This window comes from Streptomyces sp. CA-111067, assembly GCF_050956065.1.
GTDB lineage: Bacteria > Actinomycetota > Actinomycetes > Streptomycetales > Streptomycetaceae > Actinacidiphila.
In genome coordinates, this window is the sequence record NZ_CP192103.1 from 2,768,449 (window position 1) to 2,881,195 (window position 112,747).

104 protein-coding genes, 3 tRNA genes and 3 pseudogenes (2 of these 110 running past the window's edge) are annotated in these 112,747 nt (G+C 71.8%); 47 read left to right on the plus strand and 63 right to left on the minus strand.

The window, feature by feature from the left end:
* Positions 1-259 carry the 3' portion of an OsmC family protein gene (locus ACQPW6_RS11960; protein WP_433889565.1) on the plus strand. 170 nt of this gene lie to the left of the window's left edge, so the window shows 259 of its 429 coding nt (coding positions 171-429); its start codon lies off the left edge, out of view; its stop codon occupies positions 257-259.
* An 11-nt stretch (positions 260-270) separates the two neighbouring features.
* Here the strand turns inward: ACQPW6_RS11960 and ACQPW6_RS11965 are convergent, their stop codons facing one another.
* Entirely contained in the window at positions 271-1,542 is a 1,272-nt protein-coding gene (locus tag ACQPW6_RS11965; protein WP_433889566.1) for a M6 family metalloprotease domain-containing protein, read from the minus strand.
* Positions 1,517-2,764: a M6 family metalloprotease domain-containing protein gene (locus ACQPW6_RS11970; protein WP_433889567.1), complete on the minus strand. Its 1,248-nt coding sequence runs from the start codon at positions 2,762-2,764 to the stop codon at positions 1,517-1,519. The genes ACQPW6_RS11965 and ACQPW6_RS11970 overlap by 26 nt, the downstream gene beginning before the upstream one ends.
* Positions 2,765-3,221: 457 nt before the next feature.
* Between ACQPW6_RS11970 and ACQPW6_RS11975 the strand changes: the two genes are divergently transcribed.
* A complete protein-coding gene (locus ACQPW6_RS11975; RefSeq protein WP_433889568.1) occupies positions 3,222-5,105 on the plus strand; it encodes a putative bifunctional diguanylate cyclase/phosphodiesterase in 1,884 nt (627 codons plus the stop codon).
* Between the two features lie 136 nt (positions 5,106-5,241).
* Here ACQPW6_RS11975 and ACQPW6_RS11980 read toward each other — a convergent pair whose 3' ends face one another.
* Both ACQPW6_RS11980 and ACQPW6_RS11985 read right to left on the minus strand, forming a co-directional pair.
* Positions 5,242-6,984, minus strand: coding sequence for a glycosyl hydrolase family 18 protein (locus ACQPW6_RS11980; RefSeq protein WP_433889569.1), 1,743 nt, complete (start codon positions 6,982-6,984; stop codon positions 5,242-5,244).
* A gap of 297 nt (positions 6,985-7,281) precedes the next feature.
* Positions 7,282-8,424, minus strand: coding sequence for an LLM class flavin-dependent oxidoreductase (locus ACQPW6_RS11985; RefSeq protein ID WP_433894509.1), 1,143 nt, complete (start codon positions 8,422-8,424; stop codon positions 7,282-7,284).
* A 382-nt stretch (positions 8,425-8,806) separates the two neighbouring features.
* Between ACQPW6_RS11985 and ACQPW6_RS11990 the strand changes: the two genes are divergently transcribed.
* The gene (locus ACQPW6_RS11990) at positions 8,807-9,565 is read left to right on the plus strand and encodes an IclR family transcriptional regulator (RefSeq protein WP_433894510.1); all 759 of its coding nucleotides are present in this window, start codon (positions 8,807-8,809) and stop codon (positions 9,563-9,565) included.
* Between the two features lie 73 nt (positions 9,566-9,638).
* Here ACQPW6_RS11990 and ACQPW6_RS11995 read toward each other — a convergent pair whose 3' ends face one another.
* Positions 9,639-10,142, minus strand: coding sequence for a DinB family protein (locus ACQPW6_RS11995; RefSeq protein ID WP_433889570.1), 504 nt, complete (start codon positions 10,140-10,142; stop codon positions 9,639-9,641).
* Between the two features lie 14 nt (positions 10,143-10,156).
* The gene (locus ACQPW6_RS12000) at positions 10,157-10,960 is read right to left on the minus strand and encodes an ArsR/SmtB family transcription factor (RefSeq protein ID WP_433894511.1); all 804 of its coding nucleotides are present in this window, start codon (positions 10,958-10,960) and stop codon (positions 10,157-10,159) included.
* A 164-nt stretch (positions 10,961-11,124) separates the two neighbouring features.
* Between ACQPW6_RS12000 and ACQPW6_RS12005 the strand changes: the two genes are divergently transcribed.
* The 8 genes from ACQPW6_RS12005 to ACQPW6_RS12040 all read left to right on the plus strand — a co-directional run bounded on the left by ACQPW6_RS12005 (position 11,125) and on the right by ACQPW6_RS12040 (position 23,666).
* Positions 11,125-14,853, plus strand: a complete 3,729-nt coding sequence (locus ACQPW6_RS12005; protein ID WP_433889571.1) for a S8 family peptidase — start codon at positions 11,125-11,127, stop codon at positions 14,851-14,853.
* Between the two features lie 115 nt (positions 14,854-14,968).
* Positions 14,969-15,042 (plus strand) — tRNA-Lys (locus tag ACQPW6_RS12010).
* 141 nt (positions 15,043-15,183) lie between these two features.
* On the plus strand, positions 15,184-18,198 hold the full coding sequence (locus ACQPW6_RS12015; RefSeq protein WP_433889572.1) for a Na+/H+ antiporter subunit A: 3,015 nt from the start codon (positions 15,184-15,186) through the stop codon (positions 18,196-18,198).
* The gene (locus tag ACQPW6_RS12020; RefSeq protein ID WP_433889573.1) at positions 18,195-18,719 is read left to right on the plus strand and encodes a Na(+)/H(+) antiporter subunit C; all 525 of its coding nucleotides are present in this window, start codon (positions 18,195-18,197) and stop codon (positions 18,717-18,719) included. The genes ACQPW6_RS12015 and ACQPW6_RS12020 overlap by 4 nt, the downstream gene beginning before the upstream one ends.
* Positions 18,716-20,389, plus strand: a complete 1,674-nt coding sequence (locus ACQPW6_RS12025) for a Na+/H+ antiporter subunit D (RefSeq protein WP_433889574.1) — start codon at positions 18,716-18,718, stop codon at positions 20,387-20,389. Before ACQPW6_RS12020 ends, ACQPW6_RS12025 begins: the two co-directional genes overlap by 4 nt.
* Positions 20,367-20,849, plus strand: a complete 483-nt coding sequence (locus ACQPW6_RS12030) for a helix-turn-helix transcriptional regulator (protein WP_433889575.1) — start codon at positions 20,367-20,369, stop codon at positions 20,847-20,849. Before ACQPW6_RS12025 ends, ACQPW6_RS12030 begins: the two co-directional genes overlap by 23 nt.
* A gap of 10 nt (positions 20,850-20,859) precedes the next feature.
* Positions 20,860-21,276 carry a VOC family protein gene (locus tag ACQPW6_RS12035; RefSeq protein ID WP_433889576.1) on the plus strand — a complete coding sequence of 139 codons (417 nt, stop codon included), beginning with the start codon at positions 20,860-20,862 and terminating at the stop codon, positions 21,274-21,276.
* Complete coding sequence (locus ACQPW6_RS12040) at positions 21,273-23,666, plus strand: ATP-binding cassette domain-containing protein (RefSeq protein ID WP_433889577.1); 2,394 nt, start codon at positions 21,273-21,275, stop codon at positions 23,664-23,666. The genes ACQPW6_RS12035 and ACQPW6_RS12040 overlap by 4 nt, the downstream gene beginning before the upstream one ends.
* A gap of 25 nt (positions 23,667-23,691) precedes the next feature.
* Here ACQPW6_RS12040 and ACQPW6_RS12045 read toward each other — a convergent pair whose 3' ends face one another.
* Positions 23,692-24,492 carry a pentapeptide repeat-containing protein gene (locus ACQPW6_RS12045; protein ID WP_433889578.1) on the minus strand — a complete coding sequence of 267 codons (801 nt, stop codon included), beginning with the start codon at positions 24,490-24,492 and terminating at the stop codon, positions 23,692-23,694.
* Between the two features lie 102 nt (positions 24,493-24,594).
* Positions 24,595-26,001: a M1 family metallopeptidase gene (locus tag ACQPW6_RS12050; RefSeq protein WP_433889579.1), complete on the minus strand. Its 1,407-nt coding sequence runs from the start codon at positions 25,999-26,001 to the stop codon at positions 24,595-24,597.
* A 286-nt stretch (positions 26,002-26,287) separates the two neighbouring features.
* On the opposite strand from ACQPW6_RS12050, the gene ACQPW6_RS12055 reads away from it, so the two are divergent.
* The 4 genes from ACQPW6_RS12055 to ACQPW6_RS12070 are packed head-to-tail and all read left to right on the plus strand — an operon-like array spanning position 26,288 to position 28,753.
* A complete protein-coding gene (locus ACQPW6_RS12055; RefSeq protein WP_433889580.1) occupies positions 26,288-26,860 on the plus strand; it encodes a Na+/H+ antiporter subunit E in 573 nt (190 codons plus the stop codon).
* On the plus strand, positions 26,860-27,237 hold the full coding sequence (locus ACQPW6_RS12060; RefSeq protein WP_433889581.1) for a monovalent cation/H+ antiporter complex subunit F: 378 nt from the start codon (positions 26,860-26,862) through the stop codon (positions 27,235-27,237). Before ACQPW6_RS12055 ends, ACQPW6_RS12060 begins: the two co-directional genes overlap by 1 nt.
* Positions 27,234-27,605, plus strand: coding sequence for a monovalent cation/H(+) antiporter subunit G (gene mnhG / locus ACQPW6_RS12065; RefSeq protein ID WP_433889582.1), 372 nt, complete (start codon positions 27,234-27,236; stop codon positions 27,603-27,605). The genes ACQPW6_RS12060 and mnhG overlap by 4 nt, the downstream gene beginning before the upstream one ends.
* The gene (locus ACQPW6_RS12070) at positions 27,602-28,753 is read left to right on the plus strand and encodes a PP2C family protein-serine/threonine phosphatase (RefSeq protein WP_433889583.1); all 1,152 of its coding nucleotides are present in this window, start codon (positions 27,602-27,604) and stop codon (positions 28,751-28,753) included. Before mnhG ends, ACQPW6_RS12070 begins: the two co-directional genes overlap by 4 nt.
* Positions 28,754-28,828: 75 nt before the next feature.
* Here ACQPW6_RS12070 and ACQPW6_RS12075 read toward each other — a convergent pair whose 3' ends face one another.
* Positions 28,829-31,753, minus strand: coding sequence for an FAD-binding and (Fe-S)-binding domain-containing protein (locus ACQPW6_RS12075; RefSeq protein ID WP_433889584.1), 2,925 nt, complete (start codon positions 31,751-31,753; stop codon positions 28,829-28,831).
* 919 nt (positions 31,754-32,672) lie between these two features.
* A complete protein-coding gene (locus ACQPW6_RS12080) occupies positions 32,673-33,281 on the minus strand; it encodes a DUF3885 domain-containing protein (RefSeq protein ID WP_433889585.1) in 609 nt (202 codons plus the stop codon).
* Between the two features lie 420 nt (positions 33,282-33,701).
* Here ACQPW6_RS12080 and ACQPW6_RS12085 point away from each other — a divergent pair, with 420 nt between their 5' ends.
* Positions 33,702-37,127 (plus strand): phosphodiester glycosidase family protein, encoded by a 3,426-nt coding sequence (locus tag ACQPW6_RS12085; RefSeq protein ID WP_433889586.1) that lies wholly within the window; start codon positions 33,702-33,704, stop codon positions 37,125-37,127.
* Between the two features lie 58 nt (positions 37,128-37,185).
* On the opposite strand, the gene ACQPW6_RS12090 is transcribed toward ACQPW6_RS12085, so the two are convergent.
* Positions 37,186-38,118 (minus strand): dihydrodipicolinate synthase family protein, encoded by a 933-nt coding sequence (locus ACQPW6_RS12090; RefSeq protein ID WP_433889587.1) that lies wholly within the window; start codon positions 38,116-38,118, stop codon positions 37,186-37,188.
* Between the two features lie 422 nt (positions 38,119-38,540).
* Positions 38,541-39,017, minus strand: coding sequence for an RrF2 family transcriptional regulator (locus ACQPW6_RS12095; RefSeq protein ID WP_433894512.1), 477 nt, complete (start codon positions 39,015-39,017; stop codon positions 38,541-38,543).
* 116 nt (positions 39,018-39,133) lie between these two features.
* On the opposite strand from ACQPW6_RS12095, the gene ACQPW6_RS12100 reads away from it, so the two are divergent.
* Positions 39,134-39,874 (plus strand): SDR family oxidoreductase, encoded by a 741-nt coding sequence (locus tag ACQPW6_RS12100; RefSeq protein ID WP_433889588.1) that lies wholly within the window; start codon positions 39,134-39,136, stop codon positions 39,872-39,874.
* A gap of 385 nt (positions 39,875-40,259) precedes the next feature.
* Here the strand turns inward: ACQPW6_RS12100 and ACQPW6_RS12105 are convergent, their stop codons facing one another.
* From ACQPW6_RS12105 to ACQPW6_RS12115, 3 genes are all read right to left on the minus strand, one after another.
* Positions 40,260-40,928, minus strand: coding sequence for a class F sortase (locus ACQPW6_RS12105; RefSeq protein ID WP_433889589.1), 669 nt, complete (start codon positions 40,926-40,928; stop codon positions 40,260-40,262).
* A 5-nt stretch (positions 40,929-40,933) separates the two neighbouring features.
* Positions 40,934-41,557 (minus strand): hypothetical protein, encoded by a 624-nt coding sequence (locus ACQPW6_RS12110; protein ID WP_433889590.1) that lies wholly within the window; start codon positions 41,555-41,557, stop codon positions 40,934-40,936.
* Between the two features lie 191 nt (positions 41,558-41,748).
* Positions 41,749-42,360, minus strand: coding sequence for a TetR/AcrR family transcriptional regulator (locus tag ACQPW6_RS12115; protein ID WP_433889591.1), 612 nt, complete (start codon positions 42,358-42,360; stop codon positions 41,749-41,751).
* Between the two features lie 66 nt (positions 42,361-42,426).
* Between ACQPW6_RS12115 and ACQPW6_RS12120 the strand changes: the two genes are divergently transcribed.
* The 3 genes from ACQPW6_RS12120 (at position 42,427) to ACQPW6_RS12130 (ending at position 44,393) form a co-directional block, all read left to right on the plus strand.
* Positions 42,427-42,624 carry a hypothetical protein gene (locus ACQPW6_RS12120; RefSeq protein WP_433889592.1) on the plus strand — a complete coding sequence of 66 codons (198 nt, stop codon included), beginning with the start codon at positions 42,427-42,429 and terminating at the stop codon, positions 42,622-42,624.
* A gap of 43 nt (positions 42,625-42,667) precedes the next feature.
* Positions 42,668-43,513 carry a hypothetical protein gene (locus ACQPW6_RS12125; protein ID WP_433889593.1) on the plus strand — a complete coding sequence of 282 codons (846 nt, stop codon included), beginning with the start codon at positions 42,668-42,670 and terminating at the stop codon, positions 43,511-43,513.
* 130 nt (positions 43,514-43,643) lie between these two features.
* On the plus strand, positions 43,644-44,393 hold the full coding sequence (locus tag ACQPW6_RS12130) for an HAD-IIA family hydrolase (RefSeq protein WP_433894513.1): 750 nt from the start codon (positions 43,644-43,646) through the stop codon (positions 44,391-44,393).
* Positions 44,394-44,479: 86 nt separating this feature from the next.
* Here the strand turns inward: ACQPW6_RS12130 and ACQPW6_RS12135 are convergent, their stop codons facing one another.
* The 8 genes from ACQPW6_RS12135 to ACQPW6_RS12170 form a co-directional block, all read right to left on the minus strand.
* Positions 44,480-45,559: a 2-aminoethylphosphonate ABC transporter substrate-binding protein gene (locus ACQPW6_RS12135; protein ID WP_433889594.1), complete on the minus strand. Its 1,080-nt coding sequence runs from the start codon at positions 45,557-45,559 to the stop codon at positions 44,480-44,482.
* 78 nt (positions 45,560-45,637) lie between these two features.
* Positions 45,638-46,435: an ABC transporter permease gene (locus tag ACQPW6_RS12140; RefSeq protein ID WP_433889595.1), complete on the minus strand. Its 798-nt coding sequence runs from the start codon at positions 46,433-46,435 to the stop codon at positions 45,638-45,640.
* Positions 46,422-47,393 carry a 2-aminoethylphosphonate ABC transporter permease subunit gene (locus ACQPW6_RS12145; protein WP_433889596.1) on the minus strand — a complete coding sequence of 324 codons (972 nt, stop codon included), beginning with the start codon at positions 47,391-47,393 and terminating at the stop codon, positions 46,422-46,424. The genes ACQPW6_RS12140 and ACQPW6_RS12145 overlap by 14 nt, the downstream gene beginning before the upstream one ends.
* Positions 47,377-48,636 carry an ABC transporter ATP-binding protein gene (locus ACQPW6_RS12150; RefSeq protein WP_433889597.1) on the minus strand — a complete coding sequence of 420 codons (1,260 nt, stop codon included), beginning with the start codon at positions 48,634-48,636 and terminating at the stop codon, positions 47,377-47,379. The genes ACQPW6_RS12145 and ACQPW6_RS12150 overlap by 17 nt, the downstream gene beginning before the upstream one ends.
* A 1-nt stretch (position 48,637) precedes the next feature.
* Positions 48,638-49,357, minus strand: a complete 720-nt coding sequence (locus tag ACQPW6_RS12155; protein ID WP_433889598.1) for a phosphonatase-like hydrolase — start codon at positions 49,355-49,357, stop codon at positions 48,638-48,640.
* Between the two features lie 6 nt (positions 49,358-49,363).
* Positions 49,364-50,485 carry a TIGR03364 family FAD-dependent oxidoreductase gene (locus tag ACQPW6_RS12160; protein WP_433889599.1) on the minus strand — a complete coding sequence of 374 codons (1,122 nt, stop codon included), beginning with the start codon at positions 50,483-50,485 and terminating at the stop codon, positions 49,364-49,366.
* Positions 50,486-50,619: 134 nt separating this feature from the next.
* Positions 50,620-51,378 (minus strand): GntR family transcriptional regulator, encoded by a 759-nt coding sequence (locus ACQPW6_RS12165; RefSeq protein ID WP_433889600.1) that lies wholly within the window; start codon positions 51,376-51,378, stop codon positions 50,620-50,622.
* Positions 51,375-52,682, minus strand: a complete 1,308-nt coding sequence (locus ACQPW6_RS12170) for an ROK family transcriptional regulator (protein WP_433889601.1) — start codon at positions 52,680-52,682, stop codon at positions 51,375-51,377. The genes ACQPW6_RS12165 and ACQPW6_RS12170 overlap by 4 nt, the downstream gene beginning before the upstream one ends.
* Positions 52,683-52,737: 55 nt before the next feature.
* On the opposite strand from ACQPW6_RS12170, the gene ACQPW6_RS12175 reads away from it, so the two are divergent.
* Entirely contained in the window at positions 52,738-53,817 is a 1,080-nt protein-coding gene (locus ACQPW6_RS12175) for a Gfo/Idh/MocA family oxidoreductase (protein WP_433889602.1), read from the plus strand.
* Positions 53,814-54,302, plus strand: a complete 489-nt coding sequence (locus tag ACQPW6_RS12180; protein ID WP_433889603.1) for a heme-degrading domain-containing protein — start codon at positions 53,814-53,816, stop codon at positions 54,300-54,302. Before ACQPW6_RS12175 ends, ACQPW6_RS12180 begins: the two co-directional genes overlap by 4 nt.
* A 377-nt stretch (positions 54,303-54,679) precedes the next feature.
* Here the strand turns inward: ACQPW6_RS12180 and ACQPW6_RS12185 are convergent, their stop codons facing one another.
* Both ACQPW6_RS12185 and ACQPW6_RS12190 read right to left on the minus strand, forming a co-directional pair.
* A complete protein-coding gene (locus ACQPW6_RS12185) occupies positions 54,680-55,534 on the minus strand; it encodes a fumarylacetoacetate hydrolase family protein (protein WP_433889604.1) in 855 nt (284 codons plus the stop codon).
* Positions 55,535-55,679: 145 nt separating this feature from the next.
* Positions 55,680-57,023 carry a DUF445 domain-containing protein gene (locus tag ACQPW6_RS12190; RefSeq protein ID WP_433889605.1) on the minus strand — a complete coding sequence of 448 codons (1,344 nt, stop codon included), beginning with the start codon at positions 57,021-57,023 and terminating at the stop codon, positions 55,680-55,682.
* Positions 57,024-57,212: 189 nt separating this feature from the next.
* Here ACQPW6_RS12190 and ACQPW6_RS12195 point away from each other — a divergent pair, with 189 nt between their 5' ends.
* Entirely contained in the window at positions 57,213-58,367 is a 1,155-nt protein-coding gene (locus ACQPW6_RS12195; protein ID WP_433889606.1) for a N(5)-(carboxyethyl)ornithine synthase, read from the plus strand.
* A 91-nt stretch (positions 58,368-58,458) separates the two neighbouring features.
* Here ACQPW6_RS12195 and ACQPW6_RS12200 read toward each other — a convergent pair whose 3' ends face one another.
* From ACQPW6_RS12200 to ACQPW6_RS12210, 3 genes are read right to left on the minus strand one after another with little or no spacing between them, the layout of a single operon-like run.
* Positions 58,459-59,490, minus strand: coding sequence for an ABC transporter ATP-binding protein (locus tag ACQPW6_RS12200; RefSeq protein WP_433889607.1), 1,032 nt, complete (start codon positions 59,488-59,490; stop codon positions 58,459-58,461).
* 4 nt (positions 59,491-59,494) lie between these two features.
* A complete protein-coding gene (locus tag ACQPW6_RS12205) occupies positions 59,495-60,412 on the minus strand; it encodes an ABC transporter permease (RefSeq protein ID WP_433889608.1) in 918 nt (305 codons plus the stop codon).
* Positions 60,405-61,265 carry an ABC transporter permease gene (locus tag ACQPW6_RS12210; protein WP_433889609.1) on the minus strand — a complete coding sequence of 287 codons (861 nt, stop codon included), beginning with the start codon at positions 61,263-61,265 and terminating at the stop codon, positions 60,405-60,407. The genes ACQPW6_RS12205 and ACQPW6_RS12210 overlap by 8 nt, the downstream gene beginning before the upstream one ends.
* 284 nt (positions 61,266-61,549) lie before the next feature.
* On the opposite strand from ACQPW6_RS12210, the gene ACQPW6_RS12215 reads away from it, so the two are divergent.
* Complete coding sequence (locus tag ACQPW6_RS12215) at positions 61,550-63,901, plus strand: transglycosylase domain-containing protein (RefSeq protein ID WP_433889610.1); 2,352 nt, start codon at positions 61,550-61,552, stop codon at positions 63,899-63,901.
* 116 nt (positions 63,902-64,017) lie between these two features.
* On the opposite strand, the pseudogene ACQPW6_RS12220 reads toward ACQPW6_RS12215, so the two are convergent.
* A pseudogene (locus ACQPW6_RS12220) lies at positions 64,018-64,242 on the minus strand (GroES family chaperonin); the annotation flags it as partial.
* A 121-nt stretch (positions 64,243-64,363) separates the two neighbouring features.
* Positions 64,364-64,687: a DUF3618 domain-containing protein gene (locus ACQPW6_RS12225; RefSeq protein WP_433889611.1), complete on the minus strand. Its 324-nt coding sequence runs from the start codon at positions 64,685-64,687 to the stop codon at positions 64,364-64,366.
* A 101-nt stretch (positions 64,688-64,788) separates the two neighbouring features.
* Here ACQPW6_RS12225 and bcp point away from each other — a divergent pair, with 101 nt between their 5' ends.
* From bcp to ACQPW6_RS12245, 4 genes are all read left to right on the plus strand, one after another.
* The gene (bcp, locus tag ACQPW6_RS12230) at positions 64,789-65,256 is read left to right on the plus strand and encodes a thioredoxin-dependent thiol peroxidase (protein ID WP_433889612.1); all 468 of its coding nucleotides are present in this window, start codon (positions 64,789-64,791) and stop codon (positions 65,254-65,256) included.
* A gap of 102 nt (positions 65,257-65,358) precedes the next feature.
* On the plus strand, positions 65,359-66,036 hold the full coding sequence (locus ACQPW6_RS12235; RefSeq protein ID WP_433889613.1) for an HNH endonuclease signature motif containing protein: 678 nt from the start codon (positions 65,359-65,361) through the stop codon (positions 66,034-66,036).
* Positions 66,036-66,743: an HNH endonuclease gene (locus tag ACQPW6_RS12240; RefSeq protein WP_433889614.1), complete on the plus strand. Its 708-nt coding sequence runs from the start codon at positions 66,036-66,038 to the stop codon at positions 66,741-66,743. The genes ACQPW6_RS12235 and ACQPW6_RS12240 overlap by 1 nt, the downstream gene beginning before the upstream one ends.
* A 17-nt stretch (positions 66,744-66,760) precedes the next feature.
* Positions 66,761-66,834, plus strand: a tRNA-Leu gene (locus tag ACQPW6_RS12245).
* Between the two features lie 70 nt (positions 66,835-66,904).
* Here ACQPW6_RS12245 and rdgB read toward each other — a convergent pair.
* The 3 genes from rdgB to ACQPW6_RS12260 form a co-directional block, all read right to left on the minus strand.
* Positions 66,905-67,513: an RdgB/HAM1 family non-canonical purine NTP pyrophosphatase gene (gene rdgB / locus ACQPW6_RS12250; RefSeq protein WP_433889615.1), complete on the minus strand. Its 609-nt coding sequence runs from the start codon at positions 67,511-67,513 to the stop codon at positions 66,905-66,907.
* A 31-nt stretch (positions 67,514-67,544) separates the two neighbouring features.
* Entirely contained in the window at positions 67,545-68,279 is a 735-nt protein-coding gene (gene rph, locus ACQPW6_RS12255) for a ribonuclease PH (protein WP_433889616.1), read from the minus strand.
* A 196-nt stretch (positions 68,280-68,475) separates the two neighbouring features.
* Entirely contained in the window at positions 68,476-68,709 is a 234-nt protein-coding gene (locus ACQPW6_RS12260) for a glucose PTS transporter subunit EIIB (protein ID WP_433889617.1), read from the minus strand.
* Positions 68,710-68,993: 284 nt separating this feature from the next.
* Here ACQPW6_RS12260 and ACQPW6_RS12265 point away from each other — a divergent pair, with 284 nt between their 5' ends.
* The 3 genes from ACQPW6_RS12265 (at position 68,994) to ACQPW6_RS12275 (ending at position 72,272) form a co-directional block, all read left to right on the plus strand.
* Positions 68,994-70,304: a PTS transporter subunit EIIC gene (locus tag ACQPW6_RS12265; RefSeq protein WP_433889618.1), complete on the plus strand. Its 1,311-nt coding sequence runs from the start codon at positions 68,994-68,996 to the stop codon at positions 70,302-70,304.
* Positions 70,305-70,561: 257 nt separating this feature from the next.
* Positions 70,562-70,765, plus strand: coding sequence for a cold-shock protein (locus ACQPW6_RS12270; RefSeq protein WP_034275260.1), 204 nt, complete (start codon positions 70,562-70,564; stop codon positions 70,763-70,765).
* 208 nt (positions 70,766-70,973) lie between these two features.
* A complete protein-coding gene (locus ACQPW6_RS12275) occupies positions 70,974-72,272 on the plus strand; it encodes a PTS transporter subunit EIIC (protein WP_433889619.1) in 1,299 nt (432 codons plus the stop codon).
* A 57-nt stretch (positions 72,273-72,329) separates the two neighbouring features.
* On the opposite strand, the gene ACQPW6_RS12280 is transcribed toward ACQPW6_RS12275, so the two are convergent.
* On the minus strand, positions 72,330-73,082 hold the full coding sequence (locus tag ACQPW6_RS12280; RefSeq protein WP_433889620.1) for an MBL fold metallo-hydrolase: 753 nt from the start codon (positions 73,080-73,082) through the stop codon (positions 72,330-72,332).
* Between the two features lie 250 nt (positions 73,083-73,332).
* Here ACQPW6_RS12280 and ACQPW6_RS12285 point away from each other — a divergent pair, with 250 nt between their 5' ends.
* Positions 73,333-73,737 (plus strand): type II toxin-antitoxin system PemK/MazF family toxin, encoded by a 405-nt coding sequence (locus tag ACQPW6_RS12285; protein WP_433889621.1) that lies wholly within the window; start codon positions 73,333-73,335, stop codon positions 73,735-73,737.
* An 11-nt stretch (positions 73,738-73,748) separates the two neighbouring features.
* On the opposite strand, the gene ACQPW6_RS12290 is transcribed toward ACQPW6_RS12285, so the two are convergent.
* The 7 genes from ACQPW6_RS12290 to clpS all read right to left on the minus strand — a co-directional run bounded on the left by ACQPW6_RS12290 (position 73,749) and on the right by clpS (position 78,141).
* Complete coding sequence (locus ACQPW6_RS12290; protein ID WP_433889622.1) at positions 73,749-74,699, minus strand: PLP-dependent cysteine synthase family protein; 951 nt, start codon at positions 74,697-74,699, stop codon at positions 73,749-73,751.
* Complete coding sequence (locus tag ACQPW6_RS12295; protein WP_433889623.1) at positions 74,699-74,977, minus strand: MoaD/ThiS family protein; 279 nt, start codon at positions 74,975-74,977, stop codon at positions 74,699-74,701. Before ACQPW6_RS12295 ends, ACQPW6_RS12290 begins: the two co-directional genes overlap by 1 nt.
* 84 nt (positions 74,978-75,061) lie before the next feature.
* Positions 75,062-75,166, minus strand: coding sequence for a putative leader peptide (locus tag ACQPW6_RS12300; RefSeq protein ID WP_433889624.1), 105 nt, complete (start codon positions 75,164-75,166; stop codon positions 75,062-75,064).
* Between the two features lie 70 nt (positions 75,167-75,236).
* Entirely contained in the window at positions 75,237-75,659 is a 423-nt protein-coding gene (locus ACQPW6_RS12305) for a Mov34/MPN/PAD-1 family protein (RefSeq protein WP_433889625.1), read from the minus strand.
* 28 nt (positions 75,660-75,687) lie between these two features.
* Positions 75,688-77,175 carry an amino acid permease gene (locus tag ACQPW6_RS12310; protein ID WP_433889626.1) on the minus strand — a complete coding sequence of 496 codons (1,488 nt, stop codon included), beginning with the start codon at positions 77,173-77,175 and terminating at the stop codon, positions 75,688-75,690.
* Between the two features lie 70 nt (positions 77,176-77,245).
* On the minus strand, positions 77,246-77,827 hold the full coding sequence (locus ACQPW6_RS12315; protein ID WP_433894514.1) for a DUF2017 domain-containing protein: 582 nt from the start codon (positions 77,825-77,827) through the stop codon (positions 77,246-77,248).
* On the minus strand, positions 77,827-78,141 hold the full coding sequence (clpS, locus tag ACQPW6_RS12320; protein WP_433889627.1) for an ATP-dependent Clp protease adapter ClpS: 315 nt from the start codon (positions 78,139-78,141) through the stop codon (positions 77,827-77,829). Before clpS ends, ACQPW6_RS12315 begins: the two co-directional genes overlap by 1 nt.
* An 89-nt stretch (positions 78,142-78,230) precedes the next feature.
* Between clpS and ACQPW6_RS12325 the strand changes: the two genes are divergently transcribed.
* Together ACQPW6_RS12325 and ACQPW6_RS12330 are read left to right on the plus strand one after the other, a co-directional pair.
* Complete coding sequence (locus tag ACQPW6_RS12325) at positions 78,231-79,568, plus strand: nicotinate phosphoribosyltransferase (protein ID WP_433889628.1); 1,338 nt, start codon at positions 78,231-78,233, stop codon at positions 79,566-79,568.
* Between the two features lie 287 nt (positions 79,569-79,855).
* Positions 79,856-80,446 (plus strand): isochorismatase family protein, encoded by a 591-nt coding sequence (locus ACQPW6_RS12330; protein WP_433889629.1) that lies wholly within the window; start codon positions 79,856-79,858, stop codon positions 80,444-80,446.
* A 15-nt stretch (positions 80,447-80,461) separates the two neighbouring features.
* Here the strand turns inward: ACQPW6_RS12330 and ACQPW6_RS12335 are convergent, their stop codons facing one another.
* Positions 80,462-80,770: a hypothetical protein gene (locus tag ACQPW6_RS12335; protein ID WP_433889630.1), complete on the minus strand. Its 309-nt coding sequence runs from the start codon at positions 80,768-80,770 to the stop codon at positions 80,462-80,464.
* Positions 80,771-80,868: 98 nt separating this feature from the next.
* A complete protein-coding gene (locus tag ACQPW6_RS12340) occupies positions 80,869-83,280 on the minus strand; it encodes an immune inhibitor A domain-containing protein (RefSeq protein ID WP_433889631.1) in 2,412 nt (803 codons plus the stop codon).
* 371 nt (positions 83,281-83,651) lie between these two features.
* Here ACQPW6_RS12340 and ACQPW6_RS12345 point away from each other — a divergent pair, with 371 nt between their 5' ends.
* A complete protein-coding gene (locus ACQPW6_RS12345; protein WP_433889632.1) occupies positions 83,652-84,014 on the plus strand; it encodes a hypothetical protein in 363 nt (120 codons plus the stop codon).
* Positions 84,015-84,021: 7 nt separating this feature from the next.
* On the opposite strand, the gene ACQPW6_RS12350 is transcribed toward ACQPW6_RS12345, so the two are convergent.
* The 3 genes from ACQPW6_RS12350 to ACQPW6_RS12360 form a co-directional block, all read right to left on the minus strand.
* On the minus strand, positions 84,022-84,501 hold the full coding sequence (locus tag ACQPW6_RS12350) for an RDD family protein (protein WP_433889633.1): 480 nt from the start codon (positions 84,499-84,501) through the stop codon (positions 84,022-84,024).
* Positions 84,502-84,585: 84 nt separating this feature from the next.
* Positions 84,586-85,362 carry an RDD family protein gene (locus ACQPW6_RS12355; RefSeq protein ID WP_433889634.1) on the minus strand — a complete coding sequence of 259 codons (777 nt, stop codon included), beginning with the start codon at positions 85,360-85,362 and terminating at the stop codon, positions 84,586-84,588.
* 444 nt (positions 85,363-85,806) lie between these two features.
* Positions 85,807-87,132, minus strand: a complete 1,326-nt coding sequence (locus ACQPW6_RS12360; protein ID WP_433889635.1) for an RDD family protein — start codon at positions 87,130-87,132, stop codon at positions 85,807-85,809.
* A 273-nt stretch (positions 87,133-87,405) separates the two neighbouring features.
* On the opposite strand from ACQPW6_RS12360, the gene ACQPW6_RS12365 reads away from it, so the two are divergent.
* Complete coding sequence (locus ACQPW6_RS12365; RefSeq protein WP_433889636.1) at positions 87,406-87,885, plus strand: SsgA family sporulation/cell division regulator; 480 nt, start codon at positions 87,406-87,408, stop codon at positions 87,883-87,885.
* Between the two features lie 26 nt (positions 87,886-87,911).
* On the opposite strand, the gene ACQPW6_RS12370 is transcribed toward ACQPW6_RS12365, so the two are convergent.
* Together ACQPW6_RS12370 and hppD are read right to left on the minus strand one after the other, a co-directional pair.
* Complete coding sequence (locus ACQPW6_RS12370) at positions 87,912-89,282, minus strand: FAD-binding oxidoreductase (RefSeq protein ID WP_433889637.1); 1,371 nt, start codon at positions 89,280-89,282, stop codon at positions 87,912-87,914.
* A gap of 53 nt (positions 89,283-89,335) precedes the next feature.
* Complete coding sequence (gene hppD / locus ACQPW6_RS12375; protein ID WP_433889638.1) at positions 89,336-90,499, minus strand: 4-hydroxyphenylpyruvate dioxygenase; 1,164 nt, start codon at positions 90,497-90,499, stop codon at positions 89,336-89,338.
* A gap of 123 nt (positions 90,500-90,622) precedes the next feature.
* Here hppD and ACQPW6_RS12380 point away from each other — a divergent pair, with 123 nt between their 5' ends.
* The 7 genes from ACQPW6_RS12380 (at position 90,623) to ACQPW6_RS12410 (ending at position 97,149) form a co-directional block, all read left to right on the plus strand.
* On the plus strand, positions 90,623-91,093 hold the full coding sequence (locus ACQPW6_RS12380; RefSeq protein WP_433889639.1) for an Lrp/AsnC family transcriptional regulator: 471 nt from the start codon (positions 90,623-90,625) through the stop codon (positions 91,091-91,093).
* A gap of 64 nt (positions 91,094-91,157) precedes the next feature.
* A complete protein-coding gene (locus ACQPW6_RS12385) occupies positions 91,158-91,805 on the plus strand; it encodes an ABC transporter permease (RefSeq protein ID WP_433889640.1) in 648 nt (215 codons plus the stop codon).
* Between the two features lie 58 nt (positions 91,806-91,863).
* A complete protein-coding gene (locus tag ACQPW6_RS12390; protein WP_433894515.1) occupies positions 91,864-93,084 on the plus strand; it encodes a betaine/proline/choline family ABC transporter ATP-binding protein in 1,221 nt (406 codons plus the stop codon).
* Entirely contained in the window at positions 93,081-94,013 is a 933-nt protein-coding gene (locus ACQPW6_RS12395; RefSeq protein WP_433889641.1) for an ABC transporter permease, read from the plus strand. Before ACQPW6_RS12390 ends, ACQPW6_RS12395 begins: the two co-directional genes overlap by 4 nt.
* On the plus strand, positions 94,010-95,035 hold the full coding sequence (locus ACQPW6_RS12400; protein ID WP_433889642.1) for a glycine betaine ABC transporter substrate-binding protein: 1,026 nt from the start codon (positions 94,010-94,012) through the stop codon (positions 95,033-95,035). Before ACQPW6_RS12395 ends, ACQPW6_RS12400 begins: the two co-directional genes overlap by 4 nt.
* Positions 95,036-95,117: 82 nt before the next feature.
* A complete protein-coding gene (locus tag ACQPW6_RS12405; RefSeq protein WP_433889643.1) occupies positions 95,118-95,807 on the plus strand; it encodes an ArsR/SmtB family transcription factor in 690 nt (229 codons plus the stop codon).
* Positions 95,800-97,149, plus strand: a complete 1,350-nt coding sequence (locus tag ACQPW6_RS12410) for an MFS transporter (protein ID WP_433889644.1) — start codon at positions 95,800-95,802, stop codon at positions 97,147-97,149. The genes ACQPW6_RS12405 and ACQPW6_RS12410 overlap by 8 nt, the downstream gene beginning before the upstream one ends.
* A gap of 127 nt (positions 97,150-97,276) precedes the next feature.
* Here ACQPW6_RS12410 and ACQPW6_RS12415 read toward each other — a convergent pair whose 3' ends face one another.
* From ACQPW6_RS12415 to ACQPW6_RS12435, 5 genes and pseudogenes are all read right to left on the minus strand, one after another.
* Complete coding sequence (locus ACQPW6_RS12415) at positions 97,277-98,074, minus strand: S16 family serine protease (RefSeq protein ID WP_433889645.1); 798 nt, start codon at positions 98,072-98,074, stop codon at positions 97,277-97,279.
* A gap of 160 nt (positions 98,075-98,234) precedes the next feature.
* Positions 98,235-98,411 (minus strand): annotated as a pseudogene (locus ACQPW6_RS12420) (IclR family transcriptional regulator); the annotation flags it as partial.
* A gap of 255 nt (positions 98,412-98,666) precedes the next feature.
* Positions 98,667-99,119, minus strand: a pseudogene (locus ACQPW6_RS12425) (IclR family transcriptional regulator); the annotation flags it as partial.
* A 245-nt stretch (positions 99,120-99,364) separates the two neighbouring features.
* Complete coding sequence (locus ACQPW6_RS12430) at positions 99,365-101,173, minus strand: DEAD/DEAH box helicase (RefSeq protein WP_433889646.1); 1,809 nt, start codon at positions 101,171-101,173, stop codon at positions 99,365-99,367.
* Positions 101,174-101,753: 580 nt separating this feature from the next.
* A complete protein-coding gene (locus tag ACQPW6_RS12435; protein WP_433894516.1) occupies positions 101,754-103,196 on the minus strand; it encodes an MFS transporter in 1,443 nt (480 codons plus the stop codon).
* A gap of 192 nt (positions 103,197-103,388) precedes the next feature.
* On the opposite strand from ACQPW6_RS12435, the gene ACQPW6_RS12440 reads away from it, so the two are divergent.
* The 4 genes from ACQPW6_RS12440 to ACQPW6_RS12455 all read left to right on the plus strand — a co-directional run bounded on the left by ACQPW6_RS12440 (position 103,389) and on the right by ACQPW6_RS12455 (position 105,895).
* Positions 103,389-103,724, plus strand: a complete 336-nt coding sequence (locus tag ACQPW6_RS12440) for a hypothetical protein (protein ID WP_433889647.1) — start codon at positions 103,389-103,391, stop codon at positions 103,722-103,724.
* A gap of 28 nt (positions 103,725-103,752) precedes the next feature.
* On the plus strand, positions 103,753-104,289 hold the full coding sequence (locus ACQPW6_RS12445; RefSeq protein WP_433889648.1) for a hypothetical protein: 537 nt from the start codon (positions 103,753-103,755) through the stop codon (positions 104,287-104,289).
* A 121-nt stretch (positions 104,290-104,410) separates the two neighbouring features.
* Positions 104,411-104,485, plus strand: a tRNA-Cys gene (locus ACQPW6_RS12450).
* Positions 104,486-104,731: 246 nt separating this feature from the next.
* Positions 104,732-105,895 (plus strand): pentapeptide repeat-containing protein, encoded by a 1,164-nt coding sequence (locus ACQPW6_RS12455; protein ID WP_433889649.1) that lies wholly within the window; start codon positions 104,732-104,734, stop codon positions 105,893-105,895.
* Positions 105,896-105,958: 63 nt separating this feature from the next.
* Here ACQPW6_RS12455 and ACQPW6_RS12460 read toward each other — a convergent pair whose 3' ends face one another.
* The 10 genes from ACQPW6_RS12460 to ACQPW6_RS12505 form a co-directional block, all read right to left on the minus strand.
* Entirely contained in the window at positions 105,959-107,236 is a 1,278-nt protein-coding gene (locus tag ACQPW6_RS12460) for a tyrosine-type recombinase/integrase (protein ID WP_433889650.1), read from the minus strand.
* Positions 107,237-107,319: 83 nt separating this feature from the next.
* The gene (locus ACQPW6_RS12465; protein ID WP_433889651.1) at positions 107,320-107,538 is read right to left on the minus strand and encodes an excisionase family DNA-binding protein; all 219 of its coding nucleotides are present in this window, start codon (positions 107,536-107,538) and stop codon (positions 107,320-107,322) included.
* A gap of 439 nt (positions 107,539-107,977) precedes the next feature.
* Entirely contained in the window at positions 107,978-109,453 is a 1,476-nt protein-coding gene (locus ACQPW6_RS12470) for an ATP-binding protein (RefSeq protein ID WP_433889652.1), read from the minus strand.
* 2 nt (positions 109,454-109,455) lie between these two features.
* A complete protein-coding gene (locus ACQPW6_RS12475) occupies positions 109,456-110,298 on the minus strand; it encodes a bifunctional DNA primase/polymerase (protein ID WP_433889653.1) in 843 nt (280 codons plus the stop codon).
* Positions 110,295-111,056, minus strand: a complete 762-nt coding sequence (locus tag ACQPW6_RS12480) for a DNA methylase (protein WP_433889654.1) — start codon at positions 111,054-111,056, stop codon at positions 110,295-110,297. Before ACQPW6_RS12480 ends, ACQPW6_RS12475 begins: the two co-directional genes overlap by 4 nt.
* Before the next feature lie 91 nt (positions 111,057-111,147).
* Positions 111,148-111,378, minus strand: coding sequence for a hypothetical protein (locus tag ACQPW6_RS12485; RefSeq protein WP_433889655.1), 231 nt, complete (start codon positions 111,376-111,378; stop codon positions 111,148-111,150).
* A 13-nt stretch (positions 111,379-111,391) separates the two neighbouring features.
* Complete coding sequence (locus tag ACQPW6_RS12490; protein WP_433889656.1) at positions 111,392-111,844, minus strand: hypothetical protein; 453 nt, start codon at positions 111,842-111,844, stop codon at positions 111,392-111,394.
* A gap of 20 nt (positions 111,845-111,864) precedes the next feature.
* Positions 111,865-112,059, minus strand: coding sequence for a hypothetical protein (locus ACQPW6_RS12495; RefSeq protein ID WP_433889657.1), 195 nt, complete (start codon positions 112,057-112,059; stop codon positions 111,865-111,867).
* Between the two features lie 20 nt (positions 112,060-112,079).
* Positions 112,080-112,331, minus strand: coding sequence for a hypothetical protein (locus ACQPW6_RS12500; protein ID WP_433889658.1), 252 nt, complete (start codon positions 112,329-112,331; stop codon positions 112,080-112,082).
* Between the two features lie 140 nt (positions 112,332-112,471).
* Positions 112,472-112,747 carry the final stretch of a cell division protein FtsK gene (locus tag ACQPW6_RS12505; protein ID WP_433889659.1) on the minus strand. It continues 1,950 nt past the right edge of the window, so only the last 276 of its 2,226 coding nucleotides appear in the window; the start codon falls outside the window, past its right edge — the gene reads right to left on this strand; its stop codon occupies positions 112,472-112,474.

A 112,747-nucleotide genomic window follows, 5' to 3' on the forward strand; every position in this document is an offset into this window, starting at 1 on the left:
CTCGTCGTGCTTCTCGATGGCGCTGTCGCACGGGCTCGCCGGGGCCGGCACGCCGCCGGAGAGCGTGCAGACGAGGGCGGACGTCACGTTCCAGCCGGGTGAGGGCATCACCGGGATCGTGCTGACGGTCAAGGCCCAGGTGCCGGGGCTCTCAGCCGCCGACTTCGAGAAGGCCGCGCAGGACGCGAAGGCCAACTGCCCGGTCAGCAAGGCCCTCGCGGGTGTGGAGATCACCCTGGACGCCGAACTGCTCAGCTGAGGCGGGGCCGTTCAGCGGCGGGTGACCTGGACGGTCCAGTCACCCGCCGCGCTGCGTGCGAGCACCTTCACGGTGAGCCCGGCCGCCGCGTCGGTGAAGCTCTCGCCGGGCCGGAAGGGCGCGTCGTTCAGCGAGTTGAAGGCACCGCTGCTGAAGTCGCAGGCGCTGGTGTGCGGATGGGCGTCGGTGACGGTCACCGGGCCCTTGCCGGAGTCCACGTCGGTGCGCACCCGGTAGGCGAGGATGCCCTCGCGGCAGGCGCCCCGGTCGTTGCCGAGCGACTCGCGGGCCTCCAGGACGTACGCCGTGGTGGGGCTGAAGGGGATGATCACCGCCTTGGGCCCGCCGGCGGTCTCCAGGGCGCTGAGGTGGTAGGTGGCCTGGCCGCGGCCGGTGTCGCAGTGGATCTGGCTGTCGCTGAGCCAGCCGAGCTTCCACTTGTGCCAGGCGAACAGGTCGCCTTGCAGGCCCCAGTCGAGCGACATGGTGTCCCACTGGCCGGCCAGCGTGTCGGTGCGGGCGAAGTCGTCGGCGGCGTAGAGGTCGGGCAGCCCGAAGTCGTGGCCGTTCTCATGGCTGAGGACGCGTGAACCGGACTGGTCGTGGCCGTAGATGAGCGAGACCTTGTTGAGGTGGGCGCCCTCGTCGGTGGTGACGGCGGACGCGCCGGTCCAGGTGACGGACAGCACCGCCTCGTCGGCCGGCGGCCCCGCGTTGGGCGTGACGAGGATGTTGACCAGGTCGTAGCCGCGGAAGTCGATGTCCTTGTCGGCGACTTTGAGCAGGTCCCGCATCATCTCGGTGTGCGCGTCCCAGCCGTAGCCGCGGCCGATCCCGTAGGCGCTGAACGGCCGCGGCATGCGTATGTAGCGCAGCACGGGAGTGGACTGGTAGTCGAGCCGGCCGTACGAGGCGCGGGTGTACCACTGCTTGACGGCCGGGAAGAACTCGCCGTAGCGCTCGGCGGCGCTGTACGGGGCCGGCGCGTCGGGGAAGTCGATCAGCAGGGTGAGGGCGCGGACCTTGCCGGTGGTGCGGGCGAACTCCGCGTCGGGGCCCCGGTTGCCGGAGGCGGGGAAGCCCTCGGACATGGCAACGCCGGGGGTGGCGCGCAGCGCGCAGGGGCGCGCGACGGGCGGCGGCGGCGCGAAGTGCGCGGCGGAGTGGGGGCCCGCGGAGACGGTGCTGCCCACCGCGAGCAGTCCGACGGCCGATATCGCGGCGAGCCGCGCTGTGCGGCCGACCGGCCCGCTCGGCCTACGCCCGGCGGCCAGTGCCTTCACCGCCCAGCGCGCTCAGGGTCACCTTGACCGCCCAGTCGCCGTCGGGCTCGTGCCCGGTGACGGTGACGCGCACCGAGCGGTCGGGGGTCGCGTAGGACTCCCCCACGCCCAGCGGCGCGTCGGCCAGCGGCGGGTAGACGGAGGTGGCGGAGCAGGCGGAGTGGCCGGGGTGGCCGTCCAGCACGTCGATCGGGCCGTCGCCGGACTCCCGGTCGGAGCGCACCTGGTAGAGCAGGACGCCCTGCCGGCAGGCGGTGCGGTCGTTGCCCGCGTGGCTGCGCGCCTCGATGGCCAGGACGGTGTCGGCCCCGGTGCGGACCACCAGCAGTTTGGTGCCGGTGTCGCGGGTCTCGTCGGGGCTGAGGTCCTGGTAGGTGGTGCCGGTGCGGGAGACGCAGCCGACCTGGTCGGTGCGCAGCCAGCCGAGTTTCCACTTGTGCCAGGCGAACGGCTCGGGCGCCAGCCCGAACTGGCTGCCCATCAGGTCCCAGTCGCCGACGTGGGTGTCCCAGTCGGCGTTGCTGCCGGCCGGCGGCCGGTAGTAGAGGTCGGGCAGGTCGAAGATGTGGCCGGTCTCGTGGGCGAGCACGTTGCGGTCGGGCGGGTGCCGTTCGAAGACGGTGACCATCCGGCGCAGCGGGGAGCCGTCCACGGTGACCGGCTTGGCGAGGTTGACGACCTTGGTGGCGTCGGAGTCCACGCCGGGCGCGTCGGGGTCGGCGACGAGGTAGACGACGTCGTAGCCGTGGAAGTCGACCGCGGGGTCGGCGACGGCGAGGGCGTCGCGCAGGTAGTCGGCGCGTTGGGTGGCGGCCCAGTCGCGGCTGATGTCGTAGTACCCGGCCGGGTGCGGCATCTGCAGCCACCGGCTCACCGGGTGCAGCCGCAGCCGGAACTGCCCGTACGAGGCGCGGTCCCAGAACCGGGCGGTGGACGGGTAGTGGTCGGCGGTGACCTGCTGCGGGCTCAGCTCGGGCGCGGTGCCGGGGAAGGACAGGAAGACCATCAGCGCCTTGACGTCGCCGCGCGGCCTCGCGTAGTCGCTCTCCCAGCTGCTGACGCCCTCGGAGTGGTGCACGGCGGTGCGCGGCAGCAGGCACACGGCGCCGGCGGCGGACGCGGTCGGCCCGGCGGTCAGCGTCCAGGCGACGACCGCGGCGAAGACGCTGACCGCGGCCGCGGCGGAGCGCAGCAGGCGCGGGTGGCGGCTGCCGGCAGGCACCCGCGGGGCATCCGCGGCACGGGCAGGAACCCGCGGGGCGTCCGCGGCGCCGGTACGCGCCCAGGGGCCGTCCGTGGAGCCGGTACGGGCCGGCGGGCCGTCCGCGTCATGCGATTCACCTTCCGAACTGCCTGACCGCCGCACTGGGACCTCCGGGGAGGGGTACGTGAGCCCGTTCGGGACACCTCCCTCACATTGCTATGGATTGCGGTGCTATGCGGTATTCGACTGCTCCGGCCGGGTGGTGGCGGTGGTGGCGCGGTGTCGTACACGTGCTCGCCCTACGCCACTACGTTCCGTAACGGTCACCCGGGAGTGATCAGTTGCGCCTCCCATTCGCACAGAAACGGTCGAACCGTCCGTACGGGTGTGGCGAATCACCATCACGACGCTGGAACACCAACTCCGCCAGCCCATATGATCGTCGGCGAGACGAGTGCGACACGGGGAGCGGACTATGGGCAGAGCCTCGGGCGGCCCCGGCGCCGGTCCCGACAGCGCGGCACAGGTGATCACGCAGAGTTACAGCTCTGCCCTTGGCCGGCCGGATACCGAGCCGCGGCCGGGCGGCGCCGAACCGCAGGACGCTGACCTGCGCGACTACCGGGCGGCCTTCGCCATCGCGCGGTCCGCGATGGCGCTGCTCGGCCAGGACGGCGAGGTGCTGGCGGCCAACCGCGCCCTCGGCACGCTGCTGGGCACGGCCCCGGAACGGCTGGTGGCGGGCGGCGCCGGTGCGCTGCTCGGGCTGGCCGGCGACCCGCACGCCAGGGCCGCCTTCCACGAGGTGCTCACCGGCCGCCGCGACCGGCTGCGCTGCACGCGCAGAATCACCCGTCCTGATGGCACCGCGCTGCGCGCCGAGATCACCCTTTCGGGGACCGGCGCCCGCCCGCTGCTGCTGACCGTCGAGGACGTCGGCGAACGGGACGCGCTGCGCGAGCAGTTGCGGCACGTGCGGATGCACGACCCGGTCACCCGGCTGCCCAACCGGGCGCTGTTCTTCGAACGGCTCACGGACGCCTGCGAGTCGGCGTCGGCGGTCGGCGGCCCACCGGCCGCCGGTGCGCCGGTGACCGGCGGGGTGGTGGCCGGCGGAGTGGCGCCGGACGAGGCCGGCGGGCGGCGCGGCACCGGCCGGATCGGGCTGTGCTACCTGGACCTGGACGGCTTCAAGGCGGTCAACGACACCCTCGGCCACCGGGTCGGCGACGAGCTGCTGGCCGCGGTGGCCGGCCGGCTGCTGCACTGCGCCGAGCCCGCCGGGCACCTGGTCGCCCGGCTCGGCGGCGACGAGTTCGCCCTGCTGGTACGGGACTCCACCGGCACCGGGCAGGCCACCGACCTCGCCGAGACCGTACTGACCGCGCTCCAGCGGCCGTTCGACGTCGGCGGCCACCGCCTCGCGGTGTCGGCCAGCATCGGGGTGGTGGAACGGGAGGCGGCCGGCACCTCGCCGACCGGTCTGATGCAGGCCGCCGACACCACGCTGTACTGGGCCAAGGCCGACGGCAAAGCGCGCTGGACGCTGTTCGACCCGGAGCGCAACGAGCACCGGATGACCCGGCAGGAGCTGTCCCGCACGCTGCGGCAGGCGGTGGAGCGCGGCGAGTTCGTGCTCGACTACCAGCCGCTGGTGGCGCTGGACTCCGGCGAGCTGCGCGGGGTGGAGGCGCTGGTGCGCTGGGAGCACCCGCACTTCGGGCGGCTGGCGCCGAACCGCTTCATCGGCCTCGCCGAAGAGGACGGCTCCATCGTGCAGTTGGGCCGCTGGGTGCTGGCCGAGTCCTGCCGGCAGGCCCGCGCCTGGCAGAAGGAGCACCCGGACTCGGGCCTGGTGGTCAGCGTCAACGTGGCGGTGCGGCAGGTCTGGGACTCCGACCTGGTCGCCGACGTGGCCGCGATCCTCGCCGAGACCGAACTGCCGCCGCGGCTGCTGCAGTTGGAGCTGACTGAGTCCGCCGTGATGGGCTCGGCCGGCCGGCCGCTGCAGGCGCTGCACGCGCTGGACGAGATGGGGGTGCGGATCGCCATCGACGACTTCGGCACCGGCTACTCCAACCTCGCCTACATGAGCCGGCTGCCGGTCTCCACGCTCAAGCTCGACGGGTCCTTCGTACAGGGCTTCCGCTCCGCCGAGCACCCCAACCCGGCGGACGAGACGATCGTCGAGGCGCTGGTCGAACTCGCCCACCGGCTGGGCCTGACGGTCACCGCGGAGTGCGTGGAGAACGCCGAGCAGGCCGAGCGGCTGCGCCGGATCGGCTGCGACACCGGCCAGGGCTGGCACTACTCCCGGCCGGTGGACGCCGGATCCATCTCCCGGCTACTGGCGGCCTGACACCGAGGCGAGAAAAGGAATTCGCCGTTCCCGCCATTTTGCGACCGGTTCAAACGCACCGAGACCCGCGTCCTCGGGGACAGGACGCGGGTCACGGTGCGCGGCGGGGGTCAGTGGGGGTGGCCCCCGACGGGGGTCAGCAGGCTCCGTTGTCCTGCCACACGCCCCACTGGCCGGTCGTGCCCGGCTCCTCGTTGGTGGTCCACCACTTGGCGAGCCAGTTGTGGCCCTTCCAGGAGACGGTGTTGCCGCCGACGTAGACCGCCGAGGCGGACCAGGACGGCAGGGTGCAGGTGCCGCCGCCCGGCGGGGTGGTGGGAGGCGTCGTCGGCGGGGTGGTCGGCGGGGTGGTGGGAGGCGTCGTGGGCGGAGTGGTCGGCGGGGTGGTCGGCGGGGCGGTGCAGCCCGGCGCGGAGCCGTTGGTGGCGGTCACGATCTTGTTGAAGAGCGTGGCGCCCGGGTCCAGGTCGAGCAGCGAGTACATCATCGATCCGCCGAGGCCGTGGCAGTGTGCGTAGTCCGCCTTGGCCTGGATCGCCTGGGCGCCGAGCCCGGTCCAGAACTCGGTGCCGTTGTAGAACCAGTTGGTCTGGCTGCTCGGGTCGTAGAACGTGGTGGACGGGTTGTCCACCAGACCGGTCAGCTCCTTGTAGTACGCGGTGCCGGCGACCTGGCTGATCCCGCGGGCCGGCGCCGGTCCGGAAGCCGGCTGGTACAGGCCGTGGTTGCTACCGGCCGCGACTCCGGTCCAGCCCCGGTAGTACAGCGGGTAGCCCATGGTGATCTTGCTGGCCGGGAAGCCTCCTGGTATCCCGTAGGCCGGATCACCGGTGGTCCAGGCCGAGATGGCGTGGTCGGTGCTGTACTTCTCGGTGCCCGGCGGGATCGCGTTCGAGGGGTCGCTCGGCGACTGGTACAGCGGGTCCTGGAAGTTGGTGGGGCCGTTGGTCTCGAAGGCCCCGTGCATGTCGTACGTCATGATGTTCGCGTAGTCGAGGTACGCGCCGACCTTGTCGGTCTCGATCTGCGAGATCTTGTCCTGGCCGGCAGGCAGCGCCGCCGTCAGGTACATCTTCTTGCCGCCGTTGGCGGACCCGTACGCGTTCAGCTCGGTGCGGAACTCGGCCAGCAGCTTGGTGTAGTTGGCCTTGTCGTTCGGGCTGTAGTGGTTGCCGGTGTGGCCGCCGGGCGAGCCGGGGTACTCCCAGTCGATGTCGAAGCCGTCGAAGATCCCGGCCGCGCTGCCCGGGCCGCCGTAGCCGCCCTGCACCGGCAGGTTGCCCTTGATGAACATGTCGATGCAGGAGCTGACCAGCTTCTTCCGGCTGGCGTCGGTGGCCGCCGCGTCGGAGAAGAACTTGGAGTAGGTCCAGCCGCCGATCGAGGCGATGATCTTCAGGTTGGGGTGCTTGGCCTTCAGCTTCTTCAGCTGGTTGAAGTTGCCGACGATCGGCTGGTTGTAGACGTCGCCGACGCCGTCCACGCTGATGTCCGCGCCGAACGACTTCTGGTAGTCGGCGAAGGCGTCGCCCGCGCCGTCACCGGCGTTGGGGTCGGACTCGTTGGTGGAGTCGGAGGCCTTGGTGGCCTCGAAACAGGTGAGGTTGGTCGGGTCGATGTTCTCGAACGAGTAGTTGAGGATGTCGAGCTTGCCCGCGACTCCCGAAGTGTCCAGGTTCTTCGGGTAGTAGGCGTTGCCGTACACGCTCCACTGGTCGTAGTAGGCGATCTTGACGCCGCCGCTGCTCGCGGCGGCGGGGGCCGCGGCGGCCGGCTTGGCGGCGGCGCCCTTCGCGGTGTCCGCCTGGGCGGTGCCCAGGCCGCCGACGAGCGCGGTGACCGCGCCGAGGGCTACTGCGGCGCTCGCGGCGGCGGCCACGAACGCTCTCTTCCGGGACTTGCCTGACTGCACTGGTGCCTCCGGGGGGAGAGGGAGGGACGACAGAGGACTCGTGTTGCATGGATAGCCCCGTGGACAAGTACACGTCAATGGTCTGAACCAGACTTAGGACTAGACCAATTCTCCCCCTGCCGACCGGTCGGTAGCCTTCCGCGGACATGGCAAAGCCGCTCGTCAGCCGGGTGACGAGCGGCTTTAACGCTGACTTAAGGGTGCCCGGGGCCGGAAGTCCGATATTGGACCACCGGCCGGGAAGTCCCGCCGGGAAACGAGTCTTTAACCGGCGGCGACGTCCTTGGGAAACTCGTACGCGTCGGCGATCAGCTCGTAGGAGCGCAGCCGGGCCGCCGGGGTGTGCGCGTTGGCGGTGATCACCAGCTCGTCGGCGCCGGTACGGGCGACCAGTTCGTCGAGTCCGGTCCTGACGGTCCGCGGGTCGCCGTGGATGATGTTGACCATCCAGGACTCCACGAACTCCGCCTCCGCCGCGCTGAATTCGTACGCGGCGGCCTCCTCCGGGGTGGGGACGAGGCCGGGCCGTCCGGTGCGCAGCCGCAGCATGCTCAGCGCGCCGGAGAGCACCTGGCGGCGGGCCTGCTCGGGGTCGTCGGCGGCCAGCGCGGAGACCCCGATGGACGCGTACGGGCGGTCCAGGAACTCCGAGGGGCGGAACGAGTCGCGGTAGAGGGCCAGCGCCGGAACGGTGTTGGCGGCCGAGAAGTGGTGGGCGAAGGAGAACGGCAGCCCGAGCGCCCCGGCCAGCTGGGCGCTGAAGCCGGACGAGCCGAGCAGCCAGATCGTCGGCCGGGCCGCGGACTGCACGCCGCCGGGCGAACTGCCCTGGATCGGCCCGGGGATCGCGTGGATCCGGGCGTAGCGGTGCGGGCTGGGGAAGTCGTCGTCCAGGAAGCGGCTCAACTCCGCGAGCTGCTGCGGGAATTCGTCGGCGCCCTCGTGCAGCCGGTCCGAGCGGCGCAGTGCGGCGGCGGTGGCGCCGTCGGTGCCGGGGGCCCGGCCCAGGCCCAGGTCGATCCGGCCGGGGGCGAGCGCCTCCAGGGTGCCGAACTGCTCGGCGATCACCAGCGGCGCGTGGTTGGGCAGCATCACCCCGCCAGAGCCGAGCCGCAGGGTGCGGGTGTGGGCGGCCAGGTGGGCCAGGATGACGGCCGGCGAGGAGCTCGCGACGCCGGGCATCGAGTGGTGCTCGGCCACCCACATCCGGTGGTAGCCGCGGGTCTCGGCGGTCCTGGCGATCTCGACGCTGGTACGCAGCGCGTCGGTGGCGGTGAAGCCGCTGCCGACGGTGGCGAGGTCCAGGACGGACAGCGGCACCGGGGCGGTGCCGCGGACCGGGCCGCGAATGCCGGTGCTGCCGGGGACGGCCTCCGGGGTGCCCGGGGTGTTCGGGGTGCCCGGGATGTTCGTCGGCGTGCCGCTCTCGTCGCTTTCCCGGCCCTGTCGTACGTCCTCACCCACGGCGGGCGCCTCCTTGCTCGTTTACTGGCTTCCCCTGGCGAACCGGAGCGGGCATCCGGTTATTCCCGGCGGCCGGCCCGGGGCCGCCGGCGGCCCGGTCGGCCGGGCCGCCGCCGCATGGGTAGTGACCACGGCATATGCCATGGAGACGCCTTGCTGGCCGCACGCCTGCCGGGAGCCGGATAACCGGTCAACCACCTCTACCGGCAAGGCAATTGACGCTATCGTGGAGTGCGGCTGAGCTGTCGGAGGGGGTCCCATGACCTTCGTCCGTGACCAGCAGCGACAGCCGGTACGCAAACGGTCACACCTGTTGGGGGCCACCGTGGCGCTAGAGCAGCATCGTCAGACCGCACCGGTGTACGCGGTCCAGCATGCGCTGCGCGTGCTGGAATTCGTCGACACGCATGGCAACGGCGTCACAGCGGAGCAGCTCGCCAAGGACCTCGGCGTGCCGCTGACCTACCTCAACCAGCTGCTGGCGATGCTGCGCCGAGAGCGCTACCTCGGCTTCCTGCCCGGCGGCGGGTACGTCATCGGCGAGTCGCTGGTGATGCTCGGCTCCGCGCAGCACGACCAGGCACTGTCGGCCAAGCTCCAGGCGATCCTGGTGGAGCTGCGGGACGAGGTCGGGGCGGCGGTCTACTTCAGCCGCTACGACGAGGGCGAGGTCCGGATCGTGGACTTCGCCGACGGCCCGAACGCGCCGAAGGTCAACGAGTGGGTGGACTTCCGGATGGCCGCGCACGCGAGCGCGGTGGGCAAGTGCCTGCTCTCGCAGCTCGACCACAAGTCCCGGCTCGAACACCTCTCCCGGCACCGGCCGGCCCGGCTCACCTCCCGCACCGAGATCGACGACCGGGTGCTGCTGACGAAGCTGGACCGGCAGCCGGCCAGCGTGCCGACGCTGGACTACCAGGAGTACGCGGTCGGCACGGTGTGCGCGGCGATCCCGGTGACGATAGGCAGCACGGTGGCCTGCCTGGCGCTCTCGATGCCTTTCGCGGAGGCGCACCGGCTGCGTCCCGCGGTGGAGACCCTGAACGAGCGCGCGGCGCCGGTTCTGCTGACGATGAGCATCTGACTCCGCCGCGAGCCCCGGCGTCTGACTCCGCCGCGAGCCCCGGCAGGTTCCCCCGGGCGGGCCCGGAGGGCGGTCAGGTCGCGGCCGGAACACCGTCCGGCAGCAGGGCCAGCAACTGCCGGGTGTGGCCGGGCAGTTCGCTGTCCGCGAGGCCGCTGATCAGGCCCCCGAGCGGCACCGGCTGGTCGAGCATCAGCGCGCCGCCGGACAGCAGCAGCGTGGGCACGGGCGTGTCGAGTTCGGCGGCGCTCAGCGTCCCGGCGAGCCCGCACAGGGCGTCGGCCTGCGCGGCGATCCGGTCCCGCAGCCCGGCGGCGCCGCCGGACAGCGCGATCATCCGGTCGAGCGTCCAGGTGTCGGCGGACGTGCGGTTGTCGTAGGGAGTGACCGCCGCGGTCGCGACCGAGCAGACGGTCGTGAGGGTGGTGGCGTTCAGCAGGGCGATGTGGGCGAGGATCTGCTCCGCGCTCCACTCCCCCGGCGGCGGGACGGGGCTCGGGCCGGCCTCGGAGCCGGCCACCGTGGCGGCGGCATCGAGCAGCGTGCGGTAGGCGTCGCGCAGCGCGGTGGTGTCCATCGGATCCGCCCCCTTCACCGGTGCGCCGGGGACATCGACCAGGGCTCCTGCGGGAGGACGTCGCCGGTCTCCAGCAGGGACTTGAGGTTCGCCAGGACGGCCGGCCAGCCCTGCGAGATGCCGGCGTGCATCTCCAGGTTGGGCAGGTTCTCGTGCGTGACGGTGAGGCGGACGATGTCCTGGTAGGGCTCGACGAGGAAGGTGACGACCGAGGACTCGCGGTCGGACTCGGCGTCCGGGGAGTCCTCGAAGGTGATCACCAGCCGGGTCGGGGGCTCGGCCGCCAGCACCTTGCCGACTGCGTCGAGGGCGCCGGAGTCGTCGGCGCGCAGGTGCTCCCAGCGCGAACCGGGCTGCCAGTCGGAGATGTTGCGGTGGCCCCAGAAGCGGGCGGTCAGGTCGGCGTCGGTCAGCGCCTGCCAGACCTGCTCGGCGCTCGCGCGGATGTAGGTGGTGTAGACGTAGGTCGGCACCGGGGCTGATGCGTCGGACATGGCTGCGTCGGACATGGCGTACTCCTCTGCCTGGTTCTTGATGGCGCTGAGCGCTCGCACGCGGGGCTTGTCGAAGCCCGAGATCCAGCGGACCTCGATCTCGTGGATCAGGGCGGGGTTGAGGTAGTGCAGCCGCTCCCGCCCGCGCCGCACGACGGTCACGAGCCCGGCGCGCTCCAGCACGTCGAGGTGCTGGGTCGCCGACTGGCGCGCCATCTCCAGGCGGTCGCACAGCTCGCGGAGCGTCTGCCCGTTCTGCTCGTGCAGCCGGTCGAGGAGCAGCCGCCGGGTGGGATCGGCCAGTGCTTTGAATACGGCGTCCATGGCGCCCGCTTCGAGGCTCACGCCTCAATTATGCAGGCATTCACCTGCCTATTGTCAACCACGCCCGGCCCGGGCGGGGCGCGAGAGGGGCGGGTAGCCGCCTGGCGGAGGTGCGCCAGGTGGGGGCGGTGTGCTGGGGGGTACTGGGCCGGTAGATCATGGACATGACTTTGAACCCACGCCGGACCGCCGTGTCCGCGGGCGCCACCGCGCTCGTCCTCGGCACCGCCCTGCTGCTGCCCGCCGGGGCCGCCGCCGCGGCGGAACCCCAACCGACGGCGCCCACCGCGCACGCCGCGCAGGCGACCCCTTCCGCCACCACCTCCACCATCACCCTGGTCACCGGCGACACCGTGCACGTCACCGCAGACACCGTCACCATCGACCGCGCACCCGGCGCGTCCGGGCTCGTGCACGTGCGCAGCTACGGCGGCGACACCTACGTCGTCCCCGACGAGGCCCAGCCCCTGCTGGCCGCCGGCAAGCTGGACCGGCGGCTGTTCGACGTCACCGCGCTCGTCAAGATGGGCTACGACGACGCCCACAGCGGCGGCCTGCCGCTGATCGCCACCTACACCAAGGCCGCCCGCGCGGCCCGTTCACTCCCCGACGCGCCCGCCGGCTCGCACACCGTGCGCTCCCTGCCGAGCATCGGCGGCGCCGCGCTGAAGACCGACAAGGCGCACTCCAGGGCCTTCTGGGACACCCTGGAGCCGGGGCCGGCCTCCGGGAAGGCCAGAACCCTCGACGCCGCCACCGGCATCGACAAGCTCTGGCTCGACGCGAAAGCCGAGGCCGACCTGAAGGACTCGGTGGCGCAGATCAACGCCCCGCAGGCGTGGGCGCAGGGCTACGACGGCACCGGCATCAAGGTCGCCGTGCTCGACACCGGGGTCGACGACACCCACCCCGACCTGAAGGACGCGATCGCCACCGAGCAGAGCTTCGTGCCCGACCAGGCCGTCACCGACGGCAACGGCCACGGCACGCACGTCGCCTCCACCATCGCCGGCAGCGGCGCCGCCTCCGGCGGCACGGAGAAGGGGGTCGCGCCCGGCGCGAAGCTCCTGGTCGGCAAGGTGCTCTCCGACGAGGGCGAGGGCCAGGACAGTTGGATCATCGCCGGCATGGAGTGGGCCAAGGCCCAGGGCGCCGACGTGGTCAGCATGAGCCTGGGCTCGACCGTCCCCGACGACGGCACCGACCCGATGGCGCAGGCCGTCAACTCGCTGTCTGCGGACGGCGGTCCGCTGTTCGTGATCGCCGCCGGCAACGCCTACACCGCGGGCAGCATCGGCGCCCCCGGCTCCGCCCGGGACGCGCTGACCGTCGCCGCCGTCGACAAGTCCGACCAGCGCGCCGACTTCTCCAGCATGGGCCCGCTGACCGGCAGTTACGGCCTCAAGCCCGACCTGTCCGCGCCCGGCGTCGACATCACCGCGGCCATGCCCGGCGGCGGCTACCAGACGATGTCGGGCACCTCGATGGCCACCCCGCACATCGCGGGCGCCGCCGCCGTCCTGCGGCAGCGGCACCCGGACTGGTCGGCGCAGCAGCTCAAGGACACCCTGATGAGCAGCGCGAAACTCCTGCCCGACCAGCCGCCGTTCGCGCAGGGCACCGGCCGGGTGGACGTGCTCGCCGCGGTCAACTCCACGGTCGAGGCCACCGGTTCCGTCGACACCGCCGCCTACGCCTGGCCGCACGACGACGCCAAGCCCGCCACCCGTACGATCACCTACCGCAACTCCGGTACGGCGACGGCCACGTTGGACCTGGCGACCGACACCGCCGACCCCGCCTACACGCTGTCGGCGCAGACCGTCACCGTGCCGGCCGGCGGCTCCGCGGACGTCACCCTCACCCTCGACCCGGCGGGCGTTCCTTCCGGCACCACCTTCTCCGGCCAGGTGCTGGCCACCGACCCGGCAACCGGCGACGTGGTGGCGCACACCGGGTTCGCGCTGGAGAAGGAGCAGGAGCTCTACAACTACACGGTCAAGCTGGTCGGCCGGGACGGCAAGCCGGCCGCCGGCACCGTCGTCCTGGCGCAGGACGGCAACCCGTACCCGTCGCCGCTGCCGGTGGACGGCCAGACCACGCTGCGCCTCGAGCCCGGCACGTACATGGCGTACGCCGAGATCGACGTGCCCGGCGACACCCCGGACTCGCTGGGCCTGGCGGTGCTGATCGACCCGGAGACGGTGCTCAGCAAGGACACCACCGTCACCCTGGACGCGAGCAGGGCCCGGAAGGTCAGCGCCGCGATACCGCACAAGACCACCCGACTGCGGCAGTTGCACGTCGACATCGCCCGTACCTTCGCCGACGGTCAGCTGGTGCGGGACGCCGCTCCGCTGCCGCTGACGTACGACACGCTCTACGCGAGCCCCACCGCGAAGGTCGGCAGCGGCACGTTCAGCTTCGTGACCCGGTGGCGGCTCGGCGACCCGACCGTCACGATCAGCGGGCACGGCCACGACCTGGACGTCACCCCGCAGCCGGGCGCGGCCCTCACCGACGGCAGGTCCCACCTGAAGGCCGTCTACGCCGGGCAGGGCGCGAGCACCGACTACGCCGGGACCGACGCCCGCGGCAAGGCCGTGGTGGTGGACCGCTCCGACGCCGTCACCCCCGCCGAGCGGGCCGCGGCGGCGACCGCGGCGGGCGCCAGGCTGCTGATCGTCGTCAACGACGGCCGCGGCAGGCTGCTGGAGTCCTACGCCGACGACCAGGGCGCCGACACCCCGCTGACCGTCGTCAGCCTCCAGCACGACGCCGGCGCCGCGCTGATCGCCGACGCCAGGGGCGGCAAGCTGAAGCTGGACATCGGCGTGCACAAGGACACCTCCGTGCTCTACGACCTGCTCGACCAGCACGACGGCACCATCCCGAACCGGTCGCTGGCCTACACCCCCGACCCGCGGCGCGACCTGGCGAAGGTCCAGTCCACGTTCAACGGCGACCGGGCGCGGGCCGGCGGCGGCTTCCGCTACGACATCCCCGCCTGGGGCCCCGGCGTCGGCTTCGCCGAGCAGGAGTCGTACCCCTCGACCCGTACCGAGTACGTCTCCAAGGAGCACGGCGCCGGCTTCTGGTACGAGGAGCACTCGGTCTACTCCGCCGACTACAGCGCGCAACTGCTGGAGGAGCGCGGCGGCGAGGACCACTTCACGCCCGGCCACACCTACCGCACCTCGTGGTTCGGCGGGATCTACCGGCCGCGGCTGGGCACCGGCTACTGGGGGCCGAGCCGGTCCTCGTACAACGACATCCAGTTCAACATCACCCCCTGGACGGACGGCGGCACCGGGCACTCGGGCGCCATGCCGCAGGACGAGTACGACGGCCGCACCACCTACGCCGCCTACCAGGGCGACACCCTCGTCGACCAGGGCGTCGGCCGGGCCGGCGGCCTGTGGGACCAGCCCGCGCAGACCCTGCCCTACCGGCTGGTGATCGACTCCGCGCGGGACGCGGACCTGTGGAAGACCTCGATCCGCACCCACACCGAGTGGAACTTCGTCTCGGGCCCGGTACCGGCCGACCCCGGGCAGGAGGACGTCAAGCTGCTCCAGCTCGACTACGACGTGCCCACCGACACCGCCGGTGACGTACCCGCCGGGCGGCGCACCACGATCGGCCTGGCGTCCGCCACGCAGGAATGGCTGGACAGCGTCACCCGGGCCACCACGGCGACGCTCTCCGTCTCCTACGACGACGGCGCCAACTGGCAGCCGGTGGCCCTGGACAAGGACGGCAAGGGCCGCTGGACGGCGCGGATCACCACCCCGCGCACCCACGGCGGGTTCGTGTCGCTGAAGGCCACCGCGTCCGACGGCAGGGGCGGGGCGGTGAGCCAGCAGATCATCAGGGCGTTCGGCCTGAAGTAGCGGGCCGCACGCGGCGGCGGGGGTGCCGGGCTTGAGGGGATGCCCGCGCAGGCGGGGGTGCCGGGCTTAATTGGTCCGCAGCACCCCCGCCGACCACGTATGATGGTGCACGCAGGCGCCGCTAGCTCAGTTGGTTAGAGCAGCTGACTCTTAATCAGCGGGTCCGGGGTTCGAGTCCCTGGCGGCGCACCTGAGACGAAGGCCCTCCGTGTTGTCCGCGGGGGGCCTTCGGCGTGTCCGGGCCCAGGGCGTGTGCTCCGCACGGGTGGTCCTGGGTCCCGCCGGGCGCGGCGGGTACGGCTCGCGGGGCGGGCGGAGGATGGTCGGCCCGTGCTGGGGCTGATCGTGGTGCATGTCGTGCTGGCGGGCTGCGCGGGGGCGTTCGTACGGTGGTGGGGGCGGCGGGCGTTCCTGGTGCTGGCGGCGGCCCCGGCGGCCGCCGCGGTGTGGGCCGCCGTCGAATGGGACGCGGTGGCGGGCGGCCGGACCCGCGAGGAGTCCTGGCGGTGGGCGCCGACCTTCGGCCTGGAGATCGCGCTGCGGCTCGACGCGCTGAGCCTGCTGCTCGCCGTGCTGGCCGGCGGCGTCGGGGCGCTCGTCCTCATCTACTGCGCCGGGTACTTCACGGACGACGAGCCCGGGCTCGGCCGGTTCGCCGGCACGCTCACCGCGTTCGCCGGGGCCATGCTCGGCTTGGTGCTGGCCGACGACCTGATGCTCCTGTACGTCTTCTGGGAGCTGACCACCGTCCTGTCCTTCCTGCTGATCGGCCACACCTCGGAGAAGAAGGCGAACCGGCGCTCGGCGCTCCAGGCGCTGATCGTCACCACCGCCGGCGGGCTCGCGATGCTCGTCGGGCTGCTGATGCTCAGCCACGCCGCCGGCACCGACCGGCTGTCGGAGCTGGTCGCGCACCCGCCGGCCGCTTCCGGGCCGGTGCGGGTCGCGGTGGTGCTGGTGCTCGCCGGGGCGCTGTCGAAGTCGGCGATCTGGCCGTTCAGCCTGTGGCTGCCGGGCGCGATGGCCGCGCCGACGCCCGTCAGCGCGTACCTGCACGCGGCGGCGATGGTGAAGGCGGGCGTCTACCTCGTCGCCCGGCTCGCGCCCGGCTTCGCCGGGGTGGACCCCTGGCGGGCACTGACCGTCGGGCTCGGGGCCGTCACCATGCTGCTCGGCGGGTGGCGGGCGCTGCGGGAGTACGACCTGAAGCGGATTCTCGCCTACGGGACGGTCAGCCAGCTGGGGTTCCTCGTCGTGCTGGCCGGGACGGGGTCACGGAACGCGGGGCTCGCGGCGGTGGCGATGCTGCTCGCGCACGCGCTGGCGAAGGCGGCGCTCTTCCTGGTCGTCGGGGTGGTCGACCGGGCGACCGGCACCCGGGATGTGCGGCTGCTCGCCGGGAGGGGGCTGGCGCGGCGCGTGCCTGTTGCCTGCGCGGCGGCGGTGCTGGCGGGGGGTTCGATGGTGGGGCTGCCGCCTTTTCTGGGGTTCCCGGCGAAGGAGGGGGCGTTCGCCTCGCTGGAGGGGTCGGGGTGGGTGCTCGCGGGGGTGGTACTCGGTTCGATCCTGACGGTCACGTATACGCTCCGCTTCCTGCGCGTGTTCCTCCCGGGAACCGGGGGGCCCGGTGCGCCTCCGTCCGTGCGCGGGGAGCGTCCCGTTCCGCCGGGGCACGGCACCTCCCGTCAAAGCGCGGGCGCAGCCGTCACCGGCGGGGTCGCGCTCGTGCTCGCCGCGGGCGGGCTCGCGCTCGGGCCCGCGGTCACCGCGATGGAACCGCTGTTCACCGCGTACGCGGACTCGCTGCCCGGGAAAGGCGAGCACGCGTATCACCTCGCGTTGTGGCACGGGTGGGCCAACACCCCGTTCGCGCTGTCCGTGCTCGCGTGGGGCGTGGGCCTGCTCGGGTTCGCGGTGAACGAGCAGCTTGCCCGCGTGGGGCGGAAGGCGCCGACCCCGTCGGCGGAGGGGGTGTTCGCGCGCGGGGTGCGCGGGATCGAGTGGGTGGCGCTCCAGGTCACCGGGACCATCCAGCGCGGGTCGCTGGCGAACTACCTGACCACCGCGCTGCTGGTGTTCGGCGGCGCCGAGGCGTACGCGCTGGTGCGCGGCGCCCCCTGGCACACCCCGGGAGCACCCCGCCTCGCGGACGACGCCGCGCAGGCCGCCGTCGCGCTGGCGGTCGGCGCCGCGGCCGTGCTGTGCCTGACGGCCCGCTCCCGGATGAAGGCCGTCGTGCTGGCCGGCACCACCGGCTACGGCACCGGCGTGCTGTTCGTCCTCCAGGGCGCCCCCGACCTCGCGCTGACCCAGTTCGCCGTGGAGACCGCGGCGATCGTGGTGTTCGTGCTGGTGCTGCGCCGGCTGCCGGGCCGGTTCCCGCGGACGGCGACGACCTGGCGGCGGCTGCTGAACCACGCCGTGGGCGTGCTGGTCGGCGCGCTGACCGCCGGGCTGACGTATGTGACGTCGGCGGCCCGTACCGCCCCGGGTTCGGGCCCCGCGCTGGTGGAGGCGACCGCGCACGACGGGGTGAAGAACGTCGTCGCCACCATCCTGGTGGACCTGCGGGCCTGGGACACCATGGGCGAGTCCGCGGTGCTCGCGGTGGCCGCGGTCGGCGTGACGAGCCTGGTGTTCCTGCGCCGCCGCACCGGCGCGCTGCCCCGGGCCGCCGCCGAGCAGGCGGCCGGCGGCGACCCGGGCACGGTCTGGCGGGCCGGTCCCGGCGAGGCCGCGCCGCCGGCCTCGCTGGCCCCGGAGCGCACCTGGCTGGAAGCCGGCCGCACGCTGGCCGATGAGCGCCGCTCCGTGGTGTTCGAGGTGACCGCCCGGCTGGTCTTCCATCCGATCCTGGTGCTGTCCCTGTATCTGCTGTTCAGCGCCGAGAACCTGCCCGGCGGCGGCTTCACCGCGGGTCTGGTGGCCGGCCTCGCCCTCGTCGTGCGCTATCTGGCCGGCGGCCGGTACGAGCTGGCGGCCGCGGCCCCGCTGGACGCCGGGTTCCTGCTCGGCGCGGGCCTGGTGGTCTCGGTCGGCACCGGGCTCGGCGGCCTGGTCTTCGGCGGGGCGGTGCTCGACGCGGGCGTGGTGCACACGCGTCTGCCGCTGATCGGCGAGGTGCACCTGGCCAGCCCGGTGCTGTTCGACTGCGGTGTCTACCTGCTGGTGCTCGGCGTGGTGCTGGACGTGCTGCGCAGCCTCGGCGCCGAGGTGGACCGGCAGATCGAACGCGAGCAGGACCGCAAGACCCGCGCGACCCGGGCCGCCGGCGGCAACCGCGGCATCCGCCCCCGGCCCGCACCGGGCGACGACCGTCCCGACTCCCCTGGAGGCCCCGCGTGAACGCGACCGTCGCCCTGATCGCGGCCGGCGGCATCCTCGTCGGCTGCGGCACCGCGCTGCTGCTGGCCCGTCCGCTGACCCGGATCCTGCTGGGCGCGGTGCTGCTCGGCAACGGCGCGAACCTGCTGGTGCTGGCCACCGGCGGCGGAGCCGGGCAGGCGCCGCTGCTGTATCCGGGCACCGACGCGAACGGCGTGGCCGACCCGCTGCCGCAGGCGATGGCGCTGACCGCGATCGTGATCACCCTCGCGCTGACCGCGTTCCTGCTCGCGATGGCCTACCGCAGCTGGCAGTTGGGCGGCACCGACGACGTGCAGGACGACGTGGAGGACATCCGGATCACCCTGCGGGCCGAACACGAGGGCAGCCGGGCCGAGTTGCGGGCCGCGCTGCGGGCGGACCGGGTACGGCAGGCGCGGGCCGACGAGAGCGAGGACCTGGACGACGAGGTGTGGGACCGGGTGCTCGGCGCCGACCGGGACCCGGCGCCGGCCAACAAGGCTCCGGGGGCCGGGCGTTGAGCGGGCTGGCCGGCGGCGGCGCGGCGCACGGCGTCGCCACCCTGCTCCCGCTGCCCGTCGCCCTGCCGCTGCTCGCCGCGGGCGTGAAGCTCGCGATCGGCCAACGGCTGCCCCGCACCCAGCGGTTCATCAGCACCGGCGTGCTCGCCACCGTGCTGGGCGTGTCGCTGGCGCTGCTGATCGGCGCCGACCGGGACGGGCCCCGGGTGATGCACACCGGGACCTGGCCGGCCAGCGTCGGCATCACGCTGGTCGCGGACCGGCTGTCCGGGCTGATGCTGGTGGTGTCGTCCGCGGTGACGCTGTGCGTGCTGGTCTACTCGATCGGCCAGGGCACCGCCGACAGCGACGAGGTCACCCCGCTGACCGTCTTCCACCCGGCGTATCTGATCCTGGTCGCCGGGGTGTGCGACACCTTCCTGGCCGGCGACCTGTTCAACCTCTACGTCGGCTTCGAGATCATGCTGACGGCGAGCTACGTGCTGCTGACGCTCGGCGGGACGGCGGCGCGGATCCGGGCCGGCGCCACCTACGTCGTGGTGTCGCTGCTGTCGTCCGTGCTGTTCCTGATCGCGATCGGGATGGTCTACGGCGCGGCCGGCACCGTCAACCTGGCGCTGCTCGCCGGGCGGCTGGGCGAGCTGCCGTCGGGGGTGCGGCTGCTGCTGCAGATCGCGCTGCTGACCGTCTTCGGCATCAAGGCGGCGGTCTTCCCGCTGGCGGCCTGGCTGCCCGACTCCTACCCGACCGCGCCCGCGCCGGTGACGGCGGTCTTCGCCGGGCTGCTCACCAAGGTCGGCGTCTACTGCGTGCTGCGCACCCAGACGCTGCTGTTCCCCGGCGGCCGGCTGGCCGATCCGCTGATGGTGATCGCGCTGCTGTCGATGCTGGTGGGCATCCTCGGCGCGGTCGCCCAGACCGACCTGAAGCGGCTGCTGTCGTTCACCCTGGTCAGCCATATCGGCTACATGGTCTTCGGCATCGCGCTGGCATCGCGCGGCGGGCTGGCCGGCGCGGTGTTCTACGTGGCGCACCACATCACCGTGCAGACGACGCTGTTCCTCGTCGCGGGCCTGATCGAGCGGCGCGGCGGCACCACCGACCTGCTGCGGCTGGGCGGCCTGGCCCGGCTGTCCCCGCTGCTCGCGGTGGTCTTCTTCGTGCCGGCGATGAACCTGGCGGGCATCCCGCCGCTGTCCGGCTTCCTCGGCAAGCTCGGCCTGCTGCGGGCCGGCATCGCGTACGGCGGCCCGTGGGCGTACACGCTGGTGGCCGGCGGCATCGTCACCAGCCTGCTGACGCTGTACGCGCTGGCGAAGGTCTGGAACCTGGCGTTCTGGCGGGCCGCGCCGCCCGACGAACCGGCGCCCGGCACCGTCCTGGAGTCCGCGGAGACCGACGACACCGAGGACGAGGGGGACGCCGTACCGCTGCCCGCCGGCGCCCCGCACACCGCCTCGCTCAGCGGCCGGCCGATCACCACGACCACCGCGGCCTCCCCCACCATGCTCGGCGCCACCTGCGCGCTGGTCGCGCTCGGCCTGAGCTACACGGTGCTGGCCGGCCCGCTGTCGGGGCTCGCCGACCGGGCCGCCGCCGAGCTGCTGACCCGCACCCCGTACGTCTCGGCGGTGCTCGGCCCGGGTCATGGCGACGCTGTGCGATCGTGAAGGGGTGAACCTGGAGGACCTCGCCCGGCTGCGCCGGGCCCGTGACCAGATGGACCGCGACTACGCGGAGCCGCTGGACGTGCCCGCGCTGGCCAGGACCGCCCTGATGTCGGCGGGCCACTTCTCGCGCAGCTTCCGCGCCGCGTACGGCGAGACCCCGTACAACTACCTCATGACCCGGCGGATAGAGCGGGCCAAGGCGCTGCTGCGGCGCGGCGACCTGAGCGTGACGGAGGTCTGCTTCGCGGTGGGCTGTACGTCGCTGGGGTCGTTCAGCTCGCGCTTCACGGAGCTGATCGGCGAGAGCCCCAGCGCGTACCGGGCCCGCGCCCATGACGACGGGGCGAACATCCCGGCCTGCGTCGCCAAGATGTACACCCGGCCGGTCAGGATCCCGCCCGCGAGCCAGGCCGGGAAGCCGGTCAGGAATGGAGAAGCAGAATCCGACCGCCGGCCGTAGCGTGAAACCCATGGACATCAACCTTTCGCAGTGTTTCATCGCCGTCGACGACCACGACAAGGCGCTCGCCTTCTACCGCGACGTGCTGGGTCTCGAAGTGCGCAACGACGTCGGTTTCGAGGGCATGCGCTGGGTGACCGTCGGGTCGCCGTCGCAGCCGGAAGTGGACATCGTCCTGGAGCCGCCGCTCGCCGACCCGAACGCGTCGGCCGCCGACAAGCAGGCGATGGCGGAGCTGCTGGCGAAGGGCCTGCTGCGGGCCGTCATCTTCAGGACCGACGACGTGGACGCGGTCTTCGAGAAGATCCGCGCCGCGGGCGCCGAGGTGATCCAGGAGCCGGTGGACCAGCCGTACGGCGTCCGGGACTGCGCGTTCCGCGACCCCTCGGGCAACATGCTGCGCTTCAACCAGCCGCGCAAGCAGTGAGCCCCGCGCCGGCCGGGTCGACCGGGCCGCACGCCGCCGACAGCCACGACGTGATCCGCGTGCACGGCGCGCGGGTGAACAACCTCAAGGACATCGGGATCGAGATCCCCAAGCGCCGGCTGACGGTGTTCACCGGGGTCTCGGGCTCGGGCAAGAGCTCGCTGGTGTTCGGCACGATCGCCGCGGAGTCGCAGCGGCTGATCAACGAGACCTACAGCGCGTTCGTCCAGGGCTTCATGCCGACCCTGGCCCGGCCCGAGGTCGACGTGCTGGACGGGCTGACCACCGCGATCATCGTGGACCAGCAGCGGCTCGGCGCCGACCCGCGCTCCACCGTCGGCACCGCCACCGACGCCAACGCGATGCTGCGCATCCTGTTCAGCCGGCTGGGCGACCCGCACATCGGGCCGCCCAGCGCGTACGCCTTCAACGTGCCCTCGGTGAGCGCGAGCGGCGCGATCACCGTCGAGCGCGGCGGCAGGAAGGCGGTCAAGGCGACGTTCAAGCGCACCGGCGGGATGTGCCCGCGCTGCGAGGGCCGCGGCAGCGTCTCCGACATCGACACCGGGCAGCTCTACGACCCGTCGAAGTCGCTCAGCGAGGGCGCGATCACCGTGCCCGGCTACACCGGCGGCGGCTGGAACTCCCGGCTCTACGTCGAGTCCGGCTTCTACGACCCGGACAAGCCGGTCGCGAAGTTCACCAAGAAGGAACTGCACGACTTCCTGCACCACGAGCCGGTGCGGATGAAGATCGCCGGCATCAACATGACGTACGAGGGCCTGATCCCGCGGATCCAGAAGTCGATGCTCTCCAAGGACCGGGACGCGCTCCAGCCGCACATCCGCGAGTTCGTGGACCGGGCCGTCACCTTCACCACCTGCCCCGAGTGCGACGGCAGCCGGCTCGCCGAGGGCGCGCGCTCGTCGCGGATCGGCAAGGTCGGCATCGCCGACGCCTGCGCGATGCAGATCAGCGACCTGGCCGAGTGGGTGCGGGGGCTGGACGAGCCGTCGGTGGCGCCGCTGCTCACCGCGCTGGGGCAGGCCCTGGACTCGTTCACCGAGATCGGCCTCGGCTACCTCGCGCTGGACCGGCCGTCGGGCACGCTGTCGGGCGGCGAGGCGCAGCGGGTGAAGATGATCCGGCAGCTCGGCTCGTCGCTCACCGACGTCACGTATGTCTTCGACGAGCCGACGATCGGCCTGCACCCGCACGACATCCAGAGGATGAACGGGCTGCTGCTGCGGCTGCGGGACAAGGGCAACACGGTGCTGGTGGTGGAGCACAAGCCCGAGGTGATCGCGATCGCCGACCACGTCGTGGACCTCGGTCCCGGCGCCGGCACGGCCGGCGGCACCGTCTGCTTCGAGGGCACCTTCGAGGACCTGCGGTCCGGCGACACCCTCACCGGCCGGCACCTGGACGACCGGGCCGCGCTGAAGGAGACCGTGCGCGAGCCCACCGGAACGCTGCCGATCCGCGGCGCGGACGAGCACAACCTGAAGGACGTCGACGTGGACATCCCGCTCGGGGTGCTCACCGTCCTCACCGGCGTGGCCGGGTCCGGCAAGAGCTCGCTGGTGAACGGTTCGCTGGTGCACGACGCGGGGGCGGTCCGCACGGGGGTCGTGTCGATCGACCAGAGCGCGATCCGCGGCTCGCGGCGCAGCAACCCGGCGACGTACACGGGCCTGCTGGACCCGATCCGGAAGGCGTTCGCGAAGGCCGGCGGGGTCAAGCCGGCGCTGTTCAGCGCCAATTCGGAGGGCGCCTGCCCGACCTGCAACGGCGCCGGGGTCGTCTACACCGACCTGGCGATGATGGCCGGGGTCGCCTCGGTGTGCGAGGAGTGCGAGGGGAAGCGGTTCCAGGCGTCGGTGCTGGAGTACACCTTCGGCGGCAAGGACATCAGCGAGGTGCTGGCGATGCCGGTGGCCGAGGCGCTGGAGTTCTTCGCTGCCGGGGACGCCCACGTGCCGGCCGCGCACGCGATCCTGACCCGGCTCGCCGACGTCGGCCTCGGCTACGTCAGCCTCGGTCAGCCGCTCACCACCCTGTCCGGCGGCGAGCGGCAGCGCCTGAAGCTCGCCGCGAGCCTCGGGGGCAAGGGCGACCTCTACGTCCTGGACGAGCCGACCGCCGGCCTGCACCTGGCCGACGTCGAGCAACTCCTCGCCCTGCTCGACCGGTTGGTGGACGCCGGCAAGTCGGTCGTGGTGGTCGAACACCACCAGGCGGTGATGGCCCACGCCGACTGGATCATCGACCTGGGCCCCGGCGCGGGCCACGACGGCGGCAGCGTCGTCTTCGAGGGCACCCCGGCCGACCTGGTGGCCGCCCGCTCCACCCTGACCGGCGAACACCTGGCAGCGTACGTGGGCGCCTGACGCCCGGGACCTGCCGGCCCGCCCGCTACCAGTGCGCCGGGCGGGTCAGTGGGGGCGGGAGCCTGGTTCGGGCGTCGCCGCGGGCCGCGTTGGTCTGGGACTGGGTCAGGAAGAGGGACGTGCTGAGGTCGGCGCCGCGCAGATCGGTGTCGCGGAGGTCGGCGCCGATCAGGTCGGCCTCGCGGAGGTCCGCTTCGCGGAGGTCGGCCGCGATCAGGTAGGCGCCGCGCAGGTCGGTGCCGCGCAGGTTCGCTCCGCGGAGCTTCGCAGCCACCAGGTCGGCGTGGCGGCGGGAGCGGGCGCGGGTGCCGGCGCGGGTCAAGGCGCTGGCGCGCAGCAGGAGTTCGTTGGTGCGGGTGCGTTCGGCCGGGAGGTCGAGCGCGAGGAGTTCGTCCGGGCCGAGCAGGCTGAGGGCGGTGATCCGGTCGGCCTCGCGGGCGGCGGCCTCGCGGAGGGCGGCGGCCTTCGGCAGCGCCTGCGTCTCGGCCAGGTACCAGAGCAGTTCGTGCAGTTGGCGCACCACCGGCAGCACCGCGAACATCGCCCGGCCGCCGTCGGCGGCCCGGCGCCAGTCCTGTCCGGCGAAGGTCAGCCGGGAGATCTTCTGGCCGGCGCCGAAGCAGTCGTAGACCGTGCAGCCGGCGTATCCGCTGCCGCGCAGCTCGCGGTGGATGCCGCAGCGGTCGTCGGCGCCGAGGTGCCCGCAGGGCTCACCCACCTGTTTGTCGGCGGCGAAGTCGGCGGACCTGGTGAAGGCGAGCGCCACACAGCACAGCCCGAAGCAGTCGCCGCAGTCGGCCCGCAGGCCGTCCCGCACCTCCACCACGTCGCACCCGTTCCCGTAAAGCCATCAGCGGCGGGTCGCCGTCAGGTACGGCGGCCCGCCGTCAATGGTGCCCCATCGGGACGGGGAGTCAGGCGCCGGGCGTCACGCGCCGGGGAAGGACGCCGGCTTCGCGGCCGTGTACAGCCAGGTGGTGAAGAACGAGCCGAGGTCCTTGCCCGACAGCAGCTCGGCCAGCTGCTCGAACTGCGCGATCGTGCCGTTGCCGTACCGGTGCAGGGCCGGCCACGCCTTGAGCAGCGTCAGGAACGCGTGGTCGCCGATGGTGTCGCGCAGCGCCTGGATCGCGACGGCGCCCCGGTCGTACACCGCGTCGTCGAACTGGTCGGCCGCGCCCGGGTCGCCGGGCTTCACCGTCCAGAACGGGTCGTCGGCCGGGTGGGCGTCGTAGATCTGCCGGGCGAGCTGCTGCGGGGTGCCCTGGTGCTCGTGCTCGGCCCACAGGAACTGCGCGTAGCTGGCGAAGCCCTCGTTCAGCCAGATGTCCGACCAGCGCTCCAGCGAGACGTCGTCGCCCCACCACTGGTGGGCCAGCTCGTGCGCGACGGTGTCGGTGTTGGGTCCCGAGGCGAAGGTGGCGGGGCTGTAGAAGACCCGGGTCTGCGCTTCGAGCGAGAAGTGCGAGGGCACGTTCGGCACGTAGCCGCCGGCCGCGTCGAACGGGTACGGGCCGAAGTAGCCGCTCAGGAAGTCGATGATCTCCCCGGTGCGCTCCACGCTGGCCTTGGCGTTCGCGGCGAGCGCGGGGTCGAGGTCGGTGCTGTACGCGTTGATGACCGGCACACCGGTGCGGGTGCGGCTGTGCGTGATGTCGAAGTGGCCGACGGCGAGGGTGGCCAGGTAGGTGGCCTGCGGCTTGTCCTGCCGCCAGTGGTAGCTGGTCAGGCCGCCGGAGGTGCGGGACGAGACCAGCAGGCCGTTGCTGATCGCCTGGCTGCCTTGGGGCACGCGGACGTTGACGTCGTAGGTGGCCTTGTCCGACGGGTGGTCGTTGCTGGGGAACCACCACCACGCCGACTCGGGCTCGTTGGCCGCCACTCCGCCGTCCGGGGTGCGCTGCCAGGACGTGAAGCCGTACCGCTCGACGGAGGAGGGCACGCCGGAGTACGTGACGGCGACGGCGATCCGGTGGCCGCGGGCGATCGGGTGCTCCGGGGTGATGACCAGCTCCTGCTCGCCGCTTGCGGCGAACCGCGCGGCCCGGCCGTCCACGGTGACCTTGCTGACGTCCAGCGCGAAGTCCAGGTCGAAGCTGGTCAGCCCCTGGGTGGCGGTCGCGGTGATCAGCGCGGTGCCTGACAGCGTGTCGGTGGCGGGGCGGTAGTCGAGGTCGAGCGCGTAGTGGGAGACGTCGTAACCGCCGTTCCCGTACGTCGGATAGTACGGATCGCCGATGCCGGGCGCGCCGGGCCCGGTGCCGGCGGCGGTTGCCGGGGTCGCCAGCAGCAGGCCGAGGGCGGTGACGGCGGACGCGATCACTGACTTTCGCACAGGGGTCCTCCAGCGCGGGGAGCAGGGAGCGGAGCTTTCGGGCGCCACGGGTGGCGGGCGGCACGGGTGGCGCGCACCAACGAGTGGCAGGTACACGGCGACCTTAGAAAGCCACGGGCGTAACAGCCACCCCAATGCCCCCTGTCGTCGCAGAAACTTCACCGGGTGCAACACAGTGGCCGGAACGCGAAGGCGCGCGCCGGCGCGTTGCTCCCGGCGGGTGACCACGGCCGCCCCCGGGCCACGGCAACCCGGCGCCGGGCCCCGCTTCTGCGACATTCGGCCCATGCGCGTCCTGGGCAAGCTCCGCGGAAGGCTGCCGTGGCCGCTGGTCTGCTGGCTGATCGTGGTGTGGGTGCTGCTGTGGGGGAAGGTCACCGCCGGCAACGTGCTGAGCGGCCTCGTCGTCGGCGTGCTGCTCTGCCTGGCCTTCCCGCTGCCGCCGCTGGACCTGGAGCTCCGGCTGCACCCGGCGGGCATCGTGCGCTTCGCCGCCCGCTTCCTGTTCGACCTGACGGTCTCCGGGCTGCGGACGGTCTGGCAGATCCTGTCCCCCGGGCCACTGCCCTGCGCGGTGCTCGCCGTGCCGCTGCGCTCGCGCGGCGACCTGATGCTGACGGCGACGGCGATCGCGATCTCCGCGGTGCCCGGCAGCGTCGTCCTGGAGCTGCAACGCGCCACCGGCACGGTGTTCGTGCACTTCATGGGGTACGGGACCGGCCCCGCGGCCACCGAGGCGCACGCGCGGGCGGACGTGCAGCGGCTGGAACGGCTGGTGGTGCGGGCCTTCGGCACCCGCGCGGACATCGCCGCGCTCGACGGGCCCGACGAACCACGTGACGACCCCGAGGGCGCCTGATGGACTGGGTGACCGGGATCGTCCTCGCCCTGCTGATCGGCTCCGGCGTGCTGGTCTTCGTCCGGCTGGCCCGCGGCCCCTCGATGCTGGACCGGGCGGTGGCGGTCGACGCGCTGCTCGCCGTGGTGGCGGCCGGCCTCGGCGCGCGGGCGGCCGAGGGCCGGACCCCGTACACGCTGCCGGTGCTGCTGGTGCTGGCGTTCCTGGGTTTCACCGGCTCGGTGGCCGTCGCCCGCTTCATCGCGCTGCGCGATCCGGAGGAGGGGAGGACCGTGGAAGAGCACCCGATGCACGCGGACCACCCAGACCAGGTGGACCACGAGGACGGCGGGGATACCGGCCACGGGCGCCCCGGCCCGCGAGAGGGGGAGTCATGAGCCTGACGCAGGTCAGCGACGTGGCCGCCGACGCCTGCCTGCTGCTGGGCGCGGCCCTGTGCTTCGTGGCCGGCATCGGCCTGCTGCGGCTGCCCGACACCCTCACCCGGATGCACGCGGCGACCAAGCCGCAGGTGCTCGGCGTGCTGCTGGTGCTGCTCGGTCTCGGCCTGCGCTTGCGTTCCTGGGTGGACTTGGGAACGCTCGTTCTGATTGGCACGTTTCAGCTCATGACCGTCCCGGTCGCGGCGCACATCGTGGCGCGCGCCGCGTATCGGACCGGGCAGGTGCGCGGTGGCGAGCTGGTGCGGGACGAACTGGACGAGCGGCTGACCCGGCCCGAAAGGCCAGATAGGTTCTTTATGTGAAGAAGATCTGGCTGGCCAGAATGCTCCAGCGGGTGGAGGACGAGTACCTCTCCCGCATGGGTCTCTCGCTGCCACTTCTCGCCATCGGCATCGTGATCGTCACGGACCTGGCAGCCGGCCACGACAGCTATCTCACCCCGGGAATCGTGGCCGCGCCGCCACTGGCCGCGATCGTCGTCAACTGGCAGCGCACCCTGTTCATCGGCATCCTCGGGCTGCTGGTCCAGGCCGCGCTGGCGCCGTACGACGGGGTCGCCGAGATCCCCGACCACGACGTGCTCTTCGGCCAGCTCTTCGCCTACGCCCTGGTCACCCTGTTCAGCGTCTACATCGCCTGGCGGCGGGAGACCGGCGCGAAGGCGTTCACCGCGATCACCTCGGTCGCGGAGGCGGCCCAGCACGCCCTGATGCGCCCGCCGGCCCCGCGGGTGGGCATCGTCCGGCTCGCGGTGCGGTACGTGTCGGCCGCCGACGCCGCGCAGATCGGCGGCGACCTCTACGCCGTCCTCGACACCCCGCACGGCGTGCGGGCACTGATCGGCGACGTGCGCGGCAAGGGCCTGGGCGCGGTGCAGACCTCCGCGGTGGTGCTCGGCGCGTTCCGGGAGGCCGCCTACGACGAGGGCGGCCTGGACTGGGTGGCGCAGCGGGTGGACACCAGCGTCCGGCGGCATGTGACCGGCGGCGACTTCATCACGGCGCTGTTCGCCCAGTTCGACCGGCCCGACAGCGTCGAGCTGCTGCACTACGGCCATGTGGCGCCGCTGCTGGTGTCCCGGGACGGCACGGTGGAGACGCTGAACCCGGAGGAGCCGTGGGTGCCGCTCGGCCTGGCCGACCTGGTCAAGGGCGGGCCCAAGCCGTGGCGGGTGCACCTGCGGCCCGGCGATGTGCTGGTGCTGTGCACCGACGGGGTGATCGAGGCCCGCAGCCCGCTGGACAACACGTTCTACCCGCTGCTGGACCGGGTCGGCCCGCTGGTCGCGGGCTCGGCGCACGACCTGGACGCGGCGGTGGAACGGGTCTACCGCGACCTGCTGCGGCACGCCGGCGGCTCGCTGTCGGACGACGTGGTGGTGCTGCTGCTCACCGCGACACCGCGGCCGCTGCCGTTCCATCCGCAGGACCCGCCGATCTCCACGACGTGACGGGCCCTGGCCCTGGCCCCGGTATCCGGCCGGGCCGGACGGGGGCGTGACCGGCGGCCGTACGCGACCGGGGGCTCAGCGGGTGGCGCGCTCCAGGGCGACCAGCACCGATTCGTACCGCTCCCCCGTGGCGTGCTCCATGCCCAGCTCGCACATCCGGTTCGCCGACAGGTAGGCGTCGTAGCCGCGCGCGGCGACCTCCTCGGCCTCCGGGCGGGTCGCCGCCCCGGTCAGCTCCTCGTGCAGCATCCCGCGGTCGCCGGCGAAGGCGCAGCAGCCGGCGTCGTCGGGCACCACGACCTCGGCGGCGCAGGCCCGTGCGACCTTCTCCAGGGCTCCGGTGTCACCCAGATGGCGCATCGAGCAGGTCGGATGCAGCACGGCGGAGCCGACGGTGTCGCTGACCGTGAGCCGCGGCAGCAGGTGCTCGGCGGCCCAGACCACCGAGTCCAGCACCGTCAGTTCGCCGTGCAGCTCGCGGTTGGCCTCGGTCAGATACGGCCGCACGTCGTGGGCCAGGCCCAGCGTGCAGGAGCTGGCGTCCACCACCAGCGGCAGCCGGCCGCCGCCGGTCCACACCCAGGCGCACTCCACGATCCGGTTGGCCATCACCGCGTTGCCGTCCCGGTAGCCCTTGGAGTGCCAGATGGTGGCGCAGCAGGTGCCGGTGACGTCGGGCGGGATCCACACCGGCAGCCCGGCCCGCGCCGAGACCGTCACCAGCGACTGCGGCAGGTAGGCGTACGAGCCGTCGGGCGCGCCGAAGATCCGGTTCACGCACGAGGGGTAGTAGACGGCCGCGGCGCCGTCCTTGGAGGTGTCCGGCAGCCGGCGCGGGGCGGCGCCCGGGATCTCCGGCAGCCACTGCGGCACCAGCTCGGGGCGCACCGCGCGGCGGGCCAGCTCGGTGGCGGCGGCCAGCGGACGGTCGCCGGCCCGGTCCCGTACGGCGTCGGCGGTGGCCACGGTGGTGCGGGCGGCGCGCTCGGCGGCCCGCCAGTGGGTGGCCAGCGTGGTGGCGAGCCGCTGCTCGGCGCGGGAGTGCCGGAGCGCGCGGAAGTCGCGCATCATCGCGCCGGTGTCGATGCCGACCGGGCAGGCCAGCTTGCAGGTGGAGTCGCCCGCGCAGGTGTCCACGGCGTCGTAGCCGTACGCGTCCAGCAGCTCGTGCAGCACCGGGGAGCCGGCCGGCTGCCGCAGCATCTCGCGGCGCAGCACGATCCGCTGCCGGGGCGTGGTCGTCAGGTCGCGGCTGGGGCAGGTCGGCTCGCAGAAGCCGCACTCGATGCAGGCGTCGGCCACCGGCTCGATCGGCGGCAGGGTCTTCAGGCCACGCAGGTGGCCGCGCGGGTCGTGGTCGAGGACGACGTGCGGGGCGAGGATGCCGTCCGGGTCGAGCAGCCGCTTGATCCGCCACATCAGGGCGGTGGCCTTGGCACCCCACTCCAGTTCGAGGAACGGCGCGATGTTGCGGCCGGTGCCGTGCTCGGCCTTCAGCGAGCCGTCGAACCGCTCGGTGACGGTGTGGCAGAAGTCGTCCATGAAGGCGGCGTAGCGCTCGACGTCGGCGGGCCGCGCGGCGTCGAACGCGAGCAGGAAGTGCAGGTTGCCGTGCGCTGCGTGGCCGGCCACGGCGGCGTCGAAGCCATGCCGGCGCTGGAGGTCGAGCAGTTCGGCGCAGGCGTCGGCGAGGGCCTGCGGCGGCACCGCGAAGTCCTCGGTGATCAGCGTGGTGCCGGGCGGGCGGGCGCCGCCGACCGCCGTGACGAACGCCTTCCTGGCCTTCCACAGCCCGGCGATCCGCTCCGGGTCGCGGGTGAACTCGTTGTCCGCCGACGGCACCGGGCGCACCAGGCCCAGGTCGTCGCAGACCCGGCGGGCGGCCCGCTCGTACGCGGCCAGCTCCGTGACGTCCGCCGCCCGGAACTCCACCAGCAGCGCGGCGCACTCCTCGGGCACCCCCGCCCAGTCCGGCGGCACTCCCGGCACCGCCACCGACGCGCGCAGCACATGGCCGTCCATCAGCTCCACGAACTCCGCGCCGGCCTGGCTGAGCAGCGGGACAGCCGCGGCGGCGGCCGGCAGCGACGGGAAGAACAGCAGCCCGGCGGTGGCCGCGGCGCGCACCGGCAGCGTCGTGTAGACCGCCTCGGCGACGAAGCCGAGGGTGCCCTGCGAGCCGATCATCAGCCCGCGCAGGATCTGGGCGGGCGTCTCGGCGTCGAGGAACGCGTCGAGCCGGTAGCCGTTGGTGTTCTTGATCGCGTACTTGGCGCGGATCCTGGCGGTCAGCTCCTCGTCGGCCTCGATCTCGTCCCGCAGGTCGAGCAGCCCCTGGCAGAGCTCGGGCTCCGCGGCCTCCAGGCCCGCGTCGGCGTCCGGGTCGCCGGTGTCCACGACGGTGCCCGACGGCAGGACGACGGTCAGCGAGGCGACCGTGCGGTAGGAGTCCCTTGTGGTGCCCGCCGTCATGCCGGAGGCGTTGTTGGCGAGCACGCCGCCGACGGTGGCGGCCGCCGCGCTCGCCGGGTCCGGCCCCAGCACCCGCCCGTGCCGGGCCAGGGCGGCGTTCGCCCGCGCGAGGACGGTGCCCGGCAGGATCCGGGCGCGCTCGCCGTCCGCCTCGACCTCCACGCCGCTGAAGTGCCGCCGCACGTCCACGAGGATGTCCTCGCCCTGCGCCTGCCCGTTCAGGCTCGTCCCGGCCGCCCGGAACACCAGGTTCCGCCGCTCCTTGCGGGCGTAGGCCAGCAGCGTGACGACGTCCTGCACGCTCTCGGGCACGACGACGGCCTGCGGCACGAACCGGTACGGGCTGGCGTCCGAGGCGTAGCCGACGAGGTCGGCGATCCGGCTCCTCACCTTGCCCGCGCCGAAGAGCCCTTCCAGGCCCGCCCGGAGCCCGGGCGGCGTCCCGGCCGCGCGGGATTCCTCGACGCGGTCGGGGGCGGGGGTGGAGGGCGGGGTGGGACGCAGTGCCTCGCCCTTTGGTGCGGGCATGGGACCTCCGGTCGGGGTGGGGCGACGGCGAGCGCTGCTCGCCAACCTAATCCCGCCTCCCGCGCTGCGCGCGGCGTGCTCTGGTCGCCGGGCGGGCGGGGGGCGGTTGTGGTCGGCTCCCGGTTGCCACCGGGTGGGCTTTCCGCCCCGGTGGGCGGACCCGTTTCGCTTTCCGGCTTGGCGCCGTGCCTGCCGGTGTTTCCCACCCTCCCCCAACCTTCGGCCGGGGGGACCCCCATCTCGCTTCGCTCGCCCGTGCGAGTGCGTCCTTGGGTGCACGTTTTCTGGTGGGTGGGGTCGGGGCCGCCCCGGGGCACCTCCTCGGGCTGATCACGCACCCGGGATAAATCACGAGGCCCCATGTCGTTCACAGCCCTGCGGGGGCACCCCGGACCGTCCCCTCCCAGGCCGGACGGCGGCTTGAGGCCGCGAGGGGGTGATCGGTGGGCGGCTGGGGTCCGTAGTAAGCATCAGGCCAAAAACTCAACCACCAGTGACCTCTCAGCCGCCAAACGAGCCCAGCCAGCGGCCCTCGGGGGCGCAATGCTCCATCAGTAACCCGCAGCCGACAACGAACAGCCACCCCCACCGATCACCCCCCAGCGGCCTCAAAGCCGCCGACGGACCCGGGAGGGGACGGACCGGGGTGCCCCCGCAGGATTTCCGACAGACCGGTCTGCACCTGACGACGAAACCCGCGCGGAGGGAATCCGAGGAGGTGCCACGGACCGGCACCGACCCCCACCCACCAGAAAACGTGCACCCAAGGACGCACCCGCACGGGCGGGCGGGTGGGAAACACCGGAAGGCAACCGGGCCGCACCCGGAAACGAAAGCCGCACCGCCCACCGGGGGCGGAAACCTCACCCGGTGGTGGCCGGACGCGAGCCACCGCTTCCCCCGGCCGAGAGCCCCCCGCTCAAATTCCCTGCCGCATCGGCGGAAGCCACTCCGCGAATCTGCCGGCGAGCCGGTCGCGGGCCTCCATGCTGTCGGCGAAGACGTCCGCGCCCCCGTCGTAGGGGTGGACGACCCATCGGCAGTCCAGCCCGGTCAGGATGACGCCGTCGGTCATGTCGTCGGCCACGCACAGCAGGAGCCGATCCAGTGCGGAGTCGTGAAGGCCCGCCGCGGAGACGTAATGGTGCTGCCACGAGTGGAAGCCCGGCTCGGTGGCCAGGTCGTCGCTTCGCCAGTGCGCGGCCCCCGGCATGGCGGCAGCGACCGCCGTGTGTCGCGGTGTCGGGAAACCGGTCACCGACCAGGAGCAGGTGATCGCCACCATTTCGCCGCCGACCGTGGCGTCGCCGAGGAGATCGCCCAGAAGCACGTCGTGGCGACGCAGGATCTCGGTGTATTCGGCGTCCGAGGTGGCATACCTCTTGCCCCCCGGGAGTGCCTGGAAGCGAACCCAACGCTCAGGAAACCCGCGCCGCAGTCGGCCGCTCTCCGGCGCGCACTCAGGCCACGACCTGTTCCAGGCACGATCGAGCCCGGCAATGTCCACCGACTGACCCCGGCCTCTCATGACCCCGCAGGTTAGTCACACCCGCTGACAACGGACAGCCAATATCCGCCCGACAGCGAACCCCAGCAACCCACCGATCACCCACCGCGGCCTCAAGCCGCCGACGGACCCGGGAGGGGACGGACCGGGGTGCCCCCGCAGGATTTCCGACAAGCCGGGGTGCACCCGAAAAAGAGAGCCGCACGGAGGAAATCCGAGGAGGTGCCCCGGGCCGGCCCCGACCCCGCCCACCAGAAGACCCGCACCCAAGGACGCACCCGCACGGGCGGGCGGGGTGGGAAAAAACGGCAGGCACGGCGCCCAGCCGTGAAAACGAACGGGTCCGCCCACCGGGGCGAAGACCTCACCCGGTGGTAACCGGGAGCGAACCGCCGGCTCCACCTGCGCTTCATCCCGCTGGGGTCGACTGACCCCGTGCAAATGACACTTCGCGGAAAAAGAACCGTAAGCGCCGCCCTGGCAACCTCCCTCGCCCTGCTGCTGGCCGGCAGCGTCACCGGAACCGCCGTCGCCTCCGGCGCCCACGCCGGCAACGCACCCGCCGCCTCGGGCAGCTGGCTGCCGCAGACACCCCCGAACTGGCCCCAAGTCGTCGACTACACCAAGTCCCCCGAGACCACCGTCACCCGCGGCCTCCAGCACTACTCCGAGACGTACGACACCGTCGGCGGCCGGCAGCACGTGCAGGTGCTGGACGCCGACCTCGGCGACCCGAACCTGCGGGTCGGCGTCGTCGAGGCCGGCGACACCGTGACCGATCCGGCCGACGAGACCGTGTCGTCGATGGCGGCCCGTACGCATGCTGTCGCCGGCGTCAACGGCGACTACTTCGAGATCCACGCCAGCGGGCGGCCGCTCGGCGGTGTGATCACGGACGGGCGGCTGCTGAAGAGCCCGAAGGCGGGCTTCGCCTCGGAGTTGGGCGTCAAGCCGGACGGCTCCATGGTGATGGGGCCGGAGAACTTCTCCGGGACGATCACCGACGGCTCCGCCAGCCGCGCGCTGACCTCGGTCAACACCGTGGACGACGTGGCGGCCGGCGGTGTCACGGAGGTGACGCCGGATCTCGGTGACACGCCGGGGCTGACCGGCGGCACCCTGGTGCTCGGGCGTCAGACGGCCGGCGGGTTCACGGTGGAGAGCGTGCGGACCGGTGTGACGTCCGTGGACCGGCTGGCGGCAGGGCAGTCGGGGCTGCTGGGCGGCGGCGCGGGCGGGCAGTGGCTGGCGGCGAACCTGCACGTGGGCGACACCGTGGGGGTGGCCGGCCGGCTGTCCCCCGACAACGACCTCACGCAGATGGTCAGCGGCGTGGACGTCCTGGTGAAGGACGGCAAGGTCTACCAGGACCCGACCGGCACCCCGCCCAGCGGCGCCAACCCGGAGACGGCGGTCGGCCTGAGCAAGGACGGCCGGCACGTCGTCACCGTCGCCATCGACGGGCACGGCGGCACCGACAACGCGTTCGGCGTCACCCCGGAGCAGGCGGCCGGCTACATGGTCGCGCACGGCGCGTACACCGCGATGCTGTTCGACGGCGGCGGGTCCACGACGATGGCGGTGCGTGCTCCCGGCGCCGCGCAGGCCACCGTGGCCAACACGCCCTCGGACCTGCCGGGCAACGCCGAACGCCCGGTCGGCAACGGCATATTCTTCTACTCCACGGCCAAAGCGCCCGGTTCGGCCACCAAGGTCACCGTCAATGACGGCGCCGACGTCACCACCGTGCCCGGCGGCACCATCCCGCTGCCCGTGCACGCGCTGGACCGGCTCGGCAACCCGGCGGCCGGCGCCGTACACGTGACGGTGGTGCCGTCCTGGCTCGGGACGTACGCGGACGGCAGGTTCACCGCGAAGCACACCGGCACCGGCCTGATCCTGGCCAACGACGGCTGGGCGGTCGGCACGCAGCGGCTGGACGTCACGTCGAAGCTCGCCACGCTGGCGGTGTCGCCTGACGCGCCCGACCTGAACGGCGGCGAGACGCAGCAACTGACCCTGGCCGGCTCGGTCAAGGGCGGCAAGGCGGCGCAGATCCCCGCTGAAGCGGCCAGTTGGACGGTCACCCCGGCCGATCTCGGCACGGTCGACGCGCACGGCCTGTTCACCGCGGACGCCACCGACGGCGGCCTGGCGAAGGTCACCGCGACGGTCGGCGGCGCCACCGCGACCGCGTCGATCGCGGTGGGCAGCGTCACCACGACGATCGACCCGATGAGCAGCACCGCCGAGTGGCGGCTGAGCACCAACAGCACCGGCCAGCCCGCCACGTTGGCCGCCGACCCGGGCGTCGTCCCGCCGGGCTCGACGGAGCCGGCCTCACTCAAGCTCAGCTACACGATGCCCGCGGGCTCCGGCGTGAAGCAGCTCGTCCTGGTGCCCAACACGACGCTGAAGGCGGGCGCGGGCGACGACGGGCAGAACCCCACCGGCATCGGCGTGTGGATCAAGGGCAACGGCACCGGCATCGAACTGGCCGAGTCCTACATCGGAGTTGACGGCACCAGGACCACCCTCTACCCGACGTACGTCACCTGGAACGACTGGCACCTCGCGATCGCCGAGCTGCCCGCCGGGCTGCAATTCCCGCTGACCATCTCCTTCGTGGACTTCCTGGCGATCAGCCCCAGCACCACCACCGGCGGTTCGCTGGACGTCGCCGGGCTCCAGGCGCTGTACTCACCGCGGCCGGTGACCGTCCCGACCTACACCGCGATCCCGGAGAACCCGTCCTGGCTGTCGTTCGAGGAGGACTCCAAGGACTTCGCCAAGAAGGGCAACACCCTGCTGACCGGCGACGACGCGCACATGCTCGCGAGCGACCCGGGCTCGGTCAGCAGCAACGTGATGCACTCCATCGCGGGCCGGATCCCGACGCTGAGCCCGCAAGCGCGCCCGGACGCCGCCCAGTTCCTCGGTGACATGGCCGACGACGGCAAGCTGCCCGACCTCCAGTACGCCAAGTCCACGATGGACGCACTCGGCGTCCCGGAGCGGGACATCGTCGGCAACCACGAGATCACCCAGGGCGCCGACGGCGAGAACGGCAACTACAGCGCGACCTTCGGCGACACCCACTACGCGTACACCGAGGGCGCGGCGAACGTCGTCGTCACCGACAACTCGCACGGCAGCCTGCAGTCCTCCGACCCGTTCCAGAACCCGGCGGGCACCCAATACCCGTGGTTGGTCAAGCAGTTGACGGACAGCACGGCCAAGGACGTGCTCGTCGTCACGCACATGCCGGCGTACGACCCGCACCCGGCGGCGAACAGCCAGTTCACCGACCGCTGGGAGGCCCGGATGTACCTGCGCCTGGTGCAGAAGTACCAGGAGACACACAGGGACAAGCACGTGATCATGCTCTACGGTCACGCGCGCGGATTCTCCGAGCAGGTGCTCGACCCCGAGGGTGAGAACGTCAGCACCTCGGAGGGCGGCATCCCGCAACTCACCTTCGCCGACCTGGGGATGCCCGCGTACGCGCCCGCCGACCAGGGCGGCTTCTACCACTACGGGCTGCTGCGCATCGGCTCCGACGGCGGCCTCCAGTTCTCGGTGGAGCCCGCGCTGGCCTCGATCGCGGTGACCGCGCCGTCACAAACCCTCGCCAGGGGAGGGCAGTTGACGCTGACGGCGGCCGGCACCCAGACGGCCGGCGACAATCTGGCGCCGCTGACCATGCCGATCGCCAACCCGGCCTCGCACGTGTGGAGTTCGGACGACACCCGGGTCGCGTCGGTGGACAGGGTGACGGGCGTGGTCACGGCTCACCGCGCCGGGACGGTGGACGTCTCGGTGAGCAGTGGCGGGGTGACCGGCAGCGTGCGGTTGACCGTCGGGTAGTTCGTCCCTGCTTGCGTTCTGCCGGGGCCCCCTCTTTCGCGGGCCCCGGCTTCCGCCGCTAACCGGGCGCGGTGACCGGGTCGGTGAGCAGGTCGGGGACGGCCGCGAGCGCGGCCTCGCGCAGCGCGGGGACGTCCTCCTGCGGTATCCAGCGGTGCGGCCAGCGCACCCGGGTCCCGGTGCGGGACCAGCCGCCCACCGCGCACAGGAGTTTGTCGAGGGCCGGGTCGCTGTAGCCCGCTGCCGCCAGCGGCGCCACATGCCGGTCGAGGAACCCCCGCATCCGCACCTCGACCTCGGCGGCGCCCCGCGGATCGGCGGCCATCCGGTCGTACCACCGCACCGCACCGGCCGGGCTCATACAGGACACGTTCGAGTACGAGCCCGCCGCCCCGGCCCGGTAGCCGGTGGCCAGCGCGTGCCCGGCGACGAACACCGAGAAGCGCTCGGTCAGCCCGGCGGCCGGCTCCACCGAGGGCAGCTTCAGCCCGACGACCTCCGGCACGTCCTCCGCGATCCGCGCGAGCAGCGCGGGCGTGGCCTGCGTCTTGGCGTACGGCGGGTTGTACAGCACCAGCGGCACCCCGCCCGCCGCCCCGGCGAACCCGCGCAGCGCGGCCACGGCCTCGTCATCATGCAGCGGCAGCCAGTCCGGCAGCACCACCTGGATCGCCCCCGGCTCCAACCCGGCCGCCCGCCGCACCCGCTCCAGCGACACCCGCCCGGCGGGATGGCTCGCCCCCAGCTGATACGGCACCCCGGCCGCGGCGGCCATCCCCGCGACGAGCTCGTGCAGCCGGTCGTACTCCTGCTCCGACAGGGTGTGGAACTCGCCGGCGGTGCCGTTGGTGTAGACGCCGTGGACGCCGGAGCGGAGGACGGCGGCGAGGGATTGTTCGAGCCGGTCGAAGTCGATGGCGTCGTCCGCGGCGAGCGGGAGGAGGGTCGGGGACCAGATGCCGCGGAGGGTTTGGGGGGTCAGGGGTTGCACGGGGGTCCCTCCGGGTGGGGTGCGACGCCGGGGGTCCGGCGGCCGGATCATCGGACATCCTACGTGGGATGTCCTGGTTGCCACCGAGTGGGGTTTCCGCCCCCGGTGGGCGGACCCGTTTCCTTTTCCGGCTGGGCGCCGTGCCTGCCGTTCTTTCCCACCCGCCCGCCCGTGCAGGTGCGTCCTTAGGTGCGGGTCTTCTGGTGGGTGGGGTCGGGGCCGCCCCGGGGCACCTCCTCGGGCTGCTCACGGCACCGGGGCGAATTGGTTACCCCCATGTCGTTCACAGCCCTGCGGGGGCACCCCGGACCGTCCCCTCCCAGGCCGTATGGCGGCTTGAGGCCGCGGGAGGTGAGGGAGGGGTGCGCCGGGGGCCGGGCATGGGCGGGGGCCCGGGAACGGTGGGCGGAGGCGAACCGGGGCTAGGGGGTGGGGGTGGAGAGCCAGGTGGCGACGGTGGACATGGTGCGGGGGCCGTAGTCCGCGTTGATGCTCTGGACGAGATCGGCGATCGTCACCGCGCGCAGGGACTCGCGCCACGCCGCGTCCGCGTTGCTCATCGCGCGGGTGATCGCACAAGGCCCGACGCACGCCTCGGGCGGGGTGGCCAGCGGGCCCCGCTGGCGGATCTCGGAGCAGACGAAGGCCGGGCCGGGGCCGTCGATCGCCTCGACCACGTCGAGCACCGTGATCGACGCGGGCTCCCGCGTCAGGACGTAGCCGCCCGCCTTGCCCTGCACCGACCGTACGAGCCCCGCGCGCGAAAGCGCCTGAAGCTGCTTGGCCAGGTAGCTCGCCGACACGTCGTGCAGTTCGGCCAGCCGCGTCGCCGGCACCGGCTCGTCAGCAGATGTGAGCACGACGCAGCAGTGCAGCGCCCACTCGACCCCGCCTGACATCTTCACCCAATCACTCTAATCCAGCCGCGCTTGACTCGGACAGCAATCATCCGAGTATGATCCCGGATAGAAGGTGTCCGAGTTAGCGGACACGCCTCCCAGCGAAGGGTCGAGTCATGAAGTTCGCGGTCATCGGCGGTACCGGGCTGATCGGTTCGCTCGTCGTCAAGAAGCTGAACGCGGCCGGGCACGAGGCGGTGCCGTACTCGCAGTCCACCGGGGTGGACATCATCACCGGCAAGGGGCTGGACGAGGCGGTGGCAGGCGCCGACACCGTGATCAACCTGACGAACTCCCCCGCGTTCGACGAGACCTCGCTGGCCTTCTTCCAGACCTCGATGGACAACATCCTGGCCGCGGGCAAGAAGGGCGGCGTCCGGCACGCGGTCATCCTGTCGATCGTCGGCGTGGACCAGGTCCCGGAGCTGGACTACTACCGGGCCAAGGCACTCCAGGAGAACGTCCTCGCGGCCGGGCCGATCCCGTACTCGATCGTGCGCGCGACGCAGTTCATGGAGTTCATCGAGCCGACGATGTCGTGGACCACCGAGGGCGACACCGTCCGGCTGCCCGCCACCCCGATCCAGCCGATCGCGGCCGACGATGTGGCCGACGCGGTGGCCGAGGTCGCCGCGGGCGCGCCGCTCAACGGCATCCGCGACGTCGCCGGCCCCGAGGTCTTCCCGCTCGACGAGCTGGGCCGCATCACCCTGGCGCACGGGTCCACCGGCCGCACGGTGGTGACGGACCCCACGGCCGGCCTCTTCGCCGCCGTCAAGGGCGACGTCCTCACCTCCCCCACCGCCCACCGCGCCCCCACCCCCTACGCCACCTGGCTGGCTTCCACCACCTCCTGACCCGAGCACCACCCCCGGGCGCCCCGCCCGTGCGGATCAGAGGTTCGGGTGCCGGCATTTCCCGGTGGGGTTCATCGCCGTCGGCGGCTGCCCCGGCCCACCCCTGATCACCCCTTGCGGCCTCAAAGCCGCCGACGGACTCGGGAGGGGACGGGCCGGGGTGCCCCCGCAGGATTTCCGACAAACCGGTGTGCACCCGAGAACGAAACCCGCACGGAGGAAATCCGAGGAGGTGCCACGGACCGGCACCGACCCCACCCACCAGAAGACCCGCACCCAAGGACGCACCCGCACGGGCGGGCGGGGTGGGAAAAAACGGCAGGCACGGCGCCCAGCCGTGAAAACGAACCGCACCACCCCTCGCCCAACCACCCGCCGGAGGCGGCTAAGCCGGCCGCGCCCCCGTGAGAGCCGCGAACACCACCACATTCGCCGTATAAGCGTGCGCCGCCCGATCGAACGACCCGCCGCAAGTGATCAGGCGGAGTTCCGGCCGCCCCCCGGACCCATACACCCGCTGCGGATCGAAGTGATCCTTCTCGACCACCTCCACCGCCTCCACCGAGAACTCCGCCACCGTGTGGTCCGCCCGCGTCACCTCCACCAGCGCCCCGCGCCCCACCGTGCTGAGGCCGTAGAAGACCGCGGCCCGCGTCTCGGTGTCGACGTGGCCGACGATCAGGGCCGCGCCCGCCGTGCCGGGGGCGGGGCCGCCGCGGTACCAGCCGGCCACGTCGGGGGTGGAGTAGGGGGGCGGGTCCACCGTGCCGTTCTTCAGGCCGCGGGGGACGAGGTCGGCGTGCAGGCCGATGGACTTGATGTCGAGGCGCAACGGCTTCGCCGCGGGCATCGGGAGGTGCGGGGCGTAGATCTGCGCGGGGCGGCCCGCGCCGGCCGCGGACATGGCCTGGCTGCCGGGGGTCGCACCGGCGGGGGCGCCGGGGGAACCGTGGCCGAGCAGCCAGGCGGCCAGCAGGACGAGGCCGATCGCGACGGCCGCCCAGGTCCTGCTGTCCGGGCGGCCGTCGGCCTCTTCTTCGTCCCCCGCTGCCATCGCGGTCAGCCGCGTACGGCGCTGCGGCGCCGGTGGAGCACGAGGCCGGCCAGGCCGGCCGCGGCGAATCCGCCGGTGGCCAGGAGCGCGCCGGTGCTGGTGCCGGCCGCGGCCGGGCCGGCCGCGAGCTGGGCGGTGCCGCCGCCGCCCGCCGGGACGGGGGCGATCGGGATGGACGCGTTGCCGCCGCTGACCGTCACGGACGCGGACGCGGAGCTGGTGCCGCCGCCGCACTCGACGGAGATCGCGTACGAGCCGTCGACCGCGTCGGACTTGATGAACGCGGTGCCTTCGAGCGCCTTCGACCCGTCGCTCGCCGGGGCCAGCGTGACGGTGTCGACGAAGACGTCCGCGCTCGCCTTGGCCTTGCCGCCGCCGGCCTTGCAGGAGGTCTCCAGGTGCAGGCTCACCACGCCGCCGGGCGCGACCTTCGCCGGGGAGACGTCCATGGAGTCGGAACCGGCCGAGGAGGACGACGACGAGGACGAGGAGGAAGAAGAGGAGGAGGACGACGATCCCCCGCCGCCCTCGTCGGCGAGCGCCTGCTTCGGCAGCCCGGTCACCCCGCCGAGTGCGAGTACGCCGACGGCGCCGGCAGCGGCGATGACAGGCAGTTTCAGACCAAACATGGATGAGACCTCCGCTCGGCCGGGGGCGGGGACTCGCGCCCGGTGTCTACGAACATCCCTGCGGTCATCCCCGCCCGCACCCGGGCTGACCCATTCGGGTTACCTTTCGAGTACGTACGGTGACCAGGCCGCGGCCGGTGACGAGCGCCGGTCCGGCGGACGAACCCCGGCTCCCCGTGCGGGCCCGTCCCTCACCGCCCGCCCGCGGCCGCGCCCAGCTCCGCCAGGTGCCGGGCCAGGATGTCCCGCGCCTCCTGCGGGCCCAGCCGCTCGGGCCGGGCCAGCAGTTGCAGCACCAGGCCGTCGAGCAGGGCGTGCAGCCGGGCCGCCTCCGCCGCGGGGGCCCGGCCGGCGCCCAGCTCGCCGAGTTCCTGGAGCGCGGCCACGGCGCTCTGCACCGAGCCGCGGATCAGGTCGTCCACCTCGGCGCGCCGCCGCGCGGCGGCCGGGTCGCGGTGCGCGAGCACCACCAGCGCGAACCACGCCTCGGACTCCAGCCGGCGTTCGGCGTCGAGCGGCAGCAACTGCTCCAGGTGGTCCTGGACGAACCGCGGCGTCAGGTCGCCGGCGGCGGCGTTGGCCCGGCCGATCCGCTCCCGTACGGACGCCACGACGAAGTCGACGGCGAAGAGCACCATCTCGGTCTTGTCGGGGAAGTAGTGCCGCAGCGCACCCGCCGACCAGTCGGCCTCCTCGGCCACCGAGCGCACGGTCACCGCGTCGAACCCGTCGCGCAGCGCGACCCGCCACAGGGCGACCGCCAGCTCCGCGCGGCGCCCCTCGTGATCCACGACCTTCGGCATCGGGCCATTATCACACAGGCGTGTTAGATTGGATTTAATACGCCCGTGAGAAAAAGGAGACGGATCATGAACCGCATGCGCCGGGTCCCGTGGTGGGTCTACGTCGTCACCATCGGCGTGCTCAACGTCGCCCGCCAGATCGCCTTCCCGCCGTCCGAGGTGGGCACGGGCGCCACCGTCGGCCTGTTCTTCGCGGTCCTGGCGGTCAGCTTCGCCGTCATCACGGCCCTGGGGCCGCTCTTCGCGCCCCGCCGGAGGCAGTAATCTCACCCTCCAGGTGGGGAAACAACGGAAAACCGGGGGGAACATGAGATTCGCGACGGCGCGGACCGCGGGGGCGGTCTGGCTGGTGCTGGTGGCGGCCGCGGTCACGGCTTGCGGCGACGGCGGGGGGTCCGGGGGCGGTGGGGCCACGGCCCGGGCGGCCGCGCCCGGCAGCACGTCACCGGCCACGTCAACAACGTCACCGGCTACGTCACCGGCCACACCGCCGACCGGAGCGGCGGGGCCGATCGGCCGGACGCTCAGCCAGCAGGAGCTGTACACGGCGTTCGTCACGTCCAAGGAGCTTCCCGGCTGGTCCTTCGGCGGGCCGCCGGTCCAGGACGCGGACCACATCGTGAACGTCAGCAGGCTGCCCGCCGTGTCCCCGGCCGCCTGCGCGCCGCTGAGCCGGATGACCTCCGGATTGGCCGCGAACCACCAGCCGCGCGCCTACATCGAGCTGAACGCGGATGCCGCCGACCCCGACAAGGGCGCCATTCTGGCGCTGACCTCGTACGCGCCCGCCGCCGCACCCAAGGTGCTCGACGACCTGCGGGCTTCCTTGAAGACCTGTAGGACGTTCCCCTTCGACGAAGGCATCAGCGTCACCGAGCCCAAGCGGCTGGCCGCGCCTGCGGAGGGCGACGAGGCCCTGGCCTACGAGCTCACCCAGGTCGTCCAGAGCATCGACGAGCACGGCGACCCTGACGGCGGCGCTCCGGTTCGCGTGCCCATCCAGTTCAAGGTCGTCCGGGTCGGTACGGTCATCGCGGCGTTCTGGGCGCTCAGCGTCGTCGGCGAGCACAGCCAGGTGCCGCCGGAGCTGGTCGCGGCGCAGGTGGCCAAGCTGAACAAGACGGCGGCGCGCGGCCGGCCCACCACGACGTGAGGGGCCGCAGGCCCCGGGGGCGGACCTGGGAATATGGGATGATCGGACTGCCGAGTGACCACATGAGCCCGTACGGCAGGAGTCCGCTTTCATGACCGAGCGCAGGAAGATCGAATCGTGGCTCACCGACATGGACGGCGTGCTGATGCACGAGGGAATCCCGGTGCCGGGGGCCGAGGCGTTCATCAAGCGGCTGCGCGAGTCCGGGCGGCCGTTCCTGGTGCTGACCAACAACTCGATCTACACGGCCCGTGATCTGCACGCCCGGCTGAACCGGATCGGCCTCGAAGTGCCGGTGGAGAACATCTGGACCTCGGCGCTGGCGACGGCCAGGTTCCTCGACACCCAGCACCCGGGCGGCACCGCCTACGTCATCGGCGAGGCCGGGCTGACCACGGCGCTGCACGACGCCGGGTACGTCCTCACCGACTCCGACCCGGATTTCGTCATCCTCGGCGAGACCCGGACGTACTCCTTCGAGGCGCTGACCAAGGCGATCCGGCTGATCAACGCCGGCGCGCGGTTCATCGCGACCAACCCGGACAACACCGGGCCCTCCCCCGAGGGCGCGCTGCCCGCCACCGGCTCGGTGGCCGCGCTGATCACCAAGGCGACGGGCAAGGAGCCGTACTTCATCGGCAAGCCGAACCCGCTGATGATGCGCACCGGGCTGAACGCGATCGGCGCGCATTCGGAGTCGAGCGCGATGATCGGCGACCGGATGGACACCGACGTCCTGGCCGGCCTTGAGGCCGGCATGGAGACGTTCCTCGTCCTCACCGGGCTGACCAGGCGCGAGGACATCGCCGCCTATCCGTTCCGGCCGACCAACGTGGTCGATTCCATCGCCGACCTCGTCGACCTGGTCGACGTCGACTGACCGGAACCTCCGAAGACCGACGACGGTGGCCCTCCCCGCACGCACAACGCGGGGAGGGCCACCGGCCGTTCGGGCGTCCCGTCAGGTCAGCTGCCGGTCGCGCTCTTCCACGCGTCCACGTACGAGGTCAGGTTGGTGTTGATGTCGTTCCAGTCCGGCGTGAAGACGTCCACGCCCGCCATGATCTGCTTCAGCTTCGCCGCGTTGGGGTCGGTCGCCGTCACGTCGGTGCGCGCGGAGAAGCCGCCGCCGACCGAGGAGACCTCCTGCTGGGCGGCCGGGGTCATCAGGTAGTCGAGCAGCTTCTTGCCGGCGTCCTGGTGCGGGGCGTCCTTGACCAGGCCGGCCGCGTACGGCAGCGCGAAGGTCGACGGCTTGCTCGTCGCGTCCTTGGCCGGGAAGAAGATGCCCTGGTTGGGCATGGTGGCCATGTCGGCGAAGTTCATCTGGACGTCGCCGTTGGCGACCAGGAGTTCGCCCTTGTCCACCTTGGGGGCGAGCTGGCCGGTGGAGGCGGACGGGCCGACGTTGTTGGCCTGGAGCTTCTTCAGGTAGTCCATGGCCGGGCCCTTGCCGCCCAGGTCGTGCATGGCCTTGATGACCACGGCGGTGCCGTCGCCGGCCACGCCGGGCGTGGAGTACTGGAGCTTGTTCTTGAACTTGCTGTCGAGCAGGTCGTCCCAGGTCTTGGGCGGGCTGCTCAGCTCCTTGGTGTTGTAGATGAAGCACAGGTAGTTGTTGACGATCGACGTCCACGTGCCGTCCGCGCCCTTGTCGGCGGCGGCCACCTTGTCGACGCCGGCGGGTGCGTACTTCGCCAGCAGGCCCTTCCCGTCGGCCTGCTGGATGAACGGCGGCAGCGTGACGATCAGGTCGGCCTTGGTGTTGGACTTCTCGCGGATCAGGCGCTGCACCATCTCGCCGGAGCCGCCCTCGACGTAGTTGACCTTGATCCCGGTCTTCGCGGTGAAGTCCTTGAACACCTTGTCGTAGAAGCCGTCGCCGGCCTCGCTCTTCAGGCCGTCCGCGCTGTAGACGGTGACCTCGGTGGACGCCTTGCCGGAGGCCGCGGAGGACGAGCCGCCGCAGGCGGACAGCAGCAGGCCGAGGGACACCGCGCCGGCCACGGCGGCGAGCGGGGTAAGGGTGAGGGTGTTTTTACGCATGACAGGTCGAACTCCTTCGATACAGCGGTCAGTTGTATCTGTCGTTAGGGTGACGAAGGGGGAAGGAAAGGCAGGGGGTCAGCGATAGGACGCCCGGGTGCGGATGCGGGACATCCCCAGCAGCACGATCAGCGTCGTGACCATCAAGGTGACCGCCAGCGCCGCTCCCCCGAACAGCGAACCGCGGTTGACCTCGCCGTAGATCTGCACCGGCAGCGGCATCCAGTCCGGCGGGTAGAGCATCATCGTGGCGCTCAACTCGCCCATGGACAGGGCGAAGCAGAGGCCCGCGGCGGCGGTCAGCGACGGAAGCAGCAGCGGCAGCCGGATCCGCCACAGCACGTACCAGGGCCGGGCGCCCAGGCCCGCCGCGGCCTGCTCGTACGCCGGGTCGAGGCGGGTGAGGGCGGCGCTCACGGACTGGTAGGCGAAGGCCGTGACCAGCACCGTGTGGGCCATGATGACGATCTGCCGAGTGCCGTTGAGCACCAGCGGCTGCTTGGAGAACGCCACCAGCAGGGACAGGCCGACGACCACCGACGGCACGGCGACCGGCAGCATGAACAGCCCGTCCAGCACCCGCCGCACGGCCCCGTGCAGCCGCTGCGCCGCGAGCGCGGCCCAGCCGCCGACCAGCAGCGCGCCCGCGCTCGCCGCGAGCGCCGTCCACAGGCTGGTGGTCAGGGCGTCGAGCGAGTCGCCCTTGGTGATGTCCTGGTAGTGCGTGAGCGTGGCGTGCGAGGGGAAGGCGCCGCTCCAGTTGGTGGCGAACGAGGCCATCACGATGACCAGGAACGGCAGCGCGAACAGCGGCAGGAACAGTACGAAGAAGACGGTCCAGGCGGCCAGCCGGCCGCGTCGGCTATGCACCAGCACGGTTCACACCTCCCGCGCGGCGGCCGCCGCGCCCGCCCGCCGCCGTACGGGCGACGAGCATCCGGTACAGGGCGTACAGGCCCACCGACAGCACGATCGAGACGACCGCGACCACGCACGCCCCGGGGTAGTCGCCGTCCAGGATCGCCTTGCTGTAGACGAGCGTCGGCAGCGTGGTGACGCCCTTGGCGCCGGTGAAGAGCACGATGCCGAACTCGTTGAGGCACATGACCAGGACGAGGCTGCCGCCGGCCGCGAGCGAGGGCAGCGCCTCGGGCAGGATCACCTGCCGGACGATCCGCGGCGCCCGCGCGCCCAGCGAGGACGCGGCCTCCAGTTGCGCGGTGTCCACCCCGGAGAACGCGGCCAGCAGCGGGCGCATCACGAACGGCGTGAAGTACGTGACCTCCGCGAGCAGGACGCCCCACGGGGTGCGCAGGAAGTCCACCGGGCCGCTCGCCGCGCCGGTGACGTCGGTCCAGACGCCGTTGGCCATGCCCACCGTGCCGTAGAGGAACAGCAGCGCGAGGGTGATCAGGAAGGACGGGAAGGCCAGGAAGATGTCGATGAAGCGGCTGAGGGCCTTGCCGCCGGGGAACGGTACGAAGGCGATCACCAGCGCGAGGACGAAGCCGAGCAGCAGGCAGCCGGCGGTCGAACTCACCGCGATCCAGACGGTGTTCCACAGTGCTTTGCGGAACGCGGTGTCGCCGAGTACGTCGCCGTAGGCGCTGACCGAGTGGCCGCCGCCGTCCGGTGAGACGGACTGCCAGGCGAGCAGCACGAGCGGGTAGAGGAAGACGAGGCCGAGCGCGGCGACCGGCGGTATCGCGTAGACCCAGCCGGGCGGTCGCCTGAACCGGTCGGCCCGCTCTCGTTGTTGGGGGCGGGCGGGGCGGTCGGGACGATCGGCGGTCACGGGGCGCTCGGTCGCGGGGACGCTAGTCACCGCCGTCACCTCCCACCAGGCCGCCGGGCAGCAGGACGGCGTCCCGCGCGTCGAAGGCGAGCCCGATCTCGTCGCCTGCCTGCGGTGGCTGCCGCAAGTCGCCGACGTCGGCGATGAGTTGGTGGCCGTGTGCCTGGACGAGCAGCCGGTGGGTGTGGCCGCGCCACTGCACGCCGGTGACGTTGCCGTAGAGGATGCCGGTGCGGGAGCCGGCGTCCGGGCCGGGGTCGGCGCCGGGCCGCGCGCCGGGTTCCGCGTCCACCGGGCGCAGCGCGTGCGGGCGGACGCACAAGGTGGCCTCCGCGCCCGCCGCCGGGCCGTTCTCGCCGCTGTCGGCGACGGGCAGCAGCAGGTCGCCGAGCCGTACGGTGTCCGGGCCCTGCGCCCGTACCCGCAGCAGGTTCGCGTTGCCGACGAAGGTCGCGGTGAACGCGGTGCGCGGGTGCCGGTACAGGTCGTGCGGGGTGCCGACGTCCTGGAGCCTGGCCCGGTCGAGGACCGCGATCCGGTCCGCGAGGGTGAGGGCCTCGACCTGGTCGTGGGTGACGTAGAGGATCGACACGTCCGGCAACTCGCGGTGCAGCCTGGCCAGTTCGGCGAGCATGTCGGACCGCAGCCGGGCGTCGAGCGCGGACAGCGGCTCGTCCAGCAGCAGCACCCCGGGCCGGATGGCCAACGCGCGCGCGATGGCGACGCGTTGCTGCTGGCCGCCGGACAACTCCCGCGGGTAGCGCCGCGCGTAGGACGCCATGCCGGTCATCTCCAGCGCCGCGGCGACCCGCCCCGGCTGCTCGGCGCGCGGCACCCGCTGCGCCTTGAGCCCGAAGGCCACGTTCTGGTCCACCCGCAGGTGCGGGAACAGCGCGTACTGCTGCACGACCATGCCGATGCCGCGCTTGTACGGCGGCAGGTCCGTGACGTCCCGGCCGCCGATCAGCACCCGGCCGCTGGTGGGGGTGACGAACCCGGCCACGGCCCGCAGCGCGGTGGTCTTGCCGGAGCCCGACGGGCCGAGCAGCGCCATCACCTCGCCGGGCTCCACGGTCAGGTCGAGGCCGTCGAGCACGGTGTCGCCGCCGTAGGTGACGGTGACGCGGTCGAAGCGGATGCCGGCGGGGGCCGCGCCGGTGCCTTCCACGGCGGCCTGGCCGGCCGCGGTCCCGGTCCCGTCGGCGCCGGGCTCGGCCGTCTTCGCGGCGGCGTCCTTGGCCGGCTTGGCTGCCTTGGCCGTCCTGGCCGGTGCCGTCCTCATGTCACAACCCCCCGACCAGCGCCGGGAGTTCGGCGACCGAGCCGAGGACGTGGGTGGCCCCGGCCTCGCGCAGCCGCGCCGCCGGGTGCGCGCCGGTGGTGACGCCGGCCACGATCGCGGCCCCGGCCCGTACGCCGCTGAGCATGTCGTACGCGGTGTCGCCGGCAACCGCGACCTCGTGCACGGAGTCGGTGCCGGTGCGCAGCAGCGCCGCCAGCACCATGTCGGGGTAGGGGCGGCCACGGCCCGCGTCGGCCGGGCAGAGGGTGAGGTCGGCGATCTGCCGCCAGCCGAGTACGTCCAGGATGGCGTCCTGGGTGGTGCGCGAGAAACCGGTGGTGAGCACCACCTTGCGGCCGTCGGCGCGCAGTTCGGCTATCGCGTCGGCCGCGCCGGGCAGCGGGGCGCAGCGGCCGGCGTCGAGCAGTTCCGCGTAAGCCTTCTCGAAGGCGGCGTTGCCGCGTACGGCCAGGTCCTCGGCGCCGAACAGCGCACGGAAGACGGTGATCTTCGACTCGCCCATGGTGGCGCGCACGTAGTCGAGCTTGGCGGCGTGGTCGGCGCTGCCCGGCTCGACGCCGAGTTCGGCGGCGGCCCGGGAGAAGGCGAGTTCGACCAGGCCGTCATCGGCGACGGTGGTGCCCGCCATGTCGAGGACGACCAGCGAGACGGGCCGGCCGGTGGCAGGGGTGGTGGACGTCGTGGGTGTCGTGGGGGTCATTTCCGGTCACCAGCCGATCTCTTGGGCGGTGGTCTCGCCGATCGCCGGGGAACAGGTCATGCCGCGCCCGCCGGGCCCGGTGACCAGCCACACGTTGTCCCGCACCTGCTCGCGGTGCACGACGAGGCCGGTGTCGAGGGTCTGCGCGTAGACCCCGGCCCAGCGGCGGCGGATCGGCGGCAGCGGGCGGCCGAGGAGTTCGGCGGCCCGCTCCAGCAGGTGCTCGTACGGGTCCTCGGTGACGTCGAAGGCGAACGCCTCGTCGTACTCGTGGGTGTCGCCGATGGTGAGGCCGCCGTCGAGGCGCTGCACCATCAGCAGTTGCATACGGTGCTCGGCCGCGGTGGCCGGCTGCGGCTGGTCGCGCAGCAGCGTGTCGAGCGCGTCGCCCTGGTAGGCGGGGTAGTAGCGGAAGCTGTCGGCGTCGGCGACCGAGGTGGTCAGCGGCTCGCCGAGCGGGTCGGTCTGCGCCATCTGCAACCGGACCCGGCGGACGGGCAGTTGCGGCGCCAGCTCCTTGACCAGGCCGGTCAGCCAGGCGCCGGTGGCCACCACGACGCTGTCGGAGTCGTAGGTGGCGCCGTGGTCGTCGCGTACGGTGCCGCCGTCGGCGATGTCCCGGACCTCGCGGCCGGGCACGAAGGTGTAGCGGCCGGTCGCGGCGAGGTGCGCGCGCAACGCGGGCAGCGCCACCCGGGACTCCACGACCGCGTCCAGGTCGCAGTGCAGGGCACCGGTGAACTCGCCGCGCAGGGCCGGGTTGAGCTCCCTGACCTCGGTGGCCGACAGCCACTTGTAGCCGCGCTCGGCGGCGTCGGATCGGGCCAGCACCTGTTCGGCGACGGCCTGCTCGGCCGCGGTGCGCACGACGGTCAGCGAGCCGCCGGCGCGGAAGCCGACGCCGGGCACCCTCGCGCCGATCTCCGCCCACAGCTCACGGGCGCGCAGCGCGGCGTCGAGCTCGGCGCCCGCGGCGCGGCCGCCCACCCACACGAGGCCGAAGTTGCGGACGGAGGCGCCGCGGGCCTCGCGCTCGCGCTCCAGATGGACGACCTCATGGCCGCGTTCTATGGCGTGCCAGGCGTGCATGGTGCCCAGCACCCCGGCTCCTACGACAGTGACTTTCACCTGACCGACATTCGCGGCGGCAGATGGCCGGATTGCGACTGCTTTCCGACAGCAGGGTGAACAGCCCTGCAAGTTTGGCCTAGACCCGTTATCGTTCTGTTATCTTACGCGGCACGCCATGGGCTTGGGGCCCGCTACTCGTTCTTCTCCAGCTGGACGGTGAAGCTGAAGCGGTCGCCGCGGTAGAGGGAGCGGACGCGCTCCAGCGGCTGGCCGGACGCATCGCGGGAGGAACGGTGCAGCAGCAGCATCGGCAGCGCGGGCGGCGTACCGATCAGCAGCGCCTCGCGCGGGGTGGCGAGCACCGTCTCGATCCGCTCGTTGACCGAGACCGGCTCGACGCCGAGGTGCTCGCGCAGGAACGCGTAGAAGGACGTGTCGGGGGCGAAGTTCCGGTCCAGGTGCGGCAGTCGGGCCACCGGCAGATACGTGCTCTCCAGGCCGACGCGTTCGTCGTCGGCGAGCAGGACGCGTTCCATGTGCCAGACCGGGGAGCCGGTGCCGATCTCCAGGTCGGCGGCGAGAACGGCGTCGGCGTCGAGTTTTTCGAGGGCGATCAGATGCCGGCTGGGCACCCGGCCCTGCCGCCGTACGCCCTCGGTGTAGCTCGCCGTCGACAGCGGCTGCTCCAGCTTCGGCCCGGCCACCACGGTGCCGCGGCCCTTGCGGCGCACCCGGCCCTGGATCAGCAGCTCGCGCAGCGCCTGCCGTACGGTCTCCCTGGCGACCTCGAAGCGGGCCGCCAACTCCCGTTCGGTGGGCAGCAGTCCGCCCTCGCCGAGTTCGTCGAGTACGGACTCCAGGCGGGTCTTGACGGCGAAGTACTTGGGCACCCGGCCGTGTTCGGGGACTCCCCCGCGGATCGGTGTGTGGGCATCGGCCGCGTCGCTCATCCCGTGATTCTCCCAGCCAGCGGGCCCGCACTGAACAGCGGAGCCAGCGCGAGCAGCGCCGCGCCCTCCGCGACGGCCCGCGGCCCGGCCGCGGCGAACCCGACGGGCACCCCGTCCGGGGCGAGTGCGGCGGCCACCGCGGCGCGGAAGACCTCCGGCGCGCCCAGCACCGTACGCCCGCCGAGCACGATCCCCCTGACGTCGAGCAGCGCGACGAGGTTGGCCGCGCCGACCCCGAGCAGCTCGGCGGCACGGCCGAGGTCCCCGCGCTCCACGGCCGCGAGGCACAGCGCCTCCAGGCACCCCCGTTTCCCGCACTTGCACGGCAGCCCGCCGAGCGCGATGACCTGGTGCCCGAACTCCCCCGCGCCCCGGCTGCCGCCGCGGTGGACGACGCCGTCGAGCACGAGGGCGGCACCGAGGCCGGTGCCGAGGTGAAGGTAGGCGAACGAGCGCGCATCGCCCGCGACGGCGGGCGGCAGGCCCGCGGGGCGGAAAAAGGGGCCGGGGCCGGCGGGCGGCAGGCCCCCGGGGCCGGGGAGTGGCCGGGGCTGCTGCGAGCCGGGCGCTGCACCCGGCTCCTGCTCGGGGCCGGGCTCCGCTCCCGGGTCCTGGGCCCGTTCGGGCTCCGCCAGGATCGAGAGGGCCGCCGCGTTCGTGTTCTTGTCCACGCTCACCGGGAGGCCCAGGCGGGCGGTGAGTTCCGCGCGCAGGGGGCAGCCCGACCAGTGGGGGTAGCCGGTCAGGGCGTGCAGCGTGCCGGTGCGGTGGTCCAGGGGGCCGCGGATGCCGATGCCCACGCCCAGCACCGGGGGTCCGGCCAGGGCGATGACGGTACGGATGGCGGCCGTCATCTCGTCCAGCGCGCGCGGGACCGGGTGGGACAGGTCGAGTGGGACGGTGTGCTCGCTGACGGTGCGGCCCGCGAGGTCGGTGCGGACGGCGGTCAGCTGCTCGCCGTCGAGGTGGACGCCGATCGCGTGCGCCGCGCCCGCCGCGAGGCGCAGCTCGGTGAGCGGCTTGCCGCCGGTCGAGGCGCGGCGGCCGGCCTCCTCCACCAGCCCGGCCGCCCGCAGCCGTGCCGTGATCTTGCTCACCGCCTGCGGGGTGAGTCCGGTACGCCCCGCCAGTTCGAGCCGGCTGACCGTGCCGCCGGCCACCGCCGCGTCCCGCAGCAGGCCGAGGACGAGCGCGGCGTTGTGGCCGCGCAGCGCGGGCAGGTTGGCCCCGGGCCCGGGCAGCGCGGTTCCGGTGCCGGTGCCGGTGCCGGTACGCGGCGGGTCGGGCTCGGGGGGCGGGTTCACGCTGCCATTGTCCCGCGCGCTTGCACTTTGGCAACACTGTTGCCAAAGTGAGGGCATGACCGCTACCGACCCCCGGCCCGCTGCCGAGCCCCTCCGCGTCGGACTGGTCGGCTACGGCCCGGCCGGCTCCTTCTTCCACGCCCCGCTGATCGCCGCGACCCCGGGCCTGGTCCTCGACACGATCGTCACCGGCAACGAGGACCGCCGCGCCCAGGCCCGCGCCGAGCACCCGGCGATCCGGTTCGCCGGCACCGCCGACGAGCTGTGGGCGCGGGCCGGCGAGCTGGACCTGATCGTGCTGGCCTCCCCCAACCGCACCCATGTCCCGCTGGCCACCGCCGCGTTGGAGGCCGGGCTGCCCGTCGTCGTGGACAAGCCGCTGGCCGGCAGCTCCACCGAGGCCCGCGAGCTCGCGGCACTCGCGGAGCGGCGCGGGCTGCTGCTCAGCGTCTTCCAGAACCGCCGCTGGGACAGCGACTTCCTGACGCTGCGCGCGCTGCTGGAGCGGCGCGAACTGGGCGAGGTGCAGCGCTTCGAGTCCCGGTTCGAACGGTGGCGCCCGCAGCCCAAGGGCGGCTGGCGGGAGTCCGGCGACCCGGCCGAGATCGGCGGGCTGCTCTTCGACCTCGGCAGCCACCTGGTGGACCAGGCGCTGACGCTGTTCGGCCCGGCGCAGCTCGTCTACGCCGAGTCCGACGTGCGCCGGCCGGGCGCGGCGGCCGACGACGACACGTTCATCGCGCTCACCCACACCGGCGGGGTCCGCTCACACCTGTGGATGAGCGCGACCACGTCCCGGCTGGGCCCGCGCTTCCGGGTGCTGGGCAGCACCGGCGGCTGGGTCAGCTACGGCCTGGACCCGCAGGAGGCCGCCCTGCGCGAGGGCCTGCGCCCCGGCGAGGGCGCGGCGTGGGGCGCGGAACCGGAGTCGGAGTGGGGGACGGTGGGCATCGACGAGAACGCGAAGCCGGTGCCGTCGCTGCCCGGCGACTACCCCGCTTTCTACGCCGCCGTGGAGGCGGCGCTGCGGGACGGCGGCGAGCCGCCGGTCACCGCGCTTGAGGCGGCGGCGGCGATCGAGGTCATCGAGGCGGCCAGGCAGTCCGCCCGCACGGGACGGACGGTGGCGCTGTGACGGGGACGGGGTCAAATGACCGTCTGGCCGAACTGGCCGAGCAGGAACGGGACTTGACGCTGACGCGGTTCAGCAATGAGGACGCGTGGCGACTGGGCTGCCTGATCGTGGAGTTGGCCCGGGAACGCGGGGCCGCCGTCACGGTGGACATCCGGCGCGGCGGCCAACAGCTCTTCCACTGCGCCCTGGAGGGCACGGCCCCGGACAACGACGCGTGGCTGGACCGCAAGGCGCGGGTGGTCGAACGCTACGGCGCTTCGTCGCTGCTGGTGGGTGAACGCTTCCGTGCGAAGGGCACGACGTTCGAGGAGTCCTCCCGGCTCGACCCGGACGTCTACGCCGCCCACGGCGGGGCTTTCCCCCTGCGGGTGCAGGAAGTAGGCGTGATCGGCGTAGTAGGCGTCTCCGGCCTCCCCCAGGCCGAGGACCACGCTCTGGTGGTAGCCGCCCTGACCCGCTTCCTCTCGCCCCCGCAAGCGGCGTAGCGCGCACGATCCCGCCGCGTGGGCGCTCCCGGCTTCGCCCGGTTTCAGGGGCACGGGACTGCTGTCGATCCGCGGCTGCCGCCGCGCGGGCGCCCCCGGCATCACCAGGGGCGCGGGGAACTGCGCCACCAGCCCACCACCGGCCGATGGCCGGGAAACAACAGAACCAGCCCCTTCGGGCCGGTGGTAAAGCGCGCCACCGCCGTGGCTGGCAGCGCAGTTCCCCGCGCCCCTGTTGAAGCCGGGACACATCGCGCCCACGCGGCGCCAGCCGCAAAAAGACAACAGCCCCGCGCCACCCGAAAAGCGCGGCGCAGCCGGGGAGCGGCCCCGCCGCGTGGGCGGGAAACCGGGGCCGACCGCGACCTCGGGGAGCGCTAAGCCGACTTGAAGACCTGCCGCTGCGCCCCGAGCCCGTCGATGCTCAGTTCGACGACATCCCCGGCCCGCAGATACGGCTTGGGCTCCGGCTGCCCCATCGCCACACCGGCCGGGGTGCCCGTGTTGATCACGTCACCGGGGTAAAGGGTCATGAAGTGGCTGAGGTAGCGGACCACCTCGGCCACCGGGAAGATCTGCGACGCGGTCGAGCCGTCCTGCTTCAGCTCGCCGTTCACCCAGAGCTTGAGCGGCAGCGCCTGCGGGTCGGGGATCTCGTCGGCGGTGACCAGCCAGGGGCCGAGGGGGTTGAACGTCTCGCAGTTCTTGCCCTTGTCCCACTGGCCGCCGCGCTCGATCTGGAACTCGCGCTCGGAGACGTCGTGGGCGACCGCGTAGCCGGCGACGGCGGCGAGGGCCTCCTCGTGCGAGGCCGCGTAGCGCAGTTCGCTGCCGATGACGACGGCGAGTTCGACCTCCCAGTCGGTCTTCTGGCTGCCGCGCGGCACCAGGACGGTGTCGTCGGGGCCGACCACCGTGTCCGGGGCCTTCATGAACACGATGGGCTCGACGGGGATCTGGGCGCCGGTCTCGGTCGCGTGGTCGTGGTAGTTCAGGCCGATGCAGACGATCTTGCCGATCCGGGCCAGCGGCGGGCCGACCCGCAGGGACGCGTCCAGTTCCGGCAGCGAGCCGTCGGCGCCGGCGGCGGCGATCCGCTCCAGTGCGGCGGCGTCGGCCAGGAGGGTGCCGTCGATGTCCGGGACGAGGGCGCTCAGGTCGCGCAGGACGCCGTCGTGGTCGAGCAGCGCGGGGCGCTCTGACCTGGCGGGGCCGACTCGCAGCAGCTTCACAGGTGTTCTCCGTAGCTAGGCCGAGCCGGCCTGGGGCCGGCTCCGGTGTTTCGGCCGACGAGGGACAGTCATCGGAGGTCTTGTCCGATCCTCCAATCCGAGCCCCCTCCAGCGCAACCCCCTGCGGGCAGCAAGGATCAGCTCGTCAGGCCCCGAAAGCCCGCGAGATCGCGAAGATCAGCAGGCCCGCCAGCGCCCCCACCACCGTTCCGTTGATCCGGATGAACTGGAGGTCGCGGCCCACGTGCGCCTCGATCTTGCGGGAGGTCTGGTCCGCGTCCCAGCCCGCGACCGTGTCGCTGATCAGCGAGGTGATCTCGTCGCGGTACGTCGTCACCAGGTACGTCGCCGCGTCCTCGAGCCAGCTGTCGACCTTCTCCTGCAAGCGCGCGTCGGTGGCCATCCGGCCGCCGAGCGCCAGCAGGGACGCCCGGGTCCGCATCCGCAGCTCGCTGCGCTCGTCCTCGGCCGCGGCGACCATCATCGCCCGCACCGAGCCCCATACGGACTCGATCACGTCCTGCACCTCGGCCCGCGCCAGCAGGTCCTTCTTCAGCCGCTCGACACGCGCCCGGGTGTCGGGGTCGGACTGGAGCTCGACGGCGAAGTCGCTGAGGAAGCGGTCGACCGCGCCGCGCGCCGGGTGGTGCGGGGAGTCGCGCATCTCGGTGACGAAGCGCAGCAGCTCCTTGTAGACGCGTTCGCCGACCTTGCGGTCCACGAAGCGCGGGGTCCAGCCGGGGGCGCCGCCCTGGACCGCGTCCATCACGGAGTCGCCGTGCTCGATCAGCCAGTCGTGGGCGCGGGCGCAGACCAGGTCCACCATCCGGCGGTGGCCGCCGTCCGCGACGATCCGCTCCAGCATCTTGCCGAGGCCGGGCCCGACCTCCTGGGCCTCGGCCCGGCGGGTGATCGCCTCGCTGACCACGGCCTGCACGTCGGAGTCGCGCAGCACGGTGAGCAGGCCGCGCAGGGCGGCGGCGGCCTGCTCGGTGACCTTGTCGGCGTTGGGCGGCTCCGCCAGCCAGCGGCCGAGCCGGGAGCCGATGCCGACGGCGCGCAGCCGGGTGCGGACGACGTCGGCGGACAGGAAGTTCTCGCCGACGAAGTCGCCGAGGCTGGCGCCCAGCGCGTCCTTCTTGGTCGGGATGATCGCGGTGTGCGGGATGGGGAGGCCGAGCGGGCGGCGGAACAGGGCGGTGACCGCGAACCAGTCCGCCATCGCGCCGACCATGCCGGCTTCGGCGGCGGCGGCCACGTAGCCGGCCCAGCCGCCGGCGCCGCTGGATTCCGCCCACTTGGCGAGGCCGTAGACGACGGTCGCGGTCAGCAGGAAGCCGGTCGCGATCAGCTTCATCCGCCGCACGCCGCGCCACCGCGCCGCGTCCGGATCCGCCCCGCCTCCCGGCCCGCCGGGCACCCGGGCGCCCTGCTGTGCCGCTGCCCCGGCCGGCGTACTGGCCGGCCCGTTCGTTCTCCCCGCGTCCATCCGCTCCACCCGCGTATTGTCACCGCTCCGACCCTCTGGGAACGTACGGCGAGTTCCCGTCGCCTCCCGGTGTCGTCCGATCCCGCCTTCCCGCAGCCCCGACGAGCACTCAGCGCCGCAGAAGCGGGTCGCGGAGGCGGCGCCGGGCCGCGGGCGGTGTGCTAAACAGGGTGTGACCAAAGGGGTAATTTGCAGCAGCTCACGCTCGGCATCGTGGCCAGGACCCGCAAGGAGAACGAGCACCGTCTGCCCGTTCACCCGGCTCATTTCGACCGGATCGACATCGGTCTGCGGCGCGGAATCTACCTGGAGCATGATTACGGAGCGTATTTCGGCGTTCCCGACCAGGAGCTCGCCCCGCTGGTCGCCGGCTTCCGCTCCCGCGAGGAGCTGGTGGCCGAGTGCGATGTGATCCTGCTCGCCAAGCCGGTGCACGAGGATCTGGCCGGGCTGCGGGACGGGCAGGTGCTGTGGGGCTGGCCGCACTGCGTGCAGGACGAGAAGGTCACCCAGGCGGCCGTCGACCGGCACCTGACGCTGATCGCCTTCGAGGCGATGAACCACTGGTCCCGGCAGGGCGCGTTCAGCCTGCATGTCTTCCACAAGAACAACGAGCTGGCCGGCTACTCCTCCGTGCTGCACGCCATGGGCCTGACCGGCATCACCGGCGACTACGGCCGGCGGCGGCGCGCGGTGGTGATCGGCTTCGGCGCCACCGCCCGCGGCGCGGTCACCGCGCTCAGCGCGCTCGGCGTGCACGACGTGGACGTGCTCACCGCCCGCGGCGTCACCGCGGTCGGCTCGCCGATCCACTCCGCCAGGATCGTGCACTTCGACCACGACGCGGCCGACGACACCCTCGACCCGCGGCGCAGCCAGGTCCGTACCGAGGACGGCACCAAGCCGGTGGCCGACTTCCTCGCCGGGTACGACATCATCGTCAACTGCGTGCTCCAGGACACCGACGCGCCGCTGATGTTCCTGATAGAGGAGGACCTCCCCAAGCTCGCGCCCGGGACCCTCGTCATCGACGTGTCCTGCGACGAGGGCATGGGCTTCAGCTGGGCGAAGCCGACCACGTTCAACGATCCGATGTTCACCGTCGGCGACCGGGTGCGGTACTACGGCGTCGACCACAGCCCGTCGTATCTCTGGGACTCCGCGACCTGGGAGATCAGCGAGGCCCTGATCCCGTACCTGCGCCACGTCCTGCGGGGGCCGGACGGCTGGGACGAGGACCTCACGGTGCGGCGCGCGATCGAGATCCGTGAGGGCGTCATCCAGAACCCGAAGATCCTGGCGTTCCAGCACCGCGCGCCGGAGTATCCGCACGGGCCGGCCTGAGCCGGAACCCGGATCGCACGGGCCGGAACCCGGATCGCACGGGGCCGGCCCGCGGATCGCACGGGCCGGCCGCCCGGCGGCGGGGTGCCGGTCATGCCTCCGTCGGGGCCGGGGCCGCGTACATGCGGGCGATCACCTCTTCGATCGCGGGCTCCCTGATCGACAGGTCCACCAGCGGGTACCGCGCGGCGACCGCCGAGACCAGGGGGGCCGCGCTCGCCGAGGCGGGGAAGGCCAGCCACTGGCGCGGGCCCTCCACCCGTACGCAGCGGGTGCCTTCGAGCTCGACCGGGGGGAGTTCGGCCGCGAAGTCCACCACGAGCACGCGCTCGCTCTCCCCGATCGCGTGCAGGCCGCCGAGGCCGCCGTCGTACATCAGCCGGCCGTGGTCGATGACCATCACCCTGCTGCACAGCGTCTCGATGTCGGTGAGGTCGTGCGTGGTGAGCAGCACGGTGGTGCCCTGCTCCTCGTTCACCGTGCGCAGGAACTCGCGGACCTTCGCCTTGCTGATCACGTCGAGCCCGATCGTCGGCTCGTCCAGGTAGAGCACCTCGGGGTCGTGCAGCAGCGCCGCCGCGATGTCGCCGCGCATCCGCTGGCCGAGGGAGAGTTGGCGCACGGGGACGTCCAACAGGGGCGCCAGGTCGAGGAGTTCGACGCAGCGGGCCAGGTTGCGGGCGTAACGGGCGTCCCCGATCCGGTACATGCGGCGGACCAGCTGGTAGGAGTCGCGCAGCGGCAGGTCCCACCAGAGAGTCGTGCGCTGGCCGAAGACGACGCCGATCCTGCGGGCCAGCCGGGTGCGTTCGCGGGTCGGGTCGAGACCGCAGATCCTGATCCGGCCGCCGCTCGGGCTGAGGATCCCGGTCAGCATCTTGATCGTCGTGGACTTGCCCGCGCCGTTCGGCCCGATGTAGCCGACCATCTCGCCGGCCGGCACGGTGAAGGAGATGCCGTCCACCGCCCGCACCTGGTGCCGCTCGCGGCGCAGCGGGCCGGCCTTGCGGCGCACGTCGAACACCTTCTCGACGCCGTCGAGTTCGATGATGGGGCCGGTGCCGGGAAGTACGTCGGGGCGGGCGTCCTGGTCGGTCGGTGCTTCTCCTGCGGGCTCGGGCATACGGTCAACTCCCTGTACTGCGGTACGAACGAAGGCCGGCCCGCCACGCCGCGCCCGCCAGCGCGCAGCACAGCGCCGCGACGAGCGGGGAGCAGAAGTCCACCCAGCGGGGCAGGCCGAGTGGATCGGGCTCGCCCAGGATGTCCAGGGCGGGCAGCCAGTTGACGAAGGCGAGCGGCACCACGAAGGTGACCCCGCGCACGAGTTCGCGGGCGAAGACGCTCGGCGGGTACTGGAGCATGGTGTTGCCGCCGTAGGTCACCGAGCTCTGCACCTCGGCCGCGTCGCCGGCCCAGAACTGGAAGGCGCCGCCGGCCACGAACACCGAGCAGAAGAGCGCGGAGCCCGACAGCAGCATCAGCGGCAGCAGCACCGCCTTGGCCGGCGTCCACTCCACGTCCACCCGCAGCAGCGCCCAGACCAGGACGGCGAGGCCCTGGGTGATCCGGCCGAGCCTGCGCAGCGCGAACTTGTCGGCGGCGACCTGCGCGAGCACCGGGACGGGACGCAGCAGCAGCGTGTCGAGGGTGCCGTCCCGTACCCGGCGGCCGAGCCGGTCCATGGAGCCCATGGTCAGGTCGGCGACCCCGAAGGCGGTGCTGGTGGAGCCGTAGAGGAAGGCGACCTCGGGCAGCGTGAAGCCGCCGAGCACGCTGATGTGCGAGAACATCAGCACGATCGTGACGAAGTCCAGGCCGGTGGCGACAAGGTTGCCGAACGCGGTGAGCACGAAGGACGTGCGGTAGGCCATCGTGGACCGCACCCACATGCCGACGATCAGCAGGTAGGCGCGCAGCGACTCGGCGACCCTGCCGCCGGGCTCGCCCAGGTCGCGGAGCTCGCCGGGCTCACCCAGGCCGCCGGGTTCGCCGGCCGGCGCCCACCGCTCGCCGCCCGCACGGGCCCTGGGTACGTCAGCCACCCTGCACCACCACCCTGCGGGCCGCGACCGCCTGCACCGTCCGGCCGGCGGCCAGCAGCACCGCCAGCCAGCCGGCCTGGAAGCCCAGCGCGGCCAGCGCCCCCGTCCCCCGGTGCCTGCCGAGCAGCACGTCGGCAGGCACCTGGAGGATCGCCGACCACGGCAGCGCGCGGGCGGTCTCGCCGAGCGCCCCGGGGAAGAGCGAGAGCGGCAGCAGCATCCCGGAGAAGAACAGCCCGGCCAGGAACGCCACCTGGCTGATGCCGGCCCCGTCCAGCAGCCAGAACGCACTGAGGCCGACCAGGAAGCGGATCGCGAAGCTCACCATCGTGCCGAGCAGCACCGAGGCCAGGAACAGCAGCCAGGTCAACGGGTCGGTGGGCAGGGCGAGTTCGAAGACCAGCGAGCCGCAGGCGATCGGCACCACGCCGCGCCCGAGCAGCTGGAACGCGCACCGGCCGAGGTCCGCCGACAGCCACCACAGCTGGAGGTCGGCGGGGCGGTAGAGGTCCACGGCGATGTCGCCCGACCTGATCCGCTCCATCAGCTCGTCCTCGAAACCGCCGCCCATCAGCGCCATCGCGGCCAGCAGCGCCTGCCCGATCCACACGTAGGTCAGGGCCTGCGGCTCGGAGTAGCCGCCCAGGTGCGGGCGCTGGCTCCACAGCGCGGTGTAGCTGTAGCAGATGATGAAGCCGAAGACGGTGTTGGTGAACACGCCCGCGATGGTGGCGGTGCGGTAGGTCGCGTAGCGGCGGAAGCCACGCACCGCCACGGCCGCGTAGAAGCCGCCGGCGCCGCCCGGGCCCCCGGAGCTTTCTGAGCCGCCTATCGCGCCGCTGGTGGAGCTCATCCCCATACCCCCTTTCGCCGCCTGGCACACAAGCCGAGAACACTAACCCCATCCGTCCCGCCCCACCATCGGTTTTCACCCCATCGGGCGACGCCGCTACGCCGCCCGGCCCGTCACAGCCCTGTCACGGATGCGTGCCGCTGATCCAGGACGGACGGATGGTGCGACAGTGTGTGATGGAGGCTACGTGCGCGTACATATGTGTACGTGTATGTCCGTAACGATCGGCGCACAATGTTCCGCCGCGGACCAACCCCAGCGGCGGCGGAGGAGTCCCTACACACATGAGTGACGAGCCGAATCGGAACGCGAGGGGCGCCGGCGGGAGCGATTCATCCCCGGGGACGGCCGGTTGGGGCCCGCGTCCCGCGCTCACCGACCGCAAGGGCCGGCCGCGCCGCACCGGGCTGCGCCGGCTGCTGCCCTCGTGGCGTACCGTCACCGGCACCGTGATCGTGGTGCTGATGCTGCTGATCGGCGCGTTCTTCACCGGTTACGCCCTGGTGTCCATCCCGGACCCGAACGCGGCGGCCACCGCGCAGAGCAACGTCTACCTCTACGCCGACGGCAAGACCGAGATGTCCCGCGACGGCGCGGTGAACCGGCAGAACGTGCCGCTGAGCGGGGTCGCCAAGACCGCGCAGTACGCGGTGCTGTCCGCCGAGGACCGCAACTTCTACCACGAGTCCGCGGTCAGCCCCAAGGCGATGCTCCGGGCGGCCTGGAACACCGCGACCGGCAAGGGCCGGCAGTCCGGATCGACGATCACCCAGCAGTACGTGAAGAACTACTACCTGAACCAGAACCAGACCGCCTCGCGGAAGGTCAAGGAGTTCTTCATCGCGATCAAGCTGGACCGCAACCAGTCCAAGGACCAGATCCTCGAGGGCTACCTCAACACCAGCTACTACGGCCGCAACGCGTACGGCATCCAGGCCGCCTCCCAGGCGTATTTCAACAAGGACGCCGCCGACCTGACCACCGCCGAGGGCGCGTACATCGCCACGCTGCTCAACGCGCCCAGCGAGTACGACCTCGCCGCCCACCCGGAGAACGCGCCCGCGGCCAAGGGCCGTTGGAACTACGTCCTGGACGGCATGGTCAAGGAGGGCTGGCTGTCGGCGTCCGAGCGCAACGCCACGGTCTTCCCCACCATCGGCAAGCCCAAGCCGGTCGCCAGCAAGGCCGGCCAGCGCGGCTACATCATCGAGGCCGTCAACCGCTACCTGGCCGACAACGACATACTCGACGCCGACACCCTGCGGCGCGGCGGCTACCGGATCGTCACCACCATCCAGAAGCCGCGCGAGGACGCGTTCGTCACCGCCGCCCAGGACAACGTCTACGACAAGCTCGGCAAGGCCAAGGCCGACCGGTTCATCCGGGCCGGCGGCGCCTCCATCGACCCGGCCACCGGCCAGGTCGTCGCGCTGTACGGGGGCGTGGACTACACCAAGCAGTACGTCAGCAGCGCCACCAACGCCACGTACCAGCCGGGTTCGACGTTCAAGCCGGTGCTCTTCGCCTCCGCCGTGCAGCACGCCTCCAAGACCCAGGACGGCCGGAAGATCACCCCGAACACCCTCTACAACGGCCGCAACAAGCGCGAGGTGATCGGCCCCGACGGCCCCACCGGATACCGTCCGGCCAACGAGGACAACGCCAAGTACGGCGAGATCACCGTCACCCAGGCGATGGACGACTCCGTCAACGCGGTGTTCGCGCAGATGGCGCAGGACGTCGGTACGAGCAAGGTGATCGACACCGCGCACGACCTCGGCATGCCGGACTCGGTGAACATCCCCAAGACCCCGGCGATGGCGCTCGGCGCGTTCGGCGCCAGCCCGCTGCAGATGGCGCAGGTCTACGCGACGCTCGCCAACCACGGCAAGGAGATCCCGTACTCGCTGGTGGTCAAGGTCAGCAAGGACGGGCACGACCTGAAGCTGCCGTCCCGCAACCCGGTGCAGGCGGTGCCGCGGCAGGCCGCCGACACCACCACCTCGGTGCTGCAGAGCGTCGTCGAGAGCCCCGGCGCCACCGCGACCGCCGCCCAGGCGTCGGACTGGCCGTCGGCGGCCAAGACCGGCACCGCGGACTCCGACAAGGCCGCCTGGTTCGCCGGCTACACGCCCAAACTCGCCACCGTCGTCGCGCTGTTCGGCATGAACCCCGACAACGGGGCGCAGGAGCCGATGTACGGGGCGATGGGCCTGGACCGGATCAACGGCGGCGGGCCGCCCGGCGCGGTGTGGGCCGACTACACGAAGGCGGCGCTGACCGGCGTCCAGAAGCAGGACTTCGACCTGAAGCTCCAGGCCGGCGCGGACGACTCGCCGCCGGTGACGACGCAGGCGCCGACCACGGAGCCGACGACGGAGCAGCCGCCCACGTCCGACGAGCCCACCACCCCGCCGCCGCCGACCTCCGACCAGCCCACCAGCGAACCGCCGCCGACCTCCGACGAGCCGACCAGCGAGCCGCCGCCCACGACGGAGCCGCCGACGAGCGAGCCGCCGTCGCCGCCGGACACCGGGACGGTGAACCCGATCGGCGGGCTGACCGGCGGCGGGGAAGGCGGCGGCGCGGGTGACGGCGGCAGCCAGGGCGGCGGCGGGACCCCGGAGGCGCCGTAGCGGAGGGGACGGGGGCCGGGGTTTCCGGCCGCCGCAGCTGAGACGACGGGGCTGGGGGCTCGGGCCGCCGCAGCCGAGACGACCGGGGCCGGGGTTTCCGGGCCCCGGGCTAGAGGCAGGACGTACGCGACCCCGCGCACCTCGACCTCGGCGCGGTCCTCCGGGTCGTACAGCACCCGGTCGCCGACCTCCACGCCGCGCACGTTCTGCCCGACCGCGACCACCTCGGCCCAGGCCAGCCGGCGCCCCACCGCGGCGGTCGCCGGGATCAGGATGCCGCCGCCGCTGCGCCGCTCGCCCTCGGCGGCGTCCTGCCGGACCAGGACGCGGTCGTGCAGCATGCGGATGGGCAGCTTGTCGTGCTCGCTGCCCGGTACGTCGCCGCGCTTGTCGGCGGGGGCGGCGGGTGTGGTGGTGCGGGCGCTGTCGCGTGGACTGTCGTGGGAACTCACCCGCACGACGTTACCGGCGGCGTGCCCGCATCGAGAGACCGGCCACCGCGGCGATCAGGGCGACGCCCGCCACGGCCGCCGGGATGATCCGCTCGGGGCGCGGGGCGCCCTCGTCGGTGACGAACTGCGCGCGGGCCCGGGTGACCGCGCGGTTGGCCGCGACATACGCCTGGCCGACGGTGCGGTCCACCGCGGAGACGGCCTTGGCCTTGGTGTCGCGGGCGATCGTGACCGGGTGCACCCGTACCGCGAGCTCGTCCAGGGTCGCCGCGAGGTCCTGCCGTCTGCGGGCGATCTCCGCCTCGATCTGGGCGGGAGTCCTTACTTCCGACACCGCACTGCCTCCCTCGCCTGATTCGGTAGCGTTCGGACAGTCTGTCAGTACGACGCGGCTCGCGCCTCGTCGGCACCCCCGTTTGCCTGAGGAGCTTTCCCATGTCCGAGCGTCTCACCCCCGGCGACACCGCCCCCGACTTCACCCTGCCGGACGCCGACGGCAACGAGGTCGCACTGTCCGCCCACCGCGGCCGCAAGGTCATCGTCTACTTCTACCCGCGGGCCCTCACCCCCGGCTGCACGAAGCAGGCCTGCGACTTCACCGACAACCTCGACCTGCTGGCCGCCGCCGGCTACGACGTGATCGGGGTGTCCCCCGACAAGCCCGAGAAGCTGGCGAAGTTCCGCGAGCAGGAGTCCCTGAAGGTCACCCTGGTGGCAGACCCCGACAAGACGGCCCTGACCGCCTACGGCGCCTTCGGCGAGAAGACCAACTACGGCAAGACGGTGATGGGAGTCATCCGCTCCACCTTCGTCATCGACGAGACCGGCCACATCGAGGCGGCCTTCTACAACGTGAAGGCCACCGGCCACGTGGCCAAGCTGATCAGGGACCTGAAGATCTGACCTCCCCCCACCCCCACCCTTTCGGGACCGTGACCTGTCGCACGCCCGTTCGTTGAGCCGTACGAGTGGCATACGAACACGCGAACGAGGGGGTGGGGGGGCGTGCCGACCAGTCCGTACACATATGAACGGCTCAGCGCCGCCGCAAGCGCTTCATGCACCATGTCGGAGGCGATGGAGAGGCTCGGCGTCGATCCGCGAGGACCGTCCCGGCGGTACCTGGCGGAGCGGATGCGGAAGCTGAGGATCAGCACCGCGCACTTCGAGCGCGAGGGCGCTCGGTGGACGCGGGAGCGCCTGGCACCCGTGGTCGCCGCGTCGACAAGCCTCAGCGAGGTGCTGCGGCAGCTCGGCGTCGACGCGGTCGGCGGCCAGCACGCCCACATCGGGCGACGGGTCAAGACGCTGGGCATCGATACCTCGCACTTCGCACCGCCGTCGCGGATGGGCAGGAAGCTGCGGCGCACGCCCGCGGACCTGCTGATCAACCAGACTTCCCCGCACGCCCACCGGGTGCCCGGTGACCGGCTCAAGCAGGCGATGAGGGCAGTCGGCCGACTGACCGAGGAGTGCTGCGCGCTCTGCGGCACCGGTCCTGTATGGCTGGGCCGCCCGCTCCCCCTTGAGGTCGACCACCTGGACGGCGACTGGCGCAACAACCGGATCGGCAATCTGCGGCTGCTGTGCCCCAACTGCCATTCGACCACCGACACTTATCGGGGCCGGGGCAAGGGCCAGCGGGGCGCCGCGCCCGCACGCTCGGCCGGACGGGGCCACTGATGGCCGCCGGCAACCGCTACTCGTACGAGCGGCTGGCGGAGGCAGCAGCGCAGTGCTCGGACATCGACGAGGTCGTGGCCTTCTTCGGCACCCAGTCTTACAGACGCCTCCGCCACTACCTGCTGGCCAGATTCGACCACTTCGGCATCGACATCACGCACTTCACACGCCGGACGCGGCGGCGGAGCGGGCCCCGTCCCGATCCGGCGGAGCTGCGCGCATCGGTGGTCGGCGCGGTGTCGGTGGCGCAGGTGCTGCGACGACTCGGACGGCCGGACAGCGAGGGCCAGCGGAAATTGCTGCGGACGTGGATCGCCGAGGAAGGACTCTCCACCGAGCACTTCCTCGGCCAGGCGCACCAGCGCGGGCGGCCCTCCCCGACCCCGGCCAAGCGAGCCGAGGAGATCCTCAGGCTGCACGAGGGCGACCGCCGTACGAAGACCACCCAACTGCGCCGCGCGCTGCGCGAGATTGGCGTCCCCGAACGGTGCGACACGTGTGGCACAGGGCCGATCTGGCACGGCAGGCCCATGACGCTGGAGGTCGACCACGTCAACGGCGACTGGCATGACAACCGGGCGGCGAACCTGCGGCTGCTGTGCCCCAACTGCCACGCCGTCACCACCACCTGGTGCCGCGGCGGACGCCGCAGGGGCTCCGGCCGGGGATCGGATAATCCCGAGCGGCCAGGCGGACCGGGCAAGTAAAGTAGCTCTCGGGTTGGGCGCCTGTACTCCAATTGGTAGAGAGGCTAGTCCTAGGAACTAGAGGTTGTCGGTTCGAATCCGACCGGGCGCACAAGGCAAAAAGAGCCCTTGACCTTCATTATGAAGGTCAAGGGCTCCTTCGCGTCGTCCCGGCTCGCGTGCTAGCCCAGCAGGGCGGGGAGGTGGGCTGCCAGGGTGCGGAAGGCTTTGCCGCGGTGGCTGATCGCGTTTTTCTCGGCCGGGGTCAGTTCTGCGCAGGTGCGGGTGTCGTCCTCGGGCTGGAGGATCGGGTCGTAGCCGAAGCCTCCGTTGCCGGTGGGGGTGTGGCGGAGGGTGCCGCGGAGTTGGGCTTCGGCCACTCGGGTGGTGCCGTCGGGGAGGGCGAGGGCTGCGGCGCAGGCGAAGTGGGCGGCGCGGTGGGGGGTGTCGATGTCGGCGAGTTGGGCGAGGAGCAGGGCGAGGTTGGCGGGGTCGTCGCCGTGGCGGCCGGCCCAGCGGGCGGAGAAGATGCCGGGGGCGCCGCCGAGGACGTCCACGCACAGGCCGGAGTCGTCGGCGACGGCGGGCAGGCCGGTGCCTTCGGCGAGCGCGCGGGCTTTGAGCAGCGCGTTCTCGGCGAAGGTGACGCCGGTTTCCTTGACGTCGGGGATCTGCGGGTAGGCGTCGGCCCCGACGAGTTCGACGTCGAGCCCGGTCTCGGCGAGGATCGCCCGGAGTTCGGTGACCTTGTGGGCGTTGCGGGTGGCGAGTACGAGTCGTCGGGTCGTCATGGCAGCGATTATCGCCGCACGGCGGAAGGCGTCAGCCGGTGGTCTCGGCCAGTGCGGCGAGCTGCGCGAGGGTGAGGTCGGCGCAGCCGGTGACGGCGAGGGCGAGCAGCGCGTCGAGTTCGGCGCGGTCGAAGGGCTGGCCTTCGGCGGTGCCCTGGACCTCCACGAAGCGGCCGTCGCCGGTGCAGACGACGTTCATGTCCGTCTCGGCCTTGACGTCTTCCTCGTAGGCGAGGTCGAGCAGCGGCACTCCGTCGACGATGCCGACGCTGATCGCGGCGACGGTCCCGGTGAGCGGCTGGGCCTTGGCCTTGATGAAGTGGTTGGTCTGCATCCAGCTGACGGCGTCGGCGAGGGCGACGTACGCGCCGGTGATCGCGGCGGTGCGGGTGCCGCCGTCGGCCTGGAGGACGTCGCAGTCCAGGACGACGGTGTTCTCGCCGAGCGCCTTGTAGTCGATGACGGCGCGCAGCGAGCGGCCGATCAGCCGGGAGATCTCGTGGGTGCGGCCGCCGATCCGGCCGCGGACGGATTCGCGGTCGCCGCGGGTGTTGGTGGCCCGGGGCAGCATCGAGTACTCGGCGGTGACCCAGCCCTGGCCACTGCCCTTGCGCCAGCGCGGTACGCCCTGGGTGGCGCTTGCGGTGCACAGCACGCGGGTGTCGCCGAAGGACACCAGGACGGAGCCTTCTGCGTGCTTGCTCCAGCTCCGCTCGATGGTGACGGGGCGGAGCTGGTCGGGGGTGCGGCCGTCGAATCGTGACATGCGGATGAGCCTATCCGGGTGAGCGGCCTCACTCGGACCGAACCCCGGCCGGGGGGAAGGGGCCCGGGCCGGCCGGGAGCGGGCGCCGGGCCGGCCGGGAGGAGTGCCCTGTGCGGCCGGGCGCACAAGCAGAACCCCCGGCTGCGCCCGCGCGCCCGGGGGTCCGCCGCTCCGTCAGCGGGTCACGTCCAGCGGGTCACATCATGTCTTCGATGTCCGCCGCGATGGGGTCCGCGTCGGTGCCGATGACCACCTGGATCGCCGTACCCATCTTGACGACGCCGTGCGCGCCGGCGGCCTTGAGCGCGGCCTCGTCGACGAGGCCGGCGTCCTTGACCTCGGTACGCAGCCGGGTGATGCAGCCCTCGACCTCTTCGATGTTGTCGAGTCCGCCGAGCCCGGCGACGATCTTCTCAGCCTTGGTGGCCATGTGCGTGTCTCCTGTTCCCCTGGTCCCCTGACCCACCGCGGGTCCGTTATGTCACGTTAACGCACGGTTGGACCAACTTCACGGGCGGTAGTCCGGCGGGTGGACGAGCATGACGACCACGGGCGCCGCCCCGCCAGGGACCGGCGACCGCGGCCGGCCGGCGACCCCGACCGGTAAGTGGTCTAAACCACTGTACGCGTCCGGCCGGAGCCCCGGCCGCCGGGATCGCAGGTGCCAGGACGGCCGGGCCGGGCCGGGCCGCGCCGTCACCAGGGAGGACGCCGATGAGTTCGCAGACCGCCGCCGGAGCGCCGGCCGGCGCGCCCCGCAAGCCCTGGGCGAGCATCCTCTTCCAGGGCCTGCAGAAGATGGGCCGCAGCCTGCAGCTGCCGATCGCCGTCCTGCCGGCCGCCGGCATCCTGAACCGGCTCGGCCAGCCGGACGTCTTCGGCAGCACCGGCCTGGGCTGGGACCGGGTCGCCAAGGTCTTCGCGGGCGCCGGCGGCGCGCTGCTCGACGGCAGCCTCGGGCTGCCGCTGCTGTTCTGCGTGGGCGTGGCCATCGGCATGGCCAAGAAGTCCGACGGCTCGACGGCGCTGGCCGCGGTGGCCGGCTTCCTGGTCTACAACGGGGTGCTGCACGCCTTCCCCAAGGACTGCGCCGCCGACACCGTCCTGAGCGCGGGCGCCTGCATCGCCAAGGACCAGAGCGCGGTGGCGGCCGAGTTCCAGAACCCGGGGGTCTTCGGCGGCATCGTGATCGGGCTGCTGACCGCGTACTTCTGGCAGCGCTTCCACCGCACCAAGCTGGTGGACTGGCTGGGCTTCTTCAACGGGCGCCGGCTGGTGCCGATCATCATGTCCGGGGTCGCGATCGTCTTCGCGGTGCTGTGCCTGTGGGTGTGGCCGCCGATCGGCGACGGCCTGACCAGCTTCAGCAAGTGGCTGGTGGACCGGGGCTCGATCGGCTCGGGCATCTTCGGCGTGGCCAACCGGGCGCTGCTGACGATCGGCCTGCACCAGTTCCTGAACACCTTCGTGTGGTTCCAGTTCGGTGACTTCACCAAGCCGGACGGCAGCGTGGTGCACGGCGACATCCCGCGGTTCCTGGCCGGCGACCCGTCGGCCGGCCAGTTCCAGACCGGCTTCTTCCCGATCATGATGTTCGCGCTGCCGGCCGCGGCGCTGGCCATCGCGCACACCGCCAAGCCGCACCGCCGCAAGGAGATCAGCGGCATGATGCTGTCGGTCGGGCTGACCTCGTTCGTGACCGGGATCACCGAGCCGATCGAGTACTCGTTCCTGTTCATCGCGCCGCTGCTGTACGCGATCCACGCGGTGCTGACCGGTGTCTCGATGACGGTGTGCTGGGCGCTGGGCATCAAGGACGGGTTCAGCTTCTCGGCCGGCCTGATCGACTACTGCATCAACTGGAACCTGGCCACCAAACCGTGGCTGATCCTGGTGGTGGGCGCCTGCTTCGCGGTGGTCTACTACGCGCTCTTCAGGTTCGTCATCACAAAATTCAACCTGCCGACACCTGGTCGTGAACCTGACGAACTCGGCGACGAGCTCGAAAAAGACAACCTGAAGTGAGGTTTGCGACGCCGCCGGGGCGCGACACGCCCGCTCTGCCTGCGGATCCGCGGCCGGACGTGCCAGCCGGGCCCGGGCGTGCTATTTTGGATCTCAGTTGCAGTTGTGGTTCCCATTAAACTTCAAGTGCGCCCTTCGGCCTCGGCCGATGAGTGCACTTTTGTTTTTCCGGTGTTTTTTCTGGACGGGGCATGCATCGCGGCGAACCGGTTCCCACATCCCGTGGGTTCCGAACCCTGCCCCAAAGGAGTATTGACATGGCTACAGGTACCGTGAAGTGGTTCAACGCGGAAAAGGGTTTCGGCTTCATCGAGCAGGACGGTGGCGGCGCTGACGTCTTCGCCCACTACTCGAACATCGCCGCGCAGGGCTTCCGCGAGCTGCAGGAAGGCCAGAAGGTGAGCTTCGACGTCACCCAGGGCCAGAAGGGCCCGCAGGCCGAGAACATCGTTCCCGCCTGATCTGACCCCAGCTCCACCAGCTTCACCCGAAGGCCCCCAGGTCCACGACCTGGGGGCCTTCGGCATGCCCGGTCCCGAATCACGATCCGGAATCACGGATTCCGTCACCCGCTCCTGACATGTTACAACTGGTCTACACCACTGAGTGGTATAGACCACGGCGGCGGGCCGTCCCCTGTAGTGCGCCCGCCTCACCAGGAGGAATCTGATGAGTTCGGCCACCGCCTCGGCGGCTCCCGCGAAGAAGCGGGGATCCGGCCTGTTCCAGGGCCTGCAGAAGGTCGGCCGCAGCCTGCAGCTGCCGATCGCCGTACTGCCCGCCGCGGGCATCCTGCTCCGGCTCGGCCAGCCGGACGTACACGACAAGCTGCACCTGCCCACCGACGTCACCCGGGTCTTCGCCGGCGCCGGCGGCGCGCTGCTCGACTCGTCGTTCGGCCTGCCGCTGCTGTTCTGCATAGGCGTGGCCATCGGCTTCGCCAAGAAGTCCGACGGCTCCACCGCACTGGCCGCGATCGTCGGCTTCCTGACGTACTACGCGGTGATCCACCAGTTCCCGATCGACCCGCACATGCCCGGCATGACGTACACCGGCGCCGGGCTCGGCGGCGGGTTCTGGCAGAAGGGCGGCACCACGGTCGCCGCCTCGTTCCAGAATCCGGGCGTGCTCGGCGGCATCATCCTCGGGCTGCTCAGCGCGGTGCTGTGGCAGCGCTTCCACCGCACCAAGCTGGTGGACTGGCTGGGCTTCTTCAACGGCCGCCGGCTGGTGCCGATCATCATGGCCTTCGTCGGCACCGCGCTCGGCGTCCTGGTGGTGGCCGGCTGGCAGCCGATCGGTGACCAGATCACCAGCTTCGGCAAGTGGATGACCGGTCTTGGCTGGGGCGGCGCCGCGCTGTTCGGCCTGATCAACCGGGCGCTGCTGCCGATCGGCATGCACCAGTTCGTCAACTCGGTGGCCTGGTTCCAGATCGGCGACTACACCGACTCCGCGCACCAGGTCGTGCACGGCGACCTGACCCGGTTCTTCGCCGGCGACCCGCACGCGGGCCAGTTCATGTCCGGCTTCTTCCCGATCATGATGTTCGGCCTGCCGGCCGCCGCGCTGGCGATGGCGCACACCGCCCGCCCCGAGCGCCGCAAGGCCGTGCTCGGCATGATGATCTCGCTGGCGCTGACCTCGTTCGTGACCGGTGTCACCGAGCCGATCGAGTTCTCGTTCATGTTCATCGCGCCGCTGCTCTACGCGATCCACGCGGTGCTCACCGCCGCGTCGATGGCGATCACCTGGGCGCTGGGCGTGCATGCCGGCTTCACCTTCTCAGCCGGTCTGATCGACTACCTGCTGAACTGGAACCTGGCCACCAAGCCGTATCTGATCATCCCGATCGGGTTGGTGTTCGGCGCGATCTACTACGTGGTGTTCCGGTTCGCGATCGTGAAGTTCAACCTCATGACACCGGGCCGGGAGCCCGAGGAGGAAGTCGAGGACATCACCAAGTGACGTACCGCGTCAGCGGGTGACCCGCTGATCTGGCCGGCCGGGCCCGCGCCCGGCCGGTCAGATCTCGTAGGTGGCGCCGGCCTTGGCCAGTTCCACCGGGCCGCCGAAGCCGGCCTGCGCGTCCCGCAGGCTGGCGGCCGGGCTGGTCCACGGCGGGATGTGGGTGAGGATCAGCCGGCCGGCCCGCGCCTTGGCGGCGATCTGGCCGGCCTCCCGGCCGTTGAGGTGCAGGTCGGGGATGTCCTCCTTGCCGTACGTGAAGGACGCCTCGCACAAGAAGAGGTCGGCGTTCTCGGCCAGGCCGCTGAGCGCGTCGCACGGGCCGGTGTCCCCGGAGTACACCAGCGAACGCCCCTCGGACTCGATCCGGAAGCCGTACGCCTCCACCGGGTGGCTGACCGCGTCGGTGGTGACGGCGAACGGGCCGAGCTGGAACGAGCCGGGCTCCAGGGTGCGGAAGTCGAAGACCTCGCTCATGCACTTCTCGTCGGGCACGTCGCCGTAGGCGATGTTCAGCCGCTGCTCGGTGCCGGCCGGGCCGTAGACCGGGATCGCGGCGGGCGGGCCGCCGTCGTGCCGGTAGTAGCGGGCCACGAAGTAGCCGCACATGTCTATGCAGTGGTCGGCGTGCAGGTGGCTGAGAAGTACGGCGTCCAGGTCGTACAGGCCGCAGTGGCGCTGGAGTTCGCCAAGGGCGCCATTACCCATGTCGATCAACAGCCGGTAGCCGTCGGCCTCTACGAGGTAGCTCGAGCAGGCCGATTCCGCGGACGGGAACGACCCTGAGCAGCCGACGACGGTGAGCTTCATTCCGGGAAACACCTCCGTGGGCGCGCCACAATCGCCCCACTCCGCAAGGGGTGGGGGGATTGGCGGGAGCGGTCCGCCATGTCCCCCGAGCGTAAGCCGCGGGACCGGCCCGCGCTCCTTCACAGCGCCCCGTTGTGGGCGGAATCACCAGTACGGGCGGGGGTGCGGGGGCCGGTACTGTCGCTAGTCGTGCGGATTTTCGAGCGTGCCGCCGCCGTGCGGCGGGGCGCGCGGACAGGCGGGAGCGGTCGTGAGCTCGTCCATGTGGGTCGCGGTGCTCGTGGTGGCGGCACTGGCGTTGGTGGCGACGCTGGTCGAGGCGCGGTCCCGGCCGCGCCGGCGGGCGGGCCGGCCGGTGGCCGGCGAGGTGTGGTGGGCGCGGGTGCCCTATGAGGACGGCGACGGGGAGAAGGACCGGCCGTGCCTGGTGGTGGGGGTGCGCGGGGAGGTGGCGCGGGTCCTGAAGATCACCACGAAGTCGCACCAGGAGCGGGCCGGGGTGATCGCGCTCCCGGCCGGCGCGGTGGGGGACGCCCGGGGGCGGGCGAGCTTTCTGGAGACCGGCGAGGAGCGGGACGTTCCACTCGGGCATTTCCGGCGGCGGGTCGGCCCGCTGGACCGGGGCGTGTGGCGCCAGGTGCGGCGCCGACGCTGACCCCCCTACGGCTACGCCCAGAGCTGGCCGTGCAGGGCCTCTACCGCCGCCTCCGTGGATTCGGCCGTGTAGATGCCCGTCGACAGGTATTTCCAGCCGCCGTCGGCCACCACGAAGACGATGTCCGCGCGGGTGCCGGCGCGGTGGGACTTGGCGGCCACGCCGAGGGCCGCGTGGAGGGCCGCGCCGGTGGAGACTCCGGCGAAGATGCCCTCCTGCTGGAGGAGTTCGCGGGTGCGGCGGACCGCGTCCTGCGAGCCCACCGAGTAGCGGGTGCTGAGCACGGTCTCGTCGTACAGCTCGGGGACGAAGCCCTCGTCGAGGTTGCGCAGGCCGTAGACCACGTCGTCGTAGCGCGGCTCGGCGGCCACGATCGTGACGCCGGGGACCTTCTCGCGCAGGTAGCGGCCGACCCCCATCAGCGTGCCCGTGGTGCCGAGGCCGGCCACGAAGTGGGTGATCGTCGGCAGGTCGGCGAGGATCTCCGGGCCGGTGCCGGCGTAGTGCGCGGCCGGGTTGGCCGGGTTGCCGTACTGGTAGAGCATCACCCAGTCCGGGTGCTCGGCCGCGAGCTCCTTGGCGACCCTGACCGCCGTGTTGGAGCCGCCGGCCGCCGGCGAGGAGATGATCTCCGCGCCCCACATCGCCAGCAGCTGCCGCCGCTCGGAGGAGGTGTTCTCCGGCATGACGCAGACGATCCGGTAGCCCTTCAGGCGCGCGGCCATCGCCAGCGAGATGCCGGTGTTGCCCGAGGTGGGCTCCAGGATCGTGCAGCCGGGGGTGAGCCGGCCGTCCGCCTCGGCCTGCTCGATCATGTGCAGCGCGGGGCGGTCCTTGATCGAACCGGTCGGGTTGCGGTCCTCCAGCTTCGCCCAGACGCTGACGTCCTCGGACGGCGACAGGCGCGGCAGCCGGACCAGCGGGGTGTTGCCGACGGCCGCGAGCGGGCTGTCGTAGCGCATCAGGACATCCCGCCGGCCACGGCGGGGAGGATGGTCACGCTGTCGCCGTCGGTGAGCTTGGTGGAGATGCCGTCCAGGAAGCGGACGTCCTCGTCGTTGAGGTAGACGTTCACGAAGCGGCGCAGCTCGCCGCCGTCCACCACCCGGTCGCGCAGCCCCGCGTGCCGGCTGTCCAGGTCCGCGAGCAGGTCGCTGAGGGTGGCGCCGGCGCCCTCGACGGCCTTCTGGCCGTCGGTGTACGTGCGCAGGATGGTGGGGATGCGGACCTCGATGGCCATGGCGGCGCTCCAGTGAAGTGCGTGCGTACGCGGGGCGTACGGGGGCGGGGTGGGTGCGGTGCTGCGGCGGTGCTGCGGGCGGGGTCAGGCGCGCGGACACGCCGCACTGGTGCGGCGGCACAGGTCGACGTGCAGCCGCGCCACGAGCAGGGTGCCCGGCGCCTTGTCGCTCACGTCGTGGAAAACCATGGGCTCATCGTATCGATTCCCCCGGCCGCCCGGCCGCCGTCGTCCCACGATCCAAGACGTCATCTGGACGTCACTGGTAGGAAGCCACCACATTTACCTCTTCTTCGGTGACCACGCCGTCCACGATGCGAAACGACCGGAACGGGGACGGCTCGGCGAACTCCTCGGCCGTGGTCACCAGCACGTAGTGGGCGCCCGGCTCGTTGGCGTAGCTGATGTCGGTGCGGGACGGGTACGCCTCGGTGGCGGTGTGCGAGTGGTAGACGATCACCGGCTCCTCGTCGCGGTCGTCCATCTCGCGGTAGAGCTTCAGGAGGTCGGTGGAGTCGAACTCGTAGAACGTGGGTGAGCGGGCCGCGTTCAGCATCGGGATGAACCGCTCGGGGCGGTCGCCGCCTTCCGGGCCCGCGACGATCCCGCAGGCCTCGTCGGGGTGGTCGGCCCTGGCGTGGGCGACGATCGCGTCGTACAGGTCCTGGGTGATGGTGAGCATGCCGGAAAAATAACAGGCGCCCGGTGCCTCACAGCGTGGCGGCGTCCGGGGCCAGCGGCCCGGCCGGCGGGCCGGTGGGCGGCCCGGCCGGCGCCAGGTGCGGGCGGCGGACGAAGGCGGCCGGGTTGCGCCGCTTGAGCACCGGGTAGCCGGCGCCGAGCACGGCCAGCCACAGCGGGGCCCCGTACAGCGAGATCCGGGCCTCGGAGTCGAGGCCGATCAGCACCAGGACCATCACCAGGAAGGCCAGCGCGACCCAGCTGGCGGCGGCCCCGCCGGGCGCGGTGAACCAGGCGGGCGCGGCCCGTCCGGCCCGCACCGCGGCCCGGTAGCGGATGTGCGAGGCCAGGATGACGCTCCAGGTCCACACTCCGGCGACGGTGGCGAAGGCGGTGATGTAGGTGAACGCGCCTTCGGGGTCGGCGTAGTTGACCCACACCCCGATGCTCATCACGGCGACCGACGCGAGCGTGCCGGCGGCGGGGGTGCGGCGGGCGGTGAGCCGGCCGAAGACCTGCGGGCCCTGGCCGTTGGCGGCGAGGTCGCGGAGCATCCGGCCGGTGGAGTACATACCGGAGTTGCACGAGGACAGCGCCGCGGAGAGCACCACGAAGTTGACCACGCCGGCCCCGAACGGGATGCCGATCTTGGCGAACGCGGCCACGAACGGGCTGACGCCGGGCTCGAACTCGGTCCAGGACACCACGCACAGGATGACGGCGAGGGCGCCGACGTAGAACAGCCCGATCCGCCACGGCAGCGTGTTGATCGCCTTGGGCAGCGTCTTGCGCGGGTTCTGCGCCTCGCCGGCGGTGACGCCGACGAGTTCGACGGCCAGGTAGGCGAACATGACGATCTGCAGCGTCATCAGGGAGCTGCCGACGCCGTGTGGGAAGACCCCGCCGTCGGCCCACAGGTGGGTGACCGAGGCGGTGTGGCCGGCCGCGGACAGGCCGAGGGTGAGCACGCCGACGCCGATCAGGATCATGCCGACGATCGCCGTCACCTTGATCATCGACAGCCAGAACTCGACCTCGCCGAACAGCCGTACCGAGATCAGGTTGGCGGCGAAGAGCACGACCAGGAAGCCGAGGGCGGCCGACCACTGCGGGACGGCCGGCCACCAGTAGGCCAGGTAGGTGGCGGCGGCGGTGACCTCGGCCATGCCGGTCACCACCCACATCAGCCAGTACGTCCAGCCGGTGACGTAGCCGGCGAACGGTCCGAGGAACTCCCGGGCGTAGTCGGCGAACGAGCCGGACACCGGGCGGTAGGTGAGCAGTTCGCCCAGTGCGCGCATGATGCAGAAGATGACGCCGCCGGCCACCGCGTACATCAGGATCAGGCTTGGGCCGGCCTGGTGGATGGCCCGGCCGGCGCCGAGGAACAGGCCGGTGCCGATGGCGCCGCCGATGGCGATCATCTGGATCTGCCGGCTGCCCAGGCTGCGGGCGTAGCCCTCGTCGCCGGTCTCGGCCGTGTCCACCGGGCCCGCCGTGTCCGTCACATCCGTCATAAGCGGATTCGTACCACGGGGCTGGGGCGTCGGCTCGTCGGGCGCATCGGGGCCGATGGGCCCCGACCGGTCAGCGCATCAGGGCCTCGACCAGCGACTCCTGGAGGCCGCCGAGCCACAGGTAGGCCATCACCAGGGGCTTGCGCGGGTCGTCGTCCGGCAGCCGGTACAGCTCGCTGTCGGCGTCCTCGCTGACCTCGAGACGGGTCCCTATGGTCAGCCGCAGGTCGTTGAGCGCGCCGAGCCACTGCCTGGCCTGCTCGGGGTTCAGCTTGAGCACCGGGCCGCCGGCGTCGAGCACCTTGATCATGGCCAGGGCGTCGTTGCGCTTGCGGCCGCGCAGGTCGTTCTCGGTGAAGCGGCGGAACTCCGCGGCGTCGCCGGTCTCCTCGTACGCGTCGGGGAACAGCCGGGCCAGCGCGGGGTCGGTGGGCGGCTTGCTGGGGCCTTCAAAATAAGGCGGCCATGGGGTCTCCCCGCCGAAGGTAGGGGACGGATCGGCGTCCTCCTGCTCGGGCTCCCCCGGGCCGACCAGTTCGAGCAGCTGCACGGCGAGGCTGCGCAGGATGGAGATCTCCACGTCGTCGAGCGCGATGGCGGCGCCGCCGCCGGAGACCTTCTCGAAGTAGCCGGCGCGGGCGCGGCGGCCCATCAGCGGTCCTGCGAGAGGGTCGCCCACAGGCCGTAGCCGTGCATGGCCTGCACGTCCCGTTCCATCTCCTCGCGGGTGCCGCTGGAGACCACGGCGCGGCCCTTGTGGTGGACGTCCTTCATCAGCTTGGTGGCCTTGCCCTTGGAGTAGCCGAAATAGGTCTGGAAGACGTACGTCACGTAGCTCATGAGGTTGACCGGGTCGTTGTGGACGAGGGTCACCCAGGGCACGTCGGGTTTGACGGCCTCGAACGGGGATTCGGTCGACTGTGGCTCGGTCTCGACGGGGGCTGCGGTCAGACTCACAGGTCCCATGCTGCCGCGCCTGTGGCGTGTCGCACAAATGGGCGCCTGGTTGCCCCGGGAAATCGTCAAAGTGACGAGATGCGGGTAGCATCCCGGTCATGAGCACAGCAGACCTGGAACTGCCGGTGGACGTGCCGTCCACGGCGCTGTTCACCGACCGGTACGAGCTGACGATGCTGCAGGCGGCGCTGCGCAGCGGGGCGGCGCACCGGCACTCGGTCTTCGAGGCGTTCACCCGCCGGCTCCCCGAGGGCCGCCGCTACGGCGTGGTGGGCGGCACCGGCCGGGTGCTCGACGCGGTGCAGAGCTTCCGCTTCGACCCGCCGGTGCTCGAATTCCTCGAACGCGAGCGGGTGGTGGACGGGCCGACGCTGGAGTGGCTGGCCGGCTACCGCTTCACCGGCGACATCTGGGGCTACCCCGAGGGCGAGGTGTACTTCCCCGGGTCGCCGATCCTGCGGGTGGAGGGGTCCTTCGCCGAGGCGGTGCTGCTGGAGACGGTGATCCTGTCGATCCTCAACCACGACTCGGCGATCGCGGCGGCCGCCTCCCGGATGGCGGTGGCGGCCGGCGACCGGCCGCTGATGGAGATGGGGGCCCGGCGGGCGCACGAGCTGGCCGCGGTGGCGGCCTCGCGGGCCGCGTACGTCGGCGGCTTCCGGTCCTCGTCCAACCTGGCGGCCGGATTCCGCTACGGCATCCCCACGATCGGCACGAGCGCGCACGCGTTCACGCTGCTGCACGACACCGAGCGGGACGCCTTCACCGCGCAGGTGGAGTCGCTCGGCCGGGACACCACGCTGCTGGTCGACACGTACGACCTGACGGAGGCCGTGCGCACGGCGGTGGAGGTGGCCGGGCCCGAGCTCGGCGCGGTGCGGATCGACTCGGGGGACCTGCTGCTGCTGGCGCACCGGGTCAGGCAGCAGCTGGACGATCTGGGCGCGAAGAACACGCGGATCATCGTGACGTCGGATCTGGACGAGTACGCGATCGCGTCGATGGCGGCGGCGCCGGTGGACGCGTACGGGGTAGGTACGTCGCTGGTGACCGGCAGCGGGTACCCGACGTGCTCGATGGTCTACAAACTCGTGGCGCGCGGCGCCGACGCGGACCCCGCGGGGCCTTTGACGGCGGTGGCGAAGAAGTCGATGGGCGCGAAGACGAGTGTCGGCGGCCGCAAGTGGGCGGCGCGGCGGCTGGACGCGGACGGGGTGGCCGAGGCCGAGGTGATCGGCACGGGGGCCCTTCCGGCGGACCTCGCCGACCACCAGCTGCTGGTCCCCCTGGTCCGCGGCGGCCAGATCACCGGCCGCGAGCCCCTGGACGCGGCCCGCACCCGCCACATCACCGCCCGCGCGACGTTGCCCCTGTCCGCGACCCAGCTCTCCCGCGGCGAGCCCGTGATCCCGACGGAGACCCACATCCCCCGGTAGCCAAGGTGCCGGCCCGCCGTGGCTGGTCGCGCAGTTCCCCGCGCCCCTGGGGTACCACAGCCCGGTGACCACAGTTGCGGCCCGCTCTGGCTGGTCGCGCAGTTCCCCGCGCCCCTACGGGGCACGAACCGCCGCGCGGGCGCTCCCGGCACCACCAGGGGCGCGGGGCTGTATCCGATCTGCGGCTGGCGCAGCGTGAGCGCGATCAGCCGCGGTGGCGCGGTACTGTCCCTACGGCCGTCACGCGCGACGGTGCGTGAATCCCGAACCTCCGCCGGAAGGGCACCATGCACAGGGCACTCATCGTCGTCGATGTGCAGAACGACTTCTGCGAAGGCGGCAGCCTCGCCGTCCCCGGCGGAGCCGACGTCGCCGCCGCGATCACCGATCTGATCGGGGAGTCCGCCGGGAGCTACCGGCATGTCGTGGCCACCCGGGACCACCACATCGATCCCGGCCCGCACTTCTCGGCGACGCCGGACTTCGTCACGTCCTGGCCGGTGCACTGCGTCGCGGGGACGGAGGGCGTCGGGTTTCATCCGAACTTCGCGCCGGCTGTCGCCTCGGGCGCCGTGGACGCCGTGTTCGACAAGGGCGCGTATGCCGCCGCGTACAGCGGGTTCGAGGGGCAGGATGAGAACGGCGTCTCGCTGGCGGACTGGCTGCGCGAGCGGGACGTGCAGGAGCTGGACGTGGTGGGGATCGCCACCGATCACTGCGTGCGGGCCACCGCCCTGGACGCCGCCCGCGAGGGCTTCAGTACGCGGGTGCTGCTCGGCCTGACCGCCGGGGTGGCCGCGGCGACCACCGACCGGGCGCTGACCCAGCTCGTGGAGGCCGGCGTCACCCTGACCGGGAGCCCGGTCGTAGCGGGCTGAAGGGCCGGGAAACGGTCAGCCCGCCGTACGGTTGAGCGCCGATATCGGGTGCCACAGCTCGTCCCCGCCGGGCTCGTACTCCCGCCAGATCAGCCCGTCGGGGTGGTGCAGCACCGCCGTGAGCTCGTCCGGGGTGGGCGGCTCCCCGTTACCGCTGAGCCTGGCGCCGCGAAAGCCCAGGTTGCTGAGCCGGGTGAGGGCCCGCTGCCGGTTCTGGGCGTGCACCACCACCCGTACGGCCCGCTCCGGGCAGGCCGGATGCGGCAGCCGGAGGGCGACGACGACCGTGCCCCCCGGTAGCTTGCTGAATCCGCCGACAGCCATGGTCACATCATCAGCCGTTCGGCCGCCGTCCACCAGAGGACGACGGCCGAACGCAGCGTTTCCGCAGGTCAAACGATGTGTGTACAGCAGGGTGGTGACTACCGGTGAGCGGGGCTCACCAGGAGTGTCATGCTGCTGCCGTCCAGCGGTTCACCCACGATGGAGATCCGGGTGTTGGTGTCCGGCACCTTGACGCTGCCGGTCGGGTTGGACGCGTCCCAGTAGCTGCCGTAGTGGTCGTCGAAGACCGGCGTGCCGAACTTCGCCTTCACCTTGGCCGCGGCCCCGTCGTCGTGCAGGGTGAAGCCGTCGGTCGGGTACCAGCTGAAGGGCGAGTCGTACGCCTGGATGCGGTTGCGCATGATCGTGCCGTCCGACCACTTCTCGGCCTTGGGGTGCGCGTCCACCGGCAGGATCTCGCCGCTGCCGGGGTGGATGCCCACGTTGTTGTCGGCCTGCGAGGTGTCCCACAGCCAGACCAGCAGCCCGTTCTGGTACGGGAAGTGCTCGACCTTCAGCGGGGTGTCGGTGAGCCAGCCGAAGTTGTACGGGCCGGTCTTCAGCGTCTTGTCATAGCTGACGTACTGCCGGTTCTCGGCGATGTAGAACTCCGGGTAGTCGTTGGTGAACGACGCCCCGATCCGCGAGAAGCCCTTGGCCGTCCAGCCGTTGTCGTCGGTCTCGGCGCCGTCGGTGACCACGGGGGCGCCGTCGGCGGTGACGCTGATCGCGTCGGCCGCGAAGCCCTGCTGCGCGACGCCGCCGTCGGTGAGGTAGCGGAAGCGCAGCTGGATCTGCTTGCCGGCGTAGGCGTCGAGCGGGAAGGTCAGGTCCTCGTACGCGCCGCTGGTGCCGGTGAGCGCCGGGTTGTCGCCGCCGTCGCGCGGGATGGCCTTGCCGCCCGCGGTGCCGTCCAGCGCGCTCCAGTTGGCGCCGCCGTCGGTGGAGACCTCGGTGTAGAGGTAGTCGTAGTTCTCCTCGATGTCCCACCAGCCCTTGAGGGTCAGCGAGGCCGAGGTCTTGCCGGTCAGATCGACGGGCCTGGTCAGGGTGTTGGACAGGTTGTCGCCCATGCCGCTCCACCACTGCTTGCTGCCCTCGGCGGGCGCGGTGATGGTGGTGGTGACGGCCTTGTCCGGCAGTTGGACCACCAGGGCCTGTTTGTCCTTGGTGTTGTACTCGGCGACGCCCAGCTTGGTCAGCGAGGTCTTGCCGGCCTTGGCGGTGCCGTAGTTGAGCCAGCCCAGCTGGAGCTTGTCCCAGGCGCTCATGTCGTCGGGCAGGTCGCCGATCGCGTTCTTGCCGGTGCCCATCCAGGACCCGGACGACATCAGCGACCAGAAGGCGACGTTGGACTCGCCGACGTAGGTGGTGTCGTACTCGTCGGGCAGGCCGAGGTCGTGGCCGTACTCGTGGGCGAAGACGCCGAGTCCGCCGTTCTCCGGCTGGAGGGTGTAGTCGCCGACCCAGATGCCGGTGTCGCCGATCTGGGTGCCGCCGGCCTTGTCACCCTCGGGGCCGGTCTTGCCGGCGTCGGTGCCGTAGGCATACCAGCGGTGCGCCCACAGCGCGTCCTCGCCCTGCGCGCCGCCGCCGGCCGACTCGTCGGCTCCGGCGTGCACGATCTGGAAGTGGTCGATGTAGCCGTCGGGCTCGTTGAAGTTGCCGTCGCCGTCGTAGTCGTAGCGGTCCCACTGGTCGTACTGGGAGAGGTCGGCCTTGATCTGCGCGGAGGTACGGCCCTGCGCCTGCTGGTCGGCGACGTAGGCGGTGGTCGCGTCGCGGATCAGGTCCCAGGCGCTGGAGCAGGTGCTGCCGCCGCACCAGTTGGAGCCGTAACGGGCCTCGTTCCAGGGCACCTTGACCCAGGCGGAGACCTCGCCGTCCACCGAGTAGCGGCCGGAGGACTGCTTCTCGTAGTAAGTGGCCAGCGAGTCGGCGCCCTTGGCGTGCGAGAAGTACAGGTCCTGGAAGTGCTGCTGGTTGTAGTCGGCCTGCCAGGCGGTGCTGTTGTCGGTCTTCGGGTCCGGCTTGGCGATGGTGTTGTGCGCCGGGCCGGGGTCGCCGCCGTACTTGGGCGCCGGCGGCTCCGGGCCGTCGGGGCCGTCCGGGTCGTAGGTGGTGGTGGTGTCCACCTGGTCGCCGAACTCGGCGAGGATGGTGAAGATCTTGTCGGTCTTCTCCCGGTCGAGCTCGACGTACTTGCTCTTCTTGCCCTTGCCCGAGCCGAGTTGGACGACCTTGGACGCGCCGCGCTGCTGCACGGTGGCGTCGCCGGAGACGACCTGCTGGAGCGCGGCGGAACGTTCCGCCGACTGCTGCTCGCTGAACGGGCCCGGCAGGTTGTGCGCCTGGTTTCCTGCCGGGTCGTGGCTGACGGACGTGGCCGCCGGGTGGGTGCCGGCCGGTGCCGCCGCGTGCGCTCCGGCGGCGGTGACCGCGGGCAGTCCGAGCACGGCTATCGCCACGGCCAGGGCAGCTGGACGGGTGATCCTTCGCTGTCTCTTCAAGATTACTTGACCTCCCCTTGGGAAAGGCCATTGCATCGGAGTGCGGCGAGAAAAAACAGACCTTGACTTGTCCATGGCAGCCCAGTACGTTGACCGGTTTCCGGACACCGCTCATCGGACACCCGCGCGCTGAGGGCCAGTTGACGCCGACGGCCCGTCAGGCGCCGGGCGCCAGGCGGAGCGCGACCGTCCGGTTGTCGCCGTGCCAGGCGCACATGCGACCCCGTGCGCCCCCCGTGCTCCGGGCCAAAGGTAAGGTCATGCTTACCCGGTCTTCGCCCCGGGCATGTCGAACCGTAGAGTCATTCCGTCAGCCTTGAGCAATCCGTCAGCGCGCCCCCGCTTCGACGAATCCGAGGACGGTTCCCCCGATGCCACGTCCTGCCAGAGCACGTCTCGCGGCAGCTCCCCCGCTGCCCGTCCGCCCCACCGCCGCCCAGCTCCTGTGCGGTTGTTCGGCCGTCGTCCTGTCCACCTTCGTGGCGCTGTGGCTGTCGGACGTACGTTCCGGCGCCGGAGTCGTCGCCATCGCGGCCGCCGGCCTGGTGCTCGGCGTGGTCGTCGCGGTCGCCGCCGCGGCGGTGGCGCCCGCGCGGGCCGCCGCCCGCCGCAGTCCGCTGCCGGCCACCGGCTCGCACGTCGTCCACAGCCACACCGCCGTACCGATGCCCCGTACCCGGGTGGCACGGCCGGCCACCGAACCCCGGGTCGGTGAGCACTCGCTGCCCCGCTGAAACCGGCTCAGACGGCGGCCACGACCACGGTCTTGGCCGCCTTGTCGTGCAGGCACTGCCGGTAGGGCTTGTCCCACACGCACCACAGCGAGTTGAGCGCCCAGAACAGCGGGCCGATCAGGATCGACACCAGGACGCCGGGCAGCGCGTAGACCGCGGCGCGCAGCCAGCCCGCCGCGCCGGCCGGCACGGCGCCGTCGGCCAGCCGGGCGGACCGTATCCGCAGCGCCATCTTGCCCAGCGTCTGGCCGCGGGCGGTGGTCATGCCGCCCTCGTAGGCGAAGTACAGGACGAACGTCAGCACGCCGACGAGCAGGTTGCGCCCCGAGCCCGCGTCCGACGGGTGGGCCATGTCGCCGCGCAGCAGCGCGAAGCTGACCACGACGTCGAGGGCGAGCAGCACGACGATGTCGATCAGCCGCGCCAGGAAGCGCTGGAGCAGGGTGGCCAAGGGCGGCATTCCGGACGGCACTTGGTCTGCGGTCATGGCCTTCAGTAAATCAGCGAAGGCTGTGCGCGGGACAGAGTGCGGTACGGGGCGGTGACGGCTTGGGGTCGGGGTGCCGCGGCGTCAGGCGGCCTCGACGACCACCGTCTTGGCGGCCTTGTCGTGCACACCCTGCTTGTACGGCTTGTCGAACAGCACGGTGATCCCGATGATCAGGAACCAGAAGAAGCTGCAGCAGAACGCGGGCAGCCACAGCACCAGGGCGCGCAGCGCGGCGGCGTTCGGGGTCGGCACGGTGCCGTCGGCGAGCATCGCGGCGCGCAGCTTCATCAGGCGCTTGCCGAGGGTCTGGCCGGTGGTCTTGGTCAGGTACCACTCGTAGACGAAGCCGATCACGGCGGTGAGTACACCGCCGATGGCGGACCTGCCGCTGCTGAAGTCGTCGGTCTGCACCCCGCCGGCCGCCCAGTCGATCAGGCCGGCCGGGACCAGCACGATGACGATGTCGATGATCCGGGCGACCACCCGCCTGCCAGCGGCGGCCAGCGGCGGCATCCCGGCCAGCGGATCGCCGCCGGCGCGCGGATCCTGCCCGCCGTACGGTCCGCCGGGGCCGTCGTACGGGTTGCCCCCGCCGGGACCACCGGGACCACCGGGACCGCCCGGCCCGTACGGATTGCCCGGGCCGCCGGGCCCGACCGGGCCTCCCGGGCCGTACGGGTCGGGGCCGACCGGTCCGCCGGGCGGCGGCGGGTTGCCGTAGGGGTTGCCGGGCGGCGGCTGGTTCGGCGGCGGCTGGTCGTACGGCGAGCCGCCGTTCGCACCCGTCCCGCCGCCGCCCTGCGACGGCTTGGCGAACGGATCGTCGGGCGCCCCGTGCGGTGGCTGATCGCTGCTCATACCCCGAGTCAAACCCCGCCCGGCCGAGCCCGCCCGCGAGAGCGACCCGTTCGGGGTACGGCGGACTCCCCGCACCGCACGCGCCCGGAGACGGGCCCCGCAGGGGCGCGAGGAACTGCGCCACCAGCCGAGGCGGTGGCGCGCCTCACCACCGGCCCGAAGGGGCTGGTCCTGCCGTCCCCCGACCACCGGCAATCGGCGGCTGGCCGCGCAGTTCCCCGCGCCCCCGGGAAAGCCGGGAGCACCCGCACGCGCACAGCGACGAGCCCCGCAGGGGCGCGGGGAACTGCGCCACCAGCCCACGACAACGGCGCGCCTCACCACCGGCCCGAAGGGGCTGGTCCTGTCCTCCCCCGACCACCGGCAATCAGTGGCTGGCCGCGCAGTTCCCCGCGCCCCCGGGAAAGCCGGGAGCACCCGCACGCGCCGGGTGCGGCGGGGCGGTCAGACGCCGGCCACGAACGTGTGGGACGCCTTGTCGTGCCAGCACTGGCGCCAGGGGCGGTCGAACAGGCACCAGGCCACGTTGAGCAGGCCGATCACCAGGAGGTTGAGGACCGTCTGGGTCAGCCAGCGGCGCAAGCTCGCGCCGAAGCCAGGCGGGAGCTGGGTCTCGATGTCCAGGACCTTCAGGCCGACGAGCTTCTTGCCCGGGGTGCGGCCCCACTTCGCCGTCGGCAGCACCTCGATCAGCAGGCTCGCCACCAGCGCCACCGCGAGCACCGCGCCCAGCTGCGTGCCGGTGGTGCCGTCGATCAGCCAGACCTTCACTGTCTGGCCGGTGAGCTTGGCCTGGTCGACCTTGTCCTTCATGTGGTGGTACGCGGACGTGCCCAGCGGTACGGCGGCGGCGCCGGTCACCGCGAGCAGCAGCACCGTGTCGACCACCCGCGCGGCGAACCGCCGGATCAGGCCGCCCGGACGCGCCTGGGACAGCGAGCTCCCGAACGGGTCACTGGCCACCGGACGCCACGGCACCACGGCCTCGTCACCGCTGCTGCGCGCCAGCTCGTGCACCTGGTTCGCCCACGGCGGCGCGGCGCCCGGACCGGGCGCGGGCGACGCGGCGGGTGACGCGTGGCCCGAATCGGCCTGCCACGGCGGCGCGGCGGCCGAGCCGGGCGCGGAGGACGCGGCGGGTGACGCGTGGCCCGAGCCGGCCTGCCACGGGGCCGGCGCGGGAACGACGGCCCCGGCCTCGGGCCGGCCGGTCGCCGGCTCGACCCGCTGCGACGGACCGGGACGCCCGGGCTCGGGCCGCGCCGGCAGCGGCGACTGCTGCTCGGGCACCGCCGAGACCGGCGACCCGGTCGGCGCGCCCCACGAGATCCGGGGCAACTCCTTGTGAGCGGCGGGCGCCACCGGTCCGCCCGCGCCGCGCGGCTCCCCGGCAGCCGGCCAGGCGGGCCCGGCCCCGGCCCCGGCCCCGGCCCCGGCCCCGGCCCGCGGATCGTCAGCCGCGTGCTCCGCCCGCGGGCTCCCCGCGCCGAGTTGGGCGATCGGCGCGCGCGGGTCCTCGTCGAGGAACATCGGCCCGGACTCGTCCATCGCGGGGCCCGCGGCGGCGGCCGGGGCGCCGCCGGACTGCGCCGGGACGCCGCCGGCCGCGTCGGCGGGCTCAGCCGCGCCCGGCGCGGGCCGGCTCGTCCCCGGCACCCAGGCGGAGCCGTTCCAGTACCTGATGTAGTCCGGGATCGACGGATCGGGGTAGTAACCCGGCACCGGAGCGGCGGCGGACGAACCGGCGGAGCCAGAAGGAGGTGCGCTCATGGTTCACGGGTTCCGTATCTGCTCGTCCGGGGGTGTGCGACCTCCACATCTACCAGACCGGCGGGCCCGTCCGTGCCCGCGCCTGTGCACACCGCTGTCTCCCCTACGTCTTTACCCCTCCGCGCCCCCTCGCGCCCGGGGTTCTGCGAATCTGAACCGAATCGCTGAAAGTCGCGTAATGGTTGGAGAGGCACGCGCTCTCTCCAGGTGCACGCCCCGAACCGCGAAACCCGCCAGAAGGGGCCACCGCGCCAAGGAAAGGACGTCCACGCGATGCAGACCGTGGTGGAACGGGAACTGGAAATGCAGCTGGTGCTGTCGCCCGAGCGCAGCATCCCGGTACCGGCCAAGCTGGCCTACCGCACGGAGGATCCGTTCGCCGTGCACTTCACCTTCCATGTGAACTCCGACGCGCCGGTGAACTGGACGTTCGCCCGCGAGCTGATCGTCGAGGGGGTGTTCAGGCCGTGCGGGCACGGTGACGTGCGGATCTGGCCGACGAAGGTCAACGGCCGCAGCGTGCTGTGCCTCGCGCTCAGCTCGCCGGACGGCGACGCGCTGCTCGAAGCGCCCTCGTCGCCGGTGGCGGCCTGGCTGGAGCGCACCTTGCGGGTGGTGCCGCCGGGCACCGAGCACGAGCAGCTCGGCATGGACGACGGCCTCAACCAGCTGCTCGCGCCGACCGCCGGGGACGAGCTGTGGCTGCGCGACCCGTGGCGGGGGAAGGACGACACGCCGGACACGGGGGCGTGAGCGGAACCTCCCGCGGGCGGGGCCGGTCAGAACATCTTGCCCGGATTCAGCAGTCCGAGCGGGTCGAAGACGGCCTTGACGCCGCGTTGCAACTCCACGCCCGTCGGGCCGAGCTCGCGGGCCAGCCACTCCTTCTTGAGCAGGCCCACGCCGTGCTCGCCGGTGATGGTGCCGCCGAGTTCCAGGCCCAGCGCCATGATCTCGTCGAAGGACTCGCGGGCCCGCGCGGACTCGTCGGGGTCGTGCGCGTCGAAGCAGACCACGGGGTGGGTGTTGCCGTCGCCCGCGTGCGCGCACACCCCGATCGTCAGGCCGTACCTGGCGGCGATGGCGGCCGTCCCGTCGAGCATGTCGGCGAGCTTGGCGCGCGGCACGCACACGTCGTCGATCATCGTGGCGGTGGACACCTTCTCCAGCGCGGTGAGCGCCAACCGCCGCGCCTGGAGCAGCAGTTCGGACTCGGCGGCGTCCTCGGCCGGGACCACGTCGGTGGCGCCGGCCGCGGTGCACAGCGCGCCGAGCGCGGCCAGGTCGGCGGCGGGGTCGGCGGTGTCGAAGGCGGCGAGCAGCATCGCCTCGGTGCTCTCCGGGAGGCCCATGTTGGCCATCTTGTTGACGGCGCCGATGGTGGTGGCGTCCATCAGTTCGAGCAGCGACGGTACGTGGCCGCTCTCCATGATCGAGCAGACCGCGGCGCAGGCGTCCGCGGTGGAGCCGAACTCGGCGACCAGGGCGAGCTGTTGCGGCGGCGCGGGCTTCAGCGCGAGCACCGCCTTGACGACGATGCCCAGGGTGCCCTCGGAGCCGACGAACAGCCGGGTCAGGTCGTAGCCGGCCACGCCCTTGGCGGTGCGGCGGCCGGTGGACAGCAGGCGGCCGTCGGCGAGGACGACGTCGAGGCCCAGCACGTACTCGGCGGTGACGCCGTACTTCACGCAGCACAGGCCGCCGGCGCCGGTGCCGATGTTGCCGCCGATCGTGCACATCTCCCAACTGGACGGGTCCGGCGGGTAGTACAGGCCGCGCTCGCCGACGGCGCGGGACAGGACGGCGTTGATGACGCCGGGTTCGACGACGGCGATCCGGTCGACCGGGTCGATCTCCAGGATGCGGTCCATCTTCGCCAGGGACAGCACGATGCAGCCGTCACTGGCGTTGGCGCCCCCGGACAGCCCCGTCCGCGCGCCCTGCGGCACCACCGGCACGCCCGTCGCGGTGGCGGTCCGCATCACGTGCTGCACGTCCTCCACGCTGCGCACGACCACAACGACGCCGGGCACGCCGGCCGCCGAGAAACTCGCCATGTCATGGGCGTACGCCCCGGTGACGTCCGGATCGGTGAGTACGGCCCCTTCCGGGAGCCCCGCGGCCAGCTGCGCTATGACGTCGTTGTCCATCCCCCCACTTTCCCACGCCCCCGGCGTGACCAGGGGCGCGGGTTCGGCGGGGACTACAGGTTGCCGCGGAGTTCCTGCTCGCGCTCGATCGCCTCGAAGAGTGCCTTGAAGTTGCCCTTGCCGAAGCCCATCGAGCCGTGGCGCTCGATCATCTCGAAGAACACCGTCGGCCGGTCCTGCACCGGCTTGGTGAAGATCTGCAGCAGGTACCCGTCCTCGTCGCGGTCCGCGAGGATCTTCAGCTCGCGCAGCTCCGCCAGCGGGACGCGGGTGTCGCCGACCCACTCCCCCAGCGTGTCGTAGTACGAGTCGGGGGTGTCGAGGAACTCCACGCCCGCCGCGCGCATCGCGCGGACCGACGCGACGATGTCGTTGGTGGCCAGCGCGATGTGCTGGACGCCGGGGCCGCCGTAGAACTCCAGGTACTCGTCGATCTGCGACTTCTTCTTTCCCGCGGCCGGCTCGTTCAGCGGGAACTTGACCTTCAGCGTGCCGTCCGCGACCACCTTGGACATCAGCGCCGAGTACTCGGTGGCGATGTCGTCGCCGACGAACTCCTTCATGTTGGTGAAGCCCATCACCTGGTTGTAGAAGCCCACCCACTCGTTCATCCGGCCGAGCTCCACGTTCCCCACGCAGTGGTCCACGGCCTGGAAGAACCGGCGCGCGGGCGGCGTCGTCAGCGGGGCGGACGCGGCGAAGCCGGGGAGGTAGGGGCCGTCGTAGCCGCTGCGGTCGACCAGGGTGTGCCGGGTCTGGCCATAGGTGGCGATGGCGGCGAGCACCACCGTGCCGTGCTCGTCCTTGAGCTCGTAGGGCTCGGTGATGCCGGTGGCGCCGTGCCCGACGGCGTAGTCGTAGGCGGCGCGGGCGTCCGGCACCTCGATGGCGAGGTCGTAGACGCCGTCCCCGTGCGCGGCGACGTGCTCGGCGAGGAACTTTCCGTGCTCGGTGACGGGCTTGATGACGGAGGTGAAGACGAACCGGGCGCCGCCGGACTCCAGTACGTAGGTGGCGGTCTCCCGGGTGCCGTTCTCCGGGCCGGCGTACGCCACCCGGCGCATCCCGAACGCGGTGGAGTAGTAGTGCGCGGCCTGCTTCGCGTTGCCCACGGCGAAGACGACGGCGTCCATGCCCTTCACCGGGAAGGCGTCCTCGGACTGGGCGGTCTCGGCGGTCTCAGTGGCAGTGGTCTGCGTGGCACTGGTCTCAGTCATGGCAAAAGCGTCTCGCCGCCTTTCATAGTGCGCAACAGTTCCCGTTTTGGCTGGACAGGCTGTACAGCACAGGCCACGATCGACGGGTCAATCTGTGCAGGATGACCATGGGGGTACGGGCCGATGGCGATCGACGAACTGGACGGCCGGCTGATCACGCTGCTCGACCTGGAGCCGCGGATCGGCGTGCTGGAGGCGTCCCGCCGGCTCGGGGTGGCCCGCGGCACCGTTCAGGCCAGGCTCGACCGGCTGCGGGCCAATGGGGTGATCCGCGGGTTCGGCCCGCAGGTGGACCCGGCGGCGCTGGGGTATCCGGTGACGGCGTTCGCCACGCTGGAGATCAAGCAGGGCCAAGGGGCGGACGTGCGGGCGCACTTGACCACCGTGCCGGAGGTGCTCGAACTGCACACCACGACCGGGCAGGGCGACATGCTGTGCCGCCTGGTGGCCCGTTCCAACGCCGATCTCCAGCGGGTGATCGACCGGGTTGTCGGCTTTGATGGCATTGTCCGGGCCGCCACGGCGATCGTCATGGAGAACCCGGTCCCGCTGCGGATCATCCCGCTGGTGGAGCAGGCGGCACGGGACACGTAGCGGCGCGGGGCAGTCCCCCCGGCGGCGCGGCACAGGCAGCGGGACACGGAGGAGGCCGGCGGGGGTGAGCTTCTGGACCTACGTCTCCAACCGGCACCAGCAGCTGCTGACCGACGCCTTCCAGCACGCCAGCGCCGTCTTCCAGTGCATGGTGCTCGCCACGGTCATCGGCGTGCTGATCGGGGTGCTGACGTACCGCAGCGAGTGGGCCGGCAACCTCGCCGTCACCTCGACCTCGGCGATCCTGACCATCCCCTCGCTGGCGCTGATCGGCCTGCTGATCCCGATCCTGGGCCTGGGCGTGCCGCCGACGGTGACGTCGCTGACGCTGTACGGGCTGCTGCCGGTGGTCCGCAACTCGATCGTCGGGCTGCGCGGGGTGGACTCCACGCTGGTGGACGCCGCCAAGGGCATCGGTATGTCGCGGATCGCCCGGCTGCTGAAGGTCGAACTGCCGCTGGCCTGGCCGCCGATCCTCACCGGCATCCGGGTGTCCACCCAGATGCTGATGGGCATCGCCGCGATCGCCGCCTACGCCTCGGGCCCTGGCCTGGGCAACGAGATCTTCCGCGGCATCGCCTCCCTGGGCAGTGCGAACGCGCTGAACGAGGTGCTGTCGGGCACGCTCGGCATCATCATCCTCGCGCTGCTCTTCGACGCCGCCTACGTCGGCATCGGCCGGCTGACCATCCCGAGGGGGATCCGTGCCTGAGCAGACGCAGCCGGAGACGGACGGGGGCAAGGAGCCGGGCCGGGAGGCGCAGACGGCGGTGGCCGGCGCCACCATCGAGCTCGACGGCCTCACCAAGCGCTTCTCCGGCAGCCCGGAGCCGGCGGTGGAGAGCGTCAGCATGGAGATCAAGGCCGGCGAGACGGTGATCCTGGTCGGCCCGTCCGGCTGCGGCAAGTCCACCACGCTGCGGATGATCAACCGGCTGATCGAGCCGTCCTCCGGCCGGATCAGGATCGACGACCAGGACGTCACCGACATCGACCCGGTGAAGCTGCGCCGCAAGATCGGCTACGCGATCCAGTCCTCCGGGCTGTTCCCGCACATGACGGTCGCCGACAACATCGCGCTGGTGCCGAAGATGACCGGCTGGAGCAAGTCCCGGGTGAAGGACCGGGTGGAGGAGATGCTCGACCTGGTGGGCCTGGACCCGCGCGAGTTCCACGACCGCTACCCGCGGCAGTTGTCCGGCGGCCAGCAGCAACGCGTCGGCGTGGCAAGGGCGTTGGCCGCCGATCCACCGGTGCTGCTGATGGACGAGCCGTTCGGCGCGGTCGACCCGATCACCCGGGACCACCTCCAGGACGAACTGATCAGGCTCCAGCACGAGTTGCACAAGACCATCGTCTTCGTCACCCACGACTTCGACGAGGCGATCAAGCTGGGCGACCGGATCGCGGTGCTCCGGGAGAAGTCGCACATCGTGCAGTTCGACACCCCCGAGGCGATCCTCACCAACCCGGCCGACGAGTTCGTGTCCGGCTTCGTGGGCGCGGGCGCCGCGCTCAAGCGGCTTAACCTGACCCGGGTCCGGGACGTGGAGATCGCCGACTTCACCGCCGTGACCGTGGACGAGCCGCTCCAGTCGATCTTCGACCGGCTGCGTACCAGCCGGCACAACGAGCTGCTGGTGCTCGACGCCCGCCGCCGCCCGTACAAGTGGCTGCGGCGCGGCGACCTGATGCGGGCCCGCGGCTCGCTGGCCCGGGCCGGCACGCTGGTGACGCACACGGTGACCAGGGACGCGACGCTGCGGGACGCGCTGGAGGCGGTGCTCACCGACAGCGCCGGCCGGGTGCCGGTCACCGGGCGGCGCGGCGAGTTCATCGGCGTGGTGGACATGGAGACGCTGATGAACTCCGTGCAGGAGCTGCTGGAGGCCGACCGGCTGACCGCCATCGAGCACGGCGAGGAACTGGCGGAGTTGAAGGGGCACCAGGAGGGCCACCAGGACGACGACGCCGGGGAGCCGCCGGTATGAGCGCCCCGCCGCCGGAGCCCCGGGGGAAGCACGCGGGGCCGGGACGGGGCGGCTCCTGGCGGGCCGAGGAGTACGACCTCCACGGGCCGGCCGTCCGCGACCGGGAAGGCGGCGGTGCGGGCGACGGTTCGGGCGACGGCCCGCAGGACGACTCCGGGGCCGGGCAGCAGGCCGCCCGCGGGAAGCCCGCCCCCCGCCTGACCTGGAAGAAGCTGGTGATCACGCCGGTGGTGCTGGCCGCCGCGCTGCTCGCCACCTACCTGTGGATCACCAACATCTCCCTGGACGCGGTGGCCCACAACTCGCTCGACAACGGCAACGTCCAGCTGCGGCTGTGGCAGCACGTCAAGCTCACCGCGATCTCCACCTTCTGGGTGCTGGTGATCGCCCTCCCGCTGGGCGTCGCGCTGACCCGGTCGCGGCTGCGCAAGGTCGCCCCGGTGGTCACCGCGCTGGCCAACATCGGCCAGGCCACCCCGGCGATCGGCCTGCTGGCACTGCTGGTGATCTGGCTGGGCATCGGCGCGCAGACCGCGATCATCGGCATCGTGGCGTACGCGGTGCTGCCGGTGCTGTCCAACACCGTCGCCGGGCTGCGGGCCATCGACCCGACGATGGTGGACGCGGCCAAGGGCATCGGCATGTCGGCGGCCGGCGTGCTGGCCAAGGTCGAACTGCCGCTGGCCGTACCGCTGATCCTGGCCGGGGTGCGCACCGCGCTGGTGCTCAACGTGGGCACCGCCACGCTGGCCACGTTCGGGGGCGGCGGCGGGCTCGGCGACCTGATCACGTCGGGCATCGTCACGCAGCGCATGCCGGTACTGATCCTCGGCTCGATCCTGACGGTGGTGCTGGCGCTGCTGGTGGACTGGCTGGCGTCGATCGCGGAGGCGCTGATGCGGCCCCGCGGCCTGGAGGCGGGCACATGAGGCGCCCGGGTGCGAAGCGCGGCGCGGGTACGGGGCCCGGTCCGCGGACGGCGTTCGGTCCGCGTACGGCGGTGGTCGCGCTCGCCGGCGCGGCGCTGCTCGCCTCCTGCGGGCTGACCAGCGGCAGCCCGCTGGTGGCGGACGTCAAACCGGGCACGCTCGGGCGCGGCGAGCCGCTCAAGGGCGCCTCGCTGGTGATCACGTCCAAGAACTTCAGCGAGAACATCATCCTGGGCGAGATGATCGGCATGGTCTTCAAGGCGGCCGGCGCGAGCGTGCTGGACCGCACCAACATCACCGGCTCCATCGGCGCCCGCGAGGCGGTCAAGTCCGGCCAGGCGGACGCCATGTACGAGTACACCGGCACCGCCTGGATCACGTACCTGGGGCACACCGAGCCGATCAAGGACCCGCACGCGCAGTGGCAGGCGGTGCACGACGAGGACCTCAAGCACGGCCTGACCTGGCTGCCGCCGTCCACCCTCGACAACACCTACTCGCTGGCGATCAGCCGGAAGAACAACGCGAAGTACCACCTCAGGACGCTCTCCGACGTGGCCGCGCTGGCGAAGAAGAACCCCGGGGCCGTCACGCTGTGCGTGGAGAACGAGTTCGCCTCCCGGCAGGACGGGCTGCCCGGCATGCAGAAGGCGTACGGCATGAACATCTCCAGCGGCCACATCCAGAAGATGGACGCCGGGATCATCTACACCCAGGTCAACAAGTCCAACTCCTGCCTGCTCGGCGAGGTGTACACCACCGACGGCCGGATCAAGTCCATGCACCTGACGGTGATGGAGGACGACAAGGGCTTCTTCCCCAACTACAACGCGGCGCCGGTCATCTACAGCAAGACGTTCAAGAAGTACCCGGTGATCGCGAAGCTGCTGGACCCGGTGAGCGCGAAGCTGACCACCGCGGTCGCGCAGGAGCTGAACGCCAAGGTGGACGTGGACGGCCAGGACCCGCAGGACGTGGCCAAGGACTGGCTGATCGAGCAGGGGTTCATCAAGAAGGGCTAAGGGTTGCAAGGATTCGGGGTTGCAAAGATTGTTTTGCAGCCAACCTCTTGCAAAGCAATCTTTGCAATCTTAGCCTGCCGCTGTGACCGACAACCCCGCGGACCAGATCCGCGCTCTCGACGCCCGCTCGCTGCGCGGCCTCGCGCACCCGCTGCGGATGCGGATGATCGCCGCGCTGCGCGAGTTCGGACCCGCCACCGCGTCCCAACTGGCCGACCGGATGGGCGAGTCCAGCGGCGCGACGAGCTACCACCTGCGGCAGCTCGCCGCCTACGGGTTCATCGAGGACGACCCGGAGCGCGGCGTCGGGCGCGAGCGGTGGTGGAAGGTGCGCTACCGGGGCACCCGGTTCGACAACGTCGAGGACTTCCTCCAGCACCCGGACCCGACGGTCAGGGGCGCGATGAGCACCTTCCTGTACGAGCACGCGGCCGCGCACGCCGAGCAGGTCAGCACATGGCTCGGCACCATGCACGAGTGGCCGCAGGGGTGGCAGTCCACCTGGGACATGAGCGACTGGACGCTGCGGCTGACGCCGGAGCTCGCCGAGCAGATGATCAACGAGGCGGCCGCGCTGATCGAGAGCTACCGCGAGCGGCTGGCGGAGGCCGAGGCGAAAGCGGGGGCGGCGGCCGGTTCGGCGGCCGAAGCGGCCGGCCCGGACGCCCCGGGCGCTCCGAACCCCCCGGACTCCGCACCCGGTGACGGCGAGGCCGCCGGCCCCGCCATGGTCCGGATCCACCTGCACGCGTTCCCCCGGTCCGATGCCTGACGGCGCCGGCATAGCCGGCCGGGACCGGCGACCGCTGGGCGTGCTGCTCGCCGCCAACGTGATCTCGATCGCGGGCAGCATGCTGACCGTCGTCGGCGTCCCGTGGTTCGTGCTGGAGACCACCGGCAGCCCCGCCAAGGCCGGCCTGGTGGCGTTCGCGGCCACCCTGCCGGTGGTGATCGCCGCGCTGCTCGGCGGCCCGCTGATCGAACGGCTCGGCTACACCGTGACCAGCGTGGTGTCCGACGCGGTCTGCGCGGTGGCGGTGGCGGCCATCCCGCTGCTGCACATGGCCGGGCAGCTGTCCTACGGGACGCTGCTCGCGCTGGTCGCGGTCAGCGGGCTGTTCCACTCCCCCGGCGAGACCTCCCGCGAGGTGGCGATGCCGCTGCTGGCGCGCCGGGCGGGCACCACGATCGCGCGGGCGTCCAGCGCGTACGAGAGTGCGTCACGCGGCGCCCGCATGCTCGGCGGCCCGCTGGCCGGCGTACTGATCGCGACGATCGGCGCGGCGAACGTCCTGCTGCTGGACGCGGCCTCGTTCGCCCTGTCGGCGCTGCTGATCGGCTGCTGCGTGCCCGGCGGCCTGCGGGCCGAGCCGCGACGGAAGGCGTCCCGGAGCGCGAAGGGGCCCGACGAGCCGCAGGAGCCCAAGGAACCCAAGGAGCAGTTCACGTGGAGCGGCTACCGGGCCCAACTCCGCGAGGGATACACCTACTTGCTCCGGGCCCGGCTGCTGCTCGCGGTCGTCGTCATGGTGATGATCACCAACGCCCTCGACCAGGCGTGGTCCTCCGTGCTGCTGCCGGTGGACGCCCGGAGGAACCTGGGCGGTTCGGTGAGCCTCGGCCTGGTCAGCGGCACGTTCGGCGCGGCGGCGCTCATCGGGTCGCTGCTGTACGGGGTGTTCGGCCACCGGGTGTCCCAACGCGGCCTGTACATCGGCGCGTTCCTGGCCTGCGGCTTCCCGCGGACCGCCGTCGGCGCCTTCGTACCGGGGCTCGCCCCGCTGCTGGTGACCTGCGCGGTGTGCGGCCTCGCGGCCGGCGTGCTGAACCCGATCATCGGCACCGAGATGGTCCGGCTGGTGCCGGAGCGGCTGCGCAGCCGGGTGTTCGGCGCGGTCACCTCGGGGGTGCTGGTGGCGGTGCCGCTGGGCGGGCTGCTCGGCGGCTACCTGGTGCAGTACGCGGGGCTGACCACCGCGATGGCGACGGTGAGCGCGGTCTACCTGCTGACGACGCTGAGCCCGCTGGTCACCCCGGCCTTCCGGACCTGGGCCGCCGCGCCGGACCCGGAGCAGGCCGGGCAGGAGCCCGCGGAGCAGCCGGCGGCGGCCTGAGCGGGGCCCTCTCCACGGGTGCCTGCGGCCCGAAGGGCCTCCGGCCGCCCCAGGTGCCGGTGGGCGAGGAGCCTCCGGCGGTCCTCCGGGGCGCCACGGCGGCCTCCAGCGGCCGTCCCGCGGCCCGTCAGCAGGCCGGGGTGGCCTTGCCCGCGTCGAGCGCCGCCAGAGCCGCCAGCGTCCCGTCCAGCGTGTCCACCGGGATCAGCTTGAGCCCGTGCGGCAGTTGGGCCTTGGCGTCCGTGCACTCGCCGCGCGGCACGATGAAGACCGTGGCACCGTCCCGGCGCGCGGCCTGCTCCTTCAGCGGCACCCCGCCGACCGCGCCGACCTTGCCCTTGTCGTCGATGGTGCCGGTGCCCGCGATGGTGCGGCCGCCGGTGAGGTCGCCGCCGTGGCCGTTGCCGCTGACCTTGTCGATGATGCCGAGGGTGAAGAGCAGGCCCGCGCTGGGCCCGCCGACGTCGGCGAGCTGGAGGTCCACCGTCACCTTGGACGGTGCCAGGCCCAGGTGGTGCAGCGCCGCCGTGGTGGCCGCGTCCTGCGACTGGGTCATCTCCTTCTGGTTGGCCTTCTCGATGTCCTTGACCGACCCGCCGCTGGGGTAGACCGAGTCGCGCGGCATCGCGGCCTGGTCCTTGGCGAACCAGGCGTGCCACACGTCGGACAGGTGCACCGAGGCGTTCGGCTGGGTGGCCGCGATCGTCACCATCCGCAGCTGGCCGCTGGTCTCGCGCAGCGGGGTGCCGGTGACGGTGATCACCTGGGTGCCGTCGCGCGCGCCCAGCACGTCCGCCGTGAGGCCCGGCTCGACGATCGAGACCGGCAGCGGCGCGAAGGCGGCCACGGCCAGCAGCGCGGCCAGTACGGACCCGCAGAGGGTCAGCGCCGTGGCGCGGCGGGACAAGGCGGAGCGGAAGGACATGCGCCCGACCTTATTTCACCGGTGCCCCGCGCTCCCACCCGGAGCCCGGCTCCCGGTGGGCACGGGCGCCGGCTCCCCCCGTGAGCCCGCCCCCGCTTCCGCGGGCGCCCGGCGCCCGCTCCCCCTGGACCCGGTGCCGGGCAACGTCCGCGCGGGCGCCTCAGCGCAGCGCGTCCGCGACCTCGGTGGCCGCCTCCACCACCCTGGGGCCGACCCGCTCGGGGACGGCCTCGGCGAGCATCACCACGCCGACGCTGCCCTCTATGCCCGGTACGCCGAGCAGCGGGGCCGCGGCGCCGCTGGCGCCGGCCTCGAGCTCGCCGTGGGTGAGCACGTAGCGGACCTGGTCGGCGGCCGTCACGGCGCCGGTGCTCGCCGTCGTGGCGGTGCCGTTCACGGTGGCCGTGGTGCCGTTGGCGGCGGCGGTCCCGTTCACGCCGGCGGTGGAGCCGTTCGTGCCGCCCGCGCCCGTGACGCCGGGCAGGCCCTCGCCCGTACGGTCGACGCCCAGCAGGTCGTCGGCGGTGCCGCGCCCGGGGCCGTCGGGCTCGTCGTCGTCGGTGTAGCGCTCCCAGCGGCTGCCGTCGGCCGTCGGCTGCATGCCGCGGCCGGCGAGGATCGCCCGGCCCGCCGCGCCCCGGTCGAGCGGGTGCCGGAAGCCGGTGCGGTAGGCCACGTGGTAGTCGGTCCAGGTGGGTTCGACCACGGCGACGGCCAGCGCCTCGCTGCCGTCCACCAGGGTCAGATGGGCGGTGGCCCCGATGTCCTCGGCCAGCGAGCGCAGCGCGGGCAGTGCCGCCTCGCGCAGCAGCGGGTGCACCTGGTGGGCCAGGCCGAGCACGCCGAGACCCACCCGGGCCCGGCCGCCGAGGTCCCGGCGGACCAGCGAGTGCTGCTCCAGGGTGGCGAGCAGCCGGTAGACCACCGTGCGGTTGACACCCAGTTTGGCGGCCAGTTCGGTCACGGTCAGGCCGTGGTCGGTGTCGGCGAGCAATTTCAGGACCCGTAGGCCCCTGTCGAGCGTTTGAGACGTCTCCGCGGTCACGACGCCCCCTCCTCGTGAAATCGGCGGCGCATCTCACGGCGGTACGCACTGCCGGTCCCGCGGCAGTGCGCGGAGAGGCCGCCGGTGATCGGTATTTCCGGCTGCACCCCGCGGCTGCTCTGCCACGGCGCGTGCGTGACCGGCACGGTAGCGAGGGAGTACCGCTCAGCGGAAGGGGCCGTCCACAATCCGGGCGCCACCTTGTCCTCTCTTCTGGGGTACGGGTCACGCCAATTCGGCGTAGATCACCGCATTCGGGTCGCCCATTCCTGGACTTTTTTGATTCGCTCGTTGAGCTGTCCGGCGGTCGCCTCCGCACTCGGCGGTCCGCCGCACAACCTCCTCAACTCAGTATGGATGACGCCGTGCGGCTTTCCGCTCTGGTGGTTGTACGCCGCCACCAGAGTGTTCAACTGCTTGCGCAATTCGAGAAGTTGCCGGTGCGACACGATCGGCCGCCGGTCGGCGGGCAGTTCGAGGAGATCCGCCTCCTCGTCCGGCTTCTTCCTGCTGTGGGCGATCTGCCTGGCCTGTCGCTTCTGCAGCAGTATCTGCACCTGGTCGGGTTCCAGCAGGCCCGGAATTCCGAGGTAGTCCTGCTCCTCCTCGCTGCCCGGATGCGCCTGCATGCCGAATTCGGCGCCGTCGTAGAGAACCCGGTCGAAAACCGCGTCGGATTCCAGCGCCTCGAACGGCAGCATGTCCTCCTCGGTGTCCTCGTCCTCGGCCTTCTCCGCGTCCGCGAGGAGCTTGTCCTCCTCGGCGAAGGGGTCCTCCTCGCCTGCCTTCTTCGGCTTGTCGAGAACGTGGTCGCGCTCGACCTCCATCTCGTTGGCGAAGTCGAGCAGCATCGGGATGGTCGGTACGAAGACCGAGGCCGTCTCACCGCGCCGCCGCGACCGTACGAACCGGCCCACGGCCTGCGCGAAGAACAGCGGCGTGGAGATCGTCGTGGCGTAGACCCCGACCGCGAGGCGCGGCACGTCCACGCCCTCGGAGACCATCCGGACCGCGACCATCCAGCGGTCGTCCGACGCGTCGAACTTCTCGATCCGCTTGGACGAGCCCGGGTCGTCGGAGAGCACCACGGTCGGCTTGCTGCCGGAGATCTCCTTGAGCAGCTTGGCGTAGGCGCGGGCGGTGTCCTGGTCGGAGGCGATCACCAGGCCGCCGGCGTCAGGGATGCCCTTGCGGACCTCGGTGAGCCGCTGGTCGGCGGCTTTCAGCACGTTGGGGATCCAGTCGCCGGTGGGCGCCAGCGCGGTGCGCCAGGCCTGCCCGATGGCGTCCTTGGTCATCGGCTCGCCGAGCCGGGCGGCGATCTCGTCACCCGCCTTGGTGCGCCAGCGCATGTTGCCGCTGTAGGACAGGAAGATCACCGGGCGCACGACGCCGTCGGCGAGCGCGTTGCCGTACCCGTACGTGTAGTCGGCGGCGCTGCGCCGGATGCCGTCGTTGCCCTCCTCGTACGCCACGAACGGGATCGGGTTGGTGTCCGACCTGAACGGGGTGCCGGTCAGCGCCAGCCGCCGGGTCGCCGGGTCGAACGCCTCCTGGCACGCCTCGCCCCACGACTTGCTGTCGCCCGCGTGGTGGATCTCGTCCAGGATCACCAGCGTCTTGCGCTGCTCGCAGCGGTTGCGGTGCAGCATCGGGCGCACGCCGACGCCCGCGTACGTCACCGCGACACCGTGGAACTCCCGGCCGACCGGCCCCGCGCTGTACGCCGGGTCGAGCTTGATCCCTATCCGCGCCGCCGCGTCCGCCCACTGCGTCTTGAGGTGCTCGGTCGGCGCGACCACGGTGATCTGCTGAACCATGTGGTTGTGCAGCAGATACGAGGCCAGCGACAGCGCGAACGTCGTCTTGCCGGCCCCCGGGGTCGCCACCGCGAGGAAGTCGCGCGGCTGCTTGGCGACGTACGCGTCGATGGCCCCCTGCTGCCAGGCGCGCAGCTTGTTGGCCGTGCCCCAGGGGGCGCGCCCGGGAAAGGCCGGCGACAGGTGGTGCGGGGTGTGGGCGCTCTGCGGGTTCTGCGAGGCGGTGGTAGTCACGGTCTCCGTCGGGGTCGGGCGGCGGCGCTCCGCGGGGGCGGATGGTCCAGCCGGTCTGGCGCTCTCCGGCGGTCCTGTCGGCGATGCGGTCGGCGTTGCGGTCGGTACGAAAACCGCCTCAGCTTATCGGCCGCCCACCGTGACCCGCGGTTGACGCCGCCGCGCGCGGCGGGGTGCGACCGAGGTCACACGGGGGTGGGGCCGGCGGGGGCCGGCCGGACTCACGGGGGCGGGGCCCACGGGCTTGGCGGGGCAGGGCGGCCCGGGGCTCGCCCGGGGGCCCACCGGGGCATACGGGGCATGGCCCACCGGGCCTACCGGAGCGGGGCGGCCCGGGGCCCGCCCGGGCCCGCGGGGGCGGAGGTCGGGGCAGGGCGGACCGGGGCCCACCCGGGCCCGCGGGGGCGCGGCCGGGGCGAGGCGGGCCGGGGCTCGCCCGGGGGCCCACCGGGGCATACGGGGGCATGGCCCACCGGGCCTACTGGGGCGGGGCGGGGCCCGCCCGGGCCCGCGGGGGCGGAGGCCGGGGCAGGGCGGACCGGGGCCCACCCGGGCCCGCGGGGGCGGGGATGGCCCCGGACTACGGGGTCTTACCGGGGCGCAGTCGCGCAGCGACCACTGCTCCGAACAGGGCGATCACCGCCACCGGCAGGAACACCGCGGCGAACGCGGCCGGGTGCGATGCGGCCCGTGCCACGTGGCCCGCCGCGTCCGTCGTGCTGATCGCGCCGCCGCCGAGCGCCGAGAAGACCGTGCCGGCCGCGGCGACCATCAGGACGTTGGACAGCGCGTCCGACACCTGGAGCGCCGCCGAGTTCGCGCCCGCGTCCGCCGGCGTGGACAGCTTGAGCATCAGCACCCCGATCGAGGAGATCGCCAGCCCCATCCCGAACCCCCCGAAGCACCAGGCGATGGCCACGATCCACGGCGGGAAGGAGTCGATCAGCGCGAGCGACGCACCGCTGATCGCGATCGCCGTCAGCACCATGCCGAGCTGCACCAGCCGCTCGCGCACCGGCTCCAGCCGCGGCCGCGCCTGCACGTAGGAGCCGAGCGCCCACGTCAGCCCGCCGCCGGTGAGCGAGAGCCCGGCCAGCGTGGCCGACAGCCCGCGCTGGGTGACGAGCATCAGCGGGATGAAGCTCTCCGCCGCGATGAACGTTCCGGCCGCCATCCCGCGCATCAGGATGACGGTCGGGAGCCCGCGCGCAGCGCGCAGCGTGCCGGGCGGCAGCAGCCTGATCACCGACGGCACGAGCAGGCCGAGGCCGATCACCGCGGGGACCACGGACAGCGGGCGCAAGTCCTGTCCTGCGTACTGGAGCACCGCCGCACCGGTGGCGAGCGCCGCCGCCAGCCAGATCCGCCGCCCGTCCATGGCGGCCCGGTCCTCGGGCGCGGGGGCGTGCGCGGTGCGCCGCAGCGCCGGCAGCATCACCGCGAGCGGCAGCGCCACCAGCAGCGGGATGGACAGGAACACCCAGCGCCAGCCGAGCTGCTCGGTGACCGTCCCCGACACCAGCGGCCCGACGATCGACGGCACCACCCAGGAGGCGGAGAAGGCCGCCATCACCGACGGCCGCAACCGTTCCGGATACGCGCGTCCCGCCACCACGTACAGCGCGACGATCACCAGCCCGCCGCCGAGCCCCTGCACGGCCCGGCCGAGGACGAACACCGCCATCGTCTGCGCGGTCCCGCTCACCACGAGCCCGGCCGCGAACATCACCACGCCGATGCCGAGCGGCGCGAGCGGGCCGCCGCGGTCGCACCACTGCCCGCTGATCACCATGGCGAGCAGCGAGGTGGTGAAGTACCCGGAGAACGCGAACGCGTACAGCCCCAGCCCGTGCAGCTCGCGGGCGGCGATCGGCATCGCGGTGCCGACGGCGGTCGCCTCGAAGGCGATCATCAGCACGACGGACACGATGCCGAGGGTCAGCGCCCGGTACCGCTTGTCGAGCACGCCGCCGCTCCCGTCGGCGTCCTGCGCTGCCAGGGGGTCGTGCTTCGTCGTCTCCAGTGCTGCCACGCGCCCCAGAGTAAGGGGCAAAACCCCCTGATGCCCATGGCCTTACGCCCGGTTTCGACCTGGTCCCCCAGCCCTACGCCTTCCTCCCCAGCGGTCCCGGCCTGGCTGTCAGTGCTCCGTGCCATGATGCCGAGGCGTCCCTGGGAGAGGGCGCGATCTCATTGCATGGCCAGGGGGTTGGGGATGGGCGCGGGTAGGGGGTCGGACGGCTCGTTCAGGTCCGACGAGGAGTGGGAGCGGTTTCTGCGCGAGTCGGTGGAGGGTGCCGCCGACGCGCCGAAGGAGCCGTCGGCGCGGGCCCGCGAGGTGACGCGGCGGCTGCGGGCGGAGTCCGGCCGCGGCCTGGAGAGCGGGCGCACCTACCCGCCGGCGAGGCCCCGACGACACACGGGGTGGTACGCGGCCGGGCTGCTGACCTGCCTGGTGCTGCTGGTGGTGGCGGTGGCGCCGGGCCGGGTGGTGGACCTGTTCGGCGGTTCCGACTCCTCGTCCCAGCCGACCGGGGCGTCCCAGCCTTGACCGCGGGGTGCTGCGGGGCGAGCGCCCGGTGAAAGCGATCCCGCTGATCAACCCGCACCAGAAGGACGTCCAGGCCCTCCTGAAGACCGCGTTCGTGAAGCCGAGCAAGGAGGACGACCCCCTCCTGCTCTTCAGCCGCTTCCAGCCCACCCGCACCCGCCTGGTCGGCGGCGTCGTGAAGACTCGCGGCGGCCTCACCTACCGCGAGGGCAAGCTCGGCGCCCTCCAGGTGACCGCCGACGTCACCTTCGTCTACCCGGTCACCCTCGCGAACGCCAGCGGCGGCGACGAGATCATCCGCACCATAGTCCGCCGCGAACTGGTCCTGAGCTGGGACAACACGGCCAAGGTGATCACCGAGCCGGGCACGTTCTCGATCATCTCGTACAAGTACGACGTGACCAACGGCGGCTGCGGCGCCCCCACGGGCTACCTCACCCCGCCGTTCGGCGCGCCCGCCGGCCCCGACGACCCCACCACCAAGCTCGACCCCTACGACCGCACCACCCCCGTCGCCCGCGACAAGCCCTCCACGGACGAGTGCGCCACGGCAACCCGCTCCTAGCCCCGCTCCCCGCCCCCCGGCCCCGTTCGTGAACGGCGTATGGCAGTCCCATTGCCACCCACCCCGAACCGTTGACCCCCACCCCCCAACCCGCCAAGGTCATACGAGCAGCACCGCACACGGCCGTGTGCCCGAGTGGTTGAGGGACTCGCCTGCAAAGCGAGTTACGCCGGTTCGATTCCGGTCACGGCCTCCAGTTGCCTGACCAGGCAAAACAAAAGGGCGGCACCCTATGCGGGGTGCCGCCCTCCGTCGCGTCCGGCTCAGTTCCCGTCTCAGTTGCACCGAGCGCGTGCGTTGCGCTGGGCGGTCGCAGGCTTACGCAGCTTGCATCTCGCGGGACCCGAACCCCTCACATGCCCGTCCAGCTCTCTGGGGCGGGTTCGACGAACTGGTGGCACAAGACGCCTGACCATGCTGAGATTCCCAGATGAAGAGGCGCGTGGTCATCATAGCAACCAGCACGATATTCGTTTTCCTCACCCTCGGCGCGTTTATCCTCCTGCTTTGGAAAGGGCCTTGGTGGGCTGATGGAGATCACCTTGGACATGGGCTAACACCTGGAGAAGGTGCGGTCGTCACAGGATTTCGTACAACTATAGTCGCTTTCGGTGCAGGCATCCTAGCAGCAGGGAGCCTCACATACACCCACCTCAACCACAAACAGAGCCGCGCGTCGTTTCTCAAGTCACAGGAAAATTTCACAGAACAGGCAGAATTGACCCGAGAGTCTCTTCGCCAGTCGGAGAAAAACTCTGCACAACAGGCAGAAATTAGCCGCGAGGGCCAAGTGACCGAAAGGTACGTATCAGCAATTCGCCTCGTCGCTTCAGATAACACAACCGAGCAACTCGGGGGCATCTACTCCCTTGAGCGAATCATGCGAGACTCAGCAAAAGATCACAACACTGTGGTTGAAGTGCTAGCCGCATTCATAAGACAGCACGCAGATCAGGATTCCGCAAACAAAATTTCAAGTGATCCCGTTCAAGCTGCACTTGACGTTCTCGCTAGGCGTCCCGACCGGGAAGAGCCGTTCGAGATCGACCTGCGTCGAGTCGTGCTCACCGGGTGCACCATCAAGAATGCAAATCTACGCAAAGTCAATTTGCGCAATGCGAACTTGAGCGACGTTTTCTTTCAGGAGTGCGATCTTTCGCACTCTAACATAACCAAGGCTACGCTACTGAGGTGTCGATTCAGCAAATGCACGCTAACACGAGCGGAACTAGACGACTCAACTCTCATCGCAACCACATTTTACGCGGGGAAGGCTCACGAGCTTTCTGCTGTTGACGCCGCATTCACGGGTTGTCGATTTGCCCACGTGGAGCTGGAGAATGCCTTCCTTGAAAGTTCCACCTTTCATCGCACGGGCTTCAGGCGGTCCGACCTAAAGGGAGTCGACTTCAGCGACGCATGTCTATTTGGCGCTAACTTCTCCGCTCAATCCAACCCACAGGTCGACTCGCTACTCAGGAGTCACATCTTTAATTCGACGATCCTCCCTAAAGCATTGCAAGGCAACGTTGAAATTACAGAACGAGTGCGTCAAGTGGAAGAAGGTTGGGATGACACGAAGCACAAACACACGGCCATGTCGTGATGTAATGAATAAGTTAAGGCGGGCGCCGCCCAAGGAGCTACGCCCGCCTTACCGTCTCAAATGTCAGTTGGCCGGTACGAGGAGGCCCGCGGCCCCGTCATCGTCCGGCCGGTCCGTCTCGGGTTTCCAGATCAGGCCGTCCACCTGCTTCGCGATGTCCGTCCGTACAGCGTCCACCATGTGCTGGTACCGGGCGGCCATGGCCGTGGTCGACCACCCCATGAGGCCCATGACGGCGCGCTCGGGGACACCGAGGATGAGCAGGACGGTAGCGGCGGTGTGGCGTGCGTCGTGCAGCCGGCCGTTTCGCACCTTCGCCTCTCTCAAGAGGGTCTTCCATTCCGTCCAGTCCCGGCGGTGTGAGGGACTGTTGCCGTGTTCGTCGGGGAAGACCAAGCCGTTGTCGGCCCAGAGTTTCCCAGCCGCCTTTCGCTCGGCTTCCTGTGCCTTGTGGTGGGCACGGAGTAGGTCAACGAGTTGTTCGGGGAGTCCGACCGCGCGGCGGCCGGCGCGCGATTTGGTGGTGGACATCTCGGGGTTGGTCCGTCGCCTCTGCGGGCAGTACCCGGCCGCTCTGCGTCCGCAGGGCTCTACGCATCCGTGGGCATATTGCGGCCGGTGGCGGCTACGACGGACAACGAGAAAGCCGCCCTCAAGGTCGACGTCCTCCCACCTCATCCCCAGCACCTCGCCCTGTCGCAGTCCGAGCGCGAGGGCTACGGCCCATCGTGCCGAATTGCGTTGCCGGTCAGCGGCCTTGAGCAGCCGCTGTACCTCTTGGACGCTGTAGGGCTCCACCTCGTAGTCTCCCGTCTTCGGGGCCTTCGCCAATAGAACGGGGTTCTTGCCGAGGTGCCCGCGCCGTACGGCCTCGTTGAGGGCGGCGCGGAAGGTGCGGTGCACCTGGTGAGCGGTCGCGGGCTTGCTGCCGGCGGCCTGCATCGCGGCGTAGAACGCCTCAATGTGCTCGGGCTTCAGCCTGTCGAGACGATGTGCACCCAATCCGGGAATGAGGTGCTTCCGGACCGCAACGCCGTACCCAACCATCGTGTTGTCGTTGACGGCGAGGGGCGCAACGTTCTCAATCCAGTGAGTCAGCCACGCCCTAACCGTCCATGCCTTGCCGGGCTTCCGAACGGTCTTGGCCTCGCGTTGTTTCTCCAAGTCGCGGACAGCGAGAGTCACCTCTGCACGGGTTTTCCGCTCGACATGGCGCCGGTCCGGAGTGCCGTCGTCGCGCACGCCGACGGTAACGCGGCCGTGCCATTTGCCGTCCTTTCCGAAGTAGATCGAGCTGCGTCCGTTCGGCTGTCGGGTGCGCTTCTTCTTGTCCTCTGCCATGGGCAGGCTCCTGTTTGTTGCGTGTCGGGATGGAGCCGGGGCGGCGGGCTGTCCTGTCCGGGAGTGCCGCCGCCCCGGGGTGGTCAAGCTGTCTTGCGGGTGGTGCGGAGTCGGGTGACGTAGGCGGCCGGCGCATCGGCGGGGACGCGGCGGAGTCCGCCGACCATGACGGACTCCAGTTGGCCGGTGCGGATGAGTGCGAAGCAGGTGGTGCGGCCGATACGGAGGCGTCGGGCGGCCTCTTCGACCTTGAGGAGAACAGGAGTGGTGTCGACTGCGTCAGTGAGCTGGACGGTGTCCACGCGAAGCGCTCCTTTGGCTCAGGGCGTCTCAGGGTCTGTATCTGTCCGAGGTTCCGATTTCTGCGTCACCGCGTCACCAGCGTCATGCGGGCTTTTGACCTGCGGTTTCGGGTGACGCAGTGGTCCAGGCGTGCGTCACCCCTGCGTCACCGCCTCCGTCATGGCGTGACGCAGGTGACGCAGGATGACGCAGGGCTTTCCGTCTGCGTCACGCCTGTTGTCGCAGGTCAGGTCCGGTTTTTCGGGGCGCGTGACGCAGGTGACGCAGGGATTCCTTCTTAGGACAAAGAGAGGGCGTCTCTGTTGCTGTTGGGTGCGCCTTCACATGCGATGAAGGAGCCGCTTCGCGGCGCGACCCTTGGGCGGCGCGGAGCGCCGACCGGCAAGAAGAGCACGCACCGGGGTGGTGCTCTTCTTGCTTGTCCGACCACCGCACGGTTCAGAACGCCCGCTGTTGCTCGGACGGTTGGGTCGGCGCGGGGCGGGTCATTTCGAGGTAACGGCCCTCCCGAGTGCGGCCGGAATCGATGAGGACACCACGGGCCGCGAGGGTGGGCTGAAGGCGCTTGAGGCGGTCTGAGAGGACTTTCCCCGTCGTCGGCCACCCTTTAGGCAGGGCGCGCAGTTCCTCGCCGCTGTAGACGCGGCTGAGGCAGTACAGCCACTCGGTGGACGTCATCCGTTCCCCGCCGCCCGGCTCGATCGTCTCGGCATGCCGTAGCACGGTCTGCGCGAGCAAGTCGCCTTCAATGACGTCGTCGTTGAGGTCATCCAGGCTGGCCCGGTAGGCGCGGAGCGCGCCCAAACCGGTCGCAGCGTCGAGCTGCGCGCACAGATGCGCGAAGTCCGCCATTCGCAGATCCGTCGGAGTCTCCGCCGTGACGGCGCGGACCTGGACCGTGAGATCCAGCAGCGACCCGAGAACGGTCGGCAGGACTTCGGCGTATTCCGCCCACAGTTCCGCTTCGGTGCGCCGGACGGTGGGGCGTTCCAGTCGCAGGGGCAACAGCCGCTCGGCGAGGTCCGGGCGGATCACGCCGACGTCAATGCCGGTCAGTAGCAGCGGGCGGCGGTAGCCGACGCGGAACACGTCCCCGTCCGTCCACAGCGCCCGCTTGACGTTCTCCGCACCGGTGACGATGCAGCACATCGCGTCCGACAGGTCCGGCGTCATGTGGCTCAGGTTGTCCAGCGCGGTGACCCACCCCGCCGCGACCGCCGCGATCAGGTTCTCCTCATCCTTCGGCGCCCGGCGCAGGTCCCCGCTCATGCCTTCAATGATCCGAATCAGCATCCGCCCCGCGGTGGACTTGCCGGCACCTTGGGGCCCGGTCAGGAACGGCGCCGGCACCGGGACGGAGGGGCCGAGACAGCCGATCAGCCACGCGATGGCCAGGCATTCGGTCTCTGCCGTGGCGAAGTTGCACAACCGCAGCAGTAGATCGATGCCTTTGCCGTCGGTGCGCTTGGCCGGCAGGGGGAGTTCCCCGGTGAGCTGCGTACGGCGCCAGCACACCTCTCGCGGATCGGGAGTGCAGATCTCCCACCCCGTGGGATGGATACGGACCGACTGCCCATCATCGCGGCCCAGGTCCAGCCAGGTCGCCCCGTCGAACCCGGGGGCCACCCGGATGTAGACCGGCTGGGTGTCCTCGGTCAACGCGAGGGCCTCGATCAGGTCCAGTGCTTCCTTGAGGGCGGTGCCGTTGAACACGCCCACCCCGTCGCGGAACAGGCCGACCATGAGTTCCTGGCGGTGGCTGCCGGTGGTGCCCTGCGAGCGGATCGGGCGGGCCACGGGGTGGCCGCTGCGTTGCGCGTACACGGTGCCGTCGGCGGTGCGGAAGTACCGGAAGTGCTGTTGCGCGTAGTCGGTGATGATCTCGCGGCCGGGGGTCTTGTCGTCCTCGGACATGGTCACACCCCCAGCCGTGCGCGGGCGTTGGTCCATGCGTCGGTGCAGTGCCGGGCGGTTTCGCCCTTGGCCTGAGCGGCGGTGAACAGCCGGGCGGTGTGGGCGTCGGTGAGGCAGCCGCACCGGCCGTGCGTGGACAGCACTGCGAGGAACGTCCGGTAGACCGTGGCGTGCACGGCGCTGGCAGCGTCGGTGATCTGCTGCTCAGCCATCGCAATGCCCCGCTCCAGATAGGTCGGGGTGCGGTGCCGGCACACTCCGCCGCCACCCGACGCAGGCACCGTTACGGCGACCCGCCGGACCGGGGCGGGTGCCTTCACCGGCAGAGTGCGCACGGCGTCCGGCAGCGCCGTGACGGTGCCCGTGCCGGGGCCGAGCCAGCGGGCGTAGGCCATGAGGGACTTGATGTCCACGCCCGGCCGTACCGCGTTGGACGACGGCATGGCGCCCCGGTAGAGCCAGTGTTCGCCCCGCGTCGTCGGCACCGTTCGCGTGATCGGCAGGGTCTCGCGGGCCCACGTGATGGCGTCGGGGTTGTCGAGGTCGACCACGGTCAGCCCGGCCCCGCCGGGGTGGTAGGCGACCGCCGCCGCTTCCCGCCATGCCGGCGCCCACAAGGGCGAGGTCAAGACGTGAGGGTCGGTGGTCGCGGCGGCCCACGCGTGGCACGGCGCCGGGCACCGGCACGGACCCGGCGCCTTCATGTTCGGCCGGCCGCCGCACGCGTTGCCCTTGCACGCGGGGCAATTACCGAACGGCACCTTCCCCGCCCGCAGCGGCAGCACCGGGACCCCGGCCGCCGCAAGGGCAAGCGCGGTGCACAGGTGCGATGTCGTGGCGTTCATGCCGCCTCCCGCAGTGTTGCTGTGGCGGCAAGGTAGGCGCGGCCGATGAACCCGGTGTAGGCGGGCGGGATGGCCTCCGTCAGTTCCTCGCGCACGTCGGTCCACGTGATGCCCATGGCCGTCCGCAGTTCGGCCACGGTCGGCTTGCCGCCGCCGTTGCCGTACGCCGCGACGTACGGGCCGTCGTAGAACTTGCCGTGCCGGTATCCGCGAACCCTCCCCCGGTGCGGGACGTGTGCCGGCCGCGCGGCCGTCCACCCGCCCAACTCGAAGTTGCGGTGACGGATGACCCCGAGACCGAACATCTCGCCGCACAGCGTCAGGTCCTTGCGGATCTTCGCACGGCCGTTGGGTTGCTCGATGACGTAGGGCAGACCGGTCGTGTCAAGGAGTTCGCGCACCGGCGCGACCATGTCGACGTGGGCGCGGCCCCATCCCTGCGAGGCGTTCGTACCCACGGTCAGCGCGCATCCGTGCTGGCACGGCGGGGAGGCGTGGACGAACGCGTACCGGTGGATCTCGCCTGACTCGATCAGGTCGGCGAGATAGGCGAGTGCGTCACCGCGGTGATAGCCGAAGGGGTAGCGAGGGCGGTCGATGATGTCGCATCCGTCGACCTCGAATCCGGCGAGGTGGTAGCCGACGGCGGCACCACCTGCGCAGGAGAACAGGTCCAGTAGACGCGGCCGAGGGGAACCCCGCCCCGTTCGAGTGGCGAGGGACGATCGACCCTCGCCGAGAAAGCGCAGTTGAGTCATGCTGTAGGTCTCCTGTTCTGCTACGTCGGGATACGGAGACCGTGGGTGGCGGGCTGTCCTTGTCCGGGAGTGCCGCCGCCCACGGGCGGAGCTAGTTCGAGGTGCGGCCGGCGCGGCGGATCAGACTCGCGATGGTGGCCACAGTGGGGTAGTCCCAACCGGCGATCCAGTCGACAATCCGGCGGTCGTAGGCGCCCAGCTCCACACCCGCCTTGACGAGTTCGGCGTACAGCGCCTCGCGCTGCGAGGACTCGGGCGAGTACCCGAACGGGGTGCTGTCGATCGGGCCGTCAGAGATGGGGTCGTTGTCGCGATGAGACATCGGGCTTCCTCCCTCAGCCGTAGAACTTGTTGCGCTTGATGACGGCCTTGCGGATGTTGACCGTCGTGCCCCGGCCGGTGTCGCGGCCGGTGAAGAGCTGCACGGCGACGAATCCGCCGACCAGGACGGCGGCGAGGATGACGAGTTGGGTCACCAGCGCCGTCAGGGCCGCGATGAAGGTGGTCAGCATCAGCAGTCCGCCGCACACGGCGCCGAACCCGATGCCTCCGAGTGCGATGTTCACCGCCGCGCGGGAGACGGGCGGCTTGGTGGCGGCCGGGTCGGGCTTGGCGGGTTCGACGGCGTAGCCGGTGATGACGCGGCCGTCGGGCAGCACGATCGTCGTCACGGCCGGGACGGTGCCCGGCTGTACGGGCGCCAGCGGGGCGGTGTAGGCGGGGGTGTGGACGTTCACGGCGGCCGTCTCGTATCCGGCCGGGCGCCCGTACGTGGTGGGTTCGTTCATGGTGCAGCTCTCCGTTCGGGTCAGCGAGTGACGCCGGGCAAGGCGTCAGTGACGGCGTTGACGAGCTGGGTGACGGTGTCGGCCGCCCCGGTGTGGGCGAGGTAGAAGCCGAACAGGGCGACGGCGACGAACGCCCCGGCGCCGACGGCCTTGAACCGGAGGAGCAGCACGACGACGACGGCAAGCAGCGCAACGAGCGGGATGGTGAGGACCATGAGAGGCGTCTCCCTGCGGGTCAGCGGGTGCCGGCGCGGTAGGTGCGCGCGGCGCGGTTGTAGATCCAGCGGCCGGCGCGTATGCGCTTGCCGGTCGCGTCGCAGCGGCGGCAGTCCTTGCCGCGCTTGGTCTTGCCCTTGCGGTCGGTGGTGAAGGCGTGGCCCATGCCGTCGCAGCGGCGGCAGTCCCCGAACGGGCTCAGCCAGCACCGGACGACGTAACCAAGGGTGACGAACATGAGGCAGGTGAGAGCAAGCAGGACGAGAGCCATGAGGTGCCTCTCAGACGGGTTTGAAGAGTTTCCGCAGGTCGGCCGCTAGTCGCTAGCGGCCTGATCAGTGGCGGTTCGGGTCGCTAGCAGGGTCGCTACCGGTAGCGACGCTCTTCGCTACCGGTAGCGAGCTGCGAGAGCTATCCCGCATCCCTCTTCTCGTTGCGCTCCGTAATCGCCGTGGCGATGTCGTCGCGCCTGATGCCGCGCTTGTTGAACTGTTCGCCGTCGATGCGGCGGCTGATCTGTTCGGTGCCGACGCCGTACGGCTTGAGCGCTGCGGTGAGCGCTTCGGCCTTGGGCTTGGGCTCCAGTTCCGCCCACGGTCCGTAGACGTCCGGGCGCAGGTCGGCGAGGCGGTCAACGATCGTCTCGGACCACACCTTGACCTCGCCCTTGCCGAGCACGGCCGCGAC

Coding starts and splice junctions, on each gene's coding strand:
- ACQPW6_RS11975 (WP_433889568.1), top strand. CDS start 3,222: ATGGGCAGAGCCTCGGGCGGCCCCGGCGCCGGTCCCGACAGCGCGGCA.
- ACQPW6_RS11995 (WP_433889570.1), bottom strand. CDS start 10,142: ATGGACACCACCGCGCTGCGCGACGCCTACCGCACGCTGCTCGATGCC.
- ACQPW6_RS12000 (WP_433894511.1), bottom strand. CDS start 10,960: ATGGACGCCGTATTCAAAGCACTGGCCGATCCCACCCGGCGGCTGCTC.
- ACQPW6_RS12005 (WP_433889571.1), top strand. CDS start 11,125: ATGACTTTGAACCCACGCCGGACCGCCGTGTCCGCGGGCGCCACCGCG.
- ACQPW6_RS12030 (WP_433889575.1), top strand. CDS start 20,367: ATGGCGACGCTGTGCGATCGTGAAGGGGTGAACCTGGAGGACCTCGCC.
- ACQPW6_RS12035 (WP_433889576.1), top strand. CDS start 20,860: ATGGACATCAACCTTTCGCAGTGTTTCATCGCCGTCGACGACCACGAC.
- ACQPW6_RS12055 (WP_433889580.1), top strand. CDS start 26,288: ATGCGCGTCCTGGGCAAGCTCCGCGGAAGGCTGCCGTGGCCGCTGGTC.
- ACQPW6_RS12060 (WP_433889581.1), top strand. CDS start 26,860: ATGGACTGGGTGACCGGGATCGTCCTCGCCCTGCTGATCGGCTCCGGC.
- mnhG (WP_433889582.1), top strand. CDS start 27,234: ATGAGCCTGACGCAGGTCAGCGACGTGGCCGCCGACGCCTGCCTGCTG.
- ACQPW6_RS12075 (WP_433889584.1), bottom strand. CDS start 31,753: ATGCCCGCACCAAAGGGCGAGGCACTGCGTCCCACCCCGCCCTCCACC.
- ACQPW6_RS12080 (WP_433889585.1), bottom strand. CDS start 33,281: ATGAGAGGCCGGGGTCAGTCGGTGGACATTGCCGGGCTCGATCGTGCC.
- ACQPW6_RS12085 (WP_433889586.1), top strand. CDS start 33,702: ATGACACTTCGCGGAAAAAGAACCGTAAGCGCCGCCCTGGCAACCTCC.
- ACQPW6_RS12095 (WP_433894512.1), bottom strand. CDS start 39,017: ATGTCAGGCGGGGTCGAGTGGGCGCTGCACTGCTGCGTCGTGCTCACA.
- ACQPW6_RS12100 (WP_433889588.1), top strand. CDS start 39,134: ATGAAGTTCGCGGTCATCGGCGGTACCGGGCTGATCGGTTCGCTCGTC.
- ACQPW6_RS12105 (WP_433889589.1), bottom strand. CDS start 40,928: ATGGCAGCGGGGGACGAAGAAGAGGCCGACGGCCGCCCGGACAGCAGG.
- ACQPW6_RS12110 (WP_433889590.1), bottom strand. CDS start 41,557: ATGTTTGGTCTGAAACTGCCTGTCATCGCCGCTGCCGGCGCCGTCGGC.
- ACQPW6_RS12115 (WP_433889591.1), bottom strand. CDS start 42,360: ATGCCGAAGGTCGTGGATCACGAGGGGCGCCGCGCGGAGCTGGCGGTC.
- ACQPW6_RS12120 (WP_433889592.1), top strand. CDS start 42,427: ATGAACCGCATGCGCCGGGTCCCGTGGTGGGTCTACGTCGTCACCATC.
- ACQPW6_RS12125 (WP_433889593.1), top strand. CDS start 42,668: ATGAGATTCGCGACGGCGCGGACCGCGGGGGCGGTCTGGCTGGTGCTG.
- ACQPW6_RS12130 (WP_433894513.1), top strand. CDS start 43,644: ATGGACGGCGTGCTGATGCACGAGGGAATCCCGGTGCCGGGGGCCGAG.
- ACQPW6_RS12135 (WP_433889594.1), bottom strand. CDS start 45,559: ATGCGTAAAAACACCCTCACCCTTACCCCGCTCGCCGCCGTGGCCGGC.
- ACQPW6_RS12150 (WP_433889597.1), bottom strand. CDS start 48,636: ATGAGGACGGCACCGGCCAGGACGGCCAAGGCAGCCAAGCCGGCCAAG.
- ACQPW6_RS12155 (WP_433889598.1), bottom strand. CDS start 49,357: ATGACCCCCACGACACCCACGACGTCCACCACCCCTGCCACCGGCCGG.
- ACQPW6_RS12165 (WP_433889600.1), bottom strand. CDS start 51,378: ATGAGCGACGCGGCCGATGCCCACACACCGATCCGCGGGGGAGTCCCC.
- ACQPW6_RS12175 (WP_433889602.1), top strand. CDS start 52,738: ATGACCGCTACCGACCCCCGGCCCGCTGCCGAGCCCCTCCGCGTCGGA.
- ACQPW6_RS12190 (WP_433889605.1), bottom strand. CDS start 57,023: ATGGACGCGGGGAGAACGAACGGGCCGGCCAGTACGCCGGCCGGGGCA.
- ACQPW6_RS12200 (WP_433889607.1), bottom strand. CDS start 59,490: ATGCCCGAGCCCGCAGGAGAAGCACCGACCGACCAGGACGCCCGCCCC.
- ACQPW6_RS12210 (WP_433889609.1), bottom strand. CDS start 61,265: ATGAGCTCCACCAGCGGCGCGATAGGCGGCTCAGAAAGCTCCGGGGGC.
- ACQPW6_RS12215 (WP_433889610.1), top strand. CDS start 61,550: ATGAGTGACGAGCCGAATCGGAACGCGAGGGGCGCCGGCGGGAGCGAT.
- bcp (WP_433889612.1), top strand. CDS start 64,789: ATGTCCGAGCGTCTCACCCCCGGCGACACCGCCCCCGACTTCACCCTG.
- ACQPW6_RS12240 (WP_433889614.1), top strand. CDS start 66,036: ATGGCCGCCGGCAACCGCTACTCGTACGAGCGGCTGGCGGAGGCAGCA.
- rdgB (WP_433889615.1), bottom strand. CDS start 67,513: ATGACGACCCGACGACTCGTACTCGCCACCCGCAACGCCCACAAGGTC.
- rph (WP_433889616.1), bottom strand. CDS start 68,279: ATGTCACGATTCGACGGCCGCACCCCCGACCAGCTCCGCCCCGTCACC.
- ACQPW6_RS12260 (WP_433889617.1), bottom strand. CDS start 68,709: ATGGCCACCAAGGCTGAGAAGATCGTCGCCGGGCTCGGCGGACTCGAC.
- ACQPW6_RS12265 (WP_433889618.1), top strand. CDS start 68,994: ATGAGTTCGCAGACCGCCGCCGGAGCGCCGGCCGGCGCGCCCCGCAAG.
- ACQPW6_RS12270 (WP_034275260.1), top strand. CDS start 70,562: ATGGCTACAGGTACCGTGAAGTGGTTCAACGCGGAAAAGGGTTTCGGC.
- ACQPW6_RS12275 (WP_433889619.1), top strand. CDS start 70,974: ATGAGTTCGGCCACCGCCTCGGCGGCTCCCGCGAAGAAGCGGGGATCC.
- ACQPW6_RS12280 (WP_433889620.1), bottom strand. CDS start 73,082: ATGAAGCTCACCGTCGTCGGCTGCTCAGGGTCGTTCCCGTCCGCGGAA.
- ACQPW6_RS12290 (WP_433889622.1), bottom strand. CDS start 74,699: ATGCGCTACGACAGCCCGCTCGCGGCCGTCGGCAACACCCCGCTGGTC.
- ACQPW6_RS12295 (WP_433889623.1), bottom strand. CDS start 74,977: ATGGCCATCGAGGTCCGCATCCCCACCATCCTGCGCACGTACACCGAC.
- ACQPW6_RS12300 (WP_433889624.1), bottom strand. CDS start 75,166: ATGGTTTTCCACGACGTGAGCGACAAGGCGCCGGGCACCCTGCTCGTG.
- ACQPW6_RS12305 (WP_433889625.1), bottom strand. CDS start 75,659: ATGCTCACCATCACCCAGGACCTGTACGACGCGATCGTCGCCCACGCC.
- ACQPW6_RS12310 (WP_433889626.1), bottom strand. CDS start 77,175: ATGACGGATGTGACGGACACGGCGGGCCCGGTGGACACGGCCGAGACC.
- ACQPW6_RS12315 (WP_433894514.1), bottom strand. CDS start 77,827: ATGGGCCGCCGCGCCCGCGCCGGCTACTTCGAGAAGGTCTCCGGCGGC.
- clpS (WP_433889627.1), bottom strand. CDS start 78,141: ATGGGACCTGTGAGTCTGACCGCAGCCCCCGTCGAGACCGAGCCACAG.
- ACQPW6_RS12325 (WP_433889628.1), top strand. CDS start 78,231: ATGAGCACAGCAGACCTGGAACTGCCGGTGGACGTGCCGTCCACGGCG.
- ACQPW6_RS12330 (WP_433889629.1), top strand. CDS start 79,856: ATGCACAGGGCACTCATCGTCGTCGATGTGCAGAACGACTTCTGCGAA.
- ACQPW6_RS12335 (WP_433889630.1), bottom strand. CDS start 80,770: ATGGCTGTCGGCGGATTCAGCAAGCTACCGGGGGGCACGGTCGTCGTC.
- ACQPW6_RS12345 (WP_433889632.1), top strand. CDS start 83,652: ATGCCACGTCCTGCCAGAGCACGTCTCGCGGCAGCTCCCCCGCTGCCC.
- ACQPW6_RS12350 (WP_433889633.1), bottom strand. CDS start 84,501: ATGACCGCAGACCAAGTGCCGTCCGGAATGCCGCCCTTGGCCACCCTG.
- ACQPW6_RS12355 (WP_433889634.1), bottom strand. CDS start 85,362: ATGAGCAGCGATCAGCCACCGCACGGGGCGCCCGACGATCCGTTCGCC.
- ACQPW6_RS12360 (WP_433889635.1), bottom strand. CDS start 87,132: ATGAGCGCACCTCCTTCTGGCTCCGCCGGTTCGTCCGCCGCCGCTCCG.
- ACQPW6_RS12365 (WP_433889636.1), top strand. CDS start 87,406: ATGCAGACCGTGGTGGAACGGGAACTGGAAATGCAGCTGGTGCTGTCG.
- ACQPW6_RS12370 (WP_433889637.1), bottom strand. CDS start 89,282: ATGGACAACGACGTCATAGCGCAGCTGGCCGCGGGGCTCCCGGAAGGG.
- hppD (WP_433889638.1), bottom strand. CDS start 90,499: ATGACTGAGACCAGTGCCACGCAGACCACTGCCACTGAGACCGCCGAG.
- ACQPW6_RS12380 (WP_433889639.1), top strand. CDS start 90,623: ATGGCGATCGACGAACTGGACGGCCGGCTGATCACGCTGCTCGACCTG.
- ACQPW6_RS12395 (WP_433889641.1), top strand. CDS start 93,081: ATGAGCGCCCCGCCGCCGGAGCCCCGGGGGAAGCACGCGGGGCCGGGA.
- ACQPW6_RS12400 (WP_433889642.1), top strand. CDS start 94,010: ATGAGGCGCCCGGGTGCGAAGCGCGGCGCGGGTACGGGGCCCGGTCCG.
- ACQPW6_RS12410 (WP_433889644.1), top strand. CDS start 95,800: ATGCCTGACGGCGCCGGCATAGCCGGCCGGGACCGGCGACCGCTGGGC.
- ACQPW6_RS12415 (WP_433889645.1), bottom strand. CDS start 98,074: ATGTCCTTCCGCTCCGCCTTGTCCCGCCGCGCCACGGCGCTGACCCTC.
- ACQPW6_RS12440 (WP_433889647.1), top strand. CDS start 103,389: ATGGGCGCGGGTAGGGGGTCGGACGGCTCGTTCAGGTCCGACGAGGAG.
- ACQPW6_RS12460 (WP_433889650.1), bottom strand. CDS start 107,236: ATGGCAGAGGACAAGAAGAAGCGCACCCGACAGCCGAACGGACGCAGC.
- ACQPW6_RS12470 (WP_433889652.1), bottom strand. CDS start 109,453: ATGTCCGAGGACGACAAGACCCCCGGCCGCGAGATCATCACCGACTAC.
- ACQPW6_RS12475 (WP_433889653.1), bottom strand. CDS start 110,298: ATGAACGCCACGACATCGCACCTGTGCACCGCGCTTGCCCTTGCGGCG.
- ACQPW6_RS12480 (WP_433889654.1), bottom strand. CDS start 111,056: ATGACTCAACTGCGCTTTCTCGGCGAGGGTCGATCGTCCCTCGCCACT.
- ACQPW6_RS12485 (WP_433889655.1), bottom strand. CDS start 111,378: ATGTCTCATCGCGACAACGACCCCATCTCTGACGGCCCGATCGACAGC.
- ACQPW6_RS12490 (WP_433889656.1), bottom strand. CDS start 111,844: ATGAACGAACCCACCACGTACGGGCGCCCGGCCGGATACGAGACGGCC.
- ACQPW6_RS12495 (WP_433889657.1), bottom strand. CDS start 112,059: ATGGTCCTCACCATCCCGCTCGTTGCGCTGCTTGCCGTCGTCGTCGTG.
- ACQPW6_RS12500 (WP_433889658.1), bottom strand. CDS start 112,331: ATGGCTCTCGTCCTGCTTGCTCTCACCTGCCTCATGTTCGTCACCCTT.